This window comes from Paenibacillus sp. FSL H7-0331, assembly GCF_001956045.1.
Genome location: NZ_MRTH01000037.1, coordinates 1 through 84,348, shown reverse-complemented (window position 1 = coordinate 84,348; position 84,348 = coordinate 1). Strand labels below are relative to the sequence as shown.

The 84,348-nt window shown below is 43.2% G+C and carries 73 protein-coding genes, 2 pseudogenes and 1 riboswitch; of the genes and pseudogenes, 28 read left to right on the top strand and 47 right to left on the bottom strand.

What is annotated here, in order from left to right:
• Positions 1–142: 142 nt before the first annotated feature.
• Both BK127_RS33610 and BK127_RS33605 read right to left on the bottom strand, forming a co-directional pair.
• Entirely contained in the window at positions 143–1,879 is a 1,737-nt protein-coding gene (locus BK127_RS33610; RefSeq protein WP_076236459.1) for an ATP-binding protein, read from the bottom strand.
• 12 nt (positions 1,880–1,891) lie between these two features.
• Positions 1,892–3,043, bottom strand: a complete 1,152-nt coding sequence (locus tag BK127_RS33605) for a hypothetical protein (protein WP_076236458.1) — start codon at positions 3,041–3,043, stop codon at positions 1,892–1,894.
• Positions 3,044–3,665: 622 nt separating this feature from the next.
• Here BK127_RS33605 and BK127_RS45120 point away from each other — a divergent pair.
• A pseudogene (locus tag BK127_RS45120) lies at positions 3,666–3,737 on the top strand (hypothetical protein); the annotation flags it as partial.
• Here BK127_RS45120 and BK127_RS33590 read toward each other — a convergent pair.
• Positions 3,720–4,310: a TetR/AcrR family transcriptional regulator gene (locus BK127_RS33590; RefSeq protein WP_076236456.1), complete on the bottom strand. Its 591-nt coding sequence runs from the start codon at positions 4,308–4,310 to the stop codon at positions 3,720–3,722. The pseudogene BK127_RS45120 and the gene BK127_RS33590 overlap by 18 nt on opposite strands.
• A 130-nt stretch (positions 4,311–4,440) precedes the next feature.
• Here BK127_RS33590 and BK127_RS33585 point away from each other — a divergent pair, with 130 nt between their 5' ends.
• Genes BK127_RS33585 through BK127_RS33575 form a run of 3 tightly spaced genes read left to right on the top strand, consistent with a single transcriptional unit; the run spans position 4,441 to position 6,620 of the window.
• On the top strand, positions 4,441–5,178 hold the full coding sequence (locus BK127_RS33585; RefSeq protein WP_076236455.1) for an SDR family NAD(P)-dependent oxidoreductase: 738 nt from the start codon (positions 4,441–4,443) through the stop codon (positions 5,176–5,178).
• Positions 5,179–5,229: 51 nt separating this feature from the next.
• Positions 5,230–5,625, top strand: coding sequence for a MerR family transcriptional regulator (locus BK127_RS33580; protein ID WP_076236454.1), 396 nt, complete (start codon positions 5,230–5,232; stop codon positions 5,623–5,625).
• 35 nt (positions 5,626–5,660) lie between these two features.
• On the top strand, positions 5,661–6,620 hold the full coding sequence (locus BK127_RS33575) for an aldo/keto reductase (protein WP_076236453.1): 960 nt from the start codon (positions 5,661–5,663) through the stop codon (positions 6,618–6,620).
• Positions 6,621–6,878: 258 nt separating this feature from the next.
• Here BK127_RS33575 and ytaF read toward each other — a convergent pair whose 3' ends face one another.
• Entirely contained in the window at positions 6,879–7,487 is a 609-nt protein-coding gene (gene ytaF, locus BK127_RS33570; RefSeq protein ID WP_076236452.1) for a sporulation membrane protein YtaF, read from the bottom strand.
• Positions 7,488–7,687: 200 nt separating this feature from the next.
• Between ytaF and BK127_RS33565 the strand changes: the two genes are divergently transcribed.
• Entirely contained in the window at positions 7,688–8,821 is a 1,134-nt protein-coding gene (locus BK127_RS33565) for an FtsW/RodA/SpoVE family cell cycle protein (protein ID WP_076236451.1), read from the top strand.
• Here the strand turns inward: BK127_RS33565 and BK127_RS33560 are convergent.
• The 3 genes from BK127_RS33560 to BK127_RS33550 all read right to left on the bottom strand — a co-directional run bounded on the left by BK127_RS33560 (position 8,809) and on the right by BK127_RS33550 (position 12,586).
• Entirely contained in the window at positions 8,809–11,037 is a 2,229-nt protein-coding gene (locus BK127_RS33560) for an ATP-dependent helicase (RefSeq protein WP_076236471.1), read from the bottom strand. The two genes, BK127_RS33565 and BK127_RS33560, sit on opposite strands and share 13 nt — an antisense overlap.
• Positions 11,038–11,171: 134 nt before the next feature.
• Entirely contained in the window at positions 11,172–11,780 is a 609-nt protein-coding gene (locus BK127_RS33555; RefSeq protein ID WP_076236450.1) for a hypothetical protein, read from the bottom strand.
• A 17-nt stretch (positions 11,781–11,797) separates the two neighbouring features.
• Complete coding sequence (locus BK127_RS33550; RefSeq protein WP_076236449.1) at positions 11,798–12,586, bottom strand: sugar phosphate isomerase/epimerase family protein; 789 nt, start codon at positions 12,584–12,586, stop codon at positions 11,798–11,800.
• Between the two features lie 142 nt (positions 12,587–12,728).
• Here BK127_RS33550 and BK127_RS33545 point away from each other — a divergent pair, with 142 nt between their 5' ends.
• Positions 12,729–13,637 (top strand): AraC family transcriptional regulator, encoded by a 909-nt coding sequence (locus tag BK127_RS33545; protein ID WP_076236448.1) that lies wholly within the window; start codon positions 12,729–12,731, stop codon positions 13,635–13,637.
• 139 nt (positions 13,638–13,776) lie between these two features.
• Complete coding sequence (locus tag BK127_RS33540) at positions 13,777–14,160, top strand: DoxX family protein (protein WP_076236447.1); 384 nt, start codon at positions 13,777–13,779, stop codon at positions 14,158–14,160.
• Positions 14,161–14,183: 23 nt separating this feature from the next.
• Here BK127_RS33540 and BK127_RS33535 read toward each other — a convergent pair whose 3' ends face one another.
• The gene (locus BK127_RS33535; protein ID WP_256711559.1) at positions 14,184–15,179 is read right to left on the bottom strand and encodes a phosphotransferase family protein; all 996 of its coding nucleotides are present in this window, start codon (positions 15,177–15,179) and stop codon (positions 14,184–14,186) included.
• Positions 15,180–15,209: 30 nt separating this feature from the next.
• Positions 15,210–16,091, bottom strand: coding sequence for an AraC family transcriptional regulator (locus BK127_RS33530; RefSeq protein ID WP_256711563.1), 882 nt, complete (start codon positions 16,089–16,091; stop codon positions 15,210–15,212).
• 167 nt (positions 16,092–16,258) lie between these two features.
• Between BK127_RS33530 and BK127_RS33525 the strand changes: the two genes are divergently transcribed.
• The 7 genes from BK127_RS33525 to BK127_RS33495 all read left to right on the top strand — a co-directional run bounded on the left by BK127_RS33525 (position 16,259) and on the right by BK127_RS33495 (position 25,989).
• Positions 16,259–18,628, top strand: coding sequence for a helix-turn-helix domain-containing protein (locus BK127_RS33525; RefSeq protein ID WP_179097695.1), 2,370 nt, complete (start codon positions 16,259–16,261; stop codon positions 18,626–18,628).
• Positions 18,629–18,779: 151 nt separating this feature from the next.
• Positions 18,780–20,417, top strand: coding sequence for an extracellular solute-binding protein (locus BK127_RS33520; RefSeq protein ID WP_076236444.1), 1,638 nt, complete (start codon positions 18,780–18,782; stop codon positions 20,415–20,417).
• Between the two features lie 220 nt (positions 20,418–20,637).
• Positions 20,638–21,492: an ABC transporter permease gene (locus tag BK127_RS33515; protein ID WP_256711562.1), complete on the top strand. Its 855-nt coding sequence runs from the start codon at positions 20,638–20,640 to the stop codon at positions 21,490–21,492.
• Between the two features lie 14 nt (positions 21,493–21,506).
• Positions 21,507–22,388 (top strand): carbohydrate ABC transporter permease, encoded by an 882-nt coding sequence (locus tag BK127_RS33510; protein WP_372237400.1) that lies wholly within the window; start codon positions 21,507–21,509, stop codon positions 22,386–22,388.
• 30 nt (positions 22,389–22,418) lie between these two features.
• Entirely contained in the window at positions 22,419–23,786 is a 1,368-nt protein-coding gene (locus BK127_RS33505) for a DUF455 family protein (protein WP_076236443.1), read from the top strand.
• 30 nt (positions 23,787–23,816) lie between these two features.
• Entirely contained in the window at positions 23,817–24,818 is a 1,002-nt protein-coding gene (locus tag BK127_RS33500) for an aldo/keto reductase (RefSeq protein WP_076236442.1), read from the top strand.
• A gap of 13 nt (positions 24,819–24,831) precedes the next feature.
• Positions 24,832–25,989 (top strand): DUF2264 domain-containing protein, encoded by a 1,158-nt coding sequence (locus BK127_RS33495; RefSeq protein ID WP_076236441.1) that lies wholly within the window; start codon positions 24,832–24,834, stop codon positions 25,987–25,989.
• Between the two features lie 93 nt (positions 25,990–26,082).
• Here the strand turns inward: BK127_RS33495 and BK127_RS33490 are convergent, their stop codons facing one another.
• Positions 26,083–26,901, bottom strand: coding sequence for an SDR family oxidoreductase (locus BK127_RS33490; protein ID WP_076236440.1), 819 nt, complete (start codon positions 26,899–26,901; stop codon positions 26,083–26,085).
• A gap of 120 nt (positions 26,902–27,021) precedes the next feature.
• A complete protein-coding gene (locus tag BK127_RS33485) occupies positions 27,022–27,618 on the bottom strand; it encodes a TetR/AcrR family transcriptional regulator (RefSeq protein WP_076236439.1) in 597 nt (198 codons plus the stop codon).
• 212 nt (positions 27,619–27,830) lie between these two features.
• Between BK127_RS33485 and BK127_RS33480 the strand changes: the two genes are divergently transcribed.
• Both BK127_RS33480 and BK127_RS33475 read left to right on the top strand, forming a co-directional pair.
• The gene (locus BK127_RS33480) at positions 27,831–28,388 is read left to right on the top strand and encodes an NADPH-dependent FMN reductase (protein WP_076236465.1); all 558 of its coding nucleotides are present in this window, start codon (positions 27,831–27,833) and stop codon (positions 28,386–28,388) included.
• Positions 28,389–28,454: 66 nt separating this feature from the next.
• Positions 28,455–29,333: a pentapeptide repeat-containing protein gene (locus BK127_RS33475; RefSeq protein ID WP_076236438.1), complete on the top strand. Its 879-nt coding sequence runs from the start codon at positions 28,455–28,457 to the stop codon at positions 29,331–29,333.
• A gap of 25 nt (positions 29,334–29,358) precedes the next feature.
• Here the strand turns inward: BK127_RS33475 and BK127_RS33470 are convergent, their stop codons facing one another.
• The gene (locus tag BK127_RS33470; protein WP_076236437.1) at positions 29,359–30,138 is read right to left on the bottom strand and encodes a sugar phosphate isomerase/epimerase family protein; all 780 of its coding nucleotides are present in this window, start codon (positions 30,136–30,138) and stop codon (positions 29,359–29,361) included.
• A 436-nt stretch (positions 30,139–30,574) separates the two neighbouring features.
• On the opposite strand from BK127_RS33470, the gene BK127_RS33460 reads away from it, so the two are divergent.
• Genes BK127_RS33460 through BK127_RS33450 form a run of 3 tightly spaced genes read left to right on the top strand, consistent with a single transcriptional unit; the run spans position 30,575 to position 34,453 of the window.
• Positions 30,575–31,690 carry a GerAB/ArcD/ProY family transporter gene (locus BK127_RS33460; RefSeq protein ID WP_076236435.1) on the top strand — a complete coding sequence of 372 codons (1,116 nt, stop codon included), beginning with the start codon at positions 30,575–30,577 and terminating at the stop codon, positions 31,688–31,690.
• Positions 31,680–33,257, top strand: a complete 1,578-nt coding sequence (locus BK127_RS33455) for a spore germination protein (protein WP_076236434.1) — start codon at positions 31,680–31,682, stop codon at positions 33,255–33,257. The genes BK127_RS33460 and BK127_RS33455 overlap by 11 nt, the downstream gene beginning before the upstream one ends.
• Positions 33,254–34,453 carry a Ger(x)C family spore germination protein gene (locus BK127_RS33450; RefSeq protein ID WP_083689798.1) on the top strand — a complete coding sequence of 400 codons (1,200 nt, stop codon included), beginning with the start codon at positions 33,254–33,256 and terminating at the stop codon, positions 34,451–34,453. Before BK127_RS33455 ends, BK127_RS33450 begins: the two co-directional genes overlap by 4 nt.
• Before the next feature lie 141 nt (positions 34,454–34,594).
• On the opposite strand, the gene BK127_RS33445 is transcribed toward BK127_RS33450, so the two are convergent.
• The 12 genes from BK127_RS33445 to BK127_RS33390 form a co-directional block, all read right to left on the bottom strand.
• Complete coding sequence (locus BK127_RS33445; RefSeq protein WP_076236463.1) at positions 34,595–35,746, bottom strand: serine hydrolase domain-containing protein; 1,152 nt, start codon at positions 35,744–35,746, stop codon at positions 34,595–34,597.
• Between the two features lie 406 nt (positions 35,747–36,152).
• Positions 36,153–36,584, bottom strand: coding sequence for a DUF6526 family protein (locus BK127_RS33440; protein ID WP_076236433.1), 432 nt, complete (start codon positions 36,582–36,584; stop codon positions 36,153–36,155).
• Positions 36,585–36,872: 288 nt separating this feature from the next.
• Positions 36,873–37,583 (bottom strand): AAA family ATPase, encoded by a 711-nt coding sequence (locus tag BK127_RS33435; protein ID WP_076236432.1) that lies wholly within the window; start codon positions 37,581–37,583, stop codon positions 36,873–36,875.
• A gap of 26 nt (positions 37,584–37,609) precedes the next feature.
• Positions 37,610–38,125 (bottom strand): GNAT family N-acetyltransferase, encoded by a 516-nt coding sequence (locus BK127_RS33430; RefSeq protein WP_179097694.1) that lies wholly within the window; start codon positions 38,123–38,125, stop codon positions 37,610–37,612.
• An 89-nt stretch (positions 38,126–38,214) separates the two neighbouring features.
• The gene (locus tag BK127_RS33425; protein ID WP_076236462.1) at positions 38,215–39,480 is read right to left on the bottom strand and encodes a serine hydrolase domain-containing protein; all 1,266 of its coding nucleotides are present in this window, start codon (positions 39,478–39,480) and stop codon (positions 38,215–38,217) included.
• 136 nt (positions 39,481–39,616) lie between these two features.
• The gene (locus BK127_RS33420; protein WP_076236430.1) at positions 39,617–41,242 is read right to left on the bottom strand and encodes a response regulator; all 1,626 of its coding nucleotides are present in this window, start codon (positions 41,240–41,242) and stop codon (positions 39,617–39,619) included.
• Between the two features lies 1 nt (position 41,243).
• Complete coding sequence (locus tag BK127_RS33415; protein WP_076236429.1) at positions 41,244–43,025, bottom strand: cache domain-containing sensor histidine kinase; 1,782 nt, start codon at positions 43,023–43,025, stop codon at positions 41,244–41,246.
• A 103-nt stretch (positions 43,026–43,128) separates the two neighbouring features.
• A complete protein-coding gene (locus BK127_RS33410; protein WP_076236428.1) occupies positions 43,129–44,466 on the bottom strand; it encodes an ABC transporter substrate-binding protein in 1,338 nt (445 codons plus the stop codon).
• A 130-nt stretch (positions 44,467–44,596) separates the two neighbouring features.
• Positions 44,597–45,421: a carbohydrate ABC transporter permease gene (locus BK127_RS33405; protein WP_076236427.1), complete on the bottom strand. Its 825-nt coding sequence runs from the start codon at positions 45,419–45,421 to the stop codon at positions 44,597–44,599.
• Positions 45,422–45,433: 12 nt separating this feature from the next.
• On the bottom strand, positions 45,434–46,318 hold the full coding sequence (locus BK127_RS33400) for a carbohydrate ABC transporter permease (RefSeq protein ID WP_144026646.1): 885 nt from the start codon (positions 46,316–46,318) through the stop codon (positions 45,434–45,436).
• Between the two features lie 448 nt (positions 46,319–46,766).
• The gene (locus tag BK127_RS33395) at positions 46,767–47,885 is read right to left on the bottom strand and encodes a type I phosphomannose isomerase catalytic subunit (protein WP_076236425.1); all 1,119 of its coding nucleotides are present in this window, start codon (positions 47,883–47,885) and stop codon (positions 46,767–46,769) included.
• A 2-nt stretch (positions 47,886–47,887) separates the two neighbouring features.
• Positions 47,888–49,984, bottom strand: a complete 2,097-nt coding sequence (locus BK127_RS33390; RefSeq protein ID WP_076236424.1) for a beta-galactosidase — start codon at positions 49,982–49,984, stop codon at positions 47,888–47,890.
• Between the two features lie 236 nt (positions 49,985–50,220).
• Here BK127_RS33390 and BK127_RS33385 point away from each other — a divergent pair, with 236 nt between their 5' ends.
• On the top strand, positions 50,221–51,390 hold the full coding sequence (locus BK127_RS33385; protein ID WP_076236461.1) for a benzoate/H(+) symporter BenE family transporter: 1,170 nt from the start codon (positions 50,221–50,223) through the stop codon (positions 51,388–51,390).
• 114 nt (positions 51,391–51,504) lie between these two features.
• Here BK127_RS33385 and BK127_RS33380 read toward each other — a convergent pair whose 3' ends face one another.
• The 3 genes from BK127_RS33380 to BK127_RS33370 all read right to left on the bottom strand — a co-directional run bounded on the left by BK127_RS33380 (position 51,505) and on the right by BK127_RS33370 (position 53,879).
• Complete coding sequence (locus BK127_RS33380; protein ID WP_179097693.1) at positions 51,505–51,669, bottom strand: hypothetical protein; 165 nt, start codon at positions 51,667–51,669, stop codon at positions 51,505–51,507.
• A gap of 131 nt (positions 51,670–51,800) precedes the next feature.
• Complete coding sequence (locus BK127_RS33375; protein ID WP_076236422.1) at positions 51,801–52,319, bottom strand: hypothetical protein; 519 nt, start codon at positions 52,317–52,319, stop codon at positions 51,801–51,803.
• A 273-nt stretch (positions 52,320–52,592) separates the two neighbouring features.
• Positions 52,593–53,879 carry an IS110 family RNA-guided transposase gene (locus BK127_RS33370; protein WP_076236421.1) on the bottom strand — a complete coding sequence of 429 codons (1,287 nt, stop codon included), beginning with the start codon at positions 53,877–53,879 and terminating at the stop codon, positions 52,593–52,595.
• A gap of 660 nt (positions 53,880–54,539) precedes the next feature.
• Here BK127_RS33370 and BK127_RS33365 point away from each other — a divergent pair.
• Together BK127_RS33365 and BK127_RS33360 are read left to right on the top strand one after the other, a co-directional pair.
• Positions 54,540–55,394 (top strand): ion transporter, encoded by an 855-nt coding sequence (locus BK127_RS33365; RefSeq protein ID WP_076236420.1) that lies wholly within the window; start codon positions 54,540–54,542, stop codon positions 55,392–55,394.
• A 38-nt stretch (positions 55,395–55,432) separates the two neighbouring features.
• Positions 55,433–56,533: a hypothetical protein gene (locus BK127_RS33360; protein WP_076236419.1), complete on the top strand. Its 1,101-nt coding sequence runs from the start codon at positions 55,433–55,435 to the stop codon at positions 56,531–56,533.
• A gap of 191 nt (positions 56,534–56,724) precedes the next feature.
• On the opposite strand, the gene BK127_RS33355 is transcribed toward BK127_RS33360, so the two are convergent.
• The 5 genes from BK127_RS33355 to BK127_RS33335 all read right to left on the bottom strand — a co-directional run bounded on the left by BK127_RS33355 (position 56,725) and on the right by BK127_RS33335 (position 61,743).
• Entirely contained in the window at positions 56,725–57,324 is a 600-nt protein-coding gene (locus tag BK127_RS33355; RefSeq protein WP_076236418.1) for a DJ-1/PfpI family protein, read from the bottom strand.
• 58 nt (positions 57,325–57,382) lie between these two features.
• Positions 57,383–57,461, bottom strand: a riboswitch (ZMP/ZTP riboswitch).
• An 89-nt stretch (positions 57,462–57,550) separates the two neighbouring features.
• A complete protein-coding gene (locus BK127_RS33350; protein ID WP_076236417.1) occupies positions 57,551–59,158 on the bottom strand; it encodes an S-layer homology domain-containing protein in 1,608 nt (535 codons plus the stop codon).
• A 309-nt stretch (positions 59,159–59,467) separates the two neighbouring features.
• Positions 59,468–60,421, bottom strand: a complete 954-nt coding sequence (locus BK127_RS33345) for a Rossmann-fold NAD(P)-binding domain-containing protein (protein WP_076236416.1) — start codon at positions 60,419–60,421, stop codon at positions 59,468–59,470.
• A gap of 16 nt (positions 60,422–60,437) precedes the next feature.
• A complete protein-coding gene (locus BK127_RS33340) occupies positions 60,438–60,749 on the bottom strand; it encodes a YbjQ family protein (RefSeq protein WP_076236415.1) in 312 nt (103 codons plus the stop codon).
• 223 nt (positions 60,750–60,972) lie between these two features.
• Positions 60,973–61,743, bottom strand: coding sequence for a TraB/GumN family protein (locus tag BK127_RS33335; protein ID WP_076236414.1), 771 nt, complete (start codon positions 61,741–61,743; stop codon positions 60,973–60,975).
• Between the two features lie 253 nt (positions 61,744–61,996).
• Between BK127_RS33335 and BK127_RS33330 the strand changes: the two genes are divergently transcribed.
• Complete coding sequence (locus BK127_RS33330; RefSeq protein WP_076236413.1) at positions 61,997–62,731, top strand: response regulator transcription factor; 735 nt, start codon at positions 61,997–61,999, stop codon at positions 62,729–62,731.
• Positions 62,728–64,467 (top strand): sensor histidine kinase, encoded by a 1,740-nt coding sequence (locus BK127_RS33325; RefSeq protein ID WP_076236412.1) that lies wholly within the window; start codon positions 62,728–62,730, stop codon positions 64,465–64,467. Before BK127_RS33330 ends, BK127_RS33325 begins: the two co-directional genes overlap by 4 nt.
• 68 nt (positions 64,468–64,535) lie before the next feature.
• Here the strand turns inward: BK127_RS33325 and BK127_RS45115 are convergent, their stop codons facing one another.
• Positions 64,536–64,667, bottom strand: coding sequence for a hypothetical protein (locus BK127_RS45115; protein WP_256711558.1), 132 nt, complete (start codon positions 64,665–64,667; stop codon positions 64,536–64,538).
• A gap of 75 nt (positions 64,668–64,742) precedes the next feature.
• Positions 64,743–65,723, bottom strand: a complete 981-nt coding sequence (locus BK127_RS33320) for an AraC family transcriptional regulator (RefSeq protein ID WP_076236411.1) — start codon at positions 65,721–65,723, stop codon at positions 64,743–64,745.
• A 69-nt stretch (positions 65,724–65,792) separates the two neighbouring features.
• On the opposite strand from BK127_RS33320, the gene BK127_RS33315 reads away from it, so the two are divergent.
• Positions 65,793–68,507, top strand: a complete 2,715-nt coding sequence (locus tag BK127_RS33315) for an MGH1-like glycoside hydrolase domain-containing protein (RefSeq protein WP_076236410.1) — start codon at positions 65,793–65,795, stop codon at positions 68,505–68,507.
• A 197-nt stretch (positions 68,508–68,704) separates the two neighbouring features.
• On the opposite strand, the gene BK127_RS33310 is transcribed toward BK127_RS33315, so the two are convergent.
• The 12 genes from BK127_RS33310 to yqeK form a co-directional block, all read right to left on the bottom strand.
• Entirely contained in the window at positions 68,705–70,399 is a 1,695-nt protein-coding gene (locus tag BK127_RS33310) for a sensor histidine kinase (RefSeq protein WP_256711557.1), read from the bottom strand.
• Between the two features lie 145 nt (positions 70,400–70,544).
• Positions 70,545–71,981, bottom strand: coding sequence for a response regulator transcription factor (locus BK127_RS33305; RefSeq protein ID WP_076236408.1), 1,437 nt, complete (start codon positions 71,979–71,981; stop codon positions 70,545–70,547).
• Between the two features lie 213 nt (positions 71,982–72,194).
• Entirely contained in the window at positions 72,195–73,769 is a 1,575-nt protein-coding gene (locus tag BK127_RS33300) for an extracellular solute-binding protein (protein ID WP_076236407.1), read from the bottom strand.
• Between the two features lie 117 nt (positions 73,770–73,886).
• Complete coding sequence (locus BK127_RS33295; RefSeq protein ID WP_076236406.1) at positions 73,887–74,768, bottom strand: carbohydrate ABC transporter permease; 882 nt, start codon at positions 74,766–74,768, stop codon at positions 73,887–73,889.
• Between the two features lie 4 nt (positions 74,769–74,772).
• Positions 74,773–75,723, bottom strand: a complete 951-nt coding sequence (locus BK127_RS33290) for an ABC transporter permease (protein ID WP_076236405.1) — start codon at positions 75,721–75,723, stop codon at positions 74,773–74,775.
• Positions 75,724–75,965: 242 nt separating this feature from the next.
• On the bottom strand, positions 75,966–77,198 hold the full coding sequence (locus tag BK127_RS33285) for a family 1 glycosylhydrolase (RefSeq protein WP_076236404.1): 1,233 nt from the start codon (positions 77,196–77,198) through the stop codon (positions 75,966–75,968).
• Positions 77,199–77,233: 35 nt separating this feature from the next.
• Positions 77,234–78,055: a carbohydrate ABC transporter permease gene (locus BK127_RS33280; RefSeq protein ID WP_076236403.1), complete on the bottom strand. Its 822-nt coding sequence runs from the start codon at positions 78,053–78,055 to the stop codon at positions 77,234–77,236.
• A gap of 12 nt (positions 78,056–78,067) precedes the next feature.
• A complete protein-coding gene (locus BK127_RS33275) occupies positions 78,068–78,964 on the bottom strand; it encodes a carbohydrate ABC transporter permease (RefSeq protein ID WP_076236402.1) in 897 nt (298 codons plus the stop codon).
• Positions 78,965–78,990: 26 nt separating this feature from the next.
• The gene (locus BK127_RS33270; protein ID WP_179097692.1) at positions 78,991–80,328 is read right to left on the bottom strand and encodes an ABC transporter substrate-binding protein; all 1,338 of its coding nucleotides are present in this window, start codon (positions 80,326–80,328) and stop codon (positions 78,991–78,993) included.
• Positions 80,329–80,409: 81 nt separating this feature from the next.
• The gene (locus tag BK127_RS33265) at positions 80,410–81,438 is read right to left on the bottom strand and encodes a LacI family DNA-binding transcriptional regulator (protein WP_076236401.1); all 1,029 of its coding nucleotides are present in this window, start codon (positions 81,436–81,438) and stop codon (positions 80,410–80,412) included.
• A 281-nt stretch (positions 81,439–81,719) separates the two neighbouring features.
• Complete coding sequence (locus BK127_RS33260) at positions 81,720–81,965, bottom strand: hypothetical protein (RefSeq protein ID WP_076236400.1); 246 nt, start codon at positions 81,963–81,965, stop codon at positions 81,720–81,722.
• Positions 81,966–81,985: 20 nt separating this feature from the next.
• On the bottom strand, positions 81,986–82,672 hold the full coding sequence (gene yqeK, locus BK127_RS33255) for a bis(5'-nucleosyl)-tetraphosphatase (symmetrical) YqeK (RefSeq protein ID WP_076236399.1): 687 nt from the start codon (positions 82,670–82,672) through the stop codon (positions 81,986–81,988).
• 309 nt (positions 82,673–82,981) lie between these two features.
• On the opposite strand from yqeK, the pseudogene BK127_RS43215 reads away from it, so the two are divergent.
• The 3 genes and pseudogenes from BK127_RS43215 to BK127_RS33250 all read left to right on the top strand — a co-directional run.
• Positions 82,982–83,065: pseudogene (locus tag BK127_RS43215) on the top strand (IS6 family transposase); the annotation flags it as partial.
• Between the two features lie 154 nt (positions 83,066–83,219).
• Complete coding sequence (locus BK127_RS44110; protein ID WP_179097691.1) at positions 83,220–83,390, top strand: hypothetical protein; 171 nt, start codon at positions 83,220–83,222, stop codon at positions 83,388–83,390.
• 82 nt (positions 83,391–83,472) lie between these two features.
• Positions 83,473–83,760, top strand: a complete 288-nt coding sequence (locus tag BK127_RS33250) for a hypothetical protein (protein ID WP_076236398.1) — start codon at positions 83,473–83,475, stop codon at positions 83,758–83,760.
• A 347-nt stretch (positions 83,761–84,107) separates the two neighbouring features.
• Here the strand turns inward: BK127_RS33250 and BK127_RS33245 are convergent.
• A partial coding sequence (locus BK127_RS33245; protein ID WP_179097690.1) for a P-loop nucleotide/nucleoside kinase family protein occupies positions 84,108–84,348 on the bottom strand: 241 nt, incomplete at its 5' end.

Here is an 84,348-nt window from a genome sequence, read left to right as displayed (position 1 = left end):
CGGATCAATCAACATCCACTTGAAGTGATCGACCGACTTCTTCTTCGTGTATAAAAATCTTTAGTTCATTCTATATAGTTATAAGTTTGTTCCCCTAAATCAACTATTCAAAACAATGGCTATGTTTACTCACAGCACTTCTTCACTTTATCCAACTATTTTCTAAGGATTCGAAACGTACAGTAACCCAAGGCTTCTTCCATTCTTGCAAGTAATTTATATCATTAGATGAAGGGGTCAACTCACATCTATCTATAATAACAAGTGATGGCATCACAATTGAATCTCCAATTAGTATTGCCTCCCCTTCTTTTAGGGTTGAAAGTGAATCTGTAAGAGGCCCTAAATTATCTGGTAATAAACGTTTAACATAATTTTGATCATCAGGATTGGTTAAGCGCATAGCGATAAAATTATTACATTGAGAAAAAATCGTTTCTGATATCTCAGACGGTCTCTGACTAACTATCATTGCTGAAACACCGTACTTCCTTCCTTCTTTTGCTATACGTTCTATTGAAACTCTGCAAGAATTGTACTTTGCAGATTGAATTTTCGGAACATACTTATGTGCTTCTTCGTAAACGAGTAATAACGGTGTCTTGTCAAAATCTTCACTAAAACTTTTCTTAAAATGATACCCGTATTCAAATAATAAGCGAGAAATCAGTGATACAGTGATACTCAAAACCTCAAAAGGTACGCCACTTAAATCAATAATTGTTATATTATAACTTTGTGTACCCGCATCATTTTTAACGTCATATCCCAAAAATTGAGTAATCGCCTCTCTAAATTCAATCGTCTCAGCCCTATCTTTTAGAAGAAAAGTTAGCCTTTCATCATTAAGTTTATTCTCCATCCTTGATATAAAATTCAAAAAATCACCATGATTAGGCCCATTAGAAGTGGCACTAGAAGCTGGTTCTAATATTCCTTCAAACAGTAGGTTCACATTGTCATGATTTATCTCAAGTTCTTTTTCATCAGGACCTTTCCAAACGATTTTATTAGATTTATTTTTCCGATTGTTGTTTTTGTTTTGAATATAGTTTAAGACTTCATTAATACTGAATTTATAAGGAGCATCGTATGTAATATGTTTTGGATTGACGGAAGGATTATGTTTTCTTTTGTTAAGTACCACAGCCTCCTTAAATACGTTCCTCTGATTGTGATCATTGGCTTCTGTATCTATAAATAATTCTTGCAGTTCTTCGCTATTCATTAACCAATATGGTAGAACTAAATTCTCAATGTCAATATAATTAGCTTGTGGAAAGGCAGAAAAATATTCAGAATGAATATCAAACAGGACTATATGCGAGTTATTTAGCTCTTGGTATCCACCATCATTCTTTTCATTTATAGCATTCTGCAAAATTTTTGCCACTGTATGTGATTTCCCTGAACCAGTTGAGCCAACAACCGCAATATGCTTATTAAAAAACTTATTACCATTCACCGGAACTTTAATACTGACATCCTGAGATAAAGAGGAAAAACAGAATCTCTTTTCGGTTTCAATAGCCTCATAAATAGCTTGAATCTCTGACATCTTAGCAGGCTCAACATCTGTTGGAGGTATTGCTATATTGTTTCCTCCCCTTGTAAAAACACCATCAGAGTCTAGGAATCCGATAGGCATTGCCTCCAATATATATTCATTGGTACCTTTTTCATTTTTTTGAATTGAAAAGTTTTCAATAATGCATATCAATGCACAATCTTCGCTGTCCGACACTCTTAAATAAGTACCAACAGAAAACTTATCACTTTCCAACTTGAACCTTTCAATATCACTAACTTCAATTTTTATTTTATTAGGGAGTACCGAAATTACTCTTGCTAGTTTTGTATCTACTACAAATTGTTCCATAAAATACTCCTCCTAAGTTATCATTCTAATTATCTGCTCAACTTCATCAATTTCTATTTGATAATGTCTAGACCTCTCCAACTTATCCGCACTTATAAATGCGGAAGCATCTAGATAAAAATGGTAGACCTCTTGAAATGAAATAGTAGACATGACCTCTTCAAGGTCTTTATACTCCACTATCTTGACCATTACATCTTTTTCGATTGCTGTTAATTTTTCAATCCTAAATTTATCACCATTAAAATATGTTCCATCATTGAACATTATTTTTCTATCAATCAACGTCTGCTTAATTAACTTCAATTTTTCAGCACTGATGTCTTTGAATACAACAAATGGGGATGGTGATTTATCAGGACGATAAAATTTTTGAAATATCCTTCCTACTATTGTTAGCAAAACAATTTCATTACATCTTTCATCAACTGGAATAATAAACAATCTTTCATAGTTATCTATGTTCAATTTCTTTATTGTAAAGAATCTTTTTTTTATAGTAGACTCATACTTTTCTTTGCTAAGAAAATCAGAGTAAGCTGAATGAAAAATAACGCTTTTAACATCATTTAGAAAAGAGTGCAGCAAACTTACATTTAACTGTCTTTCAATTCTATTTTGTATTGTCATTTCCATAAGCTTTGAACGAAAGATAGAATGATAATAAATTGCTGTCTCGTTGTTTTTACAGTCAAATGATTTCTTTATTAAGTCTATGGTTTCAAGAAATTGCGATCTGTAATCATTTGTAAATTTAACAACAAAGTTTTTGGTAAATTCAATTTTTAATGAGCGTTTATATTTCGATTTTTCTACTCCTAAAATGCTATCCAATTCACTTAATTTCAATATCTTTTCTTGTATTGGCATATCTTTAAAATAGCAATATAAAGAGTATTTATTGCCACTGTTTTTTTGAAATAAGTTCAATAACTGCAATATCGGTTTTCTGATCTTACTGTTTGAGTAAACTTGGGTTTCTTTATGTTTAACTTGTACCACATAATCTTCGTAAGAAATATCCTGAACTTGTTCGAACTTAACATCACTTTTCGGATTATTAAATATAGTAATTAAGGTCGAATCAAATTGGTAAAGGAAACCTTTTATGGCGTAGTACCCACCGTCAAAATCATCTTCAAGAACATCAGCATGATTCTCCACTTTATCCCCTCCAACAGATTACAAATACATTGGTTACTAATTCGACATTTTCCTCTATTTTCCTTTTTTAAAACAAAAAAACAGGTCGAATACCCTATTGAAATAAGCAAACTCAATAGTGCACAAGATACCCTTGATACTATGCATGATAGGTAATCCTCGCGAGAGGCACTCATGGATATAGGCCGGACACGATAAAGCGTGTCCGTTTTTTTATTTCCCACTTTATATTCGGAGGCTGATATTATAAGCAACTATCGCAAAGAGGAACTTAAAGGACTGATTTCAGAATACTTGCGGGGGCCTACCGACAGTTACCCGATTCAACAGCTATTTGCTCAGATCCCTGCAACAGCAGAGTTAATGGACGTATCGGAGAAGCAACTAAAGAACATAAAAGGAATCGGAATAGGCAAAGCCCGTTAATTGACGGCCATGTTAAAAGTGGTTAAAACACTTACTATCCCTAACCATGAGAAAACAACCATTCAAAGTCCTAAAGATGCATTCGACTTGCTGGAAGAGACGCGATCAAACGTTGCAGTGCCCTTTGATTTGTGCTTATAATCTTTAGAGTGGAGATACTAATCCCTCTCCTGAAGACTTTGAATTAACCAAAAGACTCTTGAGTGCAGGCGAAATCATTGGCATAGAGATGTTAGATCATATCATTATTCTACTTCGGCCCAAATAACCGCAACCCATTCGTCGCCAGCGCCTTACACCCCTCTTCGCTATACTCCATATGACACATACCAATACCGCTAATATAAGAAAACCATGACCATGCCATGTAATAGGCATCACCGGATTGAATTTGCTCCAGCTGCTGAGCCTCTTGAATGATCGGAATCAACGTATCGACAAACTCGGCAACAAACTGCTTTAAATCAGTTGCCAAGGCCGGAAACCTTTCAGGATATCCAACTACATACTGAATCAGACTGATAGAGCTGGTGTTTTTTAATTGACGTTCAATCTGTCCTTCAATAAGCACGTAGATTTTGGATAAAGGCGGGCCTTCCACAAGCAATTCCGCTTGGTACGCTCTCTTCGCTGCATCCAGGTGCTCCACAACCACCTTGTGAAATAAGTCTTCTTTGTTCGCAAAATATAAAAATACAGACGCATGACTAATGCCTGCCTCTTTGGCAATGTCCTTAATCGTGCTTTCTGCAAAGCCTTGCCGAGAAAACATCGCAGTTGCGGCATCCATGATTTGTTTGCGCCGCTCCTCCCTCAGCTTTTCATTAACAGTTCGCGCCATGTGAATCACCCCGGATCGTAAAAAAATATGTATCTCGTATTTCGGCTAATCGACGACTTGACAATAATACCCATTATATCATATAAATAAACTGACTGATCAGTTATTTAATTAATGGAGGTATTGAACTATGAAATACTTTATACTTACAGGTACATCCCGTGGTATTGGCGAAGCGCTTGCCCATCAGCTGATTTCTGACGAACATCATCTCTTTTGTATTTCCCGAACGTCCAACGAAACGTTAGCTGCAAGAAAGGGTCTCGATTATATCCAATTTGATTTGAATCATATACATGGAATTGAAGCGGTCATGAAAAACATCTTTGATAAGATCGATCCAGTCAAGGCGGAATCCATCTATTTGGTCAATAACGCGGCCGTCGTTGCCCCACTGGCTCCCATTGAAAACAGCCCTGTAGATCAAATCATCCACAATATCCACATTAATCTGCTGGCCCCCATCGTTTTAACCTCATTGTTCATACATCATTCCAGCCATTTGCCCATAGATAAAAGAATATTAAATATTTCGTCCGCATCTGCCAAGCATCTCGTTCCAGGCATGAGCTGTTATTCGACTGCCAAGGCCGGGTTGGATGTGTTCTCAAGCTCGGTCGCTCTTGAACAAGGCAGCAAGGATAACGCGGTGAAGGTTGTATCTGTCTGGCCGGGAATGATTGACACGCATCTTCAGGAAGAGGCGAGAAATGCCGACCAGGAAACCTTTGCTTCCTCTATTCTTTTCAATCAGGTCAAAGACAAGGGGATGCTAACTACCCCGCAATTTGCGGCAGAACAAATCAAAAAGCTATTATTAGGTGATCGGTTTACACAAGGAGCACTCATTGAAAATTTATACGCTTGACTTCGAGCGCGCTCTAACTTGTATGATCCATTTATGAGGAGGCCATTTACTATGGATATGGAATTAACGATTCAGCAGGTTGCTGACCGAACGGGTTTAAGTGTACATACGCTTCGTTATTATGAACGAATCGGTCTGATGGATCCGGTCCATCGTACACCTAACGGGCGGCGTTCTTATAAGGAGAATGATATTGAGTGGATTGTTTTGTTAATTCACTTGCGTTCTACCGAGATGCCGATCGCCGAGATGCAGCAATTTGCCAGCTTAGTCCGTCAAGGGGATTCCACTATTTCAGATCGGTGCGTATTATTGGAAGCTCATGAGCGTAAATTGCTTGAGCAGTATCAGGAGCTGCAAACTACCCTTGCTCTGCTAAGTGATAAAATCGGATATTACCGTTCATGGGAAATGTCGCAGCATGAAAAGAAACCGATAACGGGCTGACCTCAATCACTCATTTTTACGAAGGAGACTTTTGGATGCAGCAGCTGTTATTAGGAAATACAGGGATACAAGTGAGCGCTCTCGGCTTGGGATGTTTGAATTTCGGATCTCGTACGGATAAAGAAACCTCTTATCGACTGCTCGATCAATATGTCGATGCTGGCGGCAGCTTTCTGGATACGTCCAATAATTATGCATTTTGGAATGAAGGCTGCTCGGGCGGGGAAAGCGAGCTGCTGCTGGGTCAATGGTTGAAGGATCGGGGAAATCGGGAGCATATCGTTCTCGCAACCAAGGTAGGCGCCCAACCGACGATTCCAGGTGGCGGCTTTGAGAGTATGGAAGGCTTGTCACGCAAGGCCATTGAACAAGCGATTGACGGAAGCCTGAGACGGCTCGGGACCGATTATGTCGATCTCTATTACGCTCATATTGATGATGTCAATACACCGCTTGAAGAGACGATGGAAGCATTCGATAGGCTTGTCCGTGCGGGAAAAGTTAGAGCATTAGGCTGCAGCAACCATCATACGTGGCGAGTAGAGAAAGCACGGAATATTAGCAAATCCCATCATTGGGCATCGTACAGCTGCATACAGCAAAGATATACGTATCTTCGGCCAAAGCCTGGTGCGGATTTTGGTGTCCAAATCAGTGCAAATGACGAGCTGTTGAACTATTGTCAAACCCATGATGATTTCTCTCTTCTAGCCTATTCACCTTTACTTAATGGTTCCTACACCCGCAGCGATGCGCCGCTTCAGAAGCAGTATGAGAGTGAGGATGCTCAAGCAAGACTCCGCGTCTTATCCGAAGTAGCCCAGGAAACCGGTGGCACCCTAAATCAAATCGTCCTGGCGTGGCTCCTCCAGAGTACCCCGACTACCCTATCCATCATCGCAGCCAGCAAGCCGGAGCAGCTTCAGGAGAATCTCGATTCCCTCAACATCCGGCTGACTCAGGATCAGCTGCATCGGCTGCATACAGCAGGTTAAGCACGCCTCCGAACAACCCTCTATCCGATCGGCCGTCATATCGTGGCGGCCTTTCAGCATGATTGCCTCCCTCTCAAATATTCATCGACGATTGTTCAATTTCAACAAAATCCCATATCGCCACTGCTGTACAGCAGCTCTCCTATCCCTGCCTGGCTGAAATCCGTTAAGTACTGTACATCCCCCATCGGCGGCGGTATACTGAAAGCTATGCCCTCGACAACCATACAGCGGGGCCGTTACCAGTCTGTGTATTGCTTACGCTACCATTTCGTAAATACCTATAAGAATTAACAGGACGCCACCGATCAGATCAGCATATTGGCTCACCCAGGTTTTGGCAGCCATCAAGCCGATCCGCGTGCCACAGCTAATAAATACAATTGAAAATAATCCCGCAGCCACTGTCGTCCATAGAGGGGAGACACCCGTCGCTCCAGCTCCAAATCCGGTCGCCATATTATTTAAGGCCAGAGCCAAGCCCAAGGTTAATGCTTCCTTCCACGAAATGACTTTATTCAGATCAACGTCAGCCGTTGCAGGTTGATGGATAACATCAATCAGACTATGGCCGCCAGCAGCAGACGGTTCGGGAGCCTGCGCACGCCGACGGCTGCTTACTATACCCCAAAACCCGATAAACAAGATCATGAATGCACCCAACAGGTTAGCTGCAAACCCGGACATGTAGGCTGTCATATATTCTCCCAGGGTTACGGACACATAGGTACCCAGCATCGTAATAACCGCAATAATCCCATTGGATAATGCCGGTATCCTGGTCGAGCGGATGCCGAATGAGATACCTATTCCAAGATTATCCAGATTGGAAGCTAAAGCAATGAAGATAATAGAAATCCAATGCATGTAGATGCCCCCATTTCATCCATAATGAATACCTTCTCCTACCTTATGCCGCCCAGCCCAAATGGTGATTGCTTGTGGGACATCACGCCCCCGTAAACTGGCTTGCCAGCGGTATAAGGAAATAGCCATGCCTTCTCTTGGCAGGGATCAGGAGCATCTAGGAGCTTGCACCACAACATCATGTTTGACGGAGTGATCATATGAAAGAAAAATTAAAAAAGCTGGATCAGCCCATCTTATGGGTCTTATTCAGCTTCCTCATCATAAGTACGGCTGTTATATTCAGTGCCACTGCGGGAACCAGCTACAATGGACTGCATATTAACAATGCCGTTACCTTCAGTGTGCTTTTTATTGTGATGATCGGTGTTGCCCTTATCGACTACAGAATCATTGTCAATCATCTCTCGATCATTATCTACGTCATTGGCATTATCCTACTCCTGTTAGTTATGGCTAAAGGGATGGATATCAATGGGTCCAAACGTTGGCTGAACATCGGATTTATGGCCTTTCAGCCTTCGGAAATCATGAAGATTTGCGTTATTGTCTTGCTCGCCAAATGGATGAAAAAAAGAGAAGGTCATTCCCTGCATTTATTCAAGGATCTCCTTCCCATGGCCGCTATCGTATTCGTTCCTTTTTTCATTGTGCTTGAACAGCCCGACCTTGGAACCTCGATTGTATTTGTTGCTATATTTGTAGGTATGATCTGGATCGGCAATATTCGTCTGACACACGTCATTATAGGCCTTGTTACCGTGTGTGTTATTGTCGCAGGAGTAACAACGCTCTACTTGTCCGGATCTCCGCTGTTTTCCAAAATCGTGAAGCCGCATCAAATGCAGCGGATTCAGACGTTCCTTGACCCCAAAAACGATCCTGACAATAGCTGGCACGTCGTAAACTCCATCAAGGCTATCTCTGCCGGGCAGCTGACAGGAGATGGTTATCAAAAGGGTACCTTGGTGCACAGAGGATATATTCCTTATGATTACGCTGACTCGATCTTTGTTGTTATCGGTGAGGAATTCGGCTTTCTTGGTGCCTCCGCGCTGCTGCTGCTCTATTTTATTTTGATATACAGGATGATCCGAATCGCGATCAATCGCTCAGAATTAGAAGGTACCTACGTCGTCATAGGTGTTATATCGATGTTTACGCTGCAAATCTTCGAGAATATTGCCATGCATATCGGGTTAATGCCCTTAACAGGCATTGCACTGCCGTTTATCAGCTATGGAGGCAGCTCACTACTGACAAATATGATCTCGATGGGCCTGGTTTTAAGCGTTAAAATCCATCAGACTCCGGAAAGAATCTACTCCGACTGAGGAGTTCCATCCGCCGGCTCCAACACGCCAAGCTCCATACACATGGTGATCGATAAAGCTTTAATTCCCGTTTTAAAACGAATGTGTACCCGATCCTCCTCGATGCTCGTAATTTCCCCATGACCGATAACCCGATGCTTTACAAATTGCCCTACGCCCAGATCCGCCTTACGTTTGATCGCGTTGGGATTGTCGGGAATATCGGATTTGCGCTTGACCTGTTTCACAGATTTATCTTGGGGAGAGATCGGCTTGGGAGGACTCAGGATATGCTGAACGGCCGTCACAAATTGAGACCCGCTAACCTTCTCTCCATCACGCTCTTTGTAGGTAATCAGCTCCAGCTGCGATTTGGTTCGTGTCATGCCTACATAAAATAAGCGGACTGCCTCCTCCATAAGCGCCAAATCCCCCTTCGACTGCTTCTCGATATCTTCAGAGGAGGGCAGTATTCCATCTATCAGGTCGATCATATATACCCGTTCAAATTCCAAACCCTTGGAGCTGTGCAAGGTCGAGAACGTGATAACATTGTCCTCCCTTTGGAACTTGGACTGCTTCATGACGGACTCCAGATGCTTCAGACGCTGGGCAAAATCGGTCATCGTGTCCAAGGTGGTGGCGATCCCTTCCAGCGTGTTCAGAATCCCGATCACCGTATCCTTGCGGAATCCGAGCCGCTCACTCAGCTTCTCAATCGCTTTCTCATAACCCAGTCTGGTGCGTATCACCTGGATAGCATTAAGCGGCGGCATATCCTTCATCTGAGCCAAGGTTTCCTTGCACTCCAGCAAAATCTTTCGCTGATAATCCTGCAGCTCTACGTGATTCAGCAAATTATCAAAGACGGATTCGTTGTTGTTGATCTCCTTTAATACGGACATTTGCTGCTTGGTAATGTACCCGCTGATTTTGGTATGAATAGCTTCCATAATATCGGCACGCTTGTCCGTAAAGGTCATCCGCATGAAATTCAAAATATCCTTCACAACCCAATGGGAGAAGAAACGCAGATCGTGATCCTTCATATAAAAAGGAATGCCCGCCCGCTCAAATTCATTAATCAAAATGACCGATGAAGCGTTGTTGCGGTACAAAATGGCTACATCCCGCAGATTGTCGACCTCTTGAACCTGTTCAATCAGGTACTTCACCTGATATTGATAATCGGCAAAGCTCCTGATCAGAATCGGTTTGTGTGAAGGATTGCTTGTAAACATATTTTTGTCATACCGATTCTGATTTCGCTTAATGAATTGATTGGTCACACTGACTATATCTTGAGAGGACCTGTAATTCTGCTCCATAAACAGCGTTACAGCCTTCGGATAAGCTTCTTTAAAGTTAAGCAAATATGACGGCTCCGCACCACGCCAGCTGTATATCGATTGATCATCATCCGCGACTACACACAGATTGCCATGCTCACGCACCAGCTTTTCGATAATAGCATGCTGCACCATCGAGGTATCCTGACTTTCATCGGTCAATACATGGTCATACCTGTGCTGATATTTCTTCAGCAGCTCTCGATCTCTCTCCATAATCTCATTGCATAGTGTCAGCATATCATCATAATCGACCAGCAGCTTGTCGGTACCTGTTCGTTTAAACCGCTCATATTCCCACAGGATCCGATCCGCTTTGGGCACCTCGCATTTGACCAGCGGCCACGATTCTTCAGGAACCATTTTATTTTTGATATAGCTGATGTAGGTGGTCAGCTCCTCCATTTGATCCTCGGTAATCGGTTCGTTGTGGAGTCTGGTATACAGGTCTCGTAGGATCAGCTTTTTGTGCAGCGGCAGCCCATCCATCCTCGTTTTCCCCTGCTCCTCATGCTCCATATTCCCTTCAATCAAATGATAGGCTATTCTCGTTTTACGAAAATGCTCACGAACGACCTCAAAGGCCAAACTATGAATGGTAGAGAAATCGACAGGCGGGAGCTCAGGGAAAAATCGTTTGAACCGTTCTTTCATATCCGCCGCTGAGGCTCGACTGAAGGTAACGGCCTTGATCCGTGATGGATGCACACGCTTTTCCTCTATCAAATAGCCGATTCTCATAATAATCGTAGTCGTCTTCCCCGATCCCGGCGACGCCAAAAGAAGCAGGGCACCCTCCGTTTGCCGGACCGCCTGCTTCTGAATTTCACTGAGAGACACACCAATTTCGTTATGCTTGCGGACAAAAAAATCTTCCTGTTTAATCATGATCGTGATATTCCCTTTCAAAAGACCCCTTGCTGAACATGTACATCCCTTATACTTTCAGTGGTCATTATGCATTTTCTTATATGCCTGATTATAGCATTATCCTGAATCGAAATGATAAAGGTAAATGAATCTTATTCAAAAACAACCTCTTGATCCAAAATAATCTCCTTAGGTGGATACTCCATGGGAGCTGCATATGGAATCAAGCCTAAGCTGCATTCGTTGATATTATTAGGTAGCGGCGGCGTGACCATAAAGCGTACCTGAGCTTGTCCCCCGCCGCCGTGGGAGCCGTTTCTACGAACATAGTATTCCTGATTCCCTTTTACTTCCAGCAGCAATTGCGGGCGAACATGACCATTCATTTCTTCACCTTGTACTTGCTCAATTTCCAGAAAGACAATACTTGCGTTCTTATGCTGCATGGCATGTGTCAAAGAATATTCAAAGCCATCGACAACCGTCTTTTTCATAATGGGCAATACACTCAGCAGTTCACCTGGTTCATTCGGCATCTTGGGTTGGCTTCTCTCATTAAGACTGTGCATCAGCCAACTGATTGTGGGAATGTCCAACTCATAGCTTGTCGCCCATTCCTCCATAATTTCTTTTGTTGGAAAGTACCGTTTGCCGTTTGCAAGAAGCTTGCGTTCATTCAGAAGTCTCAGGATTGTTTCGTCAATGGATCTAAATTCATCATTATATTCATTCGGTATTAGCTGCATTTCACCCCACCCCATCGTCGTAGTCTCCTTTATTATAGAAATCCATTTTGCCTTAGATTATATACTGATTGTGCCAAGGAATCACTCGTTTTCACTTCAATAACGACCGAACAATCATGGGTCCGGGCAAATTCCAATCTGTCATTTATAGGCACAATGCCCGTATATAAAGCTTGATGATCTGACTTGCCATTATAATCATGCAGGTGCATATGTTGAATGCGATTATTGTAATGAGCGAAGAACGATTCCTCTGCAAAGCCCGCTTTGGCATCATGACCAACATCCCAGGTCAAATAAAAGTTATCGAAAGCACTTAACTGGTCAAGAGCTTTTCGAATATAAGGAAGTTGAAAATTGCCTGTATTCTCAATACATAAGGCTACATCATAGGCTGCAGCTATTTGATAAAGCTCTGCATACGAATCTTGAAGAAATTCCCTAAAATTGGATTCGTACTGCTCATTGATCCAGACTTTTGTCTGCGGTAGGGTAAAATAAATCCCATTATTCATATGCATGTTCAAGGTTTGGATGCCTGATAAATGAGCCCATTCCATCGCTTGTCTGCAGCGTTCCAAGTGTCCCTTCCTTATTGAAGGGTGATAGGAGGATACATCCAATTCTTCGGGAAGATGTATCGTAAACTCCACGCCGTATTGTTCTTGATAGGTTCTTATTTCTGAACAGCTTAAATTTTCGGGTATGCAGATGGGCAGGTTCATATTTAATTCGATAAAATCCAAACCTAGTTGTTTGCACAACTGGACATTTTCAGCAATGGAAGTGTATTGTACCAATGTAGGCATTCCGAGCTTCATATGAATCCCTCCTCGATCAGGACTAACCCTATTATAACAGCTGCTGCCTTATCTTGTCCTTCAACTCAAATATAGCAAGAATTATCAAGAAGTAAACGCGAATACCGTCTAGAATGGAGACAAAGGGAGGCCACCCGATCGCATGAAGGAAGATTATCTGAAACAGATTCAAGCGACCATCGATTATGTAGAGGCACATATAGCCGAGGAGCTGTCACTGGAGCGACTGGCGCAGGTTGCGAGGCTCTCCGATTATCATTTTCATCGCGTCTTCCTATCCATGGCGGAGGTTACGGTGATGGAATACGTGCGCAAACGACGATTGGCGCTCTCTGCTTATCAGGTAGCCTACACAGATGCACGGATGCTAGACATTGCGCTGGAGAACGGATTCCACAATCATGAAACATTTACTCGTGCCTTCAAGCGCATGTTCGAAATAACGCCGACCGATTACCGCAAGAAAGGGATCCGACCACCCAAGTACTCAAAGCTGAACGTGCTTCAACGTAAGTACAATCCTTATTTAGGAGGCATTCGTATGGAATACCGCATCATCACCAAACCTGCTTTTAAAGTTGTAGGTTATGAGATTCGTACTTCAACCAATAATGGGGAGAACCTGCAGCAAATCCCGGCTTTTTGGCAGCAATATCTTCAGAACGGCTGGTCCAGGTCCATTCCGAACCGCATCCATCAAGATAGCCCTGTCGAGCTTGGGATTTGCCACAGCTTCGATATGGATTCGGGAACCTTCACGTATTTGATCGGCATGGAGGCTGAACATTTCGAAGGGGTGCCCGACGGCCTGGTATGCCGCGAGTTCATGTCCGCCGAATATGCCGTGTTTACAACACCGAGAGTTCCGCATGATCAGTTCTCCCCCTCCATTCAAAGCACATGGAAATCGATTTTCGCGGAATGGTTTCCGCATTCCGGTTACGAGCACGCCGGGACACCGGAGTTCGAGCTTTACGATGAACGCTGTCACCCCGACAAGCCAGATGCACAAATGGATATCTACATTCCCATTAAACATAAAGATGCCTGATCAGACACAAAAGGATGCCGCTTACTAAGCGCTGCATCCTTTTTGTTAGCAATCCACAAGAAACCCAAATCTATGTTTTATGATAAACTCGAGCTATAGGATTGAATACAATTAATCAGGTAAGAAAGGAGATTTCACAATGAAAAATGGAAAAATGAAAACGATTCTTTATTGGGTAACCACGATATTCGGTCCAGCAAGCTTCGTCATCGGCGGCTTCCTGTTCGTCACCCACGGCGAGCAGCAGGTGGCCGTATTGAACCAGCTCGGTTATCCCGTCTATATAGCTACCATTCTGGGTGTCTGGAAGCTGCTGGGTGTTATTGCTATCGTGATCCCGCGCTTTCCGCGTTTGAAGGAATGGGCTTACGCAGGCTTTGTCTTCGAACTCAGCGGTGCGGCTGCATCCCATGCATTGTCGGGTGACGGCCTTGCTCTTACCGCCCAACCGCTCGTCTTCCTGGCACTGGTCATCGCGTCGTGGGCACTGCGTCCGTCCAGCCGCAAGCTTGTCGCACAATAGGATAGGCTGCCAACAGATTCATATCAGGACAGGACGGTTCCGACGATCAAGCTCCTCAGATCACTCATTCGGTTAGGGGTATCCAGGGTGGAGGTGTTCATCATATCGCACAAGGCAACGAGGTCCTCAAGCCTGGCAAGCAGCCGCCAATTAGGCTCCAGCACCATCCCTTGCTCCTGATAGGCTCGAATAAAATGCTGTTCAAAGGCTGAGCCCTCCTGTTCATACCTTAGCATGTTGGCAATATCCACGTACCGACTCCAGGCAAAGGCGAACTCCCAATCTAGAACGGCTGACACCGAGCATCCTGTTGGCCCATGCTGCATCAATATATTCAAGCCATTGAAATCCGAATGAACAAGGACAGGCCTTTCTTGGCTATCCGTCAATAAAGGGCCATAGGTTTGGCAGTAGGACCATACCGCTTGTGTAAGCTCATCGCCCAGCCATTTGCCGCATGGTTCATGAAAGAGGCTTTGTTCGATGAATGAGAGAAACCGCTCGCCGTTCATGCTGAATGGCTGAGTCACCTTCAGTTCCTTGTCAAAAAAGCCCGATTCAGGAAACTCAAAGCTATGGATGTTGGCAAGCGTGGTGCCGACTGAGGCTGCGGCCGATGTGAGTTCAGCAAGGGTTCCGTTTTTAAACACATCGCTTAACAAAAATCCCTCCTTCCACTCCTGCACAGCCCACGGTTTATCGAACGCGCTGCAGCTTGTATCGGCATAGAGGAAGTCAGCAACAGATAAGGTTTGCCGAACGAGCTGTGCGATGGCCAGCTCTTTATCTGCAACCTCTTTTCCCCTACTGAATATACGAACCAGGTACGAATCGACGCTATCCTCCAGCTGGATTTTGTAGTTGAAATTGCTGCATCCGACTCCTATGCGTTCAGCGGAGGTGACCCGTTTGCCCCCAAAGGCAGGTCTGACGATTTCATTCATTTGCCTCAGGTCAAGAGAAAGGGGCGACACCGCTCTTTCCCAGCCTTCTTTCATAATCTCACCCGCTTCTTTCATACTCCAACCACCTTCTCCCTCAAATAGGCTCTATCCCTTGCTTCCCAAATCATGCCACGGATCGATCTCTTTACGAAAGCGCTGTGGGGAAACTCCCGTCATGCTTCGAAATAGCTGGCAAAAATACGAGGTGTTGTGAAGCCCAACCCGCTGTCCGATCGTTTGTATCGATAAAGAAGTGCTGCCCAGCAGTGAGCAAGCCTGTCGAATTCGTCTGTTAGCAATATATTCGGTAATGCTGCTTCCTGTTTCCTTGCGGAATAATCGGGATACATGATGCTTGGACAGGTGAAGCTTGCTCGCAATCCACTCCAGTCCAATCTCCTCTGCATATCGCTCCTCCACCCATTCCATGATCGTTTCCGAATGCTTGAGCGTTCTCGGTCTCAGCTTGCTAAGCGTCGTGCCCTGCTTCCACAAGGGATGAATGGTCTCCAGCAATTGCAGCAGGAGCAGTGCAAATACAGGTGCCTTCTCGCCATCCTTCGTATCCCGCAGCCGCTGCGCGTAATGGTCCATAACCGGGATCAACATGTCGTGAAAAGGGTTCAGCTCATACACCTGCAGCTCTTGCTCCTCCTTCCACAAACTCATAAATAATTGGTGAAGCTTGGGATATGGTTTGACATATAACTCAAAAACAGCCGGCTCAAACAAGATGATACTGCGTGTGTAGGGCTCAGCTTCATCGGTATCTACGTGCAGCTTATGAAGCTGATAAGGACGATAAATGAACAGTTTACCCGGCTGCAGCTCATAAATGCGCTGATTCAGCACAACATGGCCCTTACCCTGGTGCACATAATAAAACTCAAGCCCCCGATGGTAATGATAATATCCAGGGAAATCGCCGACTGTTTGCTTTTTAAAAGTAAATGTACAGTGATCCGGACCAAGTGCAATATACTCCATTTTGTTCACGAAGGTATTCCCTCCCAAAAATATCAATCCAACAACATTTTACCACAATGGAGTTACATTGGTGAGCGTTAAAATCCTGTATACTGAACGATACAACGCATACAAATACGGACACCACGACCACTGGGAGGGATACGGCTGTGTCATTTCGTAATAGGTTGTCTAAACGCCGTAGCATTATATTAACCTGGATTATATCTTATTTTTCGATTTTATTTTTACCCATTCTGGTTAGTCTTGCCGTGAATCAGGAATCGGGGCAAACGCTGCGTGGTGAAATTAATAGAGCCAATGCCACCCTGCTTGCCCAATTGCGGGATAATATGGACCACGAGCTGCAAAATGTCCGTAGGCTCAATATGGAGCTGTCCCTGCATACTATGGTGCAATCGTTGATGTATTCCAACAAATACGCGAATAACAGCTACGTCTACGATGTGTACGAAACCTCGGAGGAGCTGAGGTTATTCAAGGCGTCCTATCCATTCGTGGACAATTTCTATATTTATTGGGCTGCGCAAAATACCGTAATATTGCCGGGTACAAACCGAGACTCCAAATTTGCCTTTGAGGACCTTCACGGTGGCTCGCCATCGATGAGCTATGAGGAGTGGCTGTCGATTATGCAGCGCAAAAACTATCATGGCTTTCTTCCCATGCAAATAAAAAGCCAGGGTGGTTCCTTGAAGCCGGCAGTTGCGTTCATCACCTCTTTTCCAGCGGGACCTAATGAACAAAGCGTCGGCTCCTGTGTCATCCTCATAGATGCTGCCAAGTTTCTTGATATGACCGACAAGATCCGGTTGTTTAGTGGTGGGCAAGTGTATGTGTTAAATGACAACAATACGATTCTGGTATCCAACTCACCCGACACGGATATCCAGCTTCCGCAAATAGAGCGCTTACACATTTCGAAGGAAGTCGAATTTGCTTATAAAGCGCAGGATGGCCAACAGTATGAGGTGATGCACGCTGAATCCAGTATTTCCGGATTGTCCTATGTATCGCTCATTCCAAGTACGCTTTTCTGGGAAAAGGACCGCTATGTCCGGAACCTGACGATTGTTAGTATTGTCATAAGTTTGACAGGCGGGAGTATCCTGACTTATTTCCTGCTCCTCAAAAACTACGGTCCCTTGCATCGCCTGCTCCGCTCGGTGGCAGCGCAAACCGGTGTCTCCTATAGCCGGAACGACAACGAGTTTCAGTACATCGAGCATGTTTTCATGGAGACCATCGATGAAAAGGATAAAATCGGGCTGCATCTCAAGCAGCAAAATCAGTTATTCCGCTCCAATTTTCTAAATCGGCTGCTCAAGGGACTATTGGACGCCCCCCTGCCCGTTGAACATATTGTTCAGGCCTATGGCATCGATTTTCAATCCAGCCGGTTTGCCGTGCTCGTATTTTATTTGAACGATATCGATAAGTTTTTATCACGGTTAGATCAGAAGACAGCCAATGAGAAAATGAAGCTGCTGCGCTTCATTATTACGAATGTCGTCGAGGAATTGGCCGGCAAAACTCACCTCGGCTATGTATGCGAAGCCGATGATCTGATGGTCTGCCTGATTAATTTCAGCGGACAGACTGAGCATGATTCCGGTGATGCCAATGATCTACGCCAAATTGCCACAGAAGCCCGTGAGTTTCTCTTAAAAAAATTCCATATTGATGCTACCATCTCCATCAGCAGCTCTCACCCCACCTTGAACGATATTCCGATCGCCTATAAAGAAGCGCTGGATGTGATGGAATACAAGCTGGTCATGGGCAGCAGTCCGATTTTGTCACACGAGGATATTCGCTCCAGCCTGAGGACTGAACGACAGGGTACCGATTATTTCTATCCGATTCAGCTGGAGCAGCAGCTGATGAATTGCCTGAAGGCGGGTGATTATGATCAAGCCAAAATCACGATGGATTCCATCATCGAGCACAATTTTTCCGAGGTTACCGGCCATGTCCATCTTCGTAAATATTTACTTTTTAATTTGATGAGCACACTGATCAAAACCGTGGATGACATCGGTGCTCTTGGCACCTTCAGCTTCACCCGGGACGCGGCTGCACTGGACCGGCTTCATTCCAGTAAAACGATCGAAGAGCTGCAATCGCTGCTGACAGAAGCGCTCCAGGAAATATGCAGTCATACGTCGGCCAAGCGCAAGCTTGCCTCCATGGAAACGAGGTATAAAACGCATATGCTGCTCATTCAGGATGTGATCGATTACGTCAATGTTAATTATCGCGATCGTAATCTGAACAACTCCCTGATCGGACAGCTGTTTGATTTGAAGCCCTCTTATATAGCCAGGCTCTTTAAGGAACAGACAGGCCAAAGCTTAATCGATTTTATTAGTAAAACAAGAGTGGAAAGGTCCAAGGAGCTACTATTGCAAAAGGAGCTGACTGTGGGCGAAATTTCCGAGGTATCCGGCTTTAACGATGTTCATGTTTTTATTCGAACCTTCAAAAAAATCGAAGGTATTACCCCAGGAGCTTTCAAGGAAATGAACCTGGTTTAAGTCCTAATCGCAACAATCATTCATCCGATTGTAACAATCGTCTACGGACGGGTACAAACCGTTCATCCGTTTGCAAGTATACGCCATATCGATTTCACTCAGACTCCCGGATAATCAGAGTAGAACAAACCATAAGGAGGAGTCATTACTAATGAAAAAAAGCTCACGTATTTCGTCGCTGCTCGCTGTTGTCGTATTAAGCGGTGGCACGCTTGCAGCCTGTTCGAAGCCAGCTGAGCCTGCCAAGCCGGGAGCGACAGCACCGGGAACCGCACCGAGTACAGCGGGAACTACGTATCCGATCAAAACCGATACGACCTTGCAATATTGGGGAGAAATGAATGCCAATCTCAACGGATTGAAATCGAACCTGAATGAGGTACCCTTTTTCCAAGAATGGCAAAAAAGAACCGGAGTGAAGCTGAAATTTACGCAGCCTGCTACCGGCCAATCCAAAGAAGCTTTTAACGTAATGCTGGCATCCGGCGAGCTTCCCGATATGGTTGAATATGACTGGCTAAGCGGCTTTCCCGGAGGACCGGAAAAAGCGATCAATGACGGCTACATTTTGAAGCTCAATGATATGATCGATAAGCATGCTCCTAACCTCAAAAAATATTTAAAGGATCACCCTGATGTCGATAAAATGGTCAAAACCGATAACGGCAGCTACTTTGTGTTTCCTTTTATAAGAGATCACGAGGATTTGATGGTTTATCAGGGTACCATGCTGCGCAAGGACTGGCTTGATGAGCTTGGACTGCCCGTTCCGGAAACAATGGATGAATGGTACACGACGCTGAAGGCATTTAAGGAGAAAAAAGGAAGTAAAGCTCCTCTCTCCTTCCTAAGCAAGCCGAGAGCGATGGAAGGCATATACAATGGAGCCTTCATAGGCGCCTTCGGTATTCATCGGCTGTTCTATATCGATAACAATCAGGTCAAATTTGGACCTGCACAGCCAGAATACAAGCAATTTCTTGCAACCTTCCGCAAGTGGTATGAAGAAGGACTGCTCGATAAAAACTTCCCTGGTATGGACAGCAAAGCGTTGGATGCCAATATTACCTCAGGTGTAAGCGGTGCCATGATCGGCAACGCAGGCAGCGGTATCGGCAAATGGCTGCCTGCCCTGCAGGCCAAAGACCCGAAGGCTGACTTGATTGCCGCTCCATATCCGGTCATGAAGAAGGGCGATAAACCCAAATTCGGTCAAAAGGATTTTGCCTTTACCTCCATAACCGGTAATGTTGCGATTTCCGCCAAAACGAAAAATGCCGAGCTTGCTGTCAAAATGCTTGATTACGGCTACGGTGAGCAAGGTCACCTCTTCTTTAACTTCGGTACGCCAGTGGTCAGCTACAATCTGGAGAACGGCTATCCGAAGTATACCGATCTGATTATGAATAATCCTGAAAAGCTGGCACCTGCCCAGGCGATGTCGCTGTATTTTAGAGGCAGCTACGGCGGTACCTTCATCCAGGACAAACGTTATATTGAGCAATATTTAACTTTGAAGCAGCAGAAGGACGCTTTGGCAGTATGGAAAAATACAGACAACGACAAATATGGTCTTCCTCCCGTTTCTCCTACACCTCAGGAAGCAACCGAGATGGCCAAAATCATGAATGACGTCAACACTCTAGTAGACGAAGCCTCATTAAAAATTATTTTGGGATCAGAGCCACTGGATTACTTCGATAAATATGTCGAGAAATTAAAAACATTACGTATTGATCGCGCGGTAGAAATTCAGAATGCGGCATTGGATCGTTACAAGAAACGATAAGCGATAACAATAGCACACAAACACCATCATGTTGGGGCATCAGGCTGAATTCGGGTGCCCCGCATCCACCATAGAAAAGGAGAGCGACCGCTTGATGAAACAGGAACAGCCGGTCCGATCCGGTATGAATACCGAAAAAATCCTGCACAGAGGCCATGCCATTCCCCGAGGAAAATCACGGTTTATACGGGATCTCGCCGCCAATAAATATTTGTATATCATGATGATTCCGGTTATAGCCTATTATCTTATTTTTCATTACTTTCCGATGTATGGGGCCAGTATCGCTTTTAAGGAATACAGCCCTGCCAAAGGGATACTCGGCAGTGAGTGGGCTGGATTTACCCACTTTATTTCATTTTTTGAAAGCTACTATTTCGGGCGCATTCTACTCAACACCGTGTTGATCAGCGTGTACTCGATGCTGTTCGAATTCCCAGCACCGATCATTCTGGCCCTGCTGGTGAACGAGCTCCGCAACAAGGTGTTCAAAAACTTCGTCCAGACAGTCACTTACATGCCTTATTTTATTTCCATGATCGTCATCTGTGGAATGGTCAAGGACTTTACCAACACCGGAGGTGTCATTCATTCGCTGTATGCGTTGTTTGGCGGGAATGAGCAATCGATGCTGCAGCAGCCCCAGTTGTTCCGGTCCATCTACATTGTTTCAGAAATTTGGCAAAAGGTTGGCTGGGAATCGATCATCTATTTGGCAGCACTCACAAGTATCGATCAGGAGCAGTATGAAGCGGCACGAATGGACGGAGCAGGACGCTTTAAGCAGATGCTTCATATTACACTGCCAGGCCTGATGCCGACGATCGCCATTATGTTTATTCTACGGATGGGCAACCTGCTCAATGTCGGATTTGAGAAAATTATTTTGCTCTACAACCCTACGACCTATGAAACCGCTGATGTCATCTCGTCATTCGTTTATAGAAAAGGCTTGCTGGAATTCAGCTGGAGCTTCAGTACGGCAGTCGGATTGTTTAATTCCATGATCAATCTGGTGCTCTTAATAACGGCTAACTATATCAGTCGTAAAGTAAACAACAATAGCCTTTGGTGAGAGGAGTTAAGAGCTTGCACACACATTCCGGTTTAGCGGATCGTTTATTCGAATGGATGATTTATCTCGTACTTTCCCTGCTCGTTATCGTGACCTTATATCCATTGATTCATGTAGCCTTTGCCTCTGTCAGTAATCCCGACCAATTGATGGCACATCAAGGGATGCTGTTGAAGCCGTTTGGCTTCCATCTCGAAGCTTACCAAATCGTGCTGAAAAATCCGAATATATTGACTGGCTACGCCAATACCTTATTTATTGTAGTCGTCGGCGTTATGATGAGTTTATCCCTCACGTGTCTGGGAGCCTATGTGTTATCCAGAAAAAACGTGCTGTGGAATCGTTATTTCGTTTTCTTTATCATCTTTACGATGTTTTTTCATGGAGGCCTGATCCCCTTATATTTGGTCGTTAAGGATATGGGACTGATTAATTCTCTGTGGGCTGCGATTGTTCCCTTTGCGATGAATACGTTTCATTTGATCATCATGAGAACCGCCTTTGCTGCTGTGCCGGAAAGCCTGGAGGAATCCGCCAAAATCGATGGAGCGAACCACTTCATTATTTTACTGAGAATTGTACTCCCGCTCTCTCTGCCTGTTATTGCGGTTATTGTACTGTACGCCGCGGTTGAACGCTGGAACGGCTGGTTCTACGCCTCCATTTTCCTTAAGGATCGCGAGTTGTTTCCCTTGCAGCTCATTCTGCGGGAAATCCTGATTGCGAATTCGACAGACAGCATGTCCAGCAATGCCGCCTTCGGTGATTTGTTCCAGATTGGTGAGACGATCAAGTATGCCACGATTATGGTAGCGACACTTCCGATTCTGTTTGTTTATCCTTTTATGCAAAAATATTTTGTCAAAGGCGTCATGGTAGGTGCATTAAAAGGCTGATCGTTAACTATAACCTTGGAGGGATCTGCGATGCTAGAACATGAACAAGAAGATTACAATTTGACGGAAAAAGAAAATGTAATGCCAGCAGGCGCAGCCGCCTCATACCGTTATTTACGCCCGAAGGATACCGCGCGCCTGCTGCTTGACTTCCTGTGGCAGGAGTATGAGCTGTCCCGCCTTGCTTTTGGATGGCTGCCTGCTGTTGCCGATTATGAGCTTAAGACGAAGCTCGGTCGATTCGGCTACTTGCACAGCCAGCATACGAAAGCGCTCCATACCCGATTGATCGAGCTGCCGGGTTCATTGAATGTTAAGGAAGGCACCCCGGCCTTGACCCGCGAAATATTCGAACGGATCTCGCAAGCTCCGGACACTGCCAGCTTCATCATAGGCTATCTGCATGTGCTGCGGCGTATGTTTGTCCTTTACGATGAGTTAGCGGCCAAGCTGGATACGATTCTCGACGCACCTACAGTGGATCATCTGCGTACGATTTTGTATTCCCGGCATGAGCTTGTCGACTATCTGTACGATCGGCTGGAGCAGTTTGGCGACGAAAAGTCAGCAGCCGAGCAGTGGCAGGACTATGTTGCCGAGGTGTGGAGCCTGTACGAGGATGTTCTCGCTCATCGGCTGGATGTAGAAGCGCTCCGGCTGCCGGTTCACCCGGCCGCAGAGGCCGCCGGACCCGTACCCGCAGAGTCCAGCAATGATCCGCAGTTTCCTGTTTATGAACGGACCGATGCCTATAAACAATCGTATTCCGACCCGACGATGTCGCCCTTGCAGGATAGTGTGAGGCAGATGCATTACATTAATGCAACAGAGATTAGTGCGGCGGAATCGCTCTGTTACTTATATTATGGCGTACAGAAGATGCCTTTGGAGTTTTATTATGATCTGGCCCGCCACTTATGGGATGAGGTGCGCCACAGTCAAATGGGTGTCCGACGATTGAAGCAAATGGGCTATAAAACCGAGCAGTTCAAGTTTTTCAACACCTCTCCCGGCGCTTCCATTGAAGAGCTGAAGCAGGAATGGTTTCCGGATATGTATGCGGGGTTGACCATGGTGGCAGAGCCCTGCTCATTCGTCAAAAAGCGGAAATGCGTCGAGAAGTTCTGGGAATTCGGGGATGCCCTCTCAGCAATCCAATGTGAATTCGACATGGTCGATGAACGGATGCATGTGGAATTCGGCAAAACATGGGGACCCGAGCTATATAAGCAAATCGACGATATCATCACCGCACGGGAAATGTCAGAGCGAGCCCGGATTCGCAGACTCGAGAAATTGGAAATTCCCGGTGATCCCGAAGAAATTCGCAGAGTAGCCAAAAACTTTCCAGGCTTTTGCGGGTTGTCTACGGTAGAGCTGCAATATACGAACTATTAAAAAGGTAAAGGTGGTGAAAAGAGGATCATGATGGGTACGAATAACGTCTTTCCGCGTTCCGGCGAGCGCATTTCCAAGCTGGGCTTTGGAGCTATGGGCCTGTCCGGGAGCTTCGGCAGCTATGACGATGAATATTTGATCCGCTCCGTCCTGCTTGCTCTGGATGGAGGCATCAACTTTATCGATACGGCCAGAGCTTATGGACGGTCGGAGGAGCTGGTCGGCAAAGCCTTACAGCAGTGGACCGGCGAGCGTCCGTTTGTTGCGACCAAGGTTGCAGCACAGCCGGCCCCAGCCTCATACCCGCCAGGCTCGGGCTGGCATGCTCCTGTGCCTGTCGAGGTTGCTTATCCGAGAGGCATGCTGCGTGCTAGCGTGCTTGATTCGTTACAGCAGCTGGGGCTTGAGCAGCTTGATCTTATCCAGCTGCACCAATACTGGGCGCATTGGGACGACTCCGACTATTGGATGGAGGAGCTGCTGCGCCTTCAGGAGGAGGGCTTGGTACGATATATCGGGATTTCCGTTCCCGATCACAGGCACGAGCTGGCAATTGCTTTGGTTCGTTCTGGTAAAATCGATGCGGTGCAAACCTTATTTAATATTTTTGATCCCTTGGCACTCGATTGCCTGATCCCGATCTGCCGTCAGCATCAGGTTGCCGTTATTGCACGAATTATTCTCGACGAAGGCGGACTGACCGGATTCTTGAAGGCAGATACCCATATTGCTGAAGGCGACTTCCGTGCCAACTATTTTGATGTGCTGCCGCGGTCGATTTATATCGACAAAATTAATGCCTTGCAAACGTTCATCCCACAGTATGCAGAAAGTCTCGCCGAGCTGGCGATACGATTCGCCTTACAGCCTGAAGGCATTACAACAGCAATTACCTCGATGCATGTGCACGAATTTATTCGCCCCAATCTTGAAGCAGCTGCTCGTCCTGAGCTTCCACAGGAAGTATTCGAGCTGCTGAGAAATAAACACCGCTGGATTCGAAATTTTTATCAGGCGAGACGTTATTTATAAGGGAGGCGCATTCGTGAATCATCTAGCTGAAACCACGAACGATAGGAGCTATTGGGTCGACACCTTATGCCGGGTTGTGACCCCCGTTCTGGAAGCACTGGCCGCTGGCAAGCTCAAACAAACGATGCCGATTGAGAACAACACGGGGGACCGTGCCCAATTCACGCATCTCGAGGCACTCGGACGAACGCTGACCGGGCTTGCTCCATGGCTGGAATCGGGTTCGGATTCCGGTCATGAAGGCGAATTGCGCAGGCATATCGCTGTGCTGGCCCGCGAAGCAATTCGTTCTGCGGTTGACCCTGCTTCAGCCGATTATCTTAATTTCCGTCAAGGCTTTCAGCCTGTCGTCGATGCAGCCTTTGTCGCGCATGCGATATTGCGTGCACCGACTGAGCTTTTTGACAAGCTCGACGACTCCGTGAGGCACAACATCATTGCCGAATTGACGGCCACGCGGTACTGCAAACCCGGCTTCAACAATTGGCTGCTGTTCTCTGCTATTGTCGAAGCCGCGTTATTCAAGATGGGAGCCGCATGGGATTCCATGCGTGTTGATTACGCCCTCAGACAGCATGAGCAGTGGTATAAAGGTGATGGAGCCTATGGCGATGGCCCTGAATTTCACTGGGACTATTACAACAGCTATGTGATTCAGCCCATGCTCATCGACATTGTTGAAACTGTCGGGGACTGTTACCCCGAATGGCAGCAAATGCGCGCGCCGATCCTCTTGCGGGCACAACGATATGCAGCTGTGCAGGAACGGCTGATATCACCGGAAGGCACCTTCCCTCCGATCGGTCGGTCACTGGCTTATCGGACCGGCGCCTTTCAGCTGCTCGCACAAGTCGCGCTGCGCGAAGAGCTGCCGGGCGATATCGCGCCGGCTCAAGTCCGCTGTGCACTGACCGCCGTAATCCGTCGTACGCTTGAAGCTCCTGGCACCTACGATGCCAATGGCTGGCTGCAAATTGGCCTGTCTGGTGCGCAGCCGGGAATCGGCGAGTATTATATTTCAACGGGCAGCTTGTATTTATGTTCGACCGTATTTATTACTTTGGGACTGCCTGCTCATTCCAGCTTCTGGCAGGGCTCAGCCGATTGGACAGCCAAGAAAATATGGTCGGGTGCGTCAACCGGCGTGGACCAAGCACTGCGCAAATCATAGAACGCAACCAAAGGCAGAGAAGCTTATTAAACAGCTCCCTGCCTTTGCTTATGAGTTATACCTTCTATATCTGCTTCCGACAGAAACTACCACTTATTTAAAGTTTGCCATAACCTTTTCCAAATATTCCTCAATCGGCACAGAATTTCTGAGTGCGACCAGATTCTTGCTGGATTGACCTACCAGTGTACGGAATTGCTGGCTGGCCCCGGTTGCCAAGGCCTCAATCTCGTCGACGATATTTTGTGGGTCCTCCAAACGACTGCTGTCAATATTTTCGAACATGCGCTTCACTTTTGCGGTTATGGCATCATAGTCCTTAATATCTTCGTTCGTGTTCCAAATGACGTTATTCACAAAATTATTACCACTGGAACCGTCTTGCTCCACCAATCTTAATTCGATATTCAGCGGCTGCAGCTCGTAATAAAGACCTTCGATCAGTCCTTCCAATGCGAATTTGGACATGTTATACAACGATCCGGTCGGTACGGCAGTCGTAACCCCCATCATGGAGCTGATGTTGATGAACATGCCTCCCCCATTGGCACGATAATGCGGCAAAAACGCACGAATCACATTAATCGGACCACGAACGTTAACAGCAAACTGCCAATCTATATCTTCCTCATCGGCCAGCTCCAAGGCACCGTAGGTACCCATCCCCGCGTTATTCACAACCACATCGATTCGACTGAATGCAGCAATCGCCTGCTCTACGGCTGTTCGTACTTGCTGCACATTTGTAACATCCAGCTTGAAGATTTTAATATTGCTGTACTTGGTAAGCTCCGTTTCCTTGTCAGGCGTGCGCATCGTAGCGGCTACGTTCCAGCCCATCTTGGCAAAATGAATTGCCGTTAATTTGCCCAGCCCAGAGCTGGCTCCTGTAATAAAAATCGTTTTGTTCATTGGTTGATCTCCTCTTTCTGATTTGTTTTATATGGATCATTCTCAGTCTCAAGCGTGTATAGATCGAACGTTCATTCTACTGACTTTTAAAAAAATCGGCCCTGGTTAACCAAGACCTGTTTAATTGGCTATTTGGATATCTCGGCTTATTCCGTTCCAGCAAGTCTGTATCGCGTTGCGAGCAATTTCTTCAGTGAATTCAATGTTCCCATGAATATGTCCTTTGACCATATATACGATAGATCCGTAATGCATTTGGACCATTAACTCCGGCTGCATGTCGATAATGAGCTGTTGATCAATCGCCTCGGCATAAAGCTTGTTCATTGGACCGCACCAGCCGCCCGAGTATGCCTCTTTTTTGACCTCTTCATAAATATAGGGCGAAAACGAATACTGCTCAATAAACAAAAATCCTTCAGGATACTTTTTGCTCAGCTCAATGACCTTCTCCCAGCCCCAGTTAAAGCGTTCCCGAATGGTTCCTTTCTGATTCAAGCCCTGAATTACATATTCACCGTTAAAGGTAACAATCCCCTTATACAGCTCATTAATGATATCCTCCTTGCTCTGAAAATAGTGATAAATATTACCTGTCGATACGCCGGATTCCTTAGCGATCAACGCCATCGATGTAGCTTGCAGCTCCCTTTGAATAATGATGCGAAGGGTTGTCTCCAGAACAGCCTGCTGTACTTTATTGTATTTATCAAACATAGCATCCCTCCACGAATCAGCTTAATCAACAAACATAGATCGAATGTTCATTCTATTTTATAATCATTTTGTATACTTTGTCAATCGGAAACATTAGTTATAACGGTTGTTTCTTTTGAACTGTAAGGAATCCATCTGTTATGATTCTCTACAGAGATCATTCTTATATCGCCGATTCAAAAAATACAGTCAATATGACGAAGGAGTTACTCATGCTAAAAATAGCCATTATTATTGGCAGTACGCGTCCAGGTCGCAGAGGTGAAGCCATTGCACGATGGGTGCACGAGATCGCCCAAAAACGCAATGATGCTGTATACGAGCTCGTGGATATCGCGGCTTTCAATTTGCCGTTATATGATGAACCCAATCCTCCAGTTTTGAGTCGATATACGAAACCGCATACGCTCGCTTGGTCTGAAGCAATCAAATCGTTTGATGGTTTTGTTTTCGTAACACCTGAATATAATCATGCCATTCCCGGGGCACTTAAGAACGCCATCGACTATCTTTTTAACGAATGGAAGGATAAAGCCGCGGGCATAGTCAGTTATGGCGGCGGTACAGGCGGGGCTCGAGCGGCAGAAAACCTGAGACTAATTTTGGGTGAACTGCATGTTGCTGACGTACGCGCTCAGGTTACCTTATCGGTCTTTACAGACTTTGAAAACTACAGTATTCTAAAGCCCGCACCTCATCAGGAAGCGGCCGTCAACACGCTGTTCGATCAAGTCATTGCCTGGAGCGGCGCATTAAAGGTTTTACGTTAATTGTTAACATTCTAACCTAATTTGAGTCAATTAGCTGTTATAAGGTGCAGCGTAAGGAGTCCACACATGTCTAAGAATCTCGATAATTCAAGGCCTTTCCCTGACAGGAGTCGTATCCATCTGCAAGCTGACTGCGAGAATTGCTTCGGCTTGTGCTGTGCCGCGCTGCCCTTTGCAGCTTCGTCTGATTTTGCAATCGACAAAAATGCCGGTCAGCCCTGTCCCAACTTGCAGTCGGATTTTCGCTGCGGTGTTCATACAAGCCTCAGAGAACTCGGTTTTCGAGGCTGCACGGTTTATGACTGCTTTGGTGCAGGGCAGCAAGTTTCCCAAGTCACCTTCGGTGGACAAGACTGGCGGCAAGCCCCGGATACAGCGAAGCCAATGTTCGAGGTATTTCCGATCATGCGGCAGCTCCATGAGCTGCTCTGGTATTTGAAAGAAGCGTTGACGCTGCAGCCGGCCCAGCCAATCCACGGTGAGCTCAGCCTCGCACTCGAAGAAACAGAACGCTTAACTTACCTCAGTCCCGACTCTCTCATGGAGCTTGACGTGGCCGAACATCGGGCCTATGTCAATTCTCTGCTCCTGAGGACAAGCGAACTTGTAAGAGCCGAGGCTCGTGACCAGCACGAGGCTTCCCTACGGCGTAAGAAGAACTACGGCCGAGGGGCTGACCTTATCGGGGCCAAGCTTGGAGGAGCAGATCTCAAAGGCGCCAACTTGCGAGGGGCGTACCTTATTGCCGCTGACCTCAAAGGTGCCGACTTGAGAGTGGCTGACCTCATCGGGGCAGATTTCCGAGACGCTGATCTCAGCGGCGCCGACCTCACCGACAGTATCTTTCTCACCCAAGCCCAGCTCAACGCGGCGAAGGGCGATGCCGATACCAAGCTGCCCTCTTCACTCACTCGCCCAACACATTGGACGAGCTTTGGAGCATAAGGCAGCTGCCCTTGGCAGCTTTCGGCTAAGCGAAATATGTACGGATCGCCTGTTCCGTCGTTTCTTTGCCTGTTTGAATCGTTCTCTCAATCTCCCAATCCCAATATTCCGGCATGAACAATTCTACGGATACCATTTCGCTATATCCAATTTCACTCAGCGTTCTTAGGATAACATCTAAGTCCACAGAGCCATGGCCTGGCCATACCCGGTGTTGATCCCTCAAAGCGCCGACAGGCAAATCTTCACAATCGTCAATATGGAACACGAAGATTTTAGCGGGATCTGCCTGCTGTAAATCCTCAAGCCTGGAGTTCATTGCATGAAAATGGAAGCAATCCAGCACGATTCCGACGTTGTCGCGATTAACTGCTTGAACGATTTGATAGGCTTGTCCAAACGTATTGACCGAGCAGTTCGGATAACCCACGAATTCGAAGGCCAGGCTTACCCCGTAAGCTTGTGCACGGTCTGCCAAATCATGCAGGACTCTGACGGTTTCCTCCTGAATTTGTTGACGGGTATAATCGCCGATGTCGAAGGTAGGAACAACAACAATTTTTTTACAGTCAATAACGGAGCCAACCTCACAAAGGAATTGCAGGTCTTCTACTATTTTACTGTAACCGGTTTCATCTCGAAAGCTGATGAATTCAAGCGCATTGAAAGCAAACGATTTTATCTTACTGGTATCGAAAAAGTTCTTCAAATCAGCTACTGTATGCTCCTCTAAGTATTCCTTTAGTTTATCCAAGCGGATTTCAATCAGATCGTACCCGTGCTTCTCACAAAATTCAAGATCGATTTATTGAAAGACACTTCTCCCCATATCCACTTTCACCCCATCAGATACAAGACTCCTTTTCCATGCGAATAATGAAATCCTCTCAGCAACTGATTATTCCATAAAAACCATCTTTTGCATATATCTCTTATATTTGGTTACTTTAAATTAATAAACCTTAAGGAAAAGAGGGAATAGAGGTTTGGTTACATTCTTATCTTTTGTGATTCTGCTTATCGGAATGGTCATCATTACTTATATAGACTCGATTGTTTATGGCACTTCTTTCCTAAAAGCGTTCATGAATATCACAGAATTTAACGTACAGACAGGGAGGAATACTGTATTTGTAGCAATTGGACTCACCTTTATGTATGCCATTATTGTCGATTATCGATTAAGGAGAAATAAAAACCCTTGTAACCATAATACAGATTAAATAAGGAGCTGAGTGAAAGTGAGACTAGTGGAAAAAATATCGCTGTCGCAGCTATTCGTTCTTATATTCAGCTTCCATTTAGGTACGGCTATTGTAGTTAGTGTTGCCAATCAAGCGAAACAGGACGCATGGATCGCTATTTTGCTTGCTTCTTTCATAGGGATCGGTTTAATACAATTTTATAGTTTCATTTTAATGAAAATGCCCAATAAAAACTTATTTGAAATTCTAGAGGCTTGCTTTGGAAGAAAAATAGCGATTTTACTATCAATGGGTTACATTGAATACTTTATTTATAATGCCTCCCGAAATTTACGTGATTTTTGCGAGTTGATAAAAATAGTTATTTTCCCAAATACGCCTATGGAATTCATTTCGTTAACCTTCATGCTGGTCATTGCTTATATTCTGTACATGGGCATAGAGGTTTTGGGGAGGAGTATGGAAATATTTTTCCCATATACTGTATTTTTTTTGATATTAATTATGTTCTTACTTTATATTGGCGGAAACATTCACCTTGAAAATTTACAGCCCATTCTTGCTGAAGGATTTAAACCCATACTAAAGGCCATTTTTCCGGTTCTTCTAACTTTTCCTAATGGTGAATTAATCGTACTTACGATTATTGGAGCTTATGTGACTCAATGCAAGCATATAAAAAAAATCAGTATCATTTCTGTCACTCTAGCAGGCTTACTACTCACTGGTTTTACTATGATTAAAATTAGTGTTTTGGGGTTTGAAATTAACGAACGTTCCACGTTCCCTCTACTTAATGCAGCAAGAGAAATATCGGTTGCTAATTTTATTGAGCGCTTGGACGCTGTAGTTGTTTTTGTGATGATGATGGGAATATACGTAAAAGTGAGTATCTTTTTCTATTGTGCGTTGAGAGGTATAGGATATGTCTCCAAATTGCATTATCGTCCATTTGTTATTCCAGTCGCGATGCAAATAGCCATGTTTGCCATTTTAATTGCAGCAAACACTACTGAACACTTCCATGAAGGTTTTCACCTTGTGCCCCTGTACATACATTTACCTATTCAATATATAATTCCATTCCTAATATTTTTGTTTATCATTTGTAAAAATATAAAAAAAGGAGGTGCTGCCAAAGATGTTGTTTAAAAAATTATTTAAATCCAAAATAAGGAAAATTGACCCCTGGATTCCTACACAAGAAAGTCGAAATATAAAAATCGGAAAAGATTTAAAGGCTAACCAAAATCATTTTCAAGAAATTTTCGGACATACATCCGATTTTTATATAGAGTCCCTGTATATAGGGCAACGAGAAGCATTGATTTGCTATCTCACGACTATGACCGATGAACAAGCAATTAATGATAAAATTGTGCTCTCTCTTTCTGTCGCTTCCGTTAATCCGTTATCTATAGACAATGAAAGTGAGCTTGAACAATTTTGTAAGGAGAAATTAGCAGGAACCCAGCTTCAGTTGTTAGAGTATGAAACTCAAGTAATCGACAACATCCTTTCTGGACATGTTATTCTCTTTATTAAAGACTTTACAAAAGCAATTTCTATACGTATGAATTCCATTTCTACACGCTCCATAGAAGAACCAAGCACGCAAGGTATTATTCGTGGTCCGAAGGATGGTTTTACCGAATCAAGTGATACGAATTTAAGCCTGATTCGACGCAGAATCAAAAATCCTTCACTTCGTTTCGAAAAACATACTCTTGGTTCAGATACATCTACAACTGTTTACGTATGCTACATTGATGGCATAGTGAATCATGGAATTTTAGAGGAAATAAACAAAAGAATCAGTGACATTACAACCAATGCCATGTTTGATTCGGGGACGCTTGAAGAATTGATTACGGATAAAACCATCACTCTGTTCCCGCTTATTTTCAATTCGGAAAGACCCGATAGTATCTCAGCTAATTTAGTGGAGGGAAAAATTGCAATTATAGTGGACGGGAGCCCATTCGCGCTCCTGCTTCCTACTGTTTTTAATGACTTTTTCCAAATATCGGAAGATTACTATCATCCTTTCCTGATGAGCTCGTTTGCTCGAATGATTCGATATCTATCTTTTATGATCTCCCTCTTATTTCCTTCTTTATATTTATCAGTTATCACCTATCATATTGAAATCATTCCGACATCATTATTGGTAAGCCTTACGTCTCAGAGAGAAAATATTCCTTTTCCAGCTTTATTCGAAATATTTATTATGGAAATAACATTTGAAATTTTACGGGAGGCAGGTGCTCGAATGCCTAAAGCTGTAGGTCCTACCGTGTCAATTGTTGGAGGTTTGGTTATCGGTCAAGCCGTTATTGAAGCGGGAATCGTTTCAACTTCTACGGTTATTATTATTGCATTATCGACAATTTCAAGCTTTGTTTCCCCTATTTACAGCTTTGCTGTATCGACTCGTTTATTGAGATTTATTCTAATTCTTTTTGCATCTGTTTTCGGTCTCTATGGAGTCGCATTAGGTTTGATCATTTTGATCGGACATTTGTGCGGTCTTCGTTCTTTCGGAATTCCCTACATGGCTCCGTTTGCACCCTTTATTATTGAGGACCAAAAAGATGTTATTTTTCGTTTTCCTACTTTTTCATTAAAAAACAGACCCAGCTACCTCAAAACGGAAAAACCACTTAGGCAACCCAACGTTGAACCTCCTACGCCCCCGATGGAGGAAGATTCTGGATGATGACAAGAATAATCGGTTTGTGTGTACCTTTACTTATTATCGTCGTTATTGTAAGTGGTTGTTGGGACCGAAAAGAGCTTAATGCAACATCCCTTATTACAGGGATCGGCATAGACAAAGGGGAGTATAAAAAATATAAATTGACAACTGAATCGATCATTGAAACAGAAATAAATCCAAAGACAGGCGGGAAGGCTACCCCTTCCATCATTTTTAGTCTGGAAGGTGATATGATTGCAGAACTTGTGAATAAGTTGAATATTGGCTTCACGAGAAGTTCAACTTACTCTCATGTACAAGTCATAGTCATTAGTGAAGAGGTAGCCAAGGAAGGCTTACTTGAATTTATTGACTTTCTGGACAGAAATCGAGAAATACGAAATGAATATAATCTGATTATTGCAAAAGGAGTTTCAGCATCCGATGTATTAAAAGTTTCTTATCCCCTGCAAAAATCTTCTTCATTTAAACTAAAAACACAGCTTGAGACCATGTTCAAGGATTATGGCGGGGATCCTCAGAGTAAAATCAAGGATTTTGTTTCCTCGTTAATTTCGAAAGGAAGAGAACCTGTGCTAACCGCTGTTACCATCCAAGGTGATGCTGAAAAAGGGAAAAGAAAAAGTAACATGGAGACCATTGAACCCGATGCTATGGTTTTATTAAGCGGTATAGCCATTTTCAAGGGCGAGCAGTTACAAGGCTATCTTGCCGTGGATGATACCAGATATTATTTGTGGACCCAAAACAAAATCAAATCCACGTCTATAACCACTACATGTGGAAAGAACAAGTTCATCACTGTTCATATATTTAATTCTCACTCCAAAGTTAAATCACACTACAAAGACGATAAGCCTTTTATACAAATTTCGGTTTCCTTGGAAGCCAAAATGGAAGGCACACAATGTAGCGATGACATGAGGAAATTAGAAACATATACCCATTATCAAAGCCTGATTGAAGAACAGGTGAAAGCTGGAATTAAAGGGACCATTGAAAAGGCCCAAAAGGAATATAGCTCCGATATATTTGGCTTCGGTGAAGTCATGAATAGGCAGGATTATCAAAATTTCAAAAAAGTCAAAGAAAATTGGAATGACGAGTTCGCGAAGGCAGATATTGATGTAACTGTAGACGTTAAAATGAGGTACTTGGGATTGAAAACTAACACTTTTTTAAATGAGAACAATTAATGATCATGAGCTTTAGCGAACCTGGGCGCATCGCTGACAGCGATGCGCTTTCTCGTGTGAGTCGATTTCATTACCAAAAGACTCGTTCGCAGCTGAGAGTTTTAAACGGCTACATTTCTACTTTGAGTTTTCTGCCATTCTTCACTTCTTACTCCCTTCATAAACGGCTTTACAAAGGTCTACCGTAAACTGGCCTGACATGCCCTCCAATGCGGTGTTGGTAAACGCCACGACGCTTATTTGCTTTACGGGATCAACGAACCACGAATGACCATAGGTTCCCCCCATACGCCAAGTTCCTGGTGACTCGCAAGTTTCTGCGGCGACCGGATCTTTAAGCACGGTAAAACCTAGACCGAATCCACGCCCCGGCCAGTAAGCCATAGGAAGGCTTCCGATCTGGTTAGTCGTCATCTCTTGGACCAAACTCTTCGGCAAAAGAGGTGCCCCACCCATCCGCAAAGTTTCCAGCAGTTGCAAAAGATCTCCCGCGCTGCCAACCATACCTGCTCCACCTGATTGATAAGCGCTATCATCAAGTGCCCGACCGGGAGCAAGCCTGAAACCGGCCGTGCCTTCTATAAATGGAATATGGTCACTGTCAAGCATACGACGTGGCTCAGGAATAGCACTCGCATATGCCGCAGAAAGCCGTATCGGGTCGACCGTAATAAACCCCGTATCATTCATGCCAAGCGGTTCGGTCACCAGAGAACGCACCGCTTCGTTTAGTGGGGCACCCGCAACTTTGGCAATTACTGCACCAAGAACATCTGTTGCAATGGAATATTTCCACTGGGTGCCTGGCGCATAGAGGAGCGGTACAGAAGCAATACGGCGTAGATTCTCATCCAATGTAATGTCAGCCTGGTCCATGCCATCTGATACTCCGGCGCTCTCGTATGAATCATGTTCTTTCTGAAAGAATCGATAGGTCAGCCCAGCCGTGTGAGTCAACAAATGCCGAATAGTCACTGCAGCAAATTCACCGCTTAGCAGACGGGGGTTAAACTCGGGCAGCCAATAGTCCACACGGTCGTCTAATTGCAGGCGGCCTTGCGATACGAGTACCAGGGCAGCCGTGGAAACGATCGGCTTGGACACGGACGCAAGTCGGAATAATGTATTATTTTGCATAAGCCGGTGATGCTCACGGTCTGCAAAACCGGCAGCACGACTATAACTTTGCTCTCCATTAATCGCAACTTGGATAACCGTGCCAACCAGCCGTTTTTCAGCAAGTGTACGATCAATTACCTCATCAATACGTGCTTGTAGACCCTCTGTATCCATCTTGTTTGAATTGTATTTACTCAACGATAGTCATCCTCTCTGAACCGTTCATCCATTGATTACTTTATCGGTATGAGTTTATTATATTAATAAATACGTTCATTTTACATAACATATTAAACTTATAATAGATATAACACATAGGAATTCGTTTATTTTCATTTTAATTACCTTGAATTTAAAGGATGATACTTAAAGTGTATCTTATTGATATGTAATGCCAGACACAAGCAGTACCAAGTCAACACGCTGCTAAAAAAAACCGCCAAACACTCAAAGTAGTGTTTAGCGGCTTTAGGTTTTATAGAGCCCAGGGGCATGCATCGTTCCTCTGCCTCCCAAACCAAGAGATATATGAATCCTGTTTGTAACCTTTCGAAATACACAATCCGCAAAGATGATCACGTTACACTCGGTTGTGATCAGCCCTCCACACAGTTATGGATTTCTTGATCTTGTCAGGCTCCATCCCCGTTTCGGCTGCCTTCACACATAATTGAGGAAATGATTCGTCTGAAGCAAAACGAAGTGCGATGATCTGCTGTAAACTGAGTCTTGCATCCAGGGGTTTGCCTGTAAGATGAACGTGCCGAAAGTTCTCTTCCTGGAAAATGCTGCGATCCTGCAATTGGGTTGCAAATAGGCGAACAAGCGCCGCCAATATTAATACACATATGGAAATACCAAAATCAAAAAGGGAAGCATAACTAAATTGCTCTTTAAACATGTGAATAATCGACGCAATGAATAGGATCAGTGCGATGGGTGCCAGGACAAAATGGAATAGAGGTACAAATTTCTTATGATTGTCATAACTTTGCGCTTTGAGCTTACTCAATCTTTTTCCTCCTTGTAAGTCGCTTTGATAACACTATAATATTTCAAAATGAATTACACACGACATGGCATTCACACCATCCCCTTCGCTGCGTCGCACATATCTTTCATGTATTCAACAAAAAGTTGGTAAATCCTGTTGTTCTGGTAACTGCCAAAATAATAAAACACATTTATTAATTATCCGTCATTTACCATGCCGTTCCTCTTTTTATGTCGATATTTCCCGGGGAATCCTTAGCTGCAAAAAAATCTCCATACTTCGTATGAAGGTTTTTCATCAAATCTGTTAATCTTCAAATAATTCCTTAAGGACAGCCTTCCTGTTTTCCAGAAAACGTCTGGTAATAATATAATGCAGCGTATCCTCATATCGAATCCCGGCTACAGGCTGAACGTCAAAGTTCAGTATTTGCGCATTTGGATATCCGAGCAGAATTGGTGAATGTGTAGCGATGATGAACTGAGCATCGTGCTCCAAATCTTTAATAATGCGCAGCAATGCCAGCTGCCGCGCAGGCGATAGAGCCGCTTCCGGTTCATCCAGCAGGTAAATCGCCCTTTTTCCAAAGCGATGTGTGAAAAGTGAAAGAAACGCCTCCCCATGCGATTGCTCGTGTAAGGAACGACCTCCATAATATTGTAAGCCCTCGGGCAGCGTGTCCATATGGGATGCAAAGTGATAAAAGGTTTCTGCTCGCAGAAAAAATCCATTCGTGATTTTGGGCATCCATGAGAGCCGAATATGATCCCCCAGAATGGACGCGGAAGCCTCTACCTCATAGGCGTTGTTCCTCCCTCCTCCAGCCGTGTTAAATCCGCACTGATAGGCGATCGCCTCCAGCAGTGTCGATTTCCCTGAGCCATTCTCCCCTACTAGAAAGGTGACATTCGTTTCAAACGAAATGGAGTCCAATTCTTTGATCGCGGGTATCGTAAAGGGATACGCTTTTGAGTCATGATCTTTATTTCTGAGAATTTCCAGGCTACGCAAATACATGGTGTTCAACTCCAATACTTATACTCTTAATTGGATACATTCAGCTGTTTGATAAGGCTAACACGAATGATATCATCCCAAATAGGACCACGTCGAACCTCTTGATAACCTATTTTTTTATTAAGCTCAATGACGTGATCATTTACCGCTTCGGTATGTGTATATATTAAATTGACATTGTGATATTGAGCTTCTTCTTCCAGCTTGCTTTTAAGTTGTGTTGCCAAGCCTGCTCTGCGGTAATCTGGATGCACCCATAATTGAAATATCTCGAGGAATCGACCGTCACTTTGAAATAGGGTACGATCTAATTCATTATATATCGTTTTCCATGAATACACATCATCCCTATTGGATATGGAATACATGATCATACCAATGGGCATGGACAAAACTGAATCCTCAGCAATAAATGCACCTTTATTGGGATCAGTTACATACTTCTGTATCTTCTGGCGGTGTTCCTCTTGCTGCTGCTCTGTCAGTTCAACATCATCTGGTCCTGACGTGTATCCATCATTTTTCAAATCAATTCGAATCAAGAATTCAAGATCATTCCTGTTTCCTTTTCGCAAGATGAGCATGGTATCCCCCTTATAAACAACTTATCGCACTATTTCTAGCAGCTCTTTCAGGAGTCAATCTGCTTCCGTAATCCTATAAACTCAAACTCACCATCCTCACATTTTTTTAGAATATAGGATTTATCCAACCATGTGCTCTGAAATTGATGGTTCCCAATAGGATAGAGAGGTTTGTGAAAGCGGCCCAAATGTACAAATTCCCAATGATTATGAACTCTTCTTAATTCTGCACGATCTTTTACGTAGACGCCTTCATACTTTTCAGCTAACTCTTCATCAAGAACGATTTCCAACGGCTTCTGCGGAACCTCTGAATTTCCTGTAAAGATCAACTCACTGATCGCGTTCCCTACCCGAAAATAATTAACGAAGTCATAATTGCATAGCACAATAATACAAATATCATCTTCGAAAAAACTTTGCATATACGCACCAATTCCAAGATATGCACCGTCATGATAAAATCTTGGTTTTCCGTACATATAATCCTTGAATAAACCATAGCAGTAACCGTTTACATTCTCCTGAAAAAAGCGAGAATACGTGCTGTTGCCCAGCAATTTACGTTCTTTGAGACAAAGATACCATTTATATAAGTCTGAACAGTTAGAAACCATACCTCCAGCACCGATACTATAAGCAGGATTATGATATTCTCCCCTTACTATACTTTCATGGATCATGCCATATCCGAAGGCTTTGCTTGTCAGAATTTCCATTCCATCCTCAAGCGTCGTGTCGAACATCCCCAGTGGCTTTAAAATATGTTCCTCCAAATATTTTTTAAATGAAATACCACTTACCGATTCAACAAGAAACGCAAGCATATGGTATCCTGCATTACAATATTCGTATCCTGATCCCGGTTCAAAATGCAGCGGACGCTCCCGGAAAAACTTTACGAACTCGCTCTGGCTGTAATTCGTTTTGTCATAGTCTCCGAAGAAATGGCCATCCAGTCCGTGGAAAATGGGTAAACCAGAAGTATGTGACATTAAATGATGGGCAGTGATGCGCTGGTCCACCTTTAGCTCGTCAGGAAGGTAATCATTAACGGATTGATCGATATCGATCAGAGATTGGTCATACAACTGCATAACAGCAAAAGCCGTAAACTGCTTTGAAACTGAAGCTAAACCAAAACGGGTGTCGGTATGATTGGAAATATCGAATTCAATGCAAGCCTTACCATATGCCTGAGTACAAATAATTTCCCCTTGTTTAACAACACGGATAACCCCTGAAAATGGATAAAGCTCCATATACGCGTTCATATAATGCAGGATAGCATTAGAATTGCTCAAAATTTTCATCTCCATTCCTACATTTCACATACGATTCACATCAATTAGTCTAACGTATTTGGATTTTATTGTAAATTAAACATAAACAGCGGTCACATCAATCCAGATAGGCCGCCGCGCTGCGGTACAAGCAAGTAATCCACCCTTATTTCAAGCCGAGATTTTGCTGCAACAAAGAAGGTGGCATTTTGTAAATTGATTTAAAGCATTTGTTAAAGTAGCTTTTATTCTCATAGCCAAGCTGAACCGATATTTCCTCTACCGTTTTGTTTGTCGTTTCGAGCCATTCCTTAGCCTTCTCCATCTTCATCCGGGTGACATAGCCGATAAAGCTCTCCTGTGTCTCTTTTTTATACAAACGGCTGAAATAGGCCGGATTCAAATGCAGCAATTCCGAAACTTCCTCCAAAGTAATTTTCTGGTCAAGATGGGTTAGCACATATTTTTGTGCTTTAATGATTTCCATACGTCTGGAACGTTTGGACATCGTCGAAATAGATTCGAGCAGCGATTTCCAAAATAAAGTCAGCCACACTTCCAATTCGTAGACCGATTCGACAGATAAAACAGCTTGATGCAGCAGCTCCTTCGACATTTCAAAATCAAAATATTGTGCTGAGGATCTGACCTTCACATATTGGTCCATCACCAGTCTGAGAATGAAACTCTTCAGCTCTTCAGGATGAAACCGATGTTCGATGAAGAAACGGAACCATTCCGAAATCGTTTCATCAATCAGTTCCACAGCTTCATCAAGTAACAGCTTCCCGAAGGCATCAGAGACTTCCGAGTAATACTGGAAAATATCCTCGCGGGCAAACGGAACGGTTAGCTGCTCCATTCGGATGACCACCCTATCAGCCAAATAAAACCGTTGAAGGGACAACTCCATTAAGACATTGATCTCCCTTTTAAGCACTTTAATATTGCTGCTGTAATGCTCCCCCATAATAAAAGAAACATCAATTTTTATATATTTATGAATGGCTGACTGAATATCCTGTAAGGGCTTCTTATCGAAATCCGTAACCTGATTCCCGGTCATTCTAGTCCCGGCAAACAGAAACAATAGTTCCTTGGAGCCTAAACGGAAACAAACCGCATCCTGATTATTATGCAAAATTTCATCGATGATATTGCTTATCGCATATACAAGCACTTCCTCGGACTGGAACCGTTTCAACTGCATGTCATATTGATTGATGTAGCAAATGACGGAGAAGTATTTTTTAGTTGAAAAATCAATACCGAATTTGTCAAACTCCCGATGCCATTCGGCTTCATCAAAGATCGGAGCATGTAATAGCTTGCTGATCAGCTTCTCCTTCAGCGTATCCTGATTTTGCTTGAAGGATAGCAGCATCCCTTGGTTTCTTCGGGTTTCGTTCTGTTCCTCATCCATTTGAACCAGCAGCTTTTTCAAAATATCGACCATCTCTTCAATTTCCATCGATTCCTTGAGCACATAATCTTGTACATGCAGCTTAACCGCTTGGCGGGTATACTGAAATTCATCATGGCAGGACAAAATGACTGTACGCATTTTGGGATTGAGCTGCTTCAAGTGTTGGATCAGCTCGATGCCATTCATTCCGGGCATGCCAATATCGGTAATCAAAATATCAGGCATCTCCTCCTGTGCTTTGGCCAGTGCCGATAAACCATCCTCTGCATATCCGATGCATTGCAGATTCAGTTCAACCCAAGGGATTTCTTGTCTCAAAAACTCGATTACCGGATAGTCGTCGTCTGCCAACAGTACTTTGTACAAGTTAATCCTCCCCTTTTGCCCGAAGCGGAAGCTTGATGGTAATCTCCGTGCCGCTCTTGGCATCGCTTTGAATATCCATTTGAAAGGAAGGACCATAAATCAAGGCCAAACGGTCATGGACATTTTTCAATCCAATCCCATTGATTCGGCTCTTGGAGTCATTCGCTTCGCGATTAAATGATTTTTTCAGTTCATCCATTTTTTCTTCATCGATGCCCACACCGTCATCCCACACGGATATGATTAAATAAGTTTGATCTTTCCATATAGACAAGATGATGTGGCCGTATTTCTGATTTAACCCATGTATAAAAGCATTCTCAATAAAAGGCTGGATCGTAAATCGAGGGATATCCTCCATCAGCACATTCGGTACGATGGACTCCTCAAACTGGATTTTTTGATTATGTCTAACATTCATCAGCTTCACATAATGTCGAACTGTATCTACTTCCACATCCACCGGCAAAAACTCATTGTTGCGGTTGATCGTCATACGCAGCAGCTTGGAGAGTGATGTAATGAGATCGGCGCTTTCCCGGTCCCCTCTCATTCGGATTTTCATCCGGATCGAATTTAACAGGTTAAATAAAAAATGCGGATTGATTTGCGCCTGCAGCAGCTCCAGCTCCAGCATCCGTTTACGCGTCTGCTCCTCCGTGATCTGCTCTATCATCAATTCAATGCGTTCCAGCATCTGATTAAACACCTGTCCAAGCCGGCCTATTTCATCCGTGCCTCGAATATCCGCTCTGACATTCAGCGTTCCTAATTTAACACTGGCAGCTACCCTCGCCAATACAACGAGCGGTTTCGTAATTCGGTTAATAATCAAGTACAGGAATACAATAAAAATAAGCAAAAAAACAAATTGAGCCCAATAATCGTTTTTACGAATATTTTGAATCTTTTCAATCGCCGTTTGGTAAGACACCAAGCTGATCAGATGCCATCCCGAAATCGAAAGCGGTTCATTTAATAATATATATTCCTGGTTGTCCACCATTAAAAATTTGGTTTTCGATTGATCCGTAGCTTCCATCTGTGAAAAGACCGTTCCTATTTGCTGGTTATCCGTGCTTGCAAGAATGGTGCCTGCTGAATCCGTTAACATCATTTTTTGCGTTGGAGCATACTTGTTGAAAAAATCGCTGATCATCTGCTCCTCCGCACTTAAAACAATATAAGCATAGGGCTTGGAGCTGCCTGATTTGAGTACCCTTGCCATGGTTACCAGATTAGGGCTTGCTTTCGTTCTTGAGCCAATATAGTTCGGGTGTGTTCCCACCCAGTGAATATCATACTCGGTCATGGAATCCAGCTTCGCAAACCAGGGCTCGGAACGAAACTGCAGCGGATTGAATTCGGAGCCCGAATAATTCGTAAAATAAGCCCCATTGGGCAGCAGGACCGAGATATACATATGATCCTTGGAGAACACGAGCGTCTCCAGTTTATTCGTTATATATTTACCTTCCATCACGATTAACGAGGGATCAAACGGTTCTTGACCCAGCTTTTTCATGACGGTTGCAGTTTCATTGTCAAATTGAATGTTATTGGTCATATAAATCATGGAATTCAACAGGTCCGTCACATATAAATTCGCAACATCCAATGATTCCTGAGCATTCGTGGCTGCCTGCTCACGCAGTACATCTCTTGTAAAATAATCGGATACCTGGATGGCAATAATGGGAGGAGCGATCAGACAAGCGATAATGGAGAACATAATTTTTTGTCTCAGAGACAATTTGAACAGCTTTTTAAATAATGAGTTCAATTCCATCCCTACTTTGCGTAAAACAGGATAACCGTGAAGAGTAAATCACTCTCCACGGCTTGTATTTTTCTGATAGATCTATTGTATCATACCCTGCACCTAATTATTTATTGGTATTAACCACATCAGTTACAGCTTTTTCCGCATTTTTAATCGTCGTTTCCAGATCAACCTTGTCCAACAGGAATTTTTCTACTTCCGAGGTATACCGTTTTTCCGCGTCGCTGATATAAGCTGGAGGAGCAACAATTTTAACCGGCTTCGCACTGTTCATCACATATTCCAATGAGGCTTTATCGACCATTTCCGGATTTTTACCTGTCTTAATCAAGCCGTCGATCATTTTGTTTAAATCTGCTTTCGTCCATGATGAGATCATAGCCTCCGAAGCCAGGATACCTTTGGTCGTAAACCAACGAGTAAACTCATAAGCTTCCTTCGGGTTCTTCGAGCTTGCAGCTACACCAATATAATCAATCGTAGCCAATGTTTGTCCGTTTGGATCGTCTTTGGAAAATTTGGGGTATGGAGCAAACACGGATACAAATTTGGCCGGGATCGTTTCACTGCCTGCCGCTTCCGTAATCATCCAATTTCCTGTCGGTATGATCGCCGCTTTACCACCAAAGTATTCATTACGGTATGTTAATTTTTGCGAAATAACATCTGCATACGAATGAGCCGTTTTGTCCACGTTCTGTACTTGATTGGCAATTTGCAACGATTTACGGATGCGATCGTTATTAATTTCAACCTTGCCATCCGCGGTTACGATACGGTTGTTAGTCGGATTGTTCACGTTTGCCAAAGTAATGTACTGCATCCAGTTGTGGAAATACGTTCCGTATTGCTTGGACGGGCCTTCGCCTTTGGTTAGCTTCTTGGAATAATCCATGAACTCATCCCAGGTCCATTCCTTGGGAACCGCAAGGCCTGCTTCATCAAGCTTTTGTTTGTTTAACATCACAAACCAGGTAAGCAATCTGCCTGGAAGCGCGTAATATTTACCGTTGATTTGAGTTGTAGCCTTGTATTCGCTATCATAGTCGATTCCGTCTGTTTTCAAAAAATCGTCCAACGGAGCCAGCATTCCTGCATTCACACGCTGCGTATATCCAGTTGAGTCATTCAGCATGACAACGTCCATTTGTTGACCGGAAGCCGCCGCCAAGTCCAGCTTTTTCATTGCTTCATGAGCATCATCCTTGGAGGATAGAATATTTACATCAACCTTGATGTTCGGATATTCTTTATTAAATTCGGGCATAATCTTGCTCCAATGAGCCGTTTCTTCAGACAACCAGGTGTAAACCTTAAGATTAACCTGTTTCGCATTGCCAGCGCCTGCAGCAGCCTGCTCTTCCTTAGGCTTTTCTCCACAGCCTGCTAACAACGAAGCCATCATTGCACTGGTAAGCAGCAAAGCACTTGTCTTTTTCATTTGAATGTATCCCCTTTATTTGAATTCAATTTTGTAAGATCCAGCAGCAACTTCATTATAGCCGGCGGAAAATATCTACATAAGCAACAATTTTATCCTGTTGGCAAATATTTTTACTTGAATGTACTTTTTATCCCTTCACGCCACCTGCAGAAATACCTTCAATGACATGCTTTTGACCAATAATAAACACAATCAGCAGTGGTAGAATAGCCGATACGGCTCCAGCCATCACCAACGAGTAAAATTGACCGTTCTCATTACCAAACGATTGAATGCCCAGCTGAAGGGTAAACAAATGCTTGGAATTCAAAAAGATTAACGGGTTCTGATAATCGTTCCAGGTCCAGATGAATCTCAGGATCGCATAAGTCGCTACGACCGGCTTCACCAAAGGCACAATGACCGAGGTAAAGATCCGAAAGTGACCTGCCCCGTCCATTCTGGCCGATTCTATAAATTCATCATTAATACTTAAGAAAGCTTGACGGAGTAAAAAAGTTCCCAGTACGCTGAAGCAATTCAAAAATATGAGCCCTATGTGTGTATCGTACAAACCTAACCAACGAAAAATAATAAATTGTGGTACCAGTATGGCTTGATGCGGGATCATATAAACGACTAACAAAATAAGGAAAATGACTTCTCTTCCTTTGAAATGGACTTTAGTAAATCCATAGGCCGCCATACATGAAATAAAAACGGATAAAGCTGTCGTTGACACGGACACGAGGATAGAGTTCCCGTAGTATTGAGCAAATGGGGTTTTTAACCATACCTGCGTGTAATTTTGCACCGCGTTCCAATGCGTCGGAATCCATTCGATCGGGAAGTTGAATACTTCCGTTTCCTGCTTGAATGAAGCAGAAATCATCCAAAAGAATGGAAACAAAAACAGAATACCTATAATCAACATCAGTAAGGTGATGCTGGATTTGCGTAAGCTAAGATTCATGCAGCGAACCTCCTAGTAATTGACCCATTTTTTCTGGGCGAAAAATTGAATCAAGGTGATGATCAATACACAGACGAGAAGAACAACTGATACTGCGGATGCATACCCCGTCTTCAAATTGATAAAAGCTTGTTGATACAAGTAAAATACCATCATGGAAGAGGAATCGGATGGACCTCCGCCGGTTAAAACAACGATAATATCAAACACTTTAAAAGAGCCAATGATGCCCGTTACCAACAGGAAGAAGGTCGTTGGCGATAATAACGGCAGCGTGATTTTGAAAAACTTGACGATCGAGTTGGCCCCGTCAATATCGGCCGCTTCATACAAATCCTTCGGGATGCTTTGCAAACCTGCCAAATAAATAATCAGATTATACCCAACCCCGGTCCATACCGTGATCCCCATAATCGTAAGCAGTGAAAATTGAGGATCGGCAAGCCACTTAGGCGGATTGGCTATTCCAATAGCTTTTAGCGTCTCATTAATCGGCCCGTACTCTGGATGAAAGAGCACCTGACATACAATCGCTACCGCTACGATGCTTGAGATATAAGGCATGAAATAAACGACCTTGAACAAGTCTTTCCAATATACATTCTTGTTAATAGTAACAGCAAGGAGAAGGGCGCTAATCATCGTCACCGGTACGACAAGAATAAAGATGAAATTATTGCTGAGCGATTTAAGAAATACAGGGTCTTGGAACAATTGGACAAAATTTTTCAATCCAACAAATTGAATCCCCTGCAACCCTTGAACCAAACTCCAGCTTGTAAAACTCAAGACGATGGAGATAATAATGGGAATCAGTGTCAGTACAAGCAGTCCTATCGCTAGTGGGCCGATAAATATATAACCCGTTATGGTTTCGGAGACATTGTTTTTTTTCATGGACTTCAGCCTTTCCTTTCTTAATTGATGTTCATTGACTTTAGTATACGGAACACGAGGATTGTCCATAAGCGTTGAAAGTGACAGGTTTGAAAAAATTTATACTTTTACTTGTCTAAACCCATACTTTGGTGCGTTGGCGAGGACATGGGTATGGGGTTGCAGCCGTTGTTGAAGTCGTGTTCCATGGATTAGACTAAGCGGTGGGAACACGACTTCAAAGACGGCCCGTAAACTTTCCACCCCACACCCCTGTCCTCTATTCATCCTTTTTGCTGTCTGTCACTTTTTAAACGTAAGAGCTGATCTGCCGTACATTTTCAAAACCGTGAAATCCTTTGTAGTGATTTAACGTGAGCCTAACGCAGCGTATAAAAAAGCCCTCCTAGACGTCCAGGAGAGCTTTAAATCTTTGTACTATGGGAGCTTTGAACCGTGATTCAATGAATCATGGCTTGGGAGGGTAGCAAAGAATGACCTCCAAGGGTGATTCATCTGTGCTGATCCATTTCACTGAAGATAAGGAGGCCGGCAGGAAAAAAGTATTCCCCTGTTTAATGCTGATTTCTTCTGATCCCCATAGCAGCTTGCCTTTTCCTTGTACAACAATGGCAATCGCAAACGTCCCGTCATTCTCGTAAGCATACTCGGACACGACGTTCAGACGATTCATGGTGAAGCGGTCTGTATCGGTTTCCTTAATTAGTGCCGTTAAGCTGCCTCCGGCTGTTTCCTGAAGCTGGGTTGGAGCAATGAACCATTTGTCTTTAATTTGCTCCAGGGAATAAGCATCATAATGAAAGCAATTAAGCATATTTTCAAAACCAAGCCCCTGATGGCACGCTTGATCCGGGACAATATTCCCTCTTGGAGTCACTTTCTCCGTACGCAGTGTGTAATCCGTAGGCTCCTGAATTTCAATAAGGAAGCAGCCGATGCCAATAGCATGAGGTACGCCGCCCTCGACAAGATAGACCTCACCCTCACGCACCGGAATCCGGTGCAAAGCATCGATCATACCGGGAATATCCTGCCGCTCGAACAGCTCCTTCCATTTCTCCGCTGTCATCCCAGGCTTGAAGCCAAACAAAACATAAGGCTCTTCCCCATCGATTTGTCTGCCACCAATCACATACCAGGCTTCCGTTTTGCCGAAATGGGAATTGAACATCGTTTGCGCGAATTCGCGGTCCGGGTGTACCTGAATCGTCAGCCGCTCGCTGGAATCTAACAATTTGACCAGTACCGCTGTGCGGGACCCGTGTTTTTCCACATGAGTCTTGCCCAGAAACGCTTCCGGATTGGAATCGATGACTTCCTGCAAGGTAATTTCTGTTCCATCGGTGAGCTTGAGTGTGCTTAATCCCTCATCCTGGATATGCTCGCGTCCGACATTCGTAGCTTTCACTACAGAAGCAACCCACTCTTCTGGAAAGCTGCTGTCTTCAGGATGATCATTGCCCTGCCATTGATCAATGAGCTTGCCGCCTGAATACGTGCGCCATACCCGATTGGCTTGCAGCAAAATAGGCTGCAAAGCCAGTTTGTCGAAATTTGTTTCGGACATCGTTATCCCCTCCATGAAAGCTTGTAAATCGCTACATCTTTGCTCTGTAAAGCTACAGGTAATACGACTTGGTCCTGCTGTTGACGTGTATCCATGGCGCTGCCACTAGTGATGTTGGAAGCAGATTCAAGCTTCGAGCTGATTCCGTTCAATACCACTTCCGATTCCACGGCCTCGTCTGTGTAGTTGAATACGAACAACAAGAGCCCGTCTTCCCCTCGCAATGTACATATTTTCAATCGGGAGTCAGCGGCGGCATGCAGGGAAAGCGAATACTTGGCATCCAACTGCTGAACCCATTTCAATACATCGGGATTGGGTTCCATATGATAACCATACCAAAGCATTGTGGAAATATAAATAATTCGGCCTTTACCAATCGGCGAGCACAGTACTCCAGGATGATGATCGGAATAGCTGCCCCATACTTCTGCCTTCGAATTATCAATACTCAGGATTTTCCGTTCAAAATATCCAGGTATCCCCGTTGTCTTATCTCCATCTGCGTCAAGTGAGATTTGCAGGTTCAGTGGATCAATATCCACGAAACGGTAGCCAAGCTCTGAATTCAGCGCTCCGCCCGGCAATTCCTCATTCAGGATGCTGTCTTCACGAATTTCGCCAAATTTACCATCCGCGATAACCGTGCCGCCCTGCTCTGCAAAATCCTTGATTGCAGCTGCAAGCTCAGGCCCAATCGCTAGTTGATTTGTCAGGAACAACGTCTGGAACTCGTTCACTTTTCCACTCTTCACATCTTCAGGTGTTATAAATTTAACCGGAATATTCAGCTCCCATAAACTTTCATACAAGCCAGCAATGGAATTGATATAAATATTCGTTTCTTTAGGCACCGTAAGCGTAAAGGCTTTGGTAAAGTCATGGGTCAGCTTATCGTAGAGAATAGCCGCACGCGGCTGCTCAGGCTCATAAGTTGTAAATTCATGGGCATGTGCTTCGAGAATATCGGCAATTTCAGCCGCTGCATGCGCTCTTGGCGTGAACCCACCCTGCGTATCTACTAATCCCCGACCCGCTGTTTGAATGCCTTTGATGAATGGATCCCATTTCCAATATATCATGCCTTTGGCCCCGTGAGAAATAGCTTCCCAATTCCACCATTTGAGCTCGTAAGGATATACAATACTATTCGGATTGAACATGTTGCGATGATGGCTTTGCAGCTCCGAAATCCAGAAACGGCCTGTTTTTGTAGCAGAATGTACACCAACAAACGTTTCCCAACGCTTATAATGCGGCTGGCCTGTTAAATTTTCTTTGGGATAAAATGAGATCCCGTACTCGTCCACATTTTCCGCAACGTTCCAGTCATCATGCGGTCTCGTATAGAAATTATCCGTAGCAATCATGGAATTGATATTATCGGCAATCGTCGGACGATCCGGGTCAACGGATTTCACATAGCCTTTCCACTCGTTCAAAATCATGCCGACGTTAGCCTTGCGGAATTGCTCCCAATCGACAAACGGCATTACGCTGGCCCATAGCCAATAGGTGAACTCAATTTGTTGCCAATCATAATACGAGCGGTCCCATACTTCATTTAACCGGTCAATTGTACCATACTTCTCCTCCAGCCAGCTGCGGAACAGCTGCAGTGTATAACGATCATACGAGGTAAACATCGTCTCATTCAGAATATCGTAGCCGTATAAAGCTGCATATCCTTTATAAGCCTTGGCCACATCGGTATAATTTTTCTTAACCAGCTGCTTCACTTCAGGATGGTTGTAGTTTAAATAATCGAAAATAATTTTATCATTATCCACGGTTCCATTCGCTTTGGTAGCATAATATTCTTCCCTTATCAGAAAATCAGGCGCATATTCCAGCGCGGTAATTTGCCCGGCCAGCTCCATAATAACCTTCATCCCGATTTGCTCCGCATGCTTAAGAATCTCGATCCCTGTTTGAAAAGGGTAATTCGCATTAGCTTTATTTTCCCACCAAAAAACAGCTGGCCAAATGACGACAAAATTCATTCCACATTGACTCATATCATCCAATTTCTTTTTGATCGTTTCAAGCGTAAATTCCCGTTGTACCTTGAGCACGGATCCGTACGGAAAGGATTTCATTATATTTCCCCTACCTTCATCATATTGATAGTCATTGTTCAATTATAAATGTCAGGCTTCTGACTGATAAGCAAGGAACATGACCAAATCCAAAAAATTTATACCACTTCAAAAATTCATATATTGGATGGTTACTGATGATCTTTTTTAAGTTAATATAGTTAAGGAATCATAACCGCCTATATAACACATTCCTATACAACAGGTTAAGAGAAGGAGTAGCTTCCATTTTGAACATGCAAAACGTTTTGGCTGGTATCCTGTCCGCTTTAATGGCCTGCACTGGTGGTGCGATTCTGGTCATTAAATGTGCAGAAATGATTGGATTAAACCGATCAGAGCTGATTTCATGGATATTCGTTGTTTACTTTATCGGTGGTGTTTTCAACATCGCCTTGTCTCTCAAGTACAAGATCCCTTTTGGCGGAGCACACTCCATAACAGCCGTCGCTTTTTTAAGTACAGTGGCAGCTAATTTTACAGTAAATGAATTGTCTGGCAGCTTCATGATGACCGGTGGACTTATCATTATATTCGGATTTTCGGGATTATTTAATAAAGTATTGACGTTCATACCCAAACCGATGATTGATGCCATGCTCGCGGGTCTTATTCTGAATTATGTTGTTCATATCGTTCCTGCTTTTAAAGAGTCTCCACTCGTAGGAGGACTGGCCATTCTGGGCTTTTTTATCGGACCTAGAATATCTAAATGGATCTCTCCATTATTAGGTGTACTTATTTTTGGTGTCTTAGGACTTTTCATAGGTTACGATTTTCCAATTGTTCAAGAGACTGAATTTAGTTTGCCTCAGCTTGTTCTGCCGGCCTTTACATTGAATAGCTTTATCACGATTGCGATTCCCTTAGCTGTATTAATTTTAAGTAATGATATCGCGGTCGCTTTAGCCGCCCTGAAAAAAAATGGATATCATCCACCCGTCAATAAAACACTTGTTTTTTCGGGTTTAGGCACGTTAATTGTTGGTTTATTTGGGGGACATGCAGTAAATATAGGTGGGATGATGACTGCGCTTTGCAGTAGCGATGAAGCGGGCCCGAAAGAGAAACGGCTGGTGGCAGCCATAGTTTCCGGTGGATTAGTGGCATTGTTTGGATTGTTTGCGTGGAAAATGATCGTTATTATTGAGCTGCTCCCTTCCTCATTTATTACATTGCTTTCTGGTTTTGCTCTTTTGGGAGTTTTGTTAAACAGCTTGCGATCCTCCTTTTCTGAGCCTTCATATCAATTATCCATCTTGTTTGTTTTTGTAATCGCCATATCGAATCTCTCCTTTCTTGGTATTTCCGCTCCGGTATGGTCTTTGCTGGTAGGTGTGATATCAGCAAAATTACTGGGTGAAGGTAAGTTTAGTAAGGAAAAGCTCAAAGAAGATCAGGCATAGGCCGAAAAAGTCCAGGTAGGTTCACGAAACGCCTGGAGCAGATTGCAGCAGCATGAGCAGCACAAAGAAGGTCACACAAAATGTCGTGACCTTCTTTGTGCTGTGCGCTACCTCTTAAAACTCCCGAGGATGTCGTTGTCTCAGTTCTTCTATTGCATGTCCCCGTTCCGATTGTTCCAGCCTAAGTGCGTAGTCCTTCAAGTAGCCCTTGGCATGGAAGGGGCCGCCTTCCTTCATAACCGTCCACAAAGGATCTGTGTCAAACGGCATTGTTTTCATCTGATCGTCATGCCATTGATTCAAGTAATACACAGCATCCTTACGGATCGATAAGTTGGAGTCCGCAACATCAAAAAATCCTCACATAGGTAAGGATCCTCTACATGATTGATTACTTATTATTCCCACAATTATCTGCTACTTTTACTTCTCAATTCTATTAGTGCAAATATGACAACTCCTATGATTAAACCAAAGGTTATTAGTGAAATTCCAATTAAACTAATTTTATTTGGTTTTATAGTATTGTTACTTCGGATGAATTCATTATTAAATCGATCCAAAAAATAGAGATCGTTGTTATTAAAATTACATATACTTCTTTCGCTTTCCTTTGCATACAAACTTTGTAAATCAGCAGATACTCCATTATCCGTATATCGACCAGATACCTTAGTTATATATGGACTGTCAGTTTCTGCTTTCCATACTGTCCCAGCAAACCATTCATTTTTTATCTCTACATGTAGAACATTGACTCTTTCTTTACAGTTACTTTCTAATAGAACGACTACTCCCTCTATGGAGAATCGCTTTCCTCTTAAATACGCTTGTTTTCTTAGATTTTGAACGTTTTTCTTCCGTGAAAGACAATCAGCACATGGAACAAAGTTGTAGAAAGTGTAAAATATGGGGTGAGGAAAGCGCAAAAATACACCCACCTAGACCACTCGTTTTAAAAAGTGGAGATTCTGGAAATATATGATCGCACCTTTGGATCTCCACATGGCTCATGGCGGTCAACCCTCCCATGTCTCACAGAGTCTTCGCTCCCACATTCCTTCATTCAACCTGTCCATGAGGTGGAGGTCGGATATGCTGCCCGACAGGATCTTCGTCCGTATGTAAGTTCTGTTCCGACTCGTCCGTGCTTCAATTGTCTGTTCCTTTTAATTTGTTCGACTTCTATGAAAACATTGAATCTAAACTGCTAATGACACTTCCGTGAATCGGGGGATATCCTGTAACATCTTTTCTTCACAAAACCTATGCCCCTTTTTAAGGACACCAAAGAGAACTCGAATCAGCTTATTGCATAGCGCAATGAGCGACTGCATTTTTTTCAAGGGATTATCTGGCCGTTTGGTGTAGTACTGATGTAATGCCTTGAATGCTCGGTTCTTAGCCACCAGTGGCATTATGACGCGAAATAGCAGTGCTCGTAGCCGCTTACGACCGCGCTTGGTGATCTTTGTCTGTCCCTTGTGTTTACCGGACGTGTTTTCTTTTAAGTTCAAGCCCGCTAGCTTTATGATTTGATTAGGATGCCGGTAACGCTCAATGTTGCCAACTTCAGCTAGGAATCCGGCTATGCTGTCCCGACCCATACCTTTAATGGCCATTATTTGCTTTACATGAGGGATTTGCTCTAAGAGCTCATCCAGCTTTTCTTCAAGCTCTTCAAACTTACTTTCAAGCAACTCGTACTGTGTTAACAGCAGCTTAAGTTCGAGCTTTGCTAATTCTGTACCTTCTCGGATGCCAACAGAACGGCTTGCAGCTGCTTTCAAACACCTCATACGTTCCATGCCGAGACCTCGCTTAGCCACCTCTCTAAGATGCCTTAACAAAGCCTCCTCTGACTGAGCAGCCAACTCATGTGGCAACAAACAAAGGCTAAGCATTTGGCGTGCAGACTTGCATTCCCAATCTTTAAACACTGTGAGGAACTCTGGAAAGTACCGATCCAACCAATTATGAACCCGGCCTTGCACCACTCGCAGATCAGTCGACAGATGATCGCGAATTTTCATCGCTTCCCTTAGTTCGGCATATTTGCCGTGGAGAAGATTAGGAATGGCATATCTCCCATCTTTGACAAGCTGTGCGATGACTTTGGCATCTTTAATGTCGTTCTTGGTCGGTGAATTGTCGTCTAATTCTTTGCTTTTCTTCACGTGTAGCGGATTAACCACGCCACATAATACTTGTTGTTCTCCCAGGTAATATGCGAGGTTCAACCAGTAATGGCCGGTGGGTTCCATGCCAACAATGGCGTCCACGAACCCTTGCTCCGTCGCAATATTCCGGAACCATCTCACAAACAATTCAAAGCCTTCTCGGTTATTCTCAAACGTAATCGGCCTCCCGAGCTCGACTCCGCGGTAGTCTTGGGCCCTTGCCACATGTTTGAATTTTGCGATGTCGACTCCGATAATTAAAGTAGAAGAAGTAATTTGATTAATTCTTTCATTTTGAGTAGAATGCATGTTGTAGTCTCCTTGACTTTGTTTTTGGATCCGACGCTGGCCAGCATCTGGGATCCATATACATCATACCAAGGAGTCTTTTTATTTCTCAAACCTCGTATTTCTTCATAATAGGAATGCTGCCCTTTTTAATTGAGTTTTAAGGATGAAGTAATCAATCTGATTATATAGATAACACAGAGGAAAGAACAAAATGACAAAGAGCATATAATATGCAATCAAATACTTCATGGATTTACGCATAATTTACATTCTCATCTCTCTCATTTCAGATTAAAAGTATATTTAACTCAAATTCAGAGTTGACCTCTCAAGATCATGGATCTTACTCCTAAAGGCACTGAATTCCTCCTTCGAATCGAAAATGATCTTAACTGGTGGCTACTCTGCCTGCCCTTGACTAGATATCCCTGTTCGCCCCAAAAGTTTCTTTTCCTGCTTTTACTCCTCATTCTTCGGTGAGTGATCCGTAATAACACAGAAAAATAGATGACTGAAATAGGAATTCGGACCTATTTACCCCCCTTTACAATTAATTAACATTTCTTATAACTTTAGTTACATGCGTTTTCGCACTAGCTTGACTAGTATAGTAATGAAAAATATTACTTTTTATTAAAAGCTCACTACATTTATAAGAAAAGAGGGTTCACATAACTCATGGTTTCAGAACATCAATCATCAGGTCTCAAAATGTTCGTTCAAAGCAAGTTGTTCACCAACTTTATTTTGCTCTGTGTTTTCTTAAACGCCATTGTTATCGGATTGCAGACTTATCCTTCCATTAATAGTGCATATGAATCTCTTTTTGAAAAATTTGATTTAATATTTTTAGGGATATTCACTTTGGAAGTTATATTAAAAGTGATTGTGCACCGAAGAAAATATTTCAAAGATGGATGGAACTTATTTGATTTTATAGTTGTCGCGGCCAGTATCGCCTTCATGCAATCTCAATTTGTCAGTGTATTACGAATATTAAGGGTACTCCGGATCCTGAAGACGATCTCCTCTATCCATTCGCTGCGTCGAATCATTACATCCTTGTTTATGGCGATTCCTACTATTGGAAGTATCTCCTTATTGATGATTATTGTCTTTTATATTTATGGAGTTGTCGGCGCCACCTTCTTCGCGGAATTATCACCGGTTTATTTTGGAGATCTGTCTGCGTCGCTGATTACCCTGTTCCAAATCGCTACTTTCGATGACTGGGCTAACATTTATCGGCCGATTGCGGAGAACAGTCCACTTTCCCTCGTTTATTTTGTTACGTTCATCTTTCTTGCCGTCTTCGTTATGCTGAATCTGGTAGTCGGTGAGATTGTTAATAATGCAGCCAATATTCCTGCAGATGTCGAGGAAGACATAGCCGGTATCGAAAAGGACGTGCATGATATTAAGGAAGACACATCGGAAATTCAACAGCTGCGGGACGAGGTTCGGGAGTTGAAATATTTGTTATTGGAAGAACGAAATGAACGTAATGAACGGAAATATAAATCAGTTAATTAATATAGAAAATGCGAACAAACTTGGGGAGTTGTGGTATCGTGCAAGAAAAACTAATGAAAATCACAAAAAAACAGAAAACAGGATTGATCCTATGTGCTATTGTTATTCTGGCCATATACGTAGCTTTTACCGTTTATTTCGGTTTATTTATGTCAAACGCACGAGAACAATCGTTTTTGGATCACAAAAACCGTATGGATATCACTAAGGTAGAGGTTAAATATCCTCCTCAAAAACCTAACTTTAATGAGGTTAAGGTTGGTTCTTACCTGGAGAACATACATAATGTTTCTATTGCAGATTCGACATTTTCTGCTGATCTCTACATCTGGTTCTCATGGCTGGGTAATAAAGATCTGAATCCGGGTGAAACCTTTCAGGTTATAGGTGGAAAAATGGATTCAAAGGAACTTTCAAGCGAGCATTATTTAGACGATGGTAACAATTACCAGCGCTACAAAATTACCGTTACATTAGATAAGGTTTTCGATACTACGCGTTTTTCACTTGAAGATCATATGCTTAATATCTATATTGAAGATAAGAAAAATGATGGAGGAGCATTAAACTATGTTGTGGATGATAACTCAGCCATCAGCTCCAGAGTGAAAATTCCCGGTTATCGTGTCACTAATTTTCAGAATGTGGTTAAACCACATGAGTATAAATCCACCTTTAGTTCGCCCAATGCAAACGGCTTAAACCGGGTATTCTCTCAATATGCGATAGCTATTTCAATGAATAGAACCGACTGGAGCTTTTATTTCAAAATATTTTTTCCGTACTTATTATCAGTTGCTCTGGGTTTAATAGTATTATGGACAAAACCGGATCTTATCGATGCACGAACAGGCTTAGGTGGCGCTTCATTCTTTGGCGTAGTTGCCAACGCATATGTTGTGAATTCCCTCGTTCCAGCAAACGGAGGCACCTTTGGACTTTTGGATATCCTTACGTTATCGTCATTGATTTCGGTCTTTTTAATTGTGGTAGCATCCATTTTGTCCTATAACTTTTATAGAAGACAAGAAAAACCGGAATTATCGATGGTGTTCGATAAAGTGGTATTTTTCTCGATTACGGTCGGCTATTTATTGTTATCTCTTATTTTACCGTTCTGTACTTATTTGAATACTTAAGGGATCACAATTCGTAACCTTCGATCGACATTCGTAATAGAAAAGAGCAACCCACAAGTTAATAATGTAGATTGCTCTTTTCCTTATGAAACTTTAAATACTTATAAGCCCTATTATAATAAGCTTTGTAAACTCTGCTGCCCGTTACTTCAAAAGCTGCGGCCTAGTATATGGAAAATTTACTATGCGTTTTATTCGTTAGGCATGTAAATATTAGATAAGTTTCCTGCTCGATAGTACGGATAGTCCATCAGCTTTTGAACCTTTTTCGTCATATCCGCATTTGTTAAAGATTCAATAAGGTATAAGCCTAAATCAATAGAAGCTGAAACACCGCCACCCGTAAAAGTATCCCCGTCCCGTACTATGCGGGCTTTAATAACCTGTGAGCAATAAGGAGTCAACAATTCGTAGGCAGAAGGGTTCGTTGTTGCCATTTTCCCATGTAAGAACCCTGCGGCCCCTAAAAGCAATGCACCTGTACAGACAGATACTTTGTACTGTACATCGCGTGCACTTTGGATCCATGAAACGAATTCTGTATCATATTGCAGTTCTCTAGTGGGCATACCACCAGGAATAAATATCAAATCATAATCAGATAAATCTGGGTTAACATGCTTGATTTTAATCGTCATACCCCGATCGTCAGTAATTTCCTCTTTGTTCGAACAAAGATCCCACGTTACTCCCTCTTTGGCTTTTAGAATGCTTAACCAAGATACCGCTTCGTAAAAACCAACAAAATCTAACGTTGTCATCTTGTCAAACAGAATGTAGGCCATCTTCATCCCTAAGCACCTGACCTTTCATAATTTGAAATAAAAAAAGCATCTGATCTAAGATCAAATACTTTGCCCAGGCGTACGGCTTATGAAATATGTGCTCCCTCGTAGTTACCTACGTTACGCCAGTGACACATACCAAGTTATTCCTAAATCATTTATATCAGAAGCATTTGAATATTTCAACGATAAATTATGTTTCTTGGTGTTTATTATGTAATACTAATTCAATTTATCTCTCGTTATGTACCTCAAAGTCAGGCTTGGCACTTATTAATGTTACACTCGCATTCCCACCGTTTTTTCCATAGATTTGTTGCCGATAGTAGCTGTTTGGCATATAGGTAATATAGGATATAATGCCTGCGCTCATATCGCCTTTAGGGTGCAATTGACCGGCAACCCAGTAATAAGTCTCTCCAGCTTGAAGAACCGTTTTGGAAGGATTATAACCTCTTTTTATATTAAGGTCTTGTTCATTTTGTCCGTTTTGGCTTTTGCTATATACGATGTGATCATCGCTTTCCTGTGGGATATAGCTATCCGACTTGTTAAACACGATACCTTCATTAGTTTTACTGCTTTCATCAATGGGGCTGATACTGATATGCGCCTTACCTCCATCAGAGTTATACAACCATGGATACGGTTCCGTTAGTTCTTGTTTTACTTTGGAATAGGAAATATAAGATTGAAGCGGAGCTGATATCTTTTGTAATTTATATCGATTCTCGTTTGAATCGTAAACCTTCCGATCGAACAGCATCCCTTCGGTTTCAGACCTGAATGGATCATAAGGGTCCTCTACATCTACAACGATAAACTCCAATAATTGTTCATGATATATGCCGTCTGCCGAATCCCACTTGCCTTTATGGATATCAAACGAGTCTATAAACTTTTCGGGAAAATATCTGGGCCACATCGTAAATACATTTGTCCCATGCCATAACACTTCAGCTCTCGACATCGCATGCTTATCAACAGGAAGAATTTCTCCTTGATTAAATGCGAGCATTCGATCAATACTTACTACTGCTTGTTCACGGGTCAGGGGAGAGCTAAGGGCAAGCTCGCCTTCCGCATCTACCCCGGTAAGTAAGCCACGCTTAGCAGCTTCAAATACTATTTTATCGTAAGTGTACTTCTTTTCGGCTTCTTCCACTTCCAGAACAATAGATTGTAGAAACTCTATGTACTTCGCAACCGCCTGTCCGTAAACAGCCTCAGAACGTAAGTAGCAGGTTTGAGACTTATCCTTTTCGACAATGCAGTAGGTCCCTTCCGTTTTATTGGCCTTGAACTTTGCAATTAAATCATTCTGATACATTCGCAGTTCTTTAATTAACTGGGGAACCTCCTTGACATCATTTATATTCCCGATAGCCATCCCTCTAAAATTCGGAAGGTTCTGAAGAGTTTTTAACTCATCAGGCTTCATCCTCAAAACTTCCTGCTGAGATCGTTCCCTGGCAAGCATTCGATTTTTTTCAGCGGCTTGGGTTGCTCTGACCAAGGTTTGGGCAGCATCTCCGCGAATAATGGGATTTGACCAATCACTTCGGTAATCATCATAATAGATTCCATCATTCCTAGCTGCATCGTAGTATGGAAGAAACAACGAGGCATCGGATGGTTGTGTACGGATCGGAAGATTAAGCGCTCGTACAACCATGGTTAAAAAATCTTCTTCTGTTATGAGAGTATCCGGTTTGAAAGTGCCGTCCGAATAACCGCTATCATTTGATGGTTCTGCTGAGACGGATTGAGAATGAATTAGGAACATGCTAATAAAAATAACTAGAGCTGACATTGTAGATAATAGTTTTTTCATATTCATTACAAAAATACTCCTTCTTTAAATTGATATTGTTTATATATCGGTTTTTTTCCAATAATTATGAATTCATATTTATTGATTAATCAATATCAATTAGTTCCACATGTAAAATAGAGTGACGACTACCACTACGACAATACTGATACTCAAGTTTTTTTGTTTTGTGCATCCATCAATCGAACCTCCTTTTTTGTGCTTTAACTTAGTCGAAAAGATTATAGACGATTAAAACGAGAACGATGATTCCAGTAGTACTGATTACTAATCCTTTTTGCATCGTGGACTGATATTACCTCGCCATAATACCGTTTATTGTTTCAGCAATAGCAGCTTCATGAGTAGTAACCTGACCGCTTCCAATATATTCGAGTTCGTATTCTTGTTACTTTCATAGCGATCTAATAATGCTCTTGATCTCGGCTCATACGCTCGAAGCAGGCGCAGTTTCCAATCGCTGATGAGTTCGAACCGGGGCGCGATATTAACGGTAGAAGCAGCTATGGTTAGCAACGCTTCTGTAGAAACGGTCGGGCCGCCGCGTAGACGCCAAGTCTTACCATAAGAAGATTCCTTTAAAGCAAGCTCCACCGCATATTGTGCGGCATCATTGAGATACAGATACTCCCGTTTAACAGAGGGGTTACCTAGAACCTTCACCTTTTGCCCTTTTGCGATTTTCTTGAGTGAATAATAAAAGATCGTATTGGAAGCTCCCGCCCCATACAACTCAGGACTATTCAGATGTAAATAACGTTGATCGAAATTGGCCAGCAGCAGTTTATTCTGACCTGAAGGACGATAAACACCTTCTATGATAACAACTTTGGCGCCTGTTCGGGATGAGACTGTCTCGATTGCTTTGAGCATCTGTTGTACCTTTTCTGCATTCTCATCATAAGTCAAATATATGCCGCAGAAAATAACGTCGACTCCGTCTGCAGCAACAAACATTTCGTCTGCATTTCGAACATCTCCTTGCACCGTAAGCAAACGCGGGGAATGATCGAAAGCTTCTTTCATACGGGACAACTTGTGTTGTGACCCTGAATAAGCGATGACATCCATACCTACTTTTATTAATCTCTCAACCAGAACGTTTCCTATTGCGCGGCCTGCTCTAAATGCCCTGATCTGAATGATAGCGGCGTTTGGAGGTTGCTTAGCTTCAGTTAATGGGACAAGGGGAGACCTTCTTTTGGCGTCGCTGACAGTTCCGGTCGCTTCATCCCATTTCACACCCTGTTTCTCAAGAATCGGATGCATCAGGTCGTGAGGCGGCTTACACGATCACACCCGTCCCGCTTACGGCGACCATCAGCATGCCATCGCGAATGACTGCGTAATCAATGTCGACTCCGACAATCGCATTAGCTCCCATCCCCGAAGCTTTCTGGGTCATCTCAGCAAATGCCGCATCTCTCGCTTCCTGAAGTTTGCCTTCGTAAGCGCGTGAGCGCCCCCCTACGAGATCAGTAATCGAAGCCTTAAAGTCTCTGAATACGTTGGCTCCCATAATGACTTCACCGGTGGCAATGCCCAGATACTGCTTGATCGGGGAAATTTCAATAGTTGGTGTAGTGGTTATAATCATAAATTATCCTCCTCAATTGGTCTTGTTATATGGTGATACGCTTGTTGCTGTTTTCCGCTTCAGGCTCCAATCAACCTTTTTCGGATGAGCTCCTATCATGTGCTGCAGGCTTGGACCCGGAGCGATGAACGAGCACGGCGGCGACTAGGGATGTTCTTGGCTGATGGTGTTCCAATGTTTACTTTTAGGACAGCCTGTCGTGTTAGGAACAATGATTCAAGTACTACTGTCTTTCCACCGTGAAGCCTTTCTTCTCCAGCAATGGAACTACCCCTTGGTCGCCCAGCATATGCAGCATTCCAACTACAACCATATACGTTACTTTATTATCACTGTTCAGATAGCCTTTAATCTTCTCGGCCATTTCTACATTGCGGTCAGTCAGCAGAGCCTCGTGATATTCAGCATCCCAATCAGAAGAGTTGGTATATTCGTGCAAGGCGTTATAATCGCCCTTTTTCCATATGTCGGCAAAATAATCGATCCCTCCCTTAGGAGAAAGAGTGACGCCAGAAGATGGATCCAGTGTGTCGAGCAGCAGTTTTTCCTGCAGTGAGTCAGAGTAGTTGTTGTTCGTATTGAACTGGGAATCGATACTTTCCAGCGAAATAACCGGTTTTTTCGCTTTGTTGGCCTTATCGATCAGGTACTGGTCAATCCCTATTTCCGATTGATAGCCTTCTTTTCCAACTATAATTCCCAAGATGTTTTGCTGGACGAACCACGGCTTGAAGCTATCGAAGCTGTTTTCCGGCATTCCATTTGCTTTCAGCAATGCTGTAGCTTTGTTATACGTATCGGCGGAGATATGATCCTTCAGTGTGGTTCCGTCTTTATAAACACCCAGATCCAATACCTGTTTTTGCAATTCTTCTGGAGCGACCTTCGACAAATCGACCTCTACGCCCAAATAATCAGCAGCTTGGAGCGCATTCTCAATCTCCGGACGCAGTGGATACAATCCTTCAAGTACGTAGTGAAGGGAACCCAGCATATAAGCTCCTTAGTAGTAAGATGATAAATTGTTGATAATCAGAGGCTTTGAGTGACCTACTTACCTGGATAAGCTGCTTGTCCCCCTTTCATATTATGAAAATTGAAATAGCCTCCTGAAAGATGCTCATTCCCAATCCTACCAGCCCCAATGAAACAGAACCTGAACGGATAGATAAACATCAGCTTAATTTTGCTCCCGCCGTTTAGGTTCTGTTAAGGTGATTATGCTACTATGGAAATGGGTGAAAACTATGACAAATCTATCCGATATTAAAATCGCAATCGTCGACGACGAGCCTTCGATTGTCACGATGCTGCAAATGGTGCTTCGCAGGGAAGGGTTTCATCAGCTGTACGCGGCTTCCACCTGTGCGGAAGCTCTCGATTTAGCGAAGCGTGAAGCCCCCGATATCATCCTGCTCGACATTATGCTCCCCGACGGCAGCGGCCTGGATCTCTGCTCCAAGCTCCGCGAATACGGGAATCCGCATATTTTGTTTCTGACGGCCAAGGCTTCCGATCTCGATGTCCTGCGAGGCTTCGCCATGGGTGGGGACGATTATATCACGAAGCCCTTCAATCCCCTGGAGGTGGCCGCAAGAATTCAGGCGCGTATACGCCGACTGGAGCCAGAAACCTCGACGTCCAGTCCGGCGAAACGGCCCGATCCGGGGATTTACCGGTTCGGCCGCTTCACCGTCAACGAGGCGGAGGGCGAACTAATCGTGGAGGGACAGCCAGTTCCTTGCCCAGCGCAGGTGTTCCAGCTGCTGCTGCACTTCTGTAAGTTTCCCGGCATCGTATTTTCCAAAACACAGCTCTACGACAAGGTTTGGGGGATCAACGGACAGGGCGATGATTCGACGGTAATGGTGCATATCCGGCGCATAAGGGAGCGGATCGAGATCGATCCCGGCAATCCGAAGCTGCTGCTTACCGTACGCGGGCTTGGCTACAAGCTGGTGAAGGAGCCGCAGGAGCGATGAAGATCCAACAACGCATGGCCTTCCACTTCACGTATCAATTGATCTTCTATGCCCTGCTGATTGTGGCTATTACTCTGGTTGCTTGCATCCTGTTTTTCCAGAACATGACGAGCAATGAGATACGCCGGAACTTTCCGGTTGGCGTCCTGCAACAAATCGCTCAAGAAGCTCATTACAAGGACGGGACGATTCAAATCTCCCCCGAGTGGGACAAGCTCATCAAGGAGAAAGGCATGTGGCTGCAGGTTGTCAGTGCCGAAGGAGAGGTGATATACGGCGTCAATACAACTCCGGATCATGCGCTGTCGGCCTCCTACTCTATCGCTCAACTGCTCGATATTCAAGAGACACGGACGCTTGGGTCGTATGCCGTACACACTCAACTGAATTTTTCTTTCCAGGAGCCGCTTCTGTATATGCTGGGCTACCCTAGTCCAGACCTTGACCAGCTCCTAGCCTGGTTCGACGCCTACGGGCAGCAGGGAATCATACGCAGCGAAGCGATTCCCCTCTTGGACCATCGGCTTCGCGAAACTGGCAGCTATCTGCAGGTGATCGATACCGAGAGCCATATCGTACAAGGTATCGGCGATGGAGCATACGTGAAGAAGGCATATCGACCGCTGGATATTCTGGCCATCCAGCAATCGCCCAGCAACTATGACACGAATATTGTCGCCCATCGGGACAAGCTGAGCGGAATGACCTGGATGCTCTATACGACCCATGCAGCCGGAGCCCCTCTGAAGCATCCTGTGCTGGAAACGGCAACGCGTGGCCTCGTCTGGTTTGCAGTTCTGATCCTGCTCTTGGCGCTGCCGATCTCCATCTGGCATGGCTACCGCTACGGTCAGCCGCTGATTCTGTTCGCAGGCTGGTTCGAACGTATGGGCCGCGGTCAGTACGACCAGGTACTGACCGCCAAGGACATGCGCAAGGTATTCCGCCGCAATGGCATGATGCGAATCCGCTACAGGCTCTATAAGGAAGTGATTGAATCCTTCTATCAGATGACTCATCAATTGGCTCAAATAGAGAAGGAACGCGAAAGGCTGGAAAAGGCTCAAGCGGAGTGGATGTCAGGGATTTCCCACGATCTGCGCACGCCCCTGGCCACAATTCAGGGCTATGGGTATATGCTGGAGAGCTTGCCTGAGCAATGGAGCCAAGAGGAGATGCGCATCATGGGCTCGACGATCCGGGAAAAAGGAGATTATATGCTGGAGTTGATCTCCGACTTCTCATTGATTCATCAGCTCAAGCAGGGCGATTCGATCATGGAGCTTCGGGAGATCGACTTGGTTGAGCTGGTGCGCCGCTCCGTACTGAAGTACGTCAACGACGCCACGATGTCTGAGTATCAGTTTCACTACGTTGGGGAGGAGCGTCCCCTGCTGGTACAGGCAGATGAAACCTGGCTGCAGCGACTGATGGACAATCTGCTGTCCAACGCCTTGAAACATAACCCGCCGGGCGTGATCGTTACCGTCTCTGTCGGCAGGATGAACGACAAGGCTTGCATCCGAGTAATCGATAATGGCAAAGGAATGGACGAGGAAACGCTGCATCATTTGTTCAATCGCTACTACCGGGGAACGAATACTGTAGAATCGACGAATGGTTCCGGGCTCGGGATGAGCATCGCCAAAACCATCGTGGAAGCGCACGGCGGCGAAATCCAGGTACAATCCAAAGTGTGGCAAGGCACGAAAATTGAGATCCTGTTGCCTTACTGAGCAAAATCAGGATTGAAGCGTGTGATTCCTTTACATGCTAGGCAGACGGCCACGGCTTTTTGCGGGGCTTAGCGATCAAGCGACACTGAGATCACGTCATTCTCCCTTTTACGCTCGGCTTCCTCATTGCGGTAGGCCTCCTGAATTTGCTCCAGCGGGTAGTGTCGGTCGCTAACCGTCTGGAGCTTTCTATAAACCAAAGCCCGGCTCTTTAATCTGATTAAAGAGCTATCTGAGGAAACAGATATACTCACGCACTTTATGGAGTGCAATAGCTAATGCCGCCTTTCTTGGTGCATACGCCTATCCATATATTGTCTTGGTGAACACCCCTGATATCTTTTAAACAATTGATAGAACTGGGCAGGACTCGTAAAGCCAACTTTTCCGCTAATTTCTGTTACCGACCATGCCTCCGTCAGCAAGAGCTGCTCCGCCCGCTTCATCCGGCGCATTTGTACATAAGACGTAAATGTCATCCCCATTCCCTTTTTGAACAGCTTGGCAAAATAACTGTCATTGTAGTTCAATTTGCCGCTAACTGCAGTAAGGTGGCAAGGACCTTCGAGACATTCTTCGATAAAGGCGAGAGCTGGGCGCAGCTTTTCGGCAAGATGCGGATCCATGGGTACGATCAACCGATCTTCGTCAATTTTAATGAGCATGTATAGGAGACCTTTCAAGCTTGCATTTACAGACAACTCATAGCCGCGCTGCTTCTCCGACATATCCAACAGCATTAGTTGGAGAATCCGAAATGCTTCTAACTTGTATGCTGGGTACTTGATTAGCTTCTCGTTTAATGGGATCAAGCTGGTAGACCGTCCCGTAAATGCAGCATAATAGGGCAGCAAGGACGGGTCCATAAACGACGCTATGTCTGCATGACAAACGATATACGTCAGCGCTTGCTGCCGATATTTATAAGAGCGATGCAGTTCATTGGAGCCGAGCATCACCACATCGCCGGCTTGCAGCTCATAGCTGCAAGTGGATGTTTCCATCCGCAGCACTCCCTCAACAACGGCTATCCACTCCATTTCTTGATGGTAGTGCCAAACGCCATACTGCTCCGATGCCTCATTGGCATGATGAATGGTCCATATCTTCAGCCTGAAATAAGGGTCCGAATAGTCCACCTGCTCTTTGTCGTACGCTTCGAGATTAACGGGCACAGCGGTTCCTCCGACTTCCTCTTGACTTGTCCCTATTCTACCATAAATATCCGATTTCAAGACATATTTACCTGATTTCAAGAGGCTTTCTTCTACATAATTATCTAAAATAAAGAGAAGGAAAGCCACTATGGAAGGAGTGTACTTGGCATGAAAAGTTTACCTGCTGGTCATGACCTGAGGCTGCCGGCTTGGGGCCCTTATACGAAGCAATATATGGGCATCTCCCATATCAGCGATCAAGCGCGTGGATTACGCTTTGACCTCAGCTTAATGCCGGGATTTTACAGAAGAAAGATTGATATCCCCTCCGTGTTATGGGAATCCGGCTATCATCCGTGGGAAGCTACGGCAGATTACAGCTTTTTCTCTCACCGCCATGAGCTGGAATGGAAGGATGAAGTATACACGGATATCTCATTTAGCCGATTGGACGATAACTCTCGTCTGGTGCGTGCGAGATTCGTCAACCAGACCAACCATGCTCAAAACCTGGTGCTGCATTGGATGGCTTCCCTACAACCGCCCCGGCTTCCGGGACATAGGGAAATTCATGTATGCGCTGAGGCTCGGCTGCCCCAAGGAGCTCAATGGATAGATTCGCTTGATTACAAGGAATTGACCTTTGCGCGCTCTCGCCCATCAGACGGTTTAGTGTATGACGGCTACTTGCGCGGAGAAACGCGCGGTCAGCATTATACCGGAGGCTCTGCCATCGGACAAGGCTTCGGTACGGATGAAGGCGATCTGCTGCTCTATGAAGTACAACTGAACACCTCCTTGCGGGAAGGCACATTTCTTCTCCGATATCAAGCATCTCATAACGGAGATCTCGATATTCGAATCGGCCAACAGTCCTATCGCTTGAATGTGCATAAATCAGAAGAGCTTCGTACTTCAACTGTACACGTAGGCGGAATCCCTGCGGGCTCGTTCAGCGTTGAACTTTATGGGACAGGCACAGGAGCCATAATAATAGATGGATTTACACTAGTCGAACAAGCTGATATCGAAGTTGTCTCTTTCCCTGACTTACCCTGGCAAACGGAGCCTGAGCTTCTGGAAGGCCCTGTCACAGGCAGCCTGATTCTCCGGTATGACAATTGCCCTTATCATTACGGACTTATGTGGAATTTTCCCGATGTCGAGGTTCGGCAATATAAGAACGACGAGTTGGATCGTTATGCGCGTCATACGGTTCACAATCATGTCGACGAGGTCCTTCTCGGGAATGAGAAAGGCCACTTTACGAATATTTTCATGCGGCCGATTCACTTGAATCCGAATTCATCCATTACCCTGCACGGCATGGTTTGCTCTGGCTCATACGAGGAGGTGCAAGCCGCCCTTCAGCAATTTACCTTGAAGGATGAGCAGTGCGAGATTGTTTATCAAGCAGCAAGGGCAGATCTGAATCGCCCTTCCTGCTATCCGACAGGCGCTACCTACCTGTTCAGCCAGCAATTAATGAGAGCTACGCTGCTCACGAATACGGTATTTCCTGTCTATACGAAGCGCAGCTATATCCGTCACAATACACCCGGCCGATGGTGGGATTCACTTTATACGTGGGATTCTGGATTTATCGGACTCGGTCTCATGGAACTGGATGCCCAGCGTGCGTTGGACTGCTTGAATGCCTATTTGACCGAGCCGGGGGATTCTCAGGCCGCCTTCATCCATCATGGCAGTCCGGTGCCTGTCCAACATTATTTGTTCCTGGAATTGTGGAACCGCGGCCAAGCTCAAGCCTACGTGCATGCTTTATATCCGCAATTAAGGCAATATTACTTGTTTCTAGCCGGCAAAATCGGCGGTTCAACAACAGATACAGGCCATTCAGGATTATTAAAAACATGGGATTACTTCTACAATTCCGGGGGTTGGGATGATTATCCGCCTCAGAAATATGTACAAGCACAAGCGTTGGAGCATACAGTTGCACCTGTTATTACTACAAGTCAAGCCATTCGTGTTGCTAAAATACTTAAAATGGCTGCCCGCATGTCGGATGCATGGCTGAAGGATATTCCGGAGTACGAGGCAGATATCCGCTTATGGAGTGAAGCGCTTGAAGCGTATGCTTGGGATGAAGAAGCCGCATATTACAGCTATGTTGTTCATGGCGAAGATGGCCAACCCGAAGGCATCCTTCGACATGCTTCAGGCGCCAATTATAACAGGGGCATGGATGGCCTGTATCCTTTAGTTGCCGGAATTTGCACCAAAGAGCGGGCAGAACGGCTGATCTCCGCATTATTTGATGAAACCCGGCTCTGGACGCCAATCGGAATATCGACAGTTGACCAAAGCGCCCCCTACTATCGAGCAGACGGGTACTGGAACGGGGCAGTCTGGATGCCTCACCAGTGGTTTTTCTGGAAAACGATGCTGGACCTGGGTCATCCCGAGCTGGCTTTCCGAATTGCCGATACAGCGCTTACGGTATGGAAACGAGAAACCGAAACGACTTATAACTGCTACGAGCATTTTATCGTGCATACCGGGCGCGGAGCAGGATGGCATCATTTTGGCGGGCTGTCGGCCCCCGTCTTGAACTGGTTCGCCGCTTATTATGAACGAGGCAAGGTTTCTGTCGGGTTCAATGTATGGATGCTGGAACAGTCCTTTAACGAGACGCTCACCACATACAAAGCCGAATTCTGCTATGAAGGGGCTACCGATCAACCTTTCAGCTTAATTGTCAATATGGCGAGCGGACACCAGTATGAAGCCAGCAGTACGGGCTGTGTTGTAAATTGGACAATGAACCCGTGCGGCGGTTTGGATCTAGTTATCACTGACTGCCTGCCGCAGGCAGCCATAAGGATTCAAGCTGTCGATGCCCAGAAGTCCGGTGAATAAGTCCCGCTGCGCCGCCAAATATCCTTCCGAAGTACGGAAACAAAGGCGAACGCTAACGCTTCTCCAGGATCATTTGGCCGCTCCGTTCATGATTCACCGGACTTCAAGTTGTTTATAAATTATTGTCATAATAAACAACGCATCTATCCCTGAGATAGATGCGTTCTTCACATGTATAATAGTTGTATATGTACACTTCAAATATAGGGGATCTTAACTATCACTGTCGTTCCATAACCTACCTGACTTTCAATCCCTACCCCATAACCTTCTCCAAACAGCAGCTTTATCCTGTTATTTATATTGGAAAGACCGATACTTTTCCCACCAAAACTGTTTTTCACTCTCTCCGAATCTTCCATATTCAGTTTCGCTTTAATGCTTTCCAGCTCATCTTTACCTATCCCTTTTCCAGAATCCGATACTTGAAAACATACATCTCCATTAGCATCTATATGACCGCTCACGCTAAGATGTCCCCCTGCGTCCATACTTTCAAGTCCATGATATACTGAATTTTCAACAATGGGCTGCAAGATCATTTTAGGTGTTTTCATTTCCAATAGCTTTTCATCAACATTTACTTCCATAGAAAACTTGTTTTCATATCTAATTGAGATAATATTCAAATATGCCTTAATACATTGAATTTCTTCACTTATCCTAACAAGTTCGTCTTGTTTAATACTATATCGAAATATCTTGGACATACTTGAAGTGATCTGAGCTATTTCCTTGCTGCCGTATTCAAGTCCGATACTGCTTATGCAATTTAATGTATTATACAGGAAATGCGGGTTTATTTGACTTTGTAAGGCAGAAAATTCGGCCTGCTTTTTGCTGAGCTCTGACTCATATAATCTTCCCTGTGTATTAAATATATTTCTTGTCATCTCTTCCATTTTGTCAATCATGCTATTGATATCATACGCCAACACTCCAACTTCATTGGTTGAGCGTACCTTTATCCTGAAGCCCATATCTCTTTCACCAATTTTTCGCATATCTGCTACAAGCCCCATGACAGGTCGTGTTAGATTATTTAAGAAAAAATACCCGAGAATAATCATACTTAGACTTATACCAATCCCTGCTATAATACTAATATTTTTAATAGCATTCATGTCCGTTGTCAATTCATGCACCGGAATAATACTTACTATACTCCACCCATCCGCCTGCTCCAGGCCTTTTTCCTGAACGATTACGTCTTCCCCATTTATTGTTGTTTTTACTCCATTGGTTAAACTATTTCTATCTACTGAAAGTATATCCTTGAATAAAATGCCACGTAAATTTGCATTATTGGATGCAATGACCTCATTTCGGCTGTTTAGAATATACAAAGTAGAGTTAGGCGTCAATTCCGTATTTTCAACAAGTTCTTGCATTTTTTCCGTATTAACCATAACTGAACAATAGCCTGTTTTTTGAGAAAAATAAACCCCGCCAATAGATTCAATAATAGGTGCTATATAAAAGAAATATTCATTTCCTGTTTTTTCGTTTTTTAATATGTTTGTAAACTTTCCTTTTTTAACAGACTCACTATCATTTTTATAATCACTGATAAATTCATCATATTGTTTCAAAAAAAAAATATCACCATTTGTGGAAGCTAAGCTGTAAACTCGTCTTCCTTGATTGTCATTAATAACAATTCCATTCACGTAAGAATTAAAGGACCTCATATACTCCATGAGATCCAGTACATAAGTGCCTATATCGAAATCCCTCGTATAGTCATCCTCTGCAATGGTGAATTCTTGTATCTTTTTATTATTAACAGCTATGTTTGTACTGACCTTTATATCGTTAAAAACTGAATCTATCTTTTGGCGTGTTTGTTCGATGATTTTATTACCATAATTGGTAGCTCTATTCTGAGTCAAATTATAAAAGCTATAATAGAAATAGAACTCCATTGCTGTAAATATTATAATCGCGAATAAAAATATGAGTAATATCTGATGTTTGAGCTTCAATCTACTAATCTTCAAATTCCCCCACTCCGATCCTGCAAAAAGGTTATATAAATCAGCTTTTTCTGAATTTCGTAGGCGTTATCCCACATTGTTTCTTAAATACTTTATTGAAATAATAGTAATCAGAAAACCCTACTTTTGTTGTAATTTCTTCAATTGATAATTCTGTATGTTTCAATAGCTCACAAGCTTTTTTTATCCTCAATTCAGTTACATATTCCGAAAAGGTTTTGCCCAAAACTTTTTTAAAAAGCTGGCAGCAATATACTTGGTTTACAAAGAATTTTACGGATAAATCTTTAAGATATAGCTTGTGCTGATAATTATTGTCGATGTATTTAACCATCTGAATAAAATAGGAGTCTATATCACCTTCATTTACAGACTCGCTGTTCAGTTGCTTGATGTATATAAAAATGTCATATAAAAAACTGCATAATGACTCAAAGTTTTTAAAGCGCTCTTTCAGTTCAGAGTAATTCAGGAAATCAAGTTCCATGTATCTCAGCTCTTCGTAATATGTGCCAACCAACACACTGACCACTTGATTCCATAAATAAACCACCTCCCCCATACCTAAATTATTTTGTTTGAAAGAATACATGAGTGTTTTCATGATGTCATCCATTTCTTCAAACTTATTCTCTTGAATAATAGAAGAAATTCGATCTATAAACGGCTTAACCAAATTAAGCTTTGGCTCATATTCAAATATACCTTTTTCCTCATTTAAAAATATGTTTGACGCTGCGATATCTGATTCCTTTATAAGCTTAGCAATATTTTCATAATTATTAGAAATGCTGCTGATTCCTACCGCTTTTATATCTGAACCAGTGAAAACTGTAGCATCCAATCTATCATCCAAATCAGTACTTTTTTCACTTTTGAGAATATATAATGTCTTTCTTGATCCAAATTCAACTTCCAATGTATGTTTACTATCAAAAAAATTTCTGTCATTATAATCCTTTTTTTCGCTATTTGAATACATGATAAGTACACGAAAGTAATAGTCCGATGTATGATCAAAAAATGAAGTTAAATGTTTTAATTCTCTTTTATCCGTTGAGATTAGAGCCTCTAGAATAAGGTTATTTCTCATACTTTTCTTTTTAGAAAAATGCAATGCCAGCTTTTCAATTAATGGATCTGCCATCTCTATATCTATGGGCTTCAGGAAATAATCCAGCGCACCATACCTTAAGGCCTCCTGCGCGTATGCAAATTCAGCGAAACCGCTTACAATAACGAACTCAACATCCAATTCCTTTTTTTTGGTCATTCTAATAAGGTCAAGGCCGGAAATTTCAGGCATTCTTATATCTGTAAAAACGAGATCAGGACGCTCTTCGCATATAAAATCAATTGCCTTATGGACGCTTGTAAATTGGCCCGTGATTTCAAACCCGTATTTATTCCAGTTAAATGCATTCCGTATTCCTTTTATCGCCCACGGTTCATCATCTATAATAATAACACTATACATAAGTACCCCCTTGATAGCTGATATACCTATTCCTAACAGCCTATCCGCCTGCCGTTCTATAATCTGCTAAAATTTTAACCCTTTACCAGCAAAATAACAAGACAGCCACACGTTCCATGATAAAAACCTATGGATATAACGCCGTTATGTCCATAGGCTTTTAACTTTATCCGCTGATATGTCAACGGCCTATATGAACTTTTGGATTACTTCTTATTTCTTATTGGATTGCATTGCCTTGTAGATTTTCACATTTTCATCCATTACAGTCTGCCCGCCTGCTGCCATATACTCTGCAACCAGCTTATCGTACAAGCTGTCGAATTCTGCAGGCTTGCAAACAATAAGTTTATCCGTCATTTGTTTGTCCATATCCCCAAGTGTTTTGCCAAACTTAATATTAGACTCACTTGGCGTATCATAGAAGAAATTTGTGTAAGTATCCGTAGTATTGATTTTGTATGATTTTTCTGCAGCATCTTCGAGACCTGGAGCCGATGCAGCTAAAGCCTTAATATTCTTCTGAGGATCACCCAGCTCCACACCATTTACAACCAATGTAAGATCAAGATTTAGATTACTGGTTTGCATGTTGTCCCCTGTTTGATTGATAACCTGCGGAATACCATTAACCATCTTGTGATTAACGCCTTCCTGTCCATATTGCAGGAAGAATAATACTTTGGGGTCGGACATCCAGTTTAAGTATTTAATTGCCAGCTCTGCATTTTTACTGCTCTTAGGGATAAAGATATTCACTCCATTTTCATTGTACGCGATTTTCTTGTATTTTCCTTCAGAATTCTTAAAAGTATCAATAGGAACAAAGCTTGCGTTAGGTACATTGGCTTTTAAGGGCTCACTGATACTTTGCCTTAATGGATAATCCCAGTTAGCAATCAAGAATCCAACTTTACCATTTGTAACGTCAGCATCCGCCTGCTTAGCCGTTTTGTCTAGGGCAAAATCAGGGCTGATTAATTTTTCATTGTAGAGCTTGTTAAGAAACTTGAGCGCATCCTTATTTCCGGGTCTTAGCCAACTCGGAGTTGTAACGAATTCTTCCTCCGACTGCTTCCCCCAGAAAGATTCGCCTAAATTTCCATAGTTATAGTTCATACCGGTTGCTGCCAATCCCCAGGGAATAACCCGATCTACGCCTCCAGGATTTTTATCTCTGAATGCAATTAAAGTATTATATAATTCATCTCGGGTGGTAGGAATGGGCATCCCCACTTTATCCAGCCAATCCTTTCTAATAAACATACCATTCCATGCGAGCGAAGTTCTTTTTGCAGGGATCGCCATCTGCTTCCCACCAAAAAGTCCGTAAGAAAGAACGGTCTTACCGAGATAATTCGTTAATTCCTTACCATGCTTAGCTAATAAATCATCCAATTGAATAATGCCATTAACCTTAGCGTATCGTGATACGGTTGCACTGTCATAAGTAAATGATATATCAGGCGCCTCGCCTGCAGCCATCAATACATTGAGCTTATCAATTTCCTGTGACCTGGGTACCGGAACGAACTTCACAACCGCATTATTCGGTTTTCCAAAATTTTCATTAATGTACCGTGTCCAGGTATTATTGTTCAAATCCGGTTGTCCCTGTATTCCTCTGTCAAATACTTCAACCGTTAATGTAACCGGCGTACCTGAAGGCGTTGCAGCTGCCGTTGACGTTGACTGGCCTTCTTTTTTACTCCCGCTTTCACATCCTGCCACTGTACTTATTAATAGCGTCATAACCGGTAATACAGCCAACAATTTTTTATTTTTCATTTTTGACCTCTCCTTATTACTTAGTCATTTCGAAAACTCTATGGCCATTTGTATGAGTCCTCACCAATCCTGGCTGATCGGCATAGTAACCACCTCCTTTCTTTTCCAGGTTCAGTATCAGCCCTTAATTGCTCCCGTCATGACACCATCAACAAAATATTTTTGAAGTTTAGGGTAAACAACTAATATAGGGACTGTTGCAAACATTACACTAGCCGCTTTCAATGACTCAGGAACAATAAAGGCACCCATACTACCCTCACCTTGCTGGGCATCTAACTGTTGATTTGCAGTTATAATTTGATACAGCTTTAATTGCATCGGATATAGGTTCTTATCTGTTATATAAAAAAGTGCATCTTGAAAACCATTCCATCTGTCAACCGCATAAAAGAGGCTTAAGGTTGCTATAGCAGGCAAAGATAGCGGAAGAACTATCCGTACAAGTATCCCCAGTTCATTACAACCATCTATAGATGCCGATTCTTCCAGGCTTTCCGGAAGTGACGAGAAGAAGGTCTTTAGTATGATCAAATTGAAAACACTCATAGCACCAGGCAAAACCAAGCTCCATATCGTATTAATCATTAGCAGGTTTTTTACCAGAATATAGCTTGGAATTAAACCTCCACTAAAATACATCGTAAATACCAGGAATGTTAAAAAGAAGCTTCTTCCCTTTAATCTTCTCTTTGTAAGCGGATACGCTGCGCATACGGTTAAAAACATACAGATTATTGTATATATAATAGTAAGAACAATCGTATACCCTAGTGTATAAATCATCTCTATATCGTTTAAGATCGTTTTATAGGTTTCAATTGTGAATTCTACCGGCCAAAGAGCAACCTTCTGCGAAATAATTGCATTATTCGAGCTTAGAGAAAGAGCAATCATATACAGAAATGGAACCAGACAAGTAATGGCTACTCCAGTAAGGAATAATATAATACATAGATCAACTAAATTAGTTCTTTGCTTTCTACTCAACAAGCCCATCTCCTCACCAAATTCCCTGTTCCCCAATTTTTTTAGCAATAAAATTCGCTGTCACTAAAAATACCAACCCGACAACAGATTGAAATAGTCCCACTGCTGTTGCCTGTGAAAAATCGCCAGATCCAATTCCGATCCTATAAACAAATGTACTGATTACATCGGAGTATTCACTTACCAGTGAATTTCCCAAAACAAATGGCCGATCAAACCCTATCGAGAGCATTCTTCCAATTTGTAAAATAAGCAAAATAATAATTGTAGGCTTAATTCCAGGCAAAGTAATATGCCATATTTTACGAAGCCTGTTGCACCCATCCATATCTGCAGCTTCATATAACTCCTTGTTTATTCCAGTTATTGCCGCTAAATATAAGATTGTACCCCACCCTGCACTTTGCCATATCCCAATAGCCAGATACATGATCAGCCAATTCGTTTTTTGAGAAAGAAACTCAATCTTAGCGAAACCAAGGCTAGATAGGAAACTATTCGCCATGCCTCCAGAAGAAAATATCAGGTATGCCATACCTCCAATAATGATCCAGGACAAGAAATGCGGTAAATATAAAATAGTTTGGGTCGCTTTTTTAAATCTTACATGCCGGAGTTCATTCAACAAAACTGCCAGTATTATTGGTGCTGGGAAACCTACTATCAAATCCAGAAAATTTAAAACCAGTGTGTTTTTAAGAGCACGGTAAAAACTATTTTGTTCAAATATGAATTTGAAGACGTCAAGCCCAACCCACTCGCTCCCGCTAATTCCCTCAAAAATGTTATAGTCCTGGAAAGCCATCAATACACCATATATGGGAGCATATTTAAATATTATGATATAAGCTATTGGCAATAGTAAGAGAAAATAAAGTAGAGAATCTTTTTTTAAACTATGTACGATACTGTTTTTCCTGTTTACTTTGATATTACCTCTAGAGCTGCCTACAACCGCTTTCAATTACATCATCCCTCTTCCAATAAGTTTTAACCAAACATCCTCCTGTTCAACAATTTGCGCTACAAATCTTATAAAGATATCTTCATGTAGAAAATTATACGCTCAACATTTATTAATAAAATGTAATTTTCTAAAATTAATTTGGTAATATTTTAATATTTTTAATTACCAAGGCATGCTGGCTGCACCAGTGCTTTCCGCAGCAGTCCCAGCCAGCACCCCGATATACAACCGCTTTTTTATCACAAAACTGACTTCGCCCTCAACTCTTCCTCGAATCTTTTTCCTGCTGCATTTTTCACTCTGTAGATCGTTCCGTCAGGCTGCTCTTCCAGGTTATATAAACCGAAGGTAGCCAGATTCTCTTTAAACGATAGACCGTTCGTCCGGTAGGGCCAATCCACCATATCTAGAAAAGGGAACCAGGTAACACCATAAAGCTCAATCCCCTCTTCACTCATTTTCCAGCTTGCACGAATAACATCTTCCAGCCAAGAAACTCTCTCTTCTTCGCTACCATTGTAACTTGTCTCCGTAATGAAAATGGGTCTGTGATAGCGTTGATACAGTTCTCTGGCAATATCGATCATATCCTCGGCAGATCCCATCACCGCCCTTGGGATCTGTCCTTGCTCAACAGTTTCTTGGCCAATCACATTTAAGGAAAATTGCGGATAATAATTAACTCCGACCAGATCAAGTTCAATGCGATTCTGCGCATACCATGCCAAATCCTGATCGCTCATATGATGATCTTGAACCCAAGTGAACAGCGGATGTCCCTTCTGAATTCGCCCCTGCACCAACTCCCACATGATGAATCGTATTTCATTCCATAATCGGGTTGCTTCTTCGTAGGATTGATCCTCTGCCACATACTTCTTGGAAGCCTCCACGTGCACCATTACGGCATTGGGATCAACCTCTTTTAAGCATTTAACGGTCATAATGATCCCCTTACACAACTGATTTATCATCAGCGTAAAGCCAAGTACCCCTGTTAGATATGGAGGCCATTTCCCACTCCACCCGCACCATTCCGCATTAACGAATGGTTCATTAAGTGGAGTATAGTAAGAAGCTACACCCTTGTATCTTTCCGCAAATGCCTTGGCATATCTCGCAACCAATTGCGGATACTCCGCATTCATGAATTCGTTCTTGAGCCATAACGGCGTACCATAATGCATCAGGTCAATAATAGGCACTAAATCGCGATGTTGATCGAAATAACCCATTACCTTATCCGTCCATGACCAATCAAATACACCGTTGCTGGTTTCAATTCGATACCAAGGAATACCATAACGAATCATGGTAGCCCCTGTCTCCCTGACTCTATTTAAATCCTCCTCCCAGTATTGATAGTGCTGCGTAATCTCATATTCATCCAGAACCCTCTCGCCTCTGGCCGTTTGACCAATGAAGGTATTTTCGAAGCCTACAGCCCAAACCCAAGGATGTAATTTGTCCATACAGTAACTTTCTCCTTTTCCGTCATCTCTGATCTCTATTCTTTTAAGCCAGTAAAAGCGACACCTTGAATAAAATACTTCTGTGCAAATAAAAAAGCGATAACAAGTGGAGAGGTAGCAATCACGGCACCAGCAGTTAAAACTCCATATTCCACCACATGCTGACCCATAAATAGGGCAAGTCCGGCCGGCAAGGTTCTCATATTCTCAGTACTCGTAATAATTAATGGCCACAATAAATCATTCCAGTTGTACATCAAGTGGAACAGTGCCAGACTGGCAATAGCGGGCTTAGCCAGTGGTAAAATAATTTGCCAATAGAGCCTAAATTCTGAGCACCCGTCAATTCTAGCTGCCTCATCCAACTCTTTGGGCAATCCTATAAAAAATTGCCTAAGCATAAAAATACCGAATGCATTCGTTGCTCGTGGAATAATTAATCCCCAGAATGTGTTGAGCCAGCCCAAATGGCTGAGCATAATAAACAACGGAATGATTGTCACCTGAACGGGAATCATCAATGCCACCAACACGAGGAGAAATAACTTATTTCGTCCTCTAAATGAAAGTCTGGCAAACGCATAACCGGCCATTGAGTCAAAAAGGAGAGAAATCAAGGTAACACTGAAAGAGAAAATAACGCTATTTTTGAAAAAAGCGAGAAAAGGAATCCTACTCCATACATGTAAATACGAGTCTAAGATCATTTGGGACGGTACTAATGTAGGGGGAAAATGCACAATTTCATTCTCAGGCTTAAACGATGTAAATACCATCCATACGAATGGAAAAGCAATAACAACAGCTGCCGCAATCAGCATCAGATACTGGAAATTGCGGGTTACATGTGACTTCATGTCCAGTACCCCCTAGTCCGTTTCATTGTAATTAAACAGCTTAAGCTGAGTTAACGTAATTAGAAATACAACAACAAACAAAACCCAGGCAGCTGAAGAGGCATAGCCCATATCCAGCAATTCAAAGCCTTGATGGTAAATGTAATACACGATGGTTTCCGTACTGAACAAGGGACCTCCGTGCGTCATAACAAACACCTGATCGAATACTTGAAATGAAGCAATTATGGATATTATGGTTACGAACAATGTTGTATGTCGTAGTGATGGCAAAGTAATGTGCCAAAATTTCTGAAATGTATTCGCACCGTCCATTTTTGCAGCTTCATACAATGAGATCGAGATTCCTTGCAAGCCTGCCATAAAAATAACCATATTGAATCCGACATTTTTCCAAATAGCAATCAGTATGACGGCTGGCATCGCCCATGTTGTATCCCGTAGCCAACCTGTCACGGAAAAGCCAATGAGATGACCATAATAAGATAGCAATCCGATATCCGGATCCATTAAAAATGACCATATAATCGAAAGTACTGCAAAAGATGAAATCACAGGTAGAAAATAAATAGCTTTAAAGAAACTCATTCCCTTGAGTGTCAAATTACATAATAATGCGAGCAGCAGCGAGAAAAAAATACCCAAAGGAACAGAACTTACTGTAAAATAAACAGTATTTCGCACAGAGTTCCACAAGCGTTCATCTTGCATCAGCTTGCTGTAGTTATTTATCCCAATGAAGGGGTGCTCTGTTTCCAGCAGACTCCATTGATGCAGACTTAACCAGAATGAGTTAATAATCGGCCAAAATACAAATAATGACAATAGGAGCGCTGTTGGCAATAAAAAGAAAAAGGCTGCCCGGCTTTGTTTGGTCAAAGTCCTTCTGTTGACGCGTGGGCTTATCATAGCTACCTCCTGGATCTCGTTCATTCTTATTTGTTTGATAAGAGGGCATCCAATTTCTTACTTGCATCTGCCATAGTAGCTTCCACAGTACCTTTATTGTTAGTAATCGCTTGAATAGCTGGTGTGAAAATGTCACTGTCAATTTTACTAAATTGCTCTAAGCCTGCTAAGTAAAATCTGGAATCATTTGCGACTGCAGCGAATTGTGGAATGAGAGGATTCGACTTCACTAGCGGATTGTCACTTAAATCAGTTCTCGTTGGAGGGAAGCCGCTTTTTGAAGACAGATAAGCTTGAGCATCTGCACTATTCCAGAACTTCATGAACTCGTAAACCTCATCTTTATGCTTGGTGTTTTTCCCAATCACCATCGCAGCAGCATTAGCAAGTGTAACTTTGCCTGCAGGGCCTGATGGAACCGGTGCAACGCCATAGTTTACGCCGCTTAACCCACCAGCCATCCAAGGACCATTGATTTCCATTGCAGCTTTGCCAGAAGCGAAGATTTTGTCCGCATCTCCCCCCGTCAGATTAACAGGAGAAATCCGCTTGTTTGCGACTAAGTCAGCCCATATTTTAAGCGCTTCCACAGTTTTGCTGTCGTTTAACATTGATTTCTTATGATCTGCAGAAAGAAGATCTCCGCCATTCCCCCAAATAAGAATGGGCCACATCGGAATTGTTGCATGGTCAGCAAGCACCAGTCCATATTGTTTCTCATTGCCGTTCGTTTTCGTTGTTTTCATAATAGCATCCTGCCATTCTGCCCATGTCGTCGGAGGAGCAGCAATCCCAGCAGCTTTAAATAAGTCCTTGTTATAGTACATTAATAACGTTGCCGTATTGGCAGGTACTGCATATAATTTACTGTTATATTTCATAGCATCGACTAAACTCGTTGCCATCACCTTAGGATCAATTCCCTTCCCATAAATATCATCTACAGGAAGAATCAAATTGCCTTTGGCATATTGTGGAATTAATGCGGAATCGAAGGATGCGATGTCAGGCCCTTGACCCGATGCAAGAGATGTAGGTAATTTGGCTAGAAGTGCATCCCAAGGAGAGATCTCCATCGTAACCTGAATATTGGGGTGACTGTCGTTAAATCGCTTCACAAGTTCCTCATAAGCAGGACGATCCGGACCGGTAAACCCATTCCAATACGTTAGCGTTACTTTGGCTTCAGAAGCTGCTTTGCTTCCTGTTTCTGATCCTGTGTTGCTACTTCCACATGCTGTCAGGACCACTGATAAAGTAAATACCGATACGAACGAAATCAACCATGACTTTTTCTTTAAAAGGTTGTTCATAGTATTCCTCCTGTTTGGTTTAAAAAGTGATAGACCCTTACTTTCTGACAACTTGAATAGCTACATAATGCTACATGTACATCACCTCCTTCAAAATTTAAATCGATTTAAATTTGTTTTAAAAAAAAGACTTTATGGCATACCCGCACCGCAGGATTCACGAATAATTAAATGGGTAGACATAACCGTTCTTTTTTCCTTTACTTCTTGGTTATTTAAGACGGCCATCAATTTCTCCGCGGCCACATAACCGAGCTCTCTCATAGGCTGATGAATTGTCGTTAACATGGGAGTAACCACTGTCGACATATCTATATCATCGAAACCTACAACGGACACATCACCTGGAACCGAAATCTTGTTTTCTTTATAAAATTTCAGTGCACCAATGGCCATTAGATCATTCCCAGCGAATAAAGCATCATAAACGATTTGTTTCCGCATTAATTCCGCAGCAGCTTCGTATCCGGACTCTCTAGAAAAGTCCTTCTCCATAATCAATGCTTCATCATAATGGATTTTGTTATCCATGAGTGCTCTCTTATATCCCTCCAACCTATCAATACCTTCTTGATGGTCCAGCGGGCCTGTAATATGTACAATTCGCTTCCTGCCAATCCGTATAAGATGCTCTGTGGCTGTATAAGCCCCCCCCATATCATCTCTTTCAACAGTTAGCGCATCCTCATGATGCCATTTCCCCAAATACACAACTGGGAAACCAGATTCGACCATTCTTAATATGTTTTTGTCATGGATAGAAGCTGAAGAAAGTATAATCCCATCTGCACGTCGATTCTTTAATATTTTATTGTAGGCGGCAGATTCATCTTTTTCGGAGGGGCTTGTGGAAATTAGTAAATTATAATTGTGCCTGTCTAATACTTCGTTAATCCCTTCTAGCAGTTGTGCAAAGTAAGGGTGTGTAAATACATGGTGAGAAGTATTGGGAATGATAAATGAGATGGTTTCTGTTTTCTTAGCTCTAAGACTGCGACCAATCTCATTAGGAATATAATTCAACTTCATTGCTGCTTCTTCAACCAGCTTTTTCGTTTTCACGTTTACCCTTGGATCACCAGAGAGTGCTAAGGATACGGTCGCGGTTGAAACATTGGCTAGATTGGCAACATCTTTTATTGTAACTGTGAAATTTTTCAATAGTTGCTCCTTTTATTTTAAATCGATTTAAATTATAACCAAATAGTAAAACGTTTTCTTTTTTTTGTCAATACTTTCTAAGCTCAACTGTTGGTGTGAGTAACGATTATAAATGAGACTGAAAAGTACCAGATTAAGTTCTTTTACGATGTTTATTTAAGATATTCAATTATTATATATGAGACAACGTGGGTCCATGAGTATTATAAATGAGACGTTTCGACCAAATGGACTCATTACTGCATGTACAGTCAATTGCTTTAAATGTCGCGCCTCTTTCCTCAATCCAAATTTAACCCATAATCCAGTATGATTGCGGCGGAAGAATCAATAACCGTTTGTAAAAAACGATACAGAAAATCAAAACATATTTTATTTCTTAACCCATGTTCGGTAACAAATCCAGCAACCGAATCATAAATATCATCCTTGTGTAAAACAGGGATGTTGATTCTCTTGCCTGGTTCGTTTGATAATGTCGATTTCCCAGCTCCAGACACTCCCCTAAATAATATGATTTTAGACATATAACCACTCCCTAGAATTTTTACAGGTACAACAGAGGCTGCCGACGTTTGTCCGTAGGCAGCCTCTCATGCAAGATGTTTACTGGGTGGGCCGCAAGCAGTTCTTGCCTTGCTTCAATAAGCCATGGGTGCACAACCTTTAGCTTATCCCTTTGTCCCCAGACATGGTTTAGGTAAACCAATATCGCCCCATCCAGATCAAAAACCTCAAGTTTCTGTCTCATCTTCTCCTGATATGGATGTTCACCTGGCAGTTCCCAAGAAATTTTATCAGCGACGAATAAAACCTTATCCAATGGACTTGCTCCTGCCTTTAGGGTCGTATGGCATTCAATTGCGTTTAAAATAGCTATATCCGTACAACCGAATATTCCCATAGCCATGTCCTTCGAAAGCTTCTGATGAATTATTCTCGGAAAACGTAGCTCCACTTCAATGATGTCGATTGATTGAGCTTCCGCAATACTCATCATCCTATCTTTCGGAACAACATTACTAACGTCATGGAGTAGCGCCGCTTGCAAGGCAAATGTCTCATTTACACCAAATAATTGAGCGATTCGGACTGCTTCGTTTACAACATTGATTGTATGGTCAAGGGTTTCATGTTCATTATGATATTTCAAAAACGCCTGTACGTCTTTTCTTAATTCCCCTGAAAATACAACCCCATTAATAAACCGCTGATATTCGTACACTACACTCATTCTTTAGCTCCTAACGAGACATTTTCGAACATCAAATTCAATTCTTGCGCCACATCATCAATAAATCTTTCAACCATTTCGAGAGAGATAATTCGAGGTGTGAGTCTACCCGCCGATGTACCCCGCGGCAGCCCTCGAATTGTTTATTATGGAGTTCTAGTTCCCCGTAGTTCCAAACCTCTTTTAAATAATCTTATTTGACCATTCGACCATTCCATAGAATAATAAGTCTTCATAGCTCTCCCTCTTCATTACATGCTCTGGGAAAGTACCTTCGTGTATTCATCCCAATTTTGGTTCTGATGGAACATCATGCGATGGGTTCACCAGTTTGGGCCGGAATTAGACAAGCAAATTCGTCCCTTTCTAAAACCGACTAACGTCTCCTTTAAGCCAGCAGTTATCGAGGTAAAACGAACGGGAAAAGGGTACTAGAAAAAGATAGTACTTACGGGAACTTCCGATGTCATTTAAAATAGGATTGTAAGTGATAAGCAAATGAAAAATCAGGAATGATTTTGGTGGAAATCAAGGAGCCTTATTGGTATTGAAAAACCACGAAGACGTTTGTTATAGCATTTGCCTGTATGTGCTGCAGTGTGAAGAGATGGCTTATGAATCGGCAAAAACTGCCTTGTACAACCTTATTGAATGCGACGCATTTTTCTTTGAAAATTCTCAAGCAAAAAGTATCCTGCTTCGTAAGGAATCGATATAATGCGCGCTGCAACTGATTAAATTAAAGTTATAACACTTAATTAGTCAAAGAGTAAAGACAAGTAAGAGAGGAAGTGTTGATTATGCTAATCATTTATTCCACAGGTTCTCTGATTCTTCTGGCGTTCGCTCATTGGCTGCTATGGGGGACAATCCGCTTCCAGCATAACCTTCGATGGGTAGGTATATTAACTACATTCATCATCCTGGCTCTGCCTTTACTTTATATGCTGTACAACAACGATCCTGCGAAGATAGTAGGGGCTAATATTGGTCTGGGTCTTTCCTTTTTTTTCACATGGATAGTAACATTGCTACTATTGCTCACGGCAGGCATACGTCTTTTTATACAAAGAAAAAAAGTTCGGTAATCGAAAACGTTAGTTTAATAAATTAACAGGCTGCTCCCACAACAGCCTGCTTTTGTGTGCGTTTTCGTGGGGTGACATGTCTCACGTAAATGGGACGAGCAGAAAAAGGAGCTTTGACACCTCACAAGACAACCAGAATCTGAAATATCTTAACCATGGATTGCCCAGACCCAATTCAATGTATTTCAGACTTAACTCCCCCATCACAGAGTCGTTATAAATTAACTTTTACACAAAAATTTTCATCTTTCCCTCACATCAAGAAGAAAAGAAGAGCTGCCATACGGCTGCACTATCGTTATACGTCGTTTAATCGTCCTAGGAATCAAGTTCGTGATGAAGGTGGTTCAAAAAGTTTCTTCTTTATGCATATCATTTCTAGCTTTTAGACGTTCAAATAACACTTCTACAGGCACATCAGTAAAATGAATTTTAAAGCCAGCCCCTAGGTTCTTGGCTCTGGAACGAAACTCGTCTCGTTGACTTTGAACCCAGCATCCGAAATCCAGAATTACATCAACACCAAGAACTAAAACTCTAGCCGCCACGTCCCACATTAGGGATTCCACTGAATCATGTCTAGAATCA

Bases quoted from the DNA above. Each gene is read 5' to 3' on its own strand.
- BK127_RS33610 (WP_076236459.1), bottom strand. From the start codon at position 1,879: ATGGAACAATTTGTAGTAGATACAAAACTAGCAAGAGTAATTTCGGTA.
- BK127_RS33590 (WP_076236456.1), bottom strand. From the start codon at position 4,310: ATGGCGCGAACTGTTAATGAAAAGCTGAGGGAGGAGCGGCGCAAACAA.
- BK127_RS33585 (WP_076236455.1), top strand. From the start codon at position 4,441: ATGAAATACTTTATACTTACAGGTACATCCCGTGGTATTGGCGAAGCG.
- BK127_RS33580 (WP_076236454.1), top strand. From the start codon at position 5,230: ATGGATATGGAATTAACGATTCAGCAGGTTGCTGACCGAACGGGTTTA.
- BK127_RS33575 (WP_076236453.1), top strand. From the start codon at position 5,661: ATGCAGCAGCTGTTATTAGGAAATACAGGGATACAAGTGAGCGCTCTC.
- ytaF (WP_076236452.1), bottom strand. From the start codon at position 7,487: ATGCATTGGATTTCTATTATCTTCATTGCTTTAGCTTCCAATCTGGAT.
- BK127_RS33565 (WP_076236451.1), top strand. From the start codon at position 7,688: ATGAAAGAAAAATTAAAAAAGCTGGATCAGCCCATCTTATGGGTCTTA.
- BK127_RS33560 (WP_076236471.1), bottom strand. From the start codon at position 11,037: ATGATTAAACAGGAAGATTTTTTTGTCCGCAAGCATAACGAAATTGGT.
- BK127_RS33555 (WP_076236450.1), bottom strand. From the start codon at position 11,780: ATGGGGTGGGGTGAAATGCAGCTAATACCGAATGAATATAATGATGAA.
- BK127_RS33550 (WP_076236449.1), bottom strand. From the start codon at position 12,586: ATGAAGCTCGGAATGCCTACATTGGTACAATACACTTCCATTGCTGAA.
- BK127_RS33545 (WP_076236448.1), top strand. From the start codon at position 12,729: ATGAAGGAAGATTATCTGAAACAGATTCAAGCGACCATCGATTATGTA.
- BK127_RS33540 (WP_076236447.1), top strand. From the start codon at position 13,777: ATGAAAAATGGAAAAATGAAAACGATTCTTTATTGGGTAACCACGATA.
- BK127_RS33535 (WP_256711559.1), bottom strand. From the start codon at position 15,179: ATGAAAGAAGCGGGTGAGATTATGAAAGAAGGCTGGGAAAGAGCGGTG.
- BK127_RS33530 (WP_256711563.1), bottom strand. From the start codon at position 16,091: ATGGAGTATATTGCACTTGGTCCGGATCACTGTACATTTACTTTTAAA.
- BK127_RS33520 (WP_076236444.1), top strand. From the start codon at position 18,780: ATGAAAAAAAGCTCACGTATTTCGTCGCTGCTCGCTGTTGTCGTATTA.
- BK127_RS33515 (WP_256711562.1), top strand. From the start codon at position 20,638: ATGATGATTCCGGTTATAGCCTATTATCTTATTTTTCATTACTTTCCG.
- BK127_RS33505 (WP_076236443.1), top strand. From the start codon at position 22,419: ATGCTAGAACATGAACAAGAAGATTACAATTTGACGGAAAAAGAAAAT.
- BK127_RS33500 (WP_076236442.1), top strand. From the start codon at position 23,817: ATGGGTACGAATAACGTCTTTCCGCGTTCCGGCGAGCGCATTTCCAAG.
- BK127_RS33490 (WP_076236440.1), bottom strand. From the start codon at position 26,901: ATGAACAAAACGATTTTTATTACAGGAGCCAGCTCTGGGCTGGGCAAA.
- BK127_RS33485 (WP_076236439.1), bottom strand. From the start codon at position 27,618: ATGTTTGATAAATACAATAAAGTACAGCAGGCTGTTCTGGAGACAACC.
- BK127_RS33480 (WP_076236465.1), top strand. From the start codon at position 27,831: ATGCTAAAAATAGCCATTATTATTGGCAGTACGCGTCCAGGTCGCAGA.
- BK127_RS33475 (WP_076236438.1), top strand. From the start codon at position 28,455: ATGTCTAAGAATCTCGATAATTCAAGGCCTTTCCCTGACAGGAGTCGT.
- BK127_RS33455 (WP_076236434.1), top strand. From the start codon at position 31,680: ATGTTGTTTAAAAAATTATTTAAATCCAAAATAAGGAAAATTGACCCC.
- BK127_RS33450 (WP_083689798.1), top strand. From the start codon at position 33,254: ATGATGACAAGAATAATCGGTTTGTGTGTACCTTTACTTATTATCGTC.
- BK127_RS33445 (WP_076236463.1), bottom strand. From the start codon at position 35,746: ATGGATACAGAGGGTCTACAAGCACGTATTGATGAGGTAATTGATCGT.
- BK127_RS33435 (WP_076236432.1), bottom strand. From the start codon at position 37,583: ATGTATTTGCGTAGCCTGGAAATTCTCAGAAATAAAGATCATGACTCA.
- BK127_RS33425 (WP_076236462.1), bottom strand. From the start codon at position 39,480: ATGAAAATTTTGAGCAATTCTAATGCTATCCTGCATTATATGAACGCG.
- BK127_RS33410 (WP_076236428.1), bottom strand. From the start codon at position 44,466: ATGAAAAAGACAAGTGCTTTGCTGCTTACCAGTGCAATGATGGCTTCG.
- BK127_RS33405 (WP_076236427.1), bottom strand. From the start codon at position 45,421: ATGAATCTTAGCTTACGCAAATCCAGCATCACCTTACTGATGTTGATT.
- BK127_RS33400 (WP_144026646.1), bottom strand. From the start codon at position 46,318: ATGAAAAAAAACAATGTCTCCGAAACCATAACGGGTTATATATTTATC.
- BK127_RS33395 (WP_076236425.1), bottom strand. From the start codon at position 47,885: ATGTCCGAAACAAATTTCGACAAACTGGCTTTGCAGCCTATTTTGCTG.
- BK127_RS33390 (WP_076236424.1), bottom strand. From the start codon at position 49,984: ATGAAATCCTTTCCGTACGGATCCGTGCTCAAGGTACAACGGGAATTT.
- BK127_RS33385 (WP_076236461.1), top strand. From the start codon at position 50,221: ATGCAAAACGTTTTGGCTGGTATCCTGTCCGCTTTAATGGCCTGCACT.
- BK127_RS33380 (WP_179097693.1), bottom strand. From the start codon at position 51,669: ATGAAAACAATGCCGTTTGACACAGATCCTTTGTGGACGGTTATGAAG.
- BK127_RS33370 (WP_076236421.1), bottom strand. From the start codon at position 53,879: ATGCATTCTACTCAAAATGAAAGAATTAATCAAATTACTTCTTCTACT.
- BK127_RS33365 (WP_076236420.1), top strand. From the start codon at position 54,540: ATGGTTTCAGAACATCAATCATCAGGTCTCAAAATGTTCGTTCAAAGC.
- BK127_RS33355 (WP_076236418.1), bottom strand. From the start codon at position 57,324: ATGAAGATGGCCTACATTCTGTTTGACAAGATGACAACGTTAGATTTT.
- BK127_RS33350 (WP_076236417.1), bottom strand. From the start codon at position 59,158: ATGAATATGAAAAAACTATTATCTACAATGTCAGCTCTAGTTATTTTT.
- BK127_RS33345 (WP_076236416.1), bottom strand. From the start codon at position 60,421: ATGCATCCGATTCTTGAGAAACAGGGTGTGAAATGGGATGAAGCGACC.
- BK127_RS33340 (WP_076236415.1), bottom strand. From the start codon at position 60,749: ATGATTATAACCACTACACCAACTATTGAAATTTCCCCGATCAAGCAG.
- BK127_RS33335 (WP_076236414.1), bottom strand. From the start codon at position 61,743: ATGCTGGGTTCCCTTCACTACGTACTTGAAGGATTGTATCCACTGCGT.
- BK127_RS33330 (WP_076236413.1), top strand. From the start codon at position 61,997: ATGACAAATCTATCCGATATTAAAATCGCAATCGTCGACGACGAGCCT.
- BK127_RS33325 (WP_076236412.1), top strand. From the start codon at position 62,728: ATGAAGATCCAACAACGCATGGCCTTCCACTTCACGTATCAATTGATC.
- BK127_RS33315 (WP_076236410.1), top strand. From the start codon at position 65,793: ATGAAAAGTTTACCTGCTGGTCATGACCTGAGGCTGCCGGCTTGGGGC.
- BK127_RS33305 (WP_076236408.1), bottom strand. From the start codon at position 71,981: ATGTATAGTGTTATTATTATAGATGATGAACCGTGGGCGATAAAAGGA.
- BK127_RS33300 (WP_076236407.1), bottom strand. From the start codon at position 73,769: ATGAAAAATAAAAAATTGTTGGCTGTATTACCGGTTATGACGCTATTA.
- BK127_RS33295 (WP_076236406.1), bottom strand. From the start codon at position 74,768: ATGGGCTTGTTGAGTAGAAAGCAAAGAACTAATTTAGTTGATCTATGT.
- BK127_RS33285 (WP_076236404.1), bottom strand. From the start codon at position 77,198: ATGGACAAATTACATCCTTGGGTTTGGGCTGTAGGCTTCGAAAATACC.
- BK127_RS33280 (WP_076236403.1), bottom strand. From the start codon at position 78,055: ATGAAGTCACATGTAACCCGCAATTTCCAGTATCTGATGCTGATTGCG.
- BK127_RS33275 (WP_076236402.1), bottom strand. From the start codon at position 78,964: ATGATAAGCCCACGCGTCAACAGAAGGACTTTGACCAAACAAAGCCGG.
- BK127_RS33260 (WP_076236400.1), bottom strand. From the start codon at position 81,965: ATGTCTAAAATCATATTATTTAGGGGAGTGTCTGGAGCTGGGAAATCG.
- yqeK (WP_076236399.1), bottom strand. From the start codon at position 82,672: ATGAGTGTAGTGTACGAATATCAGCGGTTTATTAATGGGGTTGTATTT.
- BK127_RS33250 (WP_076236398.1), top strand. From the start codon at position 83,473: ATGCTAATCATTTATTCCACAGGTTCTCTGATTCTTCTGGCGTTCGCT.